Consider the following 115,343-nt stretch of genomic DNA (forward strand, 5'->3'; position numbering starts at 1 on the left):
CTTTTTTGCAAGCGACAGCCAAAGGGTTTCCCTTTCGGGATTATGAATCCAGATTTTTGTGGAATCCTTTGTTGTGTGACCAATGAAAGGTCCTAAAAAAGAATGATTTGACATTTTACTGCCTCCTTGTTTTCTCATCTGTTAGTTCCTATTCATTTGAAAATTTTCTCAACTTCCCTGTCCGTTTTCTTTGCTTCGTATTGTTCAATCTTTCTGTCAAGCACTTATGTCAAGTCAGGTTTTCCCCTCAAGTAATTTTTTGACAAAAGATTCTCTGAAGTCCTTACTGTTCAAAATCTTTCCCAACTCAAAACAGAACAGACTTGTGGGATAGAAAAAGACGGTTCCATTTTTATAGGGTTTGACGCCAAATCTACTTTTTGTCAGGCATGCCAACTTTCCGTCATTTTCAATATTGTGTTTTTTTGCAAAATCAAGAAGTCCTTTAATTTCTGACAAATCGTCATAAGGTTTGTCCGACCATTTGATTTCAATAGCGGCTTCAGCTTTTGTTCCGGATTCATCCATCATTATCAAGTCCACCTCTCCGGACTTCCAACGCGCATAGTAAGGGGCTTCCGCTCCTCTTATCAGGTGAAACAGATGGCTGAATACCGCAGTTTCCACGAGTCTGCCCAAAACCGCATTGTTTTTGCTGCCGTCCGTCAACCCGAAAAGCGCCGCATACATTGAAGGGTTTGTAAGGTAAATCTTGAAAGTGTGATCTCTTTTGAACTTTTTGATGTTTTTGTCCACCCTGCGGACGCGCCTTATCAGGAAGGCGGCTTCAAGATATTCCAAATATCTCGATATTGTGGCTTTAGCCACATTTGCACCTTGTGAGAGGTCGCGCAGATTGATTTCCTTTCCCGTATTGTGGGCGATGGTCACAAAGAGTCGATTGAGCTCAGGAATGTCACTTATGCCGTAAAGACTTGGTAAGTCTCTTAACAGAACCTTTTCTATTACGTCGCTTTTGATGAAACGAGCGAGGTCTTTTTTTACCTCTTCTGAGAAAACGGCTTCAGGATAGCCGCCGAAATTGAGGTAGTCGACAAAATGCTCATTGATTTTATCGATGTTTTGCATTGCTTTGCCGGCATTAACAAACAGCCCGGCATCTTGCTCAAACAGTTTTTCTTCTTCGCCCGAAAACTTCATATATTCATGGAACGTCAAAGGAGGAAGAATGAAGTCCGTGAACCTTCCGGCTCCGGATTCAGTGCTTTTCAATTTTAATGCAGCAGCCGCAGAACCGGTTGCGACAAAGCGATGTTGCGGGTATGAGTCCACAAGAGATTTTAGATGAATCTCCCACTCTTTGAGGTATTGGATTTCATCAAAGAAAACATAAACGGTTTCACCTTGCGGAATTTTGTTGAGTTCAAGAAAAGCAACGAGGATTTTTTCAAGTGGCATTCCTGCATACAGAGGGTTGTCCAGAGGGGTATAGAGTATGTTTTTTGGATTGATTTCTTCTTTTATCAATCCGGCGATTGCTTGATACGCCATAACAGTTTTGCCAACCCTGCGGGGTCCCATAAGAACAACGGCGCGGTTAACCTCGGTTTTGCGTATCAGTTCGTAGAATAGAGCAAAGTAGACACGCTTAGTGAATTCTTTCCATCTTACATCGTTCGGATCTTGCCACCACGGATTGTCTGTCACCAGACGCTGATTTTTCTCTTCCGTTGAAACTTCCAGCATTGCCCTCACAATACACCAAACTCTCAAAAAGTCAAATAAGAACAATAAATTAGTCTTATTTGTTATTTCGCTAATTTCTCTAATAAAATCAATGTGTTACAAATACCAAATAGTATAAAAACCACTAAGAACAGTGAATTGGTCTTAATGGACATTAATGTAATAAAGTCAGTTATAACAATGAGTTAGATGATGCAAATAGTAGAAGGCGGTTTTAGAGGGGATTTGATAATCTGATACGGTATCTGTAGCCAATCCTCACGGTTTTGTATGGTTCTGCATTCTTCCCTTTTGACCTTTTCCCTTGTTTTCTTTACACTTTCCGCCGTTTCCGGGACGGATTTATGAGCGGAGAAAAACCCCATAATGTTATTGTCATAGGCGGCGGGCATGCCGGTTGCGAAGCCGCGCTCGCGGCGGCGCGCATGGGGCGCAAGACTCTTCTGCTTACAGCCAATATTGACACAATCGGTGTTATGTCGTGCAACCCTTCCATTGGCGGGGTGGGCAAAGGTCATATCGTCAGGGAAATAGACGCGCTTGGCGGAGAAATGGCAAAAGCCGCCGATGTGAGCGCGATTCAATACAGAACGCTAAATACCCGCAAGGGCGCAGCGGTGCGCGCAACGCGTTCGCAGGCGGACAGGCAGGTTTACAGGTCTTACATGCGCCAAACGCTTGAAGGGTGCGAAAATCTTGACATAAAACAGAGGATGATTGACGGCTTTCTTGTGTCGTCCGGCTCGGTGCGCGGCGTGAAAACAAGCCTCGGCGAAAGTTTTTTCGCGGATTCTGTGGTGGTAACCCCAGGGACTTTTCCCAATGGACTAATACACGTTGGAGATGAGAGTTTTTCCTCAGGGCGCGCCGGAGAGGGCGCGGCGATGACGATTTCAAAATCATTCAGGGATTTGGGGATTGAAGTGGGAAGGCTCAAAACCGGCACTCCTCCACGCTTTGACGGGAGAACAATCCGCTGGGACGCGCTTCAGGAGCAAAAAGGGGACGAAAAACCCCGCGCGTTTTCTTTCTCAAATGAGCGCGTGAACTTGAACCAGATGTCGTGCTTTATTACTCACACCAACGAGAAAACGCACGAAGTGATAAGAAAAAACCTTTCGCGCTCGCCACTTTATTCAGGCGTCATAAAAGGTGTGGGACCGCGCTACTGTCCGTCCGTTGAAGACAAAATCGTGAAGTTTCCCGACAAAACACGGCATCAGATTTTCCTTGAGCCGGAAGGGCGGAACACCTATGAGATTTATCCAAATGGTATATCAACCAGTTTGCCGCTTGATGTTCAGGTAGAGATGGTGAGAACGGTTGAAGGGCTTGAAAATGTGGAGATAATGCGTCCGGGATACGCGGTTGAATACGATTTTATCAACCCGACTCAGTTGAATTCGTCGCTTGAGTGTAAATACGCGAGCGGACTGTTCTTCGCAGGGCAGGTGAATGGGACAACGGGTTATGAGGAAGCCGCCGGGCAGGGGATTGTCGCCGGAATAAACGCCGCGCTTTACTCACGCGGAGACAACACATTTGTTCTTGACCGCTCGGACGCCTACATAGGAATCATGATAGATGATCTTGTTACGAAAGGGGTTGATGAGCCGTACAGGATGTTCACTTCGCGCGCGGAATACCGTTTGGTCTTGCGCGAAGACAACGCGGACTTGCGCCTTATGGAAAAAGGGCGCGCGGTGCGGCTTATAAGCGATGAGCGTTACGAGAAACTTATTATGAAAAAAAAGGCGCTTGACAGTGAGTTTGAGCGACTTGAAGCGACAAAAGAGGTTCCCGGCGGTCGCGCGGACGCCGTACTCAAAAGTTTGAATTCACCCGCGCTTAAAAAACCTCACTCACTTGCCGAGATTCTCAGAAGACCCGGAATCACATACTCCGAACTTGCTCTTTTTGACCCCCGGTGCGCCGAGATTGCAGGTTCGGACATAGCCGCGCAGGCGGAGATGAGCGTGAAATATGCCGGTTATGTAAAAATGCAGACCGAACAGTTGAAGCGGTTCAAGCGGTTTGAGAGCATGTCAATTCCCGCCGCTTTTGACTACTCAAAAGTTTCCGGTCTTTCCAGAGAGATTGTCCAAAAACTGTCAAGTGCCAAACCCGGTTCTCTCGGTCAGGCGGGAAGAGTTTCAGGCGTGACGCCCGCCGCCGTTTCAGTTCTTATGTTGTACTTGAGAAAAGGAATGAGCCGGGAAAGTCAGGAAATTTCCGCGCCGTCTTCTTCCTCGTAGAGTTCCTCTTCCGGCTCGCCGAGCTCCATGTCGTAGAGTTCCATTTCGTCAAGTTCATCGTTTCCCGCCAAAGATTGCTCTTCGGGGTCCTCAATCAAACTGACGAGGTCCTTTATTCTTTCATCTTTTGAAAAAGCCACCTGAATTTCCTCCCCCATTAATCGGGTAACCAACCCATTTTGACCCCATAATGATTGCGGTCAAAGTAAAAATCAACCTTTTTTTTCGGTTTTTATGTGCTTGCCAATAAATTCAGACGCTTCAACCGGTAGCCCGCAAGCGCCATTTTCGCACACATATACCGCCGCCGTTCCGTTCACGGGTTTGCAGTTCACGGCAAATGGCGCGATTTTGTCAATCTCTGTGTCGTCCGTTTTTTTGAGCACGGCAGTTCTGTTTGGGTCGTAGATTGTCTCAATATTTCCGGCAACCGTTTTTATCTCGTCTTCATCGTCGCACGCGATAACAATCTCGGTTGCCGCGCCCGCTTCAAATTCCATCGCGCAGAGTAGCATCGTGTGGGAAGACGGAATTTTTTCAATCGAAAGTGAGAGCGAGCGAATGGTTTCAAAAGCTGTTTGCGCAAACTCTGGATTGCCCGTAATTCGGGAAATTTTTACAAGATTCATCGCCGCGACCGAATTTCCGCACGGAACCGCGCCGTCATGAAATTCTTTTTTTCTGACAATCAACTCTTCGGAGTCTTCGGGAGTGAAGAAGAAACCGCCCTTTTGCGGGTCTGAAAACAGCGTCATCATTTTTTCATTCAGCGTGAGGGCGGTTTTGAGCCGTCCTGTTTCAAACTCCGCTTCATACAACTCCAAAAGCCCCCATACCGTGAACGCGTAGTCATCCAGATTGGCGCGTATTGCCGCCTCTCCGTCTCTGAATCTGTGAACAAACCCGTCCGCTCCAAGCATTTTGTTTTCAATGAAGTCCGCGGCTTTGCGGGCGGCCGCCGTGTATCGCGGTTCTGAGAATACTCGTCCCGCTTTGGCAAAAGCGGCTATCATCAATCCGTTCCAGTCAGTGAGGATTTTGTCGTCCTTGTGCGGGCGCGGGCGTTTTTCCCTTTCCGTGAAAAGTTTTTTTCGTGCCGATTCCAGAGATTGCGCCGCCTGTTCCACGGACATTTCGAACTGCGCCGCGAGTTCGGAAACCTCACGCGTTAAGTGAGCAATGTTTGTGCCGGGCATTGTTCCGGAAGCCTCGTCGGTAAAGTTGCCGCCGTCCTTAATGTTCAAGGTTTCCGAGGCAAAAACAGCGTGTTCTCCGGCAATCTTTTTGAATTCCTCATATTCCCACAAATAGAACTTCCCCTCTTCTCCTTCGCTGTCTGCGTCTTCTGCGCAGAAAAACGCCCCGTCGGGAGAGGTCATATCACGCATTACGTATTCGAGGATTTTTTTCGCGCCGTCCGCGTAAACGCTATTTTTTGTGGCGAGCGCGAGTTCGGTCAGCGCGAAGGACACAAGCGCCTGGTCGTAAAGCATCTTTTCAAAATGCGGAACGAGCCACCGGCGGTCAGTTGAATAGCGGTGAATTCCGAAGCCGATGTGGTCGTTTATTCCGCCTTTAAGCATTGCCGTGAGAGTTTTTTCCGCCATTTCAAGCGCTTTTCTCTCTCCGGTTCGTTTCCAATACCGTATGAGAAAAATCAGGTTGTGAGGCGAGGGGAATTTGGGAGCGTCTCCAAAGCCGCCAAAATCGGGGTCGAAATTCGCGGCAAGCTGGGCGAAGCCGTTTTTCAGCATTTCTTCCGCGTTCATTTCCCCTTTCGACTGTATCAGGGTTTGCGCATCTTTAATTGCGCGCGATATTTCGGCGGCTGATTTCTCAATTTCTTCGCGTCTGGAGCGCCACACTTCATTTATTCGCGGTATGAGTTCAATCATTCCCGCCCGCCCGTATTTGTTGTTTTTCGGAATGTATGTCGCGGCGAAAAACGGCTTCTTTTCAGGCGTCATCACAACGTTGAGGGGCCATCCGCAATTGCCCTGTGAAATCATCTGGCACACACTCATAAGCACGCCGTCTATGTCCGGTCTTTCCTCGCGATCAACCTTGATTGACACGAAAGATTCATTCATCTGCGCCGCGACTTCGGTGTCTTCAAAAGACTCTTTTTCCATCACATGGCACCAATGGCAGGTTGAGTACCCGACCGATACAAGAACCGGCTTGTCTTCCCGCGCCGCTTTTTCAAACGCCTCGTCGCACCATGGATACCAGTCCACCGGATTACCCGCGTGCTGAAGAAGATAGGGGCTTTTTTCTTTTGAGAGTTTGTTCATGAGTTTTTTGAGTTCGTACTTATGGTAACATTAAACCGTTTTTTGAGATATGAGCGCCGAATCCGGAAAAGTTTACCGTAAGGCGGGCGTGGTTGTCCGCCGGAGTGGAGAGGATGGTGAGGATGAAATTCTTCTCGTGAGCGCGCGCAGGCATGCGGGCTCATGGGTTTTTCCGGCGGGAACGGTTGAAGATGGGGAAATTCCCGAACAAACCGCCGTGCGCGAGTGCGCGGAGGAAAGCGGATATGTCGTTAAAATCGGAGATGAAATCGGCACGGTTACGGTTTCCGAAGGTGAATGGACAAAGAATTTCACCTTTTTCTCCGGAACCGTTACGGCGGAAACGGAAAGCAAGGAACAGGACAGGCAGGTCAAATGGATTGGCGTTTCCGACCTTGAAAGCGAGATTGTCGCAGTGTTTGCGCCCATCGCCCGGAATGTAAAGCGGTAATGTTTCGCTTTAATGGCGGCTCTCTGTTAGAATTCGTTCCAAAGTCTCCAAACAGGTATGGAAAATTACTCTAAAAACCTTGAAAACCTTGCCAGCAGGTACAGAAGCCTGCGAATTACGGACAAAGAACCCGTTGATTTCGTGATCAACAATCTTCCGGCGTCCGGAGTTATTCAAGCCACCGATACCGGGTGCGGAGCCGGACGATACGCGAAACTTTTTCTTGAGGCATTAGGGGAAAGAGTTTTTCTCAACTGCTTTGACACAAACGAATATATGCTTGATCAGCTCAAGACCTATCTCACGGAAGGGGGCTTTTCAAACTTTTCCGCAAAACTCGCGGACGCGAGGGATGTTCCTCTTGAACAATCCTCTGTTGATGCGGTTTTCTGCTTCAACTCAATTCATCACATAGGAATTGTCGGGTTTCTGCAAGAGGTTTCAAGAATTCTCAAAACCGGCGGGCGGGTTTTCATCTACACAAGATCAAGAGTCCAGAACGACCGTACTGTCTGGGGGCTGCATTTTCCGCTTTTCCGGCGCAAGGAGTCTCGTCTTTATGAACCGGACGAGTTTGAGTTCAAGGTGGAAAAGTTTCCCGAGTTTGAGATTGAACTGACAAAAACCTTCACTTACGACCGCGTGAATTCGCCCGAAGATCTTGCCGAAAAAGCGTCCGAGAAGGCGTATTCCGCTTTTCTTTTCTATGAACCTGAAGAGTTTGTCAGGGCGTTTGAAAGATTTCGCGCAAACCTAAAACAGAGTTTTGACGGCGATATTGAATGGGAGGACGGAAAAATAATGTATGTCCTCACAAAAACCTCTTAATTGCTCAGGCAGTTCTTCAGAGAGCGCGCGAGGTTTTCCATCATTTCAAAATAAAGATTCGGGCCGGGTTCAATGCCCACGCCCAGAGGGTCAAGAAACGCGGTTCTCGCTCCGCTTCCCTCGGCCGCCGCCCGCATCCGTTTCTCACTGTATTGCGGTTCGCTGAAAACGCACACTGCCCCGCTTTCGCGGATTTTGGCGCGGATATGTTTCAACCCTGCGGCTGATTGAGGAATTTCTGGATTTTCCGTTATTGAGCCTATCCCGTTCATGCTGTATTCGCTCTCAAAATAACGGTAGGCATCATGAAAGACGGCGTATGGGATGTCGCTGACGCCAGCAACTTCTTTCCGTATTGTTGCGTCCAGTTTTTTGAGTTTTTTAATGGTTTCCCGAGCGTTTTTTTTGTAAACATTTCTTTGGCGCGGATTGATTCTTGCCATCCATTTTGCCGCCGTTCTTACAATTTTTTCCGCATTTTTCGGAGACAGCCACACGTGCGGGTCGTTTTGTCCGGTGCTGTTTTTCAGGAGCGTGATGCCGGAAATTTCCGCGACCTCCGCCTTTGCAACTCCGGCAGGAAGCGAACGCAAAGGGTTGTGAAGAAAGGTCTCAAGCCCTTTGCTTACAAAAAAAACCGCTTTTGCCTCCGTGATTTTTTTCATCTGAGAGGGTTTCATACTAAACTCGTGGGGCGACTCGCCCGCAGGAACAATAAGAACCGTTTCGTTCACGCCGTGCGTAACCCCCGATACAAGCGAATGGAGCGGGGCAATGCTTGCCGCAACCTGCAAACGCTCATTTGAGAGTGAGTTCGCCGCGGGCGCGAGAACGAGAAAAATCATGGTGAAAACCGCCGATATTTTCAAAAAAAGCCGCATAATGTTCTCCTTGACAAAAGAATGTTACATTATAACATTACTTTTGTTGAGCGCAAACTGAATGAAGAACGGATGCAAAAATCATGACCGTTGTGTCGGAGAAATAACAACCTACGCCGAGCGCGTGTGTTCGGAGCGCGGGGTTGCGCTTACGCCTTTGAGGAAGCGCGTTCTGCGGATAGTTTCGCGCAGTCACCGACCCGTGAAGGCTTATAAGGTGCTTTCCGAACTTTCACGCTCCGCGAAGCCGCCCACCGTTTACCGCACCCTTGATTTCCTGATTGAAAACGGTCTCGTTCACAAACTGTCAAGCATGTCTTCTTACTGCGCGTGTTTTCATCCCTCAAGCGGTCATTCCGAGTGCTTCTTTCTCATCTGCTCGGACTGCGGCGAGTCAAGGGAATTTTGCGGCTCCGCGCTTTCAAAAGCCGTTGACTCCGCGGTCACCCGCGAGGGTTTCAGCAAGGTGGAGACTGTTCTGGAAGTGCGGGGAACCTGTCTTGAGTGCGGGAGAAGAAAAAATTGAGCGAAGTTTTTATGGAATCGCACGAAGTTTCGTTTTCAAGGGACGGAAATCTGATTCTTCAAGATGTTTCGCTTGAAATTGCCAAAGGTGATTTTGTGTCTGTTGTCGGTCCCAACGGAGCGGGGAAAACCACTTTGATTAAGGTTCTCACGGGCGTTCTGTCTCCGGATTCGGGTGTGTGCGAGCGCGACCCCGGAGTCAAAATCGGCTATATGCCGCAGAGAATTGAGAGGATGGACTACATTCCCATTTCGGCGGGGCGGTTCATCGGGCTCGGCGGAGCGGCGCGCCCGGAACTTGAAGAAGCGTGCCGCCGCGCGGGAGTTTCGGGAATTCTGGACAGCGAAATGAGCGCGCTGTCGGGCGGCGAGATTCAGCGTGTTCTGCTTGCCCGCGCACTTGCGGCGGGTCCGCATCTTCTTGTGCTTGACGAGCCCGCGCAAAATCTTGACGTTTCGGGGCAACTGGAGTTTTACAAACTCATTGAAGCGATTCACCGCGAGCACGGCGTGGCGGTTTTAATGGTGTCGCATGATCTCCATATGGTTATGGCTTCAACAAAAAAGGTGGTCTGTCTTTACGGGCATGTGTGTTGCGCGGGCGAGCCGAAAGAGATTGCCAGAGACCCCGAATTTATTTCAATGTTCGGCGAGGACATGGTGCGTCTTATGTCCGTTTATTCCCACGCGCATGAGCATACTCATGGGCATCGCATGAAAGGGGGCGCGGAGTGACGGAACCATTTATCATTCGCGCCGCGCTTGCGGGAATCGGGGTTGCTCTTGCCGCTGGCATACTCGGCTGTTTTGTCGTTTGGAGAAGAATGGCTTACTTTGGCGACTCTCTTTCTCATTCGGCGCTTGCGGGAATTCCACTCGGACTGCTTGCGGGAATGAATCCGGACTACGGGATTTTTGCGGTTGTTATTGTTTTCTCTTTTCTGCTTGCCGTTGTTTTCCGGGGCGGGGCTATCGCTCCCGACACCGTTCTCGGCATCATCGCCCACGGCTCTCTCGCGGTTGGAATAGTGGCGATTTCTCTGTCCGGAGTTCCGGTTTTCCACCTTCATTCAACTCTCTTCGGCGATATTCTGACCGTGGGCGCGCGCGACATCGTGTGGATATACGTCTGTGCCGCCGTGGTCATTGCCGCGCTCGCGCTCAACTGGGACTCGCTTGTGCTTATGACAATCAGCGACGATTTGGCGAAAGCCGAAGGCGTCAACACATTCCGGCTCGGGTTTCTTCTGATGTTTCTGATGGCGGTTGTGGTGGCGGTGTCTTTGCGCGCCGTGGGTGTTTTGCTGGTTACTTCAATGCTGATTATTCCCGCCGCCGCCGGGCGGATGTTCGCGCGGTCGCCCGAAATGATGGCGGTTTTATCATGCGCGGTTGGAGTCGCGTCCGTTCTGGCGGGAATCTACGGCTCTTTGCTTTACGACACGCCTTCGGGTCCGTCGATCGTTACGGCGGCCGCAGTGTTTTTTGTCATTTTATTTGCCGGCTCAATCATGTTTGAGCGGGTGTTCAAAAAAAGGAGAATTTAAGATAATTACCATATTCAAACCGGTTTTTGCGGGTTTTGTCCTGCTGTGCGTTTTTACTCTTACCGCTTTCGGGGCGGTTCATGTTGACGGGCATTTTGATGTGAGAATTCATATGGACAGGGTTGTGGAGTCAAACGAGACGAAGGTTTACGAAGCGTATTCCGATTCCCACTTTACCGCCGAACTGTTTTTAGGCAAAGGGTTTTCCATTTCGGCGGAACTGCTTGTTGAAGGAGAACCCGCCGGGCATCAGCACGAGCATGGAGATGACCAGGTTGATCCGCCGCCCGCAAGCGGGCTTTTTTTCACGGACCACACGGTTTCTCTGGACGGGTTTGCGCTGAATTTTGCGCGCGGCTTCGGAAACAAAAACGCCGCTTTTTACGGCGGCAAGTTCACGCCGGTTGTCGGTTTGGACGTGCATGATTTCCCCGGAGTGTACTCATACCGGGCGATTCACGAATATGAAATAGAGTCGCGCATCGGACTTGGCGGGCTGTTGGGTTTTGACGGCGGCGGACTGGGCAGGCACGGCATTGATTTTTCAGCCTTTGCCGAGGACACAACAATTTTCAGCAATGGGGAACAGCGTCTGCGCAAGAGAGACGGAGGGGTTTCCAATACGGGAGACCTGTCATCTTTCGCGTTTTCACTCGGAGGCGGGGATTTCTTTCCTCTAAAAGAAGGCTTTTTTGCCGACTGGCTTTCGGGTTTTTCCTACCGTTTGGGCTACGCACGGCAGGCACAAGGGGTGGGCAACGAAACGGACGAGGGCAGATTTTCTTTTTCAGCGCAGGGTATTTACCAACTCACCGAAAACCTCTCCGTACGTTCCGTAAACGAATATGTCCGCATCAAAAATCTTGAGGGGCATTCCGGGCATGACCGCTCTCATTACACTTCCGCGGTCGGTTTTGACTGGAAATTGTGGACGTTCGCGTGTAGCGCGTCTTTAACCGGAAACAAGGGAGCGTCCGAACCCGATGAAAATCTTGACGGCTCGGCTTTCAGCTTTTCCCTGTCTCGCAAAATAGGAAACGCGAAAATCGGAGCCGGTTACCGGAGGGTAAAAGAGGAAGGGGAACACACGGGCAGGATAGGTGTTCTTTTGAGTTTTGACGGCGGCTTTTCGTCACTTGCCCCCGGCGCGTCGCACGACGGACATGTTCATTAATTCCTTATACGATTAAGAACGCGAAAAAGAACCCGACCGCGTAAACCGCGACTGAAAACAGCACAATCACAAGGCTCAAACGTCTGAGGCGCATACACATTTGCGCCGCCCGCGGCTCAATCGGGCACGGGGCGTTTCTCTGCGCGTAGCGCGCCGCCGCCGCGATTGCGAGCAAAAGCCCGGCGACCGTGAAAACCAGAGTCTTGTGCTCCGAAAGCCACACAAGTTCCGGAAACGCGCTCACAAGCCCTGCTGTTACGGCGCCAAGCCCAACGCTTACAAAAAGCGCGGGCAGTGCGCAGCACACAAGCGTTCCCGTGGATGTCAGCAGGGAGAAAAACGGCAGAACCGCATCTTTCCAGCCAATCTGTTTCACCGTTTGCCTCCTTTCTTATAGCGCGAGATTTTAGCGCTCGCGTAGCCTGAATCTTCCAGAAATTTTCTTACCTGCTTATCGGAAAGGTTTTTTCCTTTTTTTACATAAAGGGTAACGGACTTGTGTTTCAGGTTGACATACGCTTCCTCAATCGCGCCGGTTTTGAGAAAAACCTTTTGTATGGACCGTGCGCAGAAATCACACACAAGCCCGGTTACCTTAATGTGAATTATTTCTTCCGAAGAAATCGGGCTGTCCGGTTCTTCAATCCGCGCTTCTTCCGAATGTTTGTGCGAGTGGTCTTCGTCATGCCCGGCGTTTGCCTGACCAAAGGCGACAGTCGTGATGACCACTGCCGTTAAAATTGTTTTTTTCAGTTTCATTTTTCTTTCTCCTTTTTGTTTAAAATCGCCTTATGAAATTCAGCGTCAATTTTCCGTTAAAACTCCAGCCGATCTCAAAAAGCGAATCTCCTTTGAAAAAACGCGCGAGTGGCGTTATTTCAGTCTTATCTTCATAGTCCGTAGACGGATAGTGCGAAACTTCAAGCATCAACCATGTGTGAAGAGAGCCAAAATCGGCGACATAAGGCGCCAGTCCGGCCCTCGCGGACTGCCGGAAAGAGTTTTCCCGCCCGCCGATTGTGCCAACCCGGTTTTCGTAGCGGATAAACAGCCTTCTGGTTTCCCAGTCCGCAGCCAATCCCGAAAAACCCGTAAAGGAAATGTCATCATTATCCCACGCGGCCCCCCCCCCCCCTTTGAAGTAGAGATTTGCCTGCGATTCCCGATTGTTAACCCGTTTCAGCAGAACATTGACCTGCAACGCGCCGGCGAAAGCGTTTTTATCACGAATGTGAAACCCCCTGACCCCGACCGAATGTCGCGCGGACGGCGAATAATGCAGATGAACTGAGGTGTTTGCTCTGTTGTGCATCTGCATAACCGTCCATCCTCCCGGATATGACACGGGTCTTGCCAGCGTTGCGGGCGACTGCATTAACGCAATTACGATAATTGCTATATTTCTCTTTCTCATAAAATCTCTGCTTGAAAAATTTCGCAAGCCGAATTTCACGGCCCAAAAACGGCGGAGATATCAGACGAGTATGTGTTTTGTGAGCAGAAAAATCGGTCGGTGCCGGTTTTGAGTGACGGCGCGCGGCGCTGTTTTTATTTCCGTGTCTGTTAATTTGTAGAAAACAAAACGCGGAGTGTTCTCCAAAAGATGTTTTGTTTTTCCTGATTGCTTGTTTTCGACTGACGACTGCTGTGTGTTAAGACAGTCTGCAAAGGACACGTGTCCGCAGTCCTGACGAGAATTATGACCCGGGCAGTCTGCGGCGCTGGAATGTCCCGTGTGCTCCGCCCCGCCCGACATCGGGCACGGCATTGCGCTTGAACCCGCAAGGGAGCCCGCGAAAACAAAAGCGAAAACCAAAACCGCCACACGCAACATTACAATAAAACTTTAAGGGTTTATGAGTTTTTATCAATGGATGTTGTTTGTGTTTTTCTGCGCATAGCGTGTGACCGCCGCGATTGTGAGCATAAAACCCGCGACCGCGAAAACCCGAACAAATTCGGGAAACGCTGCGGAAAGATGGAGCGCCCGAGAGGATTTGAACCTCTGACCCTTGGCTCCGGAGGCCAATGCTCTATCCGGACTGAGCTACGGGCGCTTTTTCAAGTTTTCTTCAACTCCGCCATAACCGTCTTCATATCTTCCCACATGGGGCGCTTGAACCCCGGGTTTCTGAGAAGCGCGGCGGGGTGATAGGTTACCATAAGTTTTGTTTTGCCGTATCTGTGAAACACTCCGCGCAGTGAACCGAGAGACGGACTTCCCTGAAGTTTTAAAACCGCCTTTGCCGCCACAAGACCGAGACAAACTATCACGCGAGGCGAAACGCAACTTATCTGTTTCATTAAAAACGGCTCGCAACTCGCGACTTCGTCCGTTTCGGGATTGCGGTTTTCAGGCGGACGGCATTTGACCACATTGCAGATATAGACCTCTTCGCGCTTCATTCCCATCGCTTCTATAACCTTGTTCAGCAGTTTTCCCGCACGCCCCACAAAGGGTCTGCCCTGTTCATCTTCATCTTTTCCCGGTCCTTCGCCCACAAAAACCACCTTTGCTTTCGGGTTTCCTTCACCAAAGACAATGGTTTTTCTTCCCGCGTGGAGTTTGCACCTTTCGCACTCTCCCATTTCCGTCCTGATTTCTTCAAGACTGTTCGCGCCGCCGTTTTCAAACAAATTTCCTTCAAAAGGGATGGAAATGACCGGTGTTTTTTTGTTTGTTTTGGAAGGTCCCGGCGCGGGTTCGCGCTCAGGCGGAGCATCTTTCCGCTCCGTGCGGATTTTCCCGTTTCCCATGCGCCCCTGAAACTCAAGATAGCCTTTCAGGTCTGTCATCAGCTTTTTTGTTTCTCCGTTTTCCGTCATGAACTGATTTGAAAGCCAATACCCGTTAATCTACAATACACACTTTTACGGGCGGCGATGAAGTTTTCCGCCGCGAATGTCCCGATGGAAAAAACCTACAACCCCTCAGCAGTTGAAAGAAAATGGCGCGAAATATGGGAGCAAAGCGGCTCTCACACGGCTGCCGGGGATTCCGGAAAGCCGAAATACTACGTGCTTGAGATGTTTCCGTATCCGTCCGGGCGCATACACATGGGGCATGTGCGCAACTACACAATAGGAGACGTCATCGCGCGTTACAAGCGCGCCCGCGGCTTTGATGTTCTTCATCCCATTGGCTGGGACGCTTTCGGACTTCCCGCGGAAAACGCCGCGATTCGTAATGCCGTAAACCCCGCCGAGTGGACAAAAACAAACATTGACCAAATGCGCGTCCAACTCCGGAGGCTCGGATTTTCCTACGACTGGTCGCGCGAGATTGCGACCTGCGACCCCTCATACTACAGGTGGGAGCAGTGGCTTTTTACAAAAATGCTTGAAAAGGGTCTCGCGTATCGCAAAAAAACCTTCGTAAACTGGGACCCCGAAGATAAAACCGTGCTTGCCAACGAGCAGGTTATTGACGGAAAGGGGTGGCGCTCCGGCGCCGTTGTTGAGCGCAGAGAGGTGGAACAGTGGTTTTTCCGCATAAGCGACTATTCCGATGAACTGCTGGAAGGTCTCGGCAATCTCGCCGACTGGCCTGATTCGGTCAAAACCATGCAGGCAAACTGGATAGGGCGCTCCGAAGGGGTTGAGATGGAGTTTTATTCGGAGAAACTCGGCTATGCAATTGAGGTTTTTACCACAAGGCCCGACACCGTTATGGGTGCCACGTATCTTACGGTCGCGCCGGAGCATCCGGCGGCTCTCAAGGCGGCGGAGGGCGACGCGAAAATCGCAGATTTTATAGAAAAGGCAAAAAACCTGCCCGTTTCCGAAGCAAAAATGGAGATGGTTGAGAAAGAAGGTCTGCCGCTCGGATTTTCCGCCATTAATCCGGTTTCGGGAGAAGAAATTCCTGTCTGGACGGCGAATTTTGTTCTTATGAGTTACGGAACCGGAGCGGTAATGTCCGTTCCCGCTCATGACAGGCGTGATTTTGATTTTGCCAAAAAATACAATCTCCCCGTAAAACAAGTTGTTTTTCCGAAAGATGGGGATTTTGATATTCCAGAAGGCGTGTTCACCGAAAAGGGCGTTCTTCAAAATTCCGGCGATTTTAACGGTCTTGATTTTGATGAGGTGTCCCGCGCAATTGTGGATTTTCTTCAAAAACAGAAAAAAGGCGGGAAGGTTGTCCAATACCGACTCAGAGACTGGGGCATTTCCCGCCAGCGTTACTGGGGAGCGCCGGTTCCTGTTATTCACTGCGAAAAATGCGGTGCAGTTCCCGTTCCCGAAAAGGATTTGCCCGTGAATTTGCCCGAAGATGTGGATTTTTCAAAAGGAGATATACCCTCGCTCGCGAATTCAGAGTCGTTTATTTCAGCCTCATGCCCCGCCTGCGGCGCGGACGCGAAACGGGACACGGACACAATGGACACTTTTGTGGAGTCTTCGTGGTATTTCCTGCGCTATGCGTCTCCGGATTTTGAGAAGGGAATGTTTGACAAAAAAGCGGTGAAAAAATGGCTTCCCGTTGATCAATACATCGGCGGTGTGGAACACGCGATATTGCATCTGCTTTATTCAAGATTTTTTATCCGCGTTCTCAGAGATTTGAATTTGTGCGATTTTGACGAACCCTTCGGCGCGTTACTTACACAGGGAATGGTTATCAAGGACGGCGCGAAAATGTCAAAATCCACCGGTAACACGGTTGACCCCGATGAAATGATAGAGAAATACGGCGCGGACGCGGTTCGGCTTTTTATTCTTTTCGCCGCGCCCGCGGAAAAATCTCTGGACTGGAATGAAAAGGGTATTGAGGGGATGAGCCGGTTTTTGAGGAGGTTATGGAATCTTACGGTTTCCGCTTCGGAACAGCCGGACCCCGCGAGCGAAAAATTTTTGAATCAAACTCATAAAACAGTCAAAAAAGTGACTGAAGATATTGAGCGTTTCCATTTCAACACCGCGATTGCCGCGCTTATGGAATTGTTGAACTCAATTGAAAAATCACCCTCGCCCGAAACAGTCGGGACAATAGCGAAACTTCTTTCGCCGATAGCTCCGCATTTTTCCGAAGAAGTCTGGGAAATTCTCGGTAATAAAAAATCGGTTTTTCTTGAAGATTGGCCCGGGTGGGAAGAATCTCTAATTAAATCCGACACGGTTGAGGTTGTTTTTCAGGTTAACGGGAAATTGCGTTCTCAAATGCAGATGCCTTCGGATGCGGCAACGGATGAAATGGAATCCGCCGCTCTTGCCGATGAAAGAATTAAAAAATTAACCGAAGGCAAAAAAATCAAAAAAATAATCGTTGTGCCGGGAAAACTTGTGAATATTGTGGTTTGAAAAAGGAGATTTACGAAATTGACTAAAAAACTTCCGAGCGAAAAAGTAAAAGCGATTGAAGTGAAAAAGGGCAGAAGCGTTTCAGACTTGATTTCCGCTATGTCAAAAACCGGTTTTCAGGGCGGAAGTCTTTCCCGCGCGGTTGAGGTTTTTCAAAAAATAGTTGCCGACCCCGAAGTTACGATTTTTCTGGGTTACGCAGGTTCCCTTTCCACAACGGGGCAGTGGAGAATAATAAATTGGCTGATTGAAAACCGTTTTATTGACGTGCTTGTTCCCACGGGCGCGAACATATCCGAAGACATAATAGATGCGATGGGTTATGACTATTTTCAGGGTTCGCACAGAGCCGATGACGAAAAACTGTTTTCCGAAGGAATAAACCGCTATTACGATGTTTACGGGAAAGAAACCGACTATCTTGAAATGACGGAAATGATAGCGGATTTCATTCTGACTCTGGATAAAAAACAAAACTATTCATCGCGCGAATTTTTGGAACTGTTCGGGCGGCATCTGGGTAAAAAGGAAATAAATTCCATTGTCGCGACTGCGGCAAGGTTCGGAGTTCCGGTTTTCTGCCCCGCGATTGCGGACAGTCCATACGGGGACGCGGCTCTTATAGCCGAAAGCAAAGGTTTTCATCTTACAATAGACGCGATGAAAGACTATGTGGAATTTATGAAGATGGGCGAAAAAGTTAAGCAGACCGCCGTGATTTACATTGGTGGCGGGGTTCCGAAGGATTTTATTCAGTTGTTTGCCGTAACGGGCGATTTGCTTTACGAAGACCGTTCTATTCCCGGAAGAAAGGACGGAATGAACAGAAAAGGGACGGGACCCGAAGAAACTTATTATCCGCATAAATACGCGATTCAGATTACTACAGATTCTCCTCAGTGGGGCGGGCTCAGCGGGTGCACTTTTGAAGAGGCGGTTTCGTGGGGCAAGGAAGACCCCGAAGGCGGTCTTGTGCAGTGTTATTGCGATGCGACAATTGCGCTGCCGATAATTTCTCAGGCTCTTGCCGAGAGGGTTGAAAAACCGCGAAAGGGCAAACGGTTTTTTGATTGAAAGCTGAGACGCAAGTGAATATATTCATTTGCGGCGACCTGAAATCAGACCGAGCAGGTTGAAGAGGGTGGAAAACTGTCCGGGGATAAATTTAATTTTTAATTAGAGGATTAAATAAAAACGAGAGAAATCAAAATGAGACTAAAGGGAAAAACCGCTTTAATTACCGGAGGAAGCGAGGGGATAGGAAGGGCGACCGCGTTGCTTTTTCATAAGGAAGGCGCGAAAGTAGGGATTATGTCCAGAACTGCGAAAAATCTGCGCAATGTTGTTTCCGAAGCGAAAGGCCGCCGGAAAATCAAAGCGTGGAAGGGTGATGTTTCAAATGAAAAAGATGTAAAAAGAATTGCGAACGCATTTTACAGAGAGTTTGGCAAAATTGACATTCTTTTCAACAATGCGGGAATTTTTGAAGGCGGAACGGTTGTTACAACCACAAACTCGGTCTGGAATAGAACTATGGATATAAATGTGAAAGGGGTTTTTCTGATGAGCAAATACGTTGTTCCGCTGATGGCAAAACACGGCGGCGGCTCAATAATAAATAATTCAAGCGTTCTCGGAATTGTCGGAATGGAGGACTGCATGGCGTATAACGCCTCAAAGGGTGCGGTCAGACAAATTACGCGCAGCATGGCGCTTGACCACGCGAAGCAGAACATAAGGGTTAATTCCGTCTGCCCGGGCTACATAAAAACAAAAATGGATGTTGAATTTATGGGCAATCCGCCCGATGCCGAAGAACAACTTGACGAAATAGCGGCGGGAATGATTCCGATGGTCAGAAGAGCCGAAGCGGATGAGGTTGCACAGTCGGTTTTGTTTCTCGCGAGCGAAGAATCAAGCTATATGACAGGGTCAGATCTTGTAATTGATGGCGGCTGGACGGTTTTGTAGGCACGTAATGTTTGTTGCCAGCAACGGCGGGAGTAAAACCTCATTTGAAATTCGGGTCAGTATAATTTCCATGTTGTATAGTAAGACCGAGTTCCGAAGCAAGTATTCTGAGTCCTAATTTTTATTTTGTTAAAGTCAGCCGCCGCGCTGCTTTTTCAGTGTCTTCCTCTCCAAAAATCGCCGTAATTACGGCAATGCCGTCAACGCCGGTTTTTAGAACATCAGCAACATTTTCGGGCGTAATTCCACCGATGGCGAATACGGGTATTTTCAGTTTCGCTTTTGCCTCTTTCAAAACCTCAAACGGTGTGGGAACTCTGTCCGGTTTTGTGGGTGTAAAATAAGGAGTTCCGAAAGCAACATAATTCGCGCCCGCTTTTTCGGAGGCAATTCCCCTTTCAATCTCTCCGTAGCATGAAACGCCGATAATCGCGTTTTCACCGAGCAGTTTTCTTGCGTTTTTTACATTCCCGTCCTCTCCGCCGAGGTGAACGCCGTCCGCGCCTGTTTTTTTCGTTATTTCAGGACTGTCGTTAATTATGAGCGGGATTTTATATTTTTGCGTAATTTCCGCGAGCATTTTTCCTTTTCGGATAATTTCCGCTTTTTCTGAGTTTTTTTCGCGCAGTTGAATAATTGTCGCGCCGCCTTTTATTGCGGCTTCAACAGTTTCGGCGAAACCGTTTTCCGCAATCAGTTTTGAGTCTGTTATGGCGTAAAGTCCGCGCAATTTAAATGCGGGCATCAGGATTCAACCCGGCTGAATATGGCATCCCGCACGGCGTTGTAGTTATTTGGCAATTCTATGGGGTTGTTACGGAGTTTTTTGCCCACTCCCGCGATTTTGCCCTCATGGTATCCGGTTTTAAATTCAACAAATTTAAGTCCGTGAGCGGTTGAAATAATTACCACTTTGTCTTTCTTTTTGAAGGTTTTTTTCGCTTGAAGTTTCAGAAAAACCGCAAGCGCCACGCCCGTGTGCGGGCAACTGAAAATTCCGGTTCTGTCCGCCATCGCGGCGGCGACGGAAAGTTCTTTTTCAGATGCCTGTTCAACAATTCCGTTAAATTCTTTAAGGGTTTTTATCGCCTTGTTCACGCTTACCGGATTTCCGATCTGAATCGCGTTGGCGAGAGTTGTTTTCGCTTTTACCGGCTTGAATTCCTTAAATCCTTTTTTGTAACTCAGGTAAAGCGGGTTGGCGTTTTTTGATTGCGCGCAAACAATTCGCGGCAGTTTTTTTATTAATCCCAGATCGCGCATTAAAAGAAAACCCTTGCCGAGAGCGGACACGTTGCCCAGATTGCCGCCCGGAATTATTATCCAGTCCGGCACGCTCCATTTGAATTGCTGGCACAGTTCAATGCTTATGGTTTTCTGCCCTTCAATGCGGAGCGAATTTATGGAGTTTGCCAGATAGATGTTGTTTTCTTCCGTCATTTTCTGAACCATTTTCATGCAGCCGTCAAAATCGGTGTCAAGCGAAAGAACAATCGCCCCGTTTGCAATTGGCTGAACGAGTTGAGCAAGGGAAACTTTTCCTTTCGGCAGAAAAACAATCGCCGGAATATCCGCCGCCGCGCAGTAGGCGGCAAGCGCCGCCGAGGTGTCTCCGGTGGAGGCGCAGGCAACCGCCGGAATATCGCGTTTTTTTCTGCGCATATGCTGCACCACCGAAACAAGAACCGTCATTCCGAGGTCTTTGAAAGAGCCCGTGTGGCTGTTTCCGCACATCTTTATCCAGATGTCATTCATTCCGACCTGTTTACCTAAACGCTCCGCCCAGAAAAGGTTTGTTGAGCCCTCATACATTGAAACAATGTCATCATCCTTCACAACGGGACAAACCCATTCCTTTTTGCCCCAAACCGAACTGCCGTGGGGCCATGACTGGTTTTTGTAGCGTTCATCAAACAGTTTTTTCCACTGTTGAGACGATTTTTTGGCAAGCAGTTTGCGGTCGTGCGTAACTTCAAGCAGTTCGTTGCACTCTCCGCAACGGTAAATCACTTCGTCAATTTTGTAGGTTTTACCGCATTCGGGGTTGATGCAACTGAGCCACGCACGGTATTCGGTTATGTTTTTGCCGCCGCGCGCGGATTTTGAAGCGGTTTTGGGCATAGCGAAAAATACCGCACTGCAAGGGCGGGTGTCAATGTTTGCGGCTTGACACAAAAACGCTTTTGAAAGACAATACAGCCTCTTTGAGAGACCCGAGCGCGTAGCTCAGCGGGAGAGCGCTTGCCCGACACGCAAGAGGTCGCTGGTTCAATCCCAGCCGCGCTCACGGATTACTTTGACTTTTAGCCCAAATTCAAAACAATATACGCGTTTCAGGCCCCGTAGCTCAGGGGGAGAGCGTTCGCCTCACACGCGAAAGGTCGTTGGTTCAATTCCAACCGGGGCCAAGTGAATAAAATTGGAAACTTCAACTGCTCCTTTAGTTTTCTCTCTGGTTGCTATCACATGTTCTTTAGCAACTCTTTACTTTCAGTTTTTTTATAAACCTCGCCGCATTAGAGTTGTAAGTCTGGGGGTAGAACGTGTAGGACCGGAAAATCGTATGTCCCATAGATATGCGGTTTGTAATGATGGCAAAGAAGCTATTTACTTGTCGGGTGTGTCATTTCATTATTCTTATGCTTTCTTGCCTGATTCATATCCTGGAGCAAAATATCCTGGAGTAAGTATGTCTAGCGAAATTCAAATTGAAGGCTTTATATTTCCACAGAATAGAACAGTTCTACCTCATGGTATTGCTGAGGTTGGATATGTGGAAGACGAAGCCGTCCGTAAAAAAATTTGGGAGAACTTTCTGGAGGGTGTCAGAGACGGCAGAATATCATCGCAAGATAAGATAGCCATTATGGCTACTGTGCATATCGCTTTTCCGGATGGTTCTATTTTTTACAATAAGTTTAAATTTGCTGAAATGAGATTTCCTGAAGACAAGTCCGCTAATATAACTTTCTTTCTTGTGAATTTTGATTTCTTGAAATCTGCTGAAAAACTAGGTTCTCAAGATGTAGAACAGAAACCAATGTAGCCAGACCAAATTTGTCCAATGCCTCAAATAACAATCACACACAAAGATAAATCCGCCGAAATTGAATCCGGCGCGACTGTTGCCGAAGTGCTTGCCGCCGTTGGCGCGGATAAAGGCGCAATCGGGGCGACCGCGGACGGCGCACTTATGGATTTGACGCAAAATATCAGCGCGGACACAAAACTTGAGCCCGTAAAGCAAAATTCCGCCGAAGGTCTGGCGCTCATCCGCCACACCGCCGCTCATGTTATGGCTGAAGCGGTTCAGGGGCTTTTTCAGAATGTGAAGGTTACAATCGGTCCCGTGATTGAGGACGGGTTTTACTACGATTTTGACACGCCCGAGCCGTTCACGCCCGAAGATCTTGAAAAGATTGAAAAGCGCATGGAGGAGATTGTTTCCGAAGACCGCCCGCTTGAGCGCAAAACCGTTTCGCGCTCGCAAGCCGTTAAAACTTTCTCGGATATGGGCGAGACATACAAAGTGGAAATAATCAACGATTTGCCCGAAGATTCTGAAATAACAATTTATGACCAGGGCAAATGGTTTGACCTGTGCAGAGGTCCCCACGCGCCTTCAACCGGTGCGGTTAAAGCGTTCAAACTCACATCTTCGGGCGGCGCATATTGGCGCGGCGTTGAAACCAACCCAATGTTACAGCGCATATACGGTACGGCGTTTGCGGACAGAAAAGATTTGAAAAAGCATCTTGCGATGCTTGAAGAGGCGAAAAAACGCGACCACAGAAAACTCGGCAAAGAACTGGGGCTTTTCACGCTCACCGATGAAGTGGGACCGGGGCTTGTCCTGTGGCACCCGAAAGGCGCGCGGGTGCGTGGAATTATTGAGGATTTCTGGCGCACGGAACACAGAAAGGCCGGCTATGACATTCTCTACACTCCGCATCTGGCGCGGCTTGACCTCTGGAAAACAAGCGGACACACCGATTTTTACACCGAAAGCATGTTCGCGCCCTCGCAGATTGATAACTCTGATTATCAAATCAAGCCGATGAACTGTCCGTTTCATATTCTGATTTACAAATCCGATGTCAGAAGCTACCGCGAACTGCCTTTGCGGTGGGCGGAGATAGGCACGGTTTACAGATATGAGCGTAGCGGCGTGCTTCACGGGCTTCTCAGAGTGAGGGGTTTTTCTCAGGATGACGCTCATATATTCTGCCGTCCCGACCAGATAGGAGATGAAGTGGGCGGCGTTTTGGATTTGACGCTTTTATTCTTGAAAAAATTCGGGTTTGACAATTTTGAAGTTTTCCTCTCAACCCGCCCGGACAAGTTTGTCGGAAGCGAAGAAGATTGGGAAACCGCAACCGAAGCGATGAAGTCCGCTCTTGCCGCGAAAGGGTTTGAATACTCCATAGATGAAAAAGGCGGGGCTTTTTACGGGCCCAAGATAGACCTCAAAATCAAGGACGTTCTCGGAAGGTCTTGGCAGTGTTCCACGGTTCAGTTAGACTTCAACCTCCCGAAAAGGTTTGACATGGCCTTTGTGGGCGAGGATAATTCCCGCCACGTTCCGATAATGATTCATCGAGCGATATTCGGTTCGCTTGAGAGGTTTTTCGGGATTTTAGTAGAGCATTACGGCGGAGCGTTTCCTCTGTGGATGAGTCCGACACAGGTAAGAGTTGCCACGGTGACGGATAAGCAGATTGATTACGCGAAATCAGTTGCCGATGCTCTAAAGGAGAAAGGGATAAGGGTTGAAGAGGATTTTAGAAACGAAAAACTTGGTTACAAGGTCAGAGAAGCTCAGGTTATGAAAATACCGTATCTGCTTGTAATCGGAGAAAAGGAAGCCGCTAGCGCGGTTGTGGCGCCGAGAAAATATGGAAGTGAAAATTTGAACCCGATGGGGATTGGTGAGTTTATTGAGATGTTAGACGCCGAAAGCGGCGGGGAGACGTCGTTATAAGGGGTCCCAGAAGAAAACCCGAAAGACGCGCTCCTGCGACTCGCGTAAACCGTAGGATACGAGCTCCTAAGGTGAGAATGATTGACGATGAGGGAAATCAGCTCGGTGTTATGACTATAGAGGACGCTCTTGCCAAAGCCGGGGAGAAAGACCTTGATTTGGTTGAGATTTCTCCGGATTCAAATCCTCCTGTTTGCAGGCTTGTTGATTATGGAAAATACAAATACTTGCAGAAAAAGAACACGCGCAAGCAGAAGCCCAGCCCGATTAAGGAGATTAAATTGAGGCCGCACATAGGACAGCACGATTTGGCGGTGAAAATGGGGCGGCTTAAAGGATTTCTTCAGGACGGTTGCAAAGCGAAACTCAGGGTTATGTTCAGGGGAAGGGAGTTTGTGCATCAGGGCAACGGATTTGAACTTATTTCCTCAATAGTTGAGGAGGTTGCGGATTTGGGTAAAATTGATTCTCCCGCGAAGCTTGAAGGCAGAAACATTGTGGCGGTTTTGTCGCCCGTGAAATCTCCGTCTTCGGGCGGACGTCCGGAGGGCCGCGAGGGTAACAATGAAGACCGTGGTGGCAAGAAGCCGGAGGAAAACGTCAGAGAGGGTGGTGCGCAGTTGTGAAAAACAAGATGAAAACAAACAGAAGCGCGGCGAAGCGGTTTTCCTACACCGGAAGCGGAAAGGTGAGGATGTCAAGAGGGGGCAAGTCCCATCTCAATGTCAAAAAGAACGCCAAGAGAATGAGGCGTTTGGGTTCAGACCTGCATTTTGAGGGAGCGGCGGCGAAAAGAATCGCTACGTATGTTCCGAATAAATAATTTCGGGAGTTTGAAAAGATGAGAGTAACACCTTCAGTAGCGTCCAGAAATAGACGCAAAAAGATTATTAAACAGGCCAAAGGGTACTGGGGACGCAGGAAAAACAACCTCAGAAAAGCCAAAGAAACCCTTTTGCGCGCCATGGCGTATTCATACCGCGACAGGCGGAACAGAAAGAGGGATTTTAGAGCGCTTTGGATAACAAGGATTAATGCGGCGGTCAGGCCCTACGGTTTTTCATACAGCCGTTTCATTGCGGAACTAAAAAAATCCGGCATTGAGCTTGACAGAAAATCCCTTTCCGAACTTGCCATCAGAGACCCGCAGGCTTTTGAACAGGTTGTAAAAACCGCGAGAGACGAACAGGTCTCCGCAAACTGAAACCCCTTCCACCAAAACATCTATGGATGTGTTGCGCCTGAATGCGTGAGGTCGTTCTTGAGTGGACAGTTTTCACAGTCAGGCTCTTTTTTATGACAAAACTGCTTCGCGGTTCGCACAATCAGGGCGTGATATTCGTTAAACAACTCCGTTTCGCGCGGCAGGTTTACGGCAAACAATTCCTGCGCTTCGCCGTATGAGGCGCTTTGCGGCGCGAAGCCGTGCCTTGAAGCGATTCTTTTCGTATAAGCGTCTATGACAAAAACGGGTTTTTCCGCGGCGTAGAGAATTATGCTATCCGTCGTTTCGGGACCGATTCCTTCAAGAGCCAGAAGGATTTTTCTGAGTTTGCCCGTTTCTTCGGTGAGTAGCGCGCCGATGTTTCCGCCGTAGTCGCGCGCAACAAAGCGGGCGAAGATCTTCAGCCTCCTTGCCTTCTGATTGAAGTAGCCGGACGGTTTTATAAGACGCGCCAGTTTTGCCGCAGGCATTTTGTCAATTTTTCCGGGAGTAATTTCCGTTTCGCTTTTTAGTTGCGCGATGGCTTTTTCAACATTCGTCCACGCCGTGTTCTGGGTCAGAATGGCTCCGACCACGCACTCAAAAGCGGTTTGCGCGGGCCACCAGTTCTGCGCGCCATAACGCTCAAACATCGCGCCGTATATGTTCAGAAGTCTCCGCCGGATTTTGCTCACGGCGGCAATAATACACTGAAAGCAAACCGTTTTATTGACAACTTCACTCTGTAATGTTTAATGATATGCTTTCCGATGAACCGCACAGCCCTTCATAAGAACCACACCGAAAGCGGCGCTAAAATGGTTGAATTTGCGGGTTGGCAGATGCCGCTTTTTTATTCCTCCATAATTGACGAACACCGTGCCGTGCGCTCCGGATGCGGCATTTTTGACGCAAGCCACATGGGAGAGATAGAGATAACCGGACCGGACGCGCAAGCCCTTTGCCAGCGGCTTGTTACAAATAACATAGAGCAAATGGGAGAACTGAGCGCTCAATACAACCTGCTTTGCAACGAGGATGGCGGAATTCTTGACGACCTGATGGTTTACCGGTTTTCGCCCGAAAGGTTTGTTCTTTGCGTCAACGCTTCCAACACGCAAAGCGATTTTGAGTGGATAGCCGCGCAAACAAGCGGATTTTCCGCCGAAGTGAACAACATAAGCGCGCGGGTTGCGCTTGTGTCCGTTCAGGGACCGAAATCCGCCGAAATTGTAAGCCGTGTTCTGGGCTCCGAAGTTGAGATGCCCGCAAGGTTTTCTTTCACGGTTTTCGGACCGACGGACTCTTTTGTTTCACGAACCGGCTATACCGGCGAGGACGGTTTTGAGATTTTTCTTCCTCCGCAAGACGCGCCGGAACTCTGGAGCCACATCATTTCAGACGGCGGCGCGGCAATGTGCGGTCTCGGGTGCAGGGACACTCTGCGCCTTGAGATGGGGTATTCTCTTTACGGGAACGAAATCTCGCAAAGCGTAACCCCGTTTGAAGCCAATCTTGGAAGATATGTAAAAATGGACAAGGGAGATTTCTGTGGCAGGGAGTCGCTTGAAAAAGCGCTTGCCGACGGCGCGCGCTACGCCCTGTGCGGTATTGAAATGGTTGAGCCGGGAATCCCGCGCCACTCATACAAGGTGTTTTGCGAAGATACGGAGGCTGGAGAGGTAACGAGCGGAACGATGTCTCCGAGTCTGGAAAAACCAATCGGGCTCGCGCTGATTGACTGTTCCGCGCTTCAGACTGCCCGGCGCAGCGGCGTTGAAATCCAGATTAGAAACGCCCGCAAAAAAGCCGTTCTTACGGACCCGCCGTTTTACAGAAAGAACACAAAGGAGGAGCAGCAATGAGCATTCCGGATAATTTGAGATACACAAAAGAGCACGAATGGGCTTTGCTTGAAAGGGACATTGTAACGGTTGGTCTGACGGACTACGCGCAGCAGTCTCTGGGTGAAATAGTTTTTGTGGAAGCCCCTTCCGAGGGCGCCGGTTTCAGTAAAGGCGATGTGCTGGGAGCCGTTGAGTCCACAAAGGCGGTGTCGGATATTTTTAGCCCCGTTACGGGCAAGGTGGTCGAGGTGAACGAAGCCCTTCTTGACTCTCCCAACACAATCAACAACTCTCCCTACGGAGACGGCTGGCTGGTTAAGATCGCCCCTGACGGCTCTTCTTTGCTTGAAGATTTGATGGATTCCGAAGCGTATAAAAAATTTCTGGAGACCGCCACATAACCCCTCCCTCAAAGGTTTTTTGATGAGTAAAACTCACCATTCAGACGGTTTTGAGTTTAGGCATATCGGGTCTGTCGGCGCGGACTCGGAACAGATGCTTGCCGCTATCGGTGTCAAATCGCTTGATGAACTCATTGAGCAGGCGGTTCCCCGCGACATTCTTAATGACAACCACCTTTCCCTGACGCCCGCTGAGGATGAGCACTCTTTCGCCGTGCGCATGAGGAAAGCTGCTTCGCTCAACAAGCAGTTCAAATCTTTCATCGGGCTTGGCTATTACGGTTGTAAAACGCCGGAGGTGATTAAAAGAAACATTCTGGAAAACCCCGGCTGGTATACGCAATACACTCCCTATCAAGCGGAAATCGCGCAAGGGCGGCTGGAAGCGCTTCTCAATTTTCAAACCGTTGTGTGCGATTTGACCGCTATGGATATTGCCAACGCTTCTCTGCTTGACGAATCAACGGCGGTGTGTGAGGCGATGGCGATGTTTCACAGAATCGCTTCCGGAAAATCGCGCTCCGGAGCGCCGAACAGATTTTTTGTTGATTCCGGCTCCTTTCCGCAGACGATTGAAGTTTTGAAGTCGCGAACCGAGCCGCTCGGAATAGAAATGGTTGTTGGTGATTTTGAGGATTTTGACCCCGCGGGCGGTTTTTTCGGCGCGTTGCTTCAGTTTCCGGACCGCTACGGGCGTGCGCGCGATTACTCCGATTTTATTGAGAGAGCCCACAAAGAGGGAGTTTTAGTGGGGGTCGCGGCGGATATTTTGTCTCTTGCGATTTTGACTCCTCCCGGAGAGATTGGAGCGGACGCCGTTGTGGGCTCAACCCAGCGGTTCGGCGTTCCTATGGGTTGCGGGGGACCCCACGCGGCATATTTCGCAACCCGAAGCGAGTTTCAGCGTCAGGTTCCGGGCAGGATTATCGGTGTTTCGGTTGACCGCGACGGCGCGCGCGCTTACAGAATGTCGCTTCAGACGCGTGAACAGCACATAAGAAGGGAAAAGGCGACTTCCAATATCTGCACCGCGCAATCCCTACCCGCGATTATGGCGGCGATGTATTGCGTGTATCACGGCGCCGGGGGCATTGAGAAAACGGCGCGGAAAATTCATTCCTCCGCAGTTGTTCTTTCAAGCGAACTTGAGAAAATCGGATTTTCGTGCGACGGCGGGTGTTTTTTTGACACACTCTCGTTTGATATTTCGCGAATGCCGGGAGGAACCGCGGAGAGGATCAGGGAAATTTCGCTCAAAAACGGCGCAAACTTTCTTCACGACCGCGGCAGGGTTGGCATTTCGCTTGACGAGACGACCGGAACGACGGAGTTGAACCTGATTTTACGGATTTTCTCAGAAGCGGTTTCAGCCGCCGCGCCCGAAATACAGCAGGGTGCGGTTTCGGAAGAAAAAGACATGCGCGGCAACCTCGCGAGAAAAACCGGTTTTTTGTCCCATTCGGTTTTTAACGCACACCGCTCGGAAACCGAGATGGTCAGATACATTAAACGGCTCGAAAACAAAGATCTTTCGCTTGCCCATTCCATGATACCTCTGGGTTCATGCACGATGAAACTCAACTCCGCTTCGGAACTTGCTCCCGTAAGTTTGAGCGGTTTTGCGAACATCCACCCGTTTGCCCCGCGCGACCAACTGAAGGGTTATGAGAGTCTCATAACCGAACTCGGCGCGAGTCTTTGTGAAATAACAGGGTTTTCCGCCGCGTCCCTGCAGCCGAACTCCGGCGCTCAGGGAGAGTTCGCAGGGCTTATGGTCATCAGGGCTTACCACGGGAGCAACGGCGATGAGGGCAGGAACGTGGTTCTTGTGCCGTCTTCGGCTCACGGAACAAATCCCGCGAGCGCGGCCGCCGCAGGAATGAAGGTTGTTATTGTAGGCTGCACGCAGGGCGGCTCAATAGACATCAAAGACCTTGAGAAAAAATGCTCCGAGCACTCCGCCTCTCTTGCCGCGATAATGATTACCTATCCATCCACGCACGGGGTTTTTGAGAGGGATATAAAACGGGTCTGCTCAGTTGTTCACGAACACGGCGGGCAGGTTTATATGGACGGTGCAAACCTCAACGCGCAGGTCGGAATCACAAACCCCGCGTTCATAGGGGCGGATTTGTGCCATGTTAATCTGCACAAGACTTTCAGCATACCGCACGGCGGCGGCGGTCCCGGAATGGGCCCCATCTGTGTTGCGGAGCATCTGGCTCCGTTTTTGCCGGGGCACCCGTTTGAGGAGTCCGGAGCAGGCGGAACCGCTCCGGTCGCTTCGGCTCCGTGGGGAAGCGCGAGCATAGCGATAGTTTCCTACGCATATATCAACTTGCTCGGCTCGCAAGGCGCGCGACGCGCCACCACGCACGCCATTCTCAACGCCAACTATATGAAACAGCGGCTCGCACGAACTTACAAGGTTCTGTACGAGGGCGACATGCAGAGAGTTGCTCACGAGTTCATTCTGGATTTGAGAGAGTTCAAGAAGACCGCTGATATTGAAGTTGAGGATTTTGCCAAAAGGCTTATGGACTACGGGTTTCACGCGCCGACCGTTTCATGGCCTGTTGCGGGCACGATAATGATAGAGCCGACTGAGAGTGAATCAAAAGCCGAGATTGACCGTTTCTGCGAGGCGCTTGAAAAAATCCGCGCTGAAATAGCCGAGATAGAGGATGGCTCGGAGGATAGGGCTGACAATGTGCTGAAAAACAGCCCGCACACGGCGAAAAGTGTTACATCCGAGAAGTGGAACTTGCCTTATTCACGGCAGAAAGCGTGTTTTCCGGCTGATTTTGTCGCTGAAAACAAGTTCTGGCCCGCGGTTTCGCGCATAGACAACGCCTACGGAGACAGAAACCTGTTCTGCACCTGTCCGCCGCCGGATGCGTATGAAGAGGATTAGTTTGCCTTTGCGATTCTTATGTCTATATGGGAATTTTCAATTCCCTCTTCTATGAGGGAGGCGATTATGCGTTCGGATTCAATCATGGCAATTTCATCTATCAGAGCGTTTTTCAGTTCAGGCGGAACAAAAGTCCCGCCTTTCTTGACGGCTATCACTTTGACTATATGAAATCCGGCTTTTGACTCAACGGGTCCATTGATGTCGCCCGCCTGCGCTCCGTCCACGGCTTCGCGCAAGGGTTTAATCAGTTCATCGTAGGTGAAATATCCGAGGTCTCCGCCCTTGTCCGCGGTTCGGATATCCGTTGAGTGCCGGGAGGCGAGGGCGGCAAAATCCGCGCCTTTGGCTTTTGCCTTGTCCGCTATTGAGAGCGCTTTTTCAATTGAGCCGGAATCCTTCTTGGACAAAAGAATGTGCGCTATTCTCACCTGAGATTTTTTGCTTGCGTCCGGATTGCGGCGCAGGTAGAACTCTTCAACTTTTTTCTCGTCCACCGAAAAACCCAGGCGTTCCACCTCATGCCGGACGAGTTTTGAGGTCAAAAGTTGAATCTTTATCTCGTTGAAAAACTCATTCAGTGTGGTTTGTTTTTCCGCAAGAAACTTGACGAGCCCCTCGTCGTTGAATTTCTGTGACTCTTTGAAGATTTCCACCGCGCTGGCGAGTTCGGTTTTTGAGACACTCAAGTTTTTTCTCTCCGCCGTCTGTAAGAGAATCATTTCCTGCACAACGGCATTTACTATGTCTTTGCGGTTTGCTTGAGGAAACCGGCTTTTTATCTCTTTCTCTTTTTTCCCGTATTCGGAAAGAGTGATAACGGAATCGTTGACGATAATCGCTATGCCGTCAACGGGTTCGGCGGTTGACAGCCCCGGCAGAGCGAACACAACCGCAAGCGCGAATGTTAAGATGATTTTAGAGCGTTTCACAATCGTTATTATACCTCTAAACCTGTTTGATAGAAGACAGGAGCCGCGCCGCACTTTTGGCGGCCGGTTCGGGCAACCCTCCGAGAGAGCGTATTTTCCAGCCGTTCCGGGTTTTGGAAAAGAGCGCTTTCGTGTCCGTGCCGTCTTTTGTCGCGTAAGCGCCCGCGTTTTCAGCGTCTATTTTCATAAAGCCGACCGAGTGTTTTTTAAGCACTGTTTTAAGCTCTGTAAGCGCGAGCAAGTTGGCGAGGCGGCATGGAACGGGACCGAAGCGGTCCGTGAGTTCATCTTTAATCTTTTTGACCTCACTCATTGTGGCCGCCGATGAAATTCTTTTGTAAAACACAAGTCTCTCACCGCTGTTTTTCACATAGTCTTCGGGAATGCGCGCTTCAATTTTTGTTTTGATTTCCGGCTCAACCTTGCGGTGCGACTTGCCGGTTTTCAGTTTCTCCACCGCCTCGCGCAACATATCAAGATAGAACTCAACCCCGACAGCGGCGACATGCCCGGACTGCTCTACACCGAACAGGTTTCCCACTCCTCTCATTCGCATGTCAGAGAAAGCGAGTTCATATCCGGAGCCGAAATCCCACAGTTCGGCAAACCTTTCAAGTCGTTTCCACGCGGTTTCGGTGAGCAAGTGTTTGTCGCGCACCAGCAGGCAGGCGTATGCCTGTTCTCTACCTCTGCCCACGCGCCCCTTGAGTTGGTAAAGGTCCGCGATGCCGAAGGTGTGCGCGTCATTTATGATTATTGTGTTGGCTCTTGTGATGTCCAGTCCGGACTCCACTATGGAGGTTGTTATCAACATGTCCACGTCTCCGCGCGCGAACTTTTCAATCTTCGTTTCAAGGTCTTTTTTGCCCATTCTTCCGTGAGTAACCTCGGTTGAAACATGCGGAACTATCTCTTTGAGGCCCTTTGCCACCGTGGCGATGGTTTCAATCCTGTTATGAATAAAAAACACGCCGCCGCCGCGCTCAATTTCCCACTCAACAAGGTCGCGTATGAGGGGAGCGTCCCATTTCTGAATCTGTATTTTCACGGGGAGCCTCCCGTGCGGAGGGGAATGAATTGTGCTTATGTCCCTTATTCCCGTGAGAGACAGTTGGAGCGTTCGCGGAATTGGAGTCGCTGACAGCGAAAGCACATCAAGGTTCGCTTTCAGCGTTTTGAGTTTTTCCTTGTGCCTGACACCGAATTTATGCTCTTCGTCTATTATTAGAAGACCGAGATTTTTGAATTTAATTTTGTTGCCGAGAAGTTTGTGTGTTCCAATTACGATGTCCGCAGTTCCGCGCTCCATGCCTTCAAGAACAGCTTTTCCCTCACTCGGAGAGTTGAATCTTGAAAGTGCGGCTGCGTTCACGGGAAACTTTTCAAGACGGCTCCGCGCGGTTTTAAGATGTTGCGCCACAAGCAGCGTGGTGGGTGCTATGAAGGCGACCTGAAAGCCGTCCATAACGGCTTTTACGGCCGCCCTTAAAGCCACTTCGGTTTTGCCGAAACCGGTGTCGCCGCAAATCAGCCGATCCATCGGGCGCGGCGATTCCATATCTTCCATAACGTCTTCAATGGCTTTTTTCTGGTCGGGCGTTTCTTCAAACATAAAACCCATTTCAAACTCGCGAAACTCCGAGTCCGGCTTGGAAAAACCGTGTCCGTCATCGGACTTTCTGCTTGCGTAAAGTTCAAGCAACTCTCTGGCTACCGTTTCAGTCGCCTGTTTTGCGCCTCGCACGGTTTTTACCCAGACGGCGGAGCCCAGTTTGTCAATTTTGGGCGTTCCGTCTTCGTTCCCGACATATCTGTGCAGAAGTTTGAACTTTGACACGGGCACGTAAACGCTGTCGCCACCGTGATATTCGCACTCTATAAAATCGGCTTTTACTCCTCTTATGGTCAGATTTTTCAGACCCCGGAATATCCCGATACCAAATTCGCGGTGGACTATGAGGTCGCCATCTTTTATATCTCCGAAATCCGCTTCAAACACGGACATCGGGGATTTCACCTTCGCGCCGTGGGGTTTTACGGCGGGGATTTTTTCAGCAAAATCGTGCTCGTCTATAAAAGCCGTTCCGATGTCGGGGAAAACAAACCCTCCGCCCGATGTTCCTTCAAGAAACTCCGCGGCATCCACGCCCTGTTCGGCGAATATCTCTCTCATTTTTTCAATTTCGCTTTCGCTCTCAAGAAAAAGTTTCAGTTTATAGACGCTTTCGCGCAGGCGTTTTGCCGCGCCGAGCATTTTGCCCGAAGTGGTTCTTTCTGTGTCCGCGAGCGCGGTTTTTGAGGTTTGAAAATCAATTTCGCCCGCGCCGAACGCCGGAATTTCCACAGTTTTGCGTTGTTCTATCTCCTCTGTGATTTCACGGACGCTCAAAGTGTTTCCCCCGTTTTCAGGAGCGAAGTCTTTGAGAGTCCGCTCAATGCCGCCCTGCGAAGTTTCAATAAAAACGACCGTATTTTTTCCACAGCAGTCAAAAATTGATGACAAATCCGCGCCGCCGTCCGCGCTGTCGGCGGGCAGAATCCGCTCTTTTTCGGTTCGCGCTTCGGATATTTGCGTTTGCGGGTCAAAAGTCCTCATTGACCTTATTTTGTCGCCCTCGAACTCAACGCGCAGAGGAGGCTGTTTTCCCGCGCGTGCTATGTCAACAATCGCTCCTCTGACGCTCATCTCACCTTCAAGGCGCGCGAACTCCTTTTTTTCATAGCCGGCTTCGGAAACCAGCCGTGTGAAACTGTCGCGCTCAATTTCATCTCCGGTTTTTACAGAAATTAACGCCGATTGCAGAAAAGACGGCGAGACGATTTTTTCAAAGATTGTTTCAATATCCGCGCACACAATCGAGGCCTCCTGCGCCCGCGCCGCGAAAGAGGTTTTGCTTGGGTTCGCGACCGGAGGTTCTTCGCCCGTGAAGATTTCCACAGTTTTGCTCGCACGGCGGAGATTTTCCTTTGAGCCGGCAATATAGAGAACACGGGTTTTCAGGTGTTTTTGTGTGAGAACGGCGGTAAGAAATGCCGCGCCTCCGGCGAGTCCGGAAACCGGTATCTTTGCGCGGTCAAGCCGCAAAAGGGCGATGAGTTTTCCTATTCTGTTTCCGGTGTCGTACGCAAAGTGGCTGAATTCATCCGCGATGGTCTTGGCGGATGTTTGCGCTACGTGTTGCGCAGTTTGTCCGCTGTGATTTCTCCCATTTTGCGGCATCCGATTTTCTCTTTCCCTTTTTCGTAAATGTCAGGCGTTCTGAAACCTTCATCAAGCGTGCTTTCCACCGCGCGGTCTATTTGTCCGGCGATTTCGTCCATCTCAAAAGAGTATTTGAGCATCATCGCGACTGAAAGTATGGCGGCCGTGGGGTTGGCGATATCTTTGCCCGCGATGTCCGGCGCACTTCCGTGAACCGGTTCGTATATCGCCCCGCCATCTCCTATGCTCGCCGAAGGAAGCATTCCCAGCGAACCGGTCAATTGCGCGGCCTCATCGCTTATTATGTCCCCGAACAGATTGCCCGCGAGAATCACATCAAAACTCCCGGGCCTTCTTATGAGCTGCATTGCCGCGTTGTCCACATACAGGTGGTCAAGTTTCACATCGGGAAATTCGTCGCGCCCGATTTTTGAAACCGTTTCGCGCCACAAAACCATTGACTCAAGAACATTGGATTTATCAACGGAGGTCAAAATGCTTTTTCTCGCCCGCGCCGCCGAAAAAGCGCGTCGCGCCACCCGCTCTATTTCATCCGTCGAATAGCGCAGGGTGTTTATTCCCTCAAGTCCGCCGCCGGGCTTGTCATTAATTCCCCTTGGCTCGCCGAAATAGATGCCTCCCGTGAGTTCGCGCACGACGAGAATGTCCGTCCCGGTAACAACATCTTTTTTGAGCGTTGAGGCGTCCGTGAGCGCCGGATAAACCTTCGCGGGACGCAGATTGGCGTAAGTTTCAAGCTGTTTTCTGAGCGTTAAAAGCCCGGTTTCCGGCTTGATTGAGTGTTCAACATTTTCCCACTTTTCCCCTCCGACCGCTCCAAGAAGCACTGCGTGCGCCGCTTGCGCTTTGGCAAGGACCTCATCGGTTACGGGAACGCCGTTTTTGTCTATTGAGCAGCCGCCGAACAGTTCTATTTCTTTTTCAAACGAAACGCCGGATATTTTTTCGGCTTCGGCGAGAACACCGAGAGCCGCATCAATTACTTCGGGACCGATTCCGTCTCCGGGAATTACAAGAATTTTGGGCATAAGTTTACTCTTCGGAAAAGCGTGAATATAACACTTTTCCCGCCGTCCGTCCAAAGCGGAGGACGGTTAATATTCAACATTTTCAAGAAACAAACCCTGCGGCGGCGCGGCGACAACATCGCGGGTTTTTTCACCGCTTTTCAGGATTTTTTCAAAACCTCTGACGGTCAATGTTTTCCTGCCCACGCGCACAAGCGTTCCGACAATAAGCCTCACCATGCGTTTGAGAAATCCATCCGAGGAAACCGTAAAAATTATAAAGTCTCCATCCCGTTTTATATTCGCGGAAAAAATCGTTCTCACGGTTGTTTTAACACTCGCGTCCGCATTCGCGAACACGGCAAAATCATGTTTTCCCGTAAGGCAGGCGCACGCCGCGTTCATTAAATCCACATCCAGCTGTTGCGGTATATACCAGCATGTTTTTCTGTCCAGAGCGGGCGGCGCGGCACGGTTGAGTATTTTGTAAAAATATGTTTTTTTCTTTGAGCAGACGCGCGGATGAAAACCTGCGGAGACTTCCTCAAGAGATTTTACCGTTATGTCGCGCGGCAAAACCGAATTGAGCGCCTTGCAGAGTTTTTCCTCGCTCATTGTTGACGAAGTGAGAAAATTTGCGACCTGACCGATCGCGTGAACGCCCGCATCCGTTCTGCCCGAGCCCGCAACCGATGTTTTTTCATTCGTGATTTTCAGCAGGGCGTTTTCTATTTTTTCCTGAATTGTTTCGTAGGAGTTTTTCTGTCTTTGCCAGCCGCTGTAATTAGTGCCTTCGTATTCAACTATTATTTTTATATTTTTCAACTCTTTTTTCTTATGTAGAAGGTGCGGACGCTTTTGAGATTGCCGGAGTCTTTCGCGGTTATTTTCAGTTCATTCACACCGTCTTCAAGGGGAAGTTTGAATTTAAAATTCTGATTTTTCCCCTCCAAATTTATGATGTGTATTTTGTCGCCATTGTTGAAAAAAGAGATGTTGACCACGGGTTCGGAGTCGCTCACCGAACCGCTTATTTCTATCTCTTTTTTGTCCGTCAACAACACTTGCGAACCGAGCCGTATTGCCGGGGGACTTTCAAGTACGTAAGTGAAATCGGGTTGCGCATTGCCTTTTGAGGGGGAAGTTACGCCGGTTTTTATCCAACCGCTTCTTTTTTCGTCAAGCCGCACCTTTGACCACTCGCCGACCCGACCCTCGGATTTGTAGGAAGACCCCTCCGCGGCAACCGAAATTTCCTGCGCGTCTTCAAAACTGCCGCCCAGAATAACGGTGTCTCCGGTTGTCCGGACAGTTTCCCTCATGGGGGAAAAATGCGCCGGTTCGTGCGCCGGAATGGTTATTTCGTATTTTGAGAAAAATCCGATTTGAAAGTCGTTGGCGATAAGATCAAATTCCGCCATGTCGGGGTGTTGCTCTTCTCTCCATTCATTTTTAACGCTGAATTTCATCGCCACATCCTTTGATTCGCCGGGTTTTATTTCTCCCATTTGCTCTATGGCTTTTTCAAGAAAAAGTTTTTTGCCCGACCGGTTTTTCAAATAAATTCCCAGTTCTCTGGCTTCGCTTTTGCCGGTGTTTTTTATTCTGAAAAGCAGGGCAATTGTTTCTTTTTTATCTATTCTTCCGTCACCGTTGCCTTTTGAGCCGAACCTTCCATCATCAACTATTTCGTAGTTGTAACTGATGGAGGGGCCGTCTTTTCCCTCAACCGCAACGGTAAAGGTTTGAGAAAATACCTCTTTTTTGGATGAGTCAAAAAATCTGATAACGCATTCATCATTGCGTGTTGAAGCGTTGTCGGGAATTTTTAATTCGGTTTTCCATGATGATTTTTTGCCGGGCCCGACTTTTCCGAAAATAAACTCTTTATTGTCAAAAAGAGGATTTTCCGAATCCGTAACGGCTGTGAGTCTGTAAATCGGTTTGCTTCCGAGATTTGTAACTTCAAGATTTATTTCGGATTTTTCTCCGGCTTTGAATATTCCGTTGACCGGAGTGATTGTTGAGCGGATTCGCGGGTTTTGTTCGATTGTTTTCCCGTTAAACGACCAGTCCACTTTGAATTCCGCGAGTTTTTCCCTTATGCGATCATCTTCTTCTTCGCTTATTCCTTCAAGAACCGTTCCGGCCGTTTTGAGCATATCGCTTCTGTAAACCCCATCAGCCGTTTTTATTATCCGGCGCGCCGCCGTAATTAGCGGATCTTTTTCCTTTTCTCTCATTTTCTCCTTTCTGGACATCTCCTTGCGTTCATTTTCATCTTCGTCATCGGAAAGGAGCGATTCGTTGAGAATTTTGAACGCATAGGAAGGCGGGTTGGGCTCATGCCAGTCTTTTTCGTCCTTGTTTTCCTCTCTGTATTTTTCAAGAAGGAAAGTGAATTCGGGAGTTTTGTAAATTGTTTTTTTCTCTGAAAAATCAACCTGTTCAATAAATATGTCGGGTGTTATGCCGACCTTGTGAATGGAGATATTTCCGGGGATAAGGTAGCCGCCTATCGTGAGTTTCAGCGCCGAGCCGTCTTCAAGTTCAAAAATGTCCTGAATTGAGCCTTTGCCGAAACTTTTTGTTCCCATCGTGAGAGCCCTGTCGTTCTCTTTCAGGGCTCCGGTTACAATTTCAGACGCGCTTGCCGTGCCGGAATTAATTAAAACAACTGTTTTTTCCCGCAGTTCCAAAGCGTCTCTCGGGTTGGCGGGACGCTCTCTGATGTCGTTGCCGGTTTTGACGCTGAAGACGGTGCCGTATTTGAGAAAAAGGTCGGAAATAAGTCCCGCCTGAGATAAAAGTCCGCCGGGATTGTCTCTTAAATCAAGAATTATTCCCGTGATGCCGTGTTCTCTTCTTCTCTTTTTCAGGGCTTCAATCGCGCTTTCGGTCGTGTTTCTCTGAAAATTTTTGATTTTCATGTAGAGAATTCCGTCCGAAAAAACGTAATCCTCAACGCTTTCTATTTTTATTATGTCTCTCACAATGGTGAGAGGTTCGGCCTTTTCCATTGAGTCTCTGAGTATTCTTATGTTGACGGGCTCACCCTTCGGCCCCCTGAGCCTGTGCACGGCCTCAACCAGAGACATATTCACGGTTGACTCATTTTCTATTTGGACGATTTTATCGCCGGCTTTAATTCCCGCCCTGTAAGCGGGAGTGTCTTCAATCGGGGAAATAACGGTTATCCACCCCTTGCGCGTGCTGATGACAATACCGAGCCCTGAAAAACTGCCTTCGGTCTCAATTATGAAATCTTTATAGTCTCTCGGGGGAATAATGCGCGAATGACGGTCCACGGTTGAGAGCATTCCGTTGACCATCGTGTACTCTATTTCTGCGTCTTTTTTCCCCCATTCATGCGCGTCTGAACTCACAAAAGAAAAAGCTTCGCTTGATATTTCTTCAAGATCGCTCCATGAGCGCGGTTTCGCGTTGCGGAAACTTTCCCTCTTTTCCCCCGCCACAAGTTCAAACGATTTTCCGTCTTTACTCCAATTAACAAGAACTTCGTCTATGCTGGTTTCAAGGTTGTTAAGCCCCTCTTTAAGCATTTCCTCAAAATCAATCTCGGATTTGCTCACAAACCTCTCGCTTACAATATCACAAACCTCGCCGATAATTTGAGGTGACCGTTCCTCCTGCGAGACGGCGGGTATGGAGAGGGTTAAAACGGCACAAGCACACAGGGCGCAAACGCCCGCCAAGATTTGTTTTTTCAATTTTCCCAAGGTCGGTATCCCGCGCTCAGATAAGGTTGTGTATACTACACAATCCGGATGGAAGTTCTTGTTCACTACGGGGATTTGACGCTCAAGGGGAAGAACCGGAGCGATTTTACCGCCGCTCTTGTGCGTAACGCTGAAGCCATAGCCGGCGGGCGGTTTGAGACACACAGAGAGAGCATTGTCATGCGTGACGGCAATCCCGACAATCTCGGAAAAGTTTTCGGAATTTCATGGTACGCGCGTTGCCACACATGCCCTAAAAATCTTGATGAAATTGTGAAACTCGCCCTGCGGCGCGTGAGGGAATCTCTTTCCTTATGCGGCGGGGAGAAAAAAACCTTTGCCGTTTTCGTAAAACGCTCTGACAAACGGTTTCCGATGAAATCGTCCGAAATAGCGTCCAAAGTCGGCGAGGAAATCCGCCTGCGCTTCGGGCTCAAAGTCAACATCTCCGCGCCCGACCTGCCGGTCTACATACGTATTGATTCTGACACCGCGCGCCTGCATTTTGAAAAAAAGCCCGGTCTCGGCGGGCTTCCGGTCGGCACTTCAGCCCCTCTTTTGTGCCTTCTTTCGGGCGGAATAGACTCTCCGGTCGCCGCTCTTTGCGCGATGAAGCGCGGTTGTGATGTTGATTTTCTCCATTTCCATGTTTTCCCCGATTCCTCCGGCGTGATTGACACCAAAATAACGGATATTTTCTCCGTTCTGCGCCGCTACTCTCCCGCTTCCGGACTGTTTTTTGCGCCTTACAAATTTTTTCAGAGCCGCGCGCTCACTGATTTCCCGGACACGGGCTCATTCAGGGGATACGAACTTGTTCTTTTCAGAAGATTTATGCTCAAAGTCGCGAGTGCGTTTGCCGCCGAGCACGGTTACGGGGGCATCATTACCGGGGATTGCATAGGGCAGGTCGCTTCTCAAACCATTGAAAACATGGGTGGCGCCTACATAGGGCTTGACCATCTTGTGCTGAGTCCGCTTCTCGGCTGGGATAAAAACGAGATAGTTGAAAAAGCCCGTCGCGCCGGAACCTACGAACACAGCATCAAGCCGTATAACGAATGTTGCTCGCTTGTTTCGCCGTCTCCGAGAACTAAGTGCCGGATTTCTGTTCTCAGGCGTCTTGAAGAAAAAGTTTCAATGGACGAAATGGTCTCTTCCACGCTCGGTAGCGTTGAGAGTTACAGTCCCGCCGGAGGGAATGGATGAGCATTGCGCGCGTGGCTCTGTGCCAGATGAACTGCCGGGTGGGCGATATCAGCGGCAACGTTTCAAAGGTTAAACGCCAAACTGAAAAAGCGCTTGCCGCCGGCGCCGATGTCATTTGCTTTCCCGAACTCACCGTTTGCGGATATCCGCCCGAAGACCTGCTTCTCAAACCCGGATTTACGGACAAAAATCTCAAAGGGCTTGAGCAAATCGTGAAGAGCGCCTATCCGCTCACAATTGTCGCGGGTTTTGTGGAGAGGCGCGGAACAAAAAAATCACCCGTTCTTTACAACTCCGCGGCGGTAATATCGGGCGGAAAAATCGCCGGAATTCACAGAAAAAACCTGCTCCCGAACTACGGTGTTTTTGATGAAAACCGCTATTTCGCACCCGGAGACAAAGCGCCGCTTTTTCAGAGCGGAGGGTTCGCGATGGGTGTGAGCATCTGCGAAGACATCTGGTTTGAAGGCGGACCCGTGCTTGAGCAGGCGCGGGGCGGCGCGGATTTGATAATCAACATATCAGCTTCGCCGTATTCAATCGGCAAACCCGCCGCGAGGGAGAAGATGCTTCGCGCGCGGGCGAAAAAAGCCGGCACGGCGCTCGCTTTCTGCAACATGACGGGCGGACAGGACGAACTTGTTTTTGACGGACACAGCGCTTTTTTTGATAAAAAAGGAGCCGTAACAGTGAGGGGGGCGGGTTTTCGTGAAGATATGATTTTTGCCGATTTTGAAGTTCCCGTGCGCGGGAGAAAACGCCGCGCCGGATACAAAATCAAATCTCCCGTTGTGAAAAAAGTGGCCGCCGTGCTTCCGCAAATAACGCCTTTTGCCGCTCAAAACGATGAGATTTTTTCCGCCCTTGTTCTCGGCACGCGCGACTATGTTGAAAAAAACGGCTTTGAGACTGTTGTAATAGGTCTTTCGGGAGGTATTGACTCCGCCCTTGTCGCCGCGGTTGCGGTTGAGGCTTTGGGTCCTGAAAGGGTGGTCGCGGTGAATATGCCGTCCATTTTCAGTTCAAAATCCGGCATAAAAGACTCTCAAACCCTCGCCGCGAATCTGGGAGTTGGGTTTCGCTCCGTTCCAATTGACGGAATCGTTTCCTCCTACGAAAAACACGCGCCGGAGCCGTTCAAACTCCGCGTGGGCGAAAAGTCAAGCACAGCGCTTGAAAACATACAGGCGCGCGCGCGCGGCAACATTCTCATGGCATTTTCAAACCGTTTCGGCTGGCTTGTTCTCACAACCGGAAACAAAAGCGAGGTAAGCGTCGGGTATTCCACTCTATATGGCGACACTGCGGGCGGCTTTGCCGTCATAAAGGATGTGAAGAAAACCCTTGTTTACGAACTGTCGCGCCACTACAACAAAAAGCGCGGTTTTGACGCGGTTCCGAAGACGGTTATTGAAAAACCCCCGTCCGCCGAACTCAAACCGAACCAGCTTGATTCGGACAGTCTGCCGCCGTATGACGTTCTGGACGAGATTTTGAAACACTATGTTGAGAATGATAAAAGCGTTGCCGAAGTGATTTCCCTTTCCGGCGCGTCCGCGCGCGCAGTGCGCAAGATAGTTGACCTTGTTGACCGCAACGAATACAAAAGGCGGCAGACCCCTCCGGGCGTCAAACTGACCGACAAAGCGTTCGGCAAAGACCGGCGTATGCCCATCACGAACTTTTACCGAAACTAATTTGTCCGCGCTCCGCGCCTTTGAAAAGGGCGTTTTTTCTGTTACCCTTCAGGTCGGGGTTACCGTCGCGGCCTTTATCCGGTTAGTGGCGGAGCCGCGTTGGGTTTCCCCTCAAAAAAAGGGTGTCTGATGGGTTTTTCTCTTGAAAAACAAGGTCTTTATGACCCCACTCTTGAGCACGACGCTTGCGGAGTGGGATTTGTTGTAAACATAAAAGGCGCAAAGTCGCATTCAATAGTGGCGGACGCGCTCACGGTTTTGCGCAATCTTGAACATCGGGGAGCGTGCGGATGCGAGCCCGAAACGGGAGACGGCGCGGGAATTCTGTTTCAGATTCCGCACGCGTTTTTCAGCGGGGTGTGCGCTGAGCAGGGCATTGAACTTCCGGCTCCGGGCGATTACGGAATCTGCATGATGTTTGCGCCCAAAGATGAAAAACAGCGCACGAAGGTTCTCAAAAAGTTTGAAAAAATTGTCAAAGACCGTGGGCGGAAGTTTCTCTGTTCGCGCGCCGTGCCGACGGACAACTCTTCGCTCGGCAATACTTCACGGGGTTGTGAGCCGTTTGTGTGTCAGGTGTTCATAGGGCGCGGCTCCGCGGAAAAGGGCGCGGATTTTGAAAGAGAGCTTTTTATCATAAGAAAAAAGGCGGAAAACCTTATTTCCGCGGACGGGTTTTACATCTCAAGCATTTCGTCAAAAACCATTGTTTACAAGGGAATGCTGACCACCGGGCAGATATCCTCATACTATCCGGACCTGAATGATGAGCGGGTTGAAAGCGCCATCGCGCTTGTTCATTCGCGTTTCAGCACAAACACAACGCCAAGTTGGGACAGGGCGCACCCGTATAGATACGTAATCCACAACGGCGAGATTAACACTCTGCGCGGAAACACCAACTGGATGCTCTCCCGCCAGCCCATGCTCGGCGGTTCGGGCGGCGCTTTCAGCGAACAGCCCGACGAGATTTTTCCTTTCATTGAGGCCGACCAGAGCGACAGCGCAGCTTTTGACAACTGCCTTGAACTTCTTGTGCTTTCGGGGTTCCCGATAGAGCGCGCCGTTATGATGATGGTGCCCGAGCCGTGGCTCAAACACAAAGACATGGATGTGGCGAAAAAGGCGTTTTACCGCTATCACGGCTGTCTGATGGAGCCGTGGGATGGTCCCGCGTCCATCTGTTTCACCGATGGTGAAAAGGTTGGCGCGGTGCTGGACAGAAACGGCTTGCGCCCCAGCAGATACTACGTTACAAGCGATGACACGGTTGTTCTTTCGTCCGAGGTTGGAGTTCTGCCGGTTGCGCCTGAAAAGGTTGTTTACAAAGGGCGTCTTGAACCCGGAAGGATGCTGCTTGTGGACACACGGCAGGCCGGAATTGTTGGCGATGAGGAGATTAAGTCCGCCCTCTCAAACGCCGCCCCGTATCCGGACTGGACTGAGAAACACATGAAGAACCTGTCCGACTTCAAAGATGTTCCCCCGCACGGCGGTTTTTCCGGCGAGGAAATTACGGTTCAGCAGAAGATGTTCGGATACACGTTTGAGGAGATACGGATTTTACTTGAGCCGATGGCGGTAAGCGGCGTTGAAACGGTCGGCGCGATGGGGCGCGACGTTCCGCTTGCGGTTCTTTCGCGCAAGCCCAAACTTCTCTACAACTACTTCAATCAGATGTTCGCGCAGGTAACCAACCCGCCAATAGATTCAATCAGAGAGGAGATAGTAACCGCCTCAAACATCAACCTCGGCGCGATGGGAAACATATTTTCTCCCGCGCCGGACAGCTGCAAAGTGATCCAGCTTGACACTCCCGTTATTTCAAACGGCGACATGGCGAAGATTAAAAAGATTAAAACCGGAGGGTTCAAGTCGGTCGTTCTTGAAAGTCTTTTTGACCCCGCAAGCGGCGGCAAAGGGCTTGAATCCGCGCTTGAAAAAATGTTTGCGAAAGCTGATGAAGCCATAAAGAAAGGCGCGAACATACTCGTTATTTCAGACCGCGGCGCGGGCGCGGGCAAGTGCCCCATACCGGCGCTTCTCGCGGTTGGAGGGCTTCATCACCATCTCATACGCAACGGCAACCGGATGAAGGCGAGCATCACGCTTGAATCGGGCGAGCCGCGCGAGATTCACCATTTTGCGCTTCTCATCGGCTACGGCGCGAGCGCGGTAAATCCGTATCTGGCTTTTGAGACCATAGAGACGATCATACGCGAGGGCAGGATTGAAACCGATGCCGAAACCGCGTTCGCGAACTACATCACCGGGCTCACAAAGGGCGTTATCAAAATCATGTCCAAGATGGGCATATCCACTATTCAGAGCTATCACGGCGCGCAGATATTTGAAGCGCTGGGGCTTTCCGGGCCGTTTGTGGAAAAGTATTTCACGCGCACGCAGTCGCGCATTGGCGGAATAGGCATTGACGTTGTCGCCGAAGAGGCGGTGCGGCGTTACCGGGACGCGTTTCCTCAAAGAAGCGAACGAGACGCGCCTCTTGACGAGGGCGGCGTTTATCAGTGGCGTAGTGACGGCGAGGCGCACATGTATTCCCCGCAGACCGTTCACGCGCTCCAGAGCGCTTGCCGCACGGGCAGTTTTGAGCGTTTTGAGCGTTTTTCAGAAATGATCGCGGAGGAAGAGCGCAGTATGTTCACGCTCAGGGGAATGATTGACTTCAAATTCGCGAAAAAACCCGTTCCGCTTGACGAGGTTGAACCGGAGGAGGAAATTCTCAAAAGGTTCAAAACGGGCGCGATGTCATACGGCTCAATAAGTGCTGAAGCGCACGAAAGCCTCGCCGTGGCGATGAACAGAATAGGCGGAAAAAGCAACACGGGCGAAGGCGGCGAGGACAAGCGCAGATGGATTCCCGATAAAAACGGCGATTTAAGAAGAAGCGCGATTAAGCAGGTTGCATCCGGCAGGTTCGGGGTAACGGGGGAGTATCTTGCCAACTCCGATGAGATTCAAATAAAAATGGCGCAGGGAGCGAAACCCGGAGAGGGCGGACAGCTTCCGGGCAAAAAAGTTTATCCTTGGATAGCGAAAGTGCGCCTTTCCACCCCCGGAGTGGGGCTTATCTCGCCGCCGCCGCACCATGACATCTATTCAATTGAGGATCTTGCCGAATTGATATACGACCTCAAAAACTCAAATCCCGCCGCACGTATCAACGTCAAACTGGTTTCCGAAGCCGGGGTTGGCACAATCGCTGCGGGCGTGGCGAAAGGGCACGCGGACGTAATTCTCATAAGCGGAAACGACGGCGGAACCGGCGCGTCTCCGCAGAACAGCATTCAGTACGCCGGTTTGCCGTGGGAACTCGGCATAAGTGAAACCCACCAGACTCTTCTGCTGAACAATCTCAGAAGCAGGGTCGTTCTTGAAACGGACGGGCAGATGAAAACCGGCAGAGACATTGTCATAGCCGCGCTTTTGGGCGCTGAGGAATACGGATTTTCAACCGCGCCGCTAATCGCGCTCGGCTGTGTGATGATGAGAGTCTGCCATCTGGACACTTGTCCGGTCGGCGTGGCGACTCAAAACCCGGCCTTGCGCGAAAAGTTCACCGGCGACCCCGCACACGCGGTCAATTTTATGCGTTTTGTCGCGCGGCAGGCGCGGGAGATTATGGCGAAACTCGGTTTCCGCACCGTCAATGAAATGATAGGCAGAACGGACAAACTCCGGAGCGTCAAACTAAAAGGCCACTGGAAGGCGGGCGGCGTGAATCTTGACGCCGTTCTGTATTCGCCCGATGTTCCCGACCACTACGGAACCTATCGCAGCATTGAGCAGGACCACGGCATAGCGGACTCTCTGGACATGACAAAACTGCTCTCCATTTGCTCTCCGGCAATAGAAAACCGCGAAAAAGTTGAAGCGGACCTTGAAATCAAAAACACAGACCGCACGGTCGGCACGATTGTCGGCAACAAAATTTCCGCCGCCTACGGTTCCATGACGCTTGAAGACGACACCGTTACTTTGCGTTTTCGCGGCTCGGCTGGGCAGAGTTTCGCGGCTTTTGTTCCGCGCGGAATGACGATGCTGCTTGAAGGCGATTCAAACGACTACATAGGCAAAGGGCTTTCAGGCGGAAAAATCGCGGTGTTTCCGCCGGGGGAATCACCCTTTGTCGCCGAAGACAACATTATAGTCGGCAATGTCGCCTTCTATGGCGCGACCGCGGGCGAGGCTTATATTCGCGGAATTGCCGGAGAGAGGTTCTGCGTTAGAAACAGCGGCGTGAATGCGGTTGTTGAGGGCGTGGGAGACCACGGTTGCGAATACATGACCGGAGGGCGCGTGGTGGTTCTGGGGCGCACGGGAAGAAACTTTGCGGCGGGCATGTCGGGCGGGGTTGCCTATGTGTTTGATGAACGGGGCGACTTTGAAAAGAAAAACTGCAACACTCAGGCGGTCAGCGTTGAGGGGCTTGATTCCGATGACGAGCGGGAGCTCAAAACAATGATTATGCGCCATTTTCAATACACTTCCAGTGCGGTCGCGGAAAGGATTTTGAACGACTGGGAGAGCGGACGCGCGAAATTCGTCAAGGTTATGCCCAATGATTACAAGCGTATGCTTGAGTCCATAAGCAGGATTGAGGAGCGCGGGCTCAGCGGAGACGAGGCGCTCATGATGGCGTTTGAGGAAAACATTAAAGACTCTGCACGCGTGGGCGGTAATTAGGGAGATTATATGGGCAACCCGACCGGATTTATGCGCTACGACAGGCGGCTCGGCAAAGACCGCGACCCGTCAAAAAGAATTGCGGACTGGGGAGAGTTCCACGGGCATCTCTCCGAAAAAGATCTCGGCGTTCAGGGCTCAAGATGCATGGACTGCGGAGTTCCGTTCTGCCAAACGGGCGACATGCTTGCCGGAATGGCAACCGGATGTCCGATTCACAACCTTATTCCCGAATGGAACGACCTGATTTACAGAGGGCGCTGGCGCGAAGCGCTTGACCGTCTGCACAAAACCAACAACTTTCCCGAATTCACCGGAAGGGTTTGCCCCGCGCCGTGCGAGGGCTCATGCGTTCTGGGCATAAACGAGCCGCCCGTAACGATAAAATCCATAGAGTGCGCCATTGTGGACAGGGGGTTTGAAGAGGGCTGGATAGTTCCCGTTCCTCCCGCTTCCAGAACCGGCAAAAAAGTCGCCGTTGTGGGTTCGGGTCCCGCGGGGCTCGCGTGCGCGGCGCAACTGAACAAAGCCGGTCACACGGTTGTCGTCTATGAGAGGGACGACCGGGTTGGCGGACTTTTGATGTATGGCATTCCTAATCCGCATCTTGACAAAGCGGTTGTTGAGAGAAGGGTTGAGATTTTGAGACGCGAGGGCGTTGAGTTTCTCGTTAACACCGAGATTGGAAAGGACATCGCTCCCGATAAACTTTTGAAATCAAATGACGCGGTTGTTCTGTGTTGCGGAGCGACCCGCGCGCGAGACCTTGAAGTTCCCGGCAGGGATTCCGAAGGGGTTTATTTCGCGATGGAATACTTGCGGGAGAATACGAAAAAACTGCTTGATTCAAACTTCAAAAAAACGGGCGCGATATCGGCGAAAAATGCCGATGTAATTGTTCTCGGCGGCGGAGACACGGGAACGGACTGCGTGGCGACCGCAATGAGGCACGGATGCAAAAGTCTTTTACAGTTTGAAATTCTTCCCCGTCCGCCCGAAGGCAGAGAGGCGGGCAATCCGTGGCCCCAGTGGCCCCGCGTTTACAACATTGACTACGGTCAGGAGGAGGCGATGGCGGTTTTCGGGGACGACCCGCGCAAATATCAGGTTCTTACAAAAAGCATTGAGACTGACGATAACGGAAAAGTTAAGGGGCTAAGCACCGTGCGGATTGAGTGGAAAAACAAAGACGGGCGGATGTCCATTGAGGAACAGCCTGGCACGGAGCAGTTCTGGCCCGCGCAGATTGTTCTGCTGGCTCTGGGATTTCTGGGTCCCGAACAGGGAATTATTGATAAGATGGGTCTTGCCGGCGATGAGCGTTCAAACATAAAAGCCGAATACGGCGATTACCGCACAAATGTTGAAAAGGTTTTTGCCGCCGGAGACGCGAGAAGGGGGCAGAGTCTTGTGGTTTGGGCGATAAACGAAGGGCGCGAAGCCGCCAGAGAGTGTGACCGTTTTCTTATGGGTGAAACGGAACTTCCCTGATGAAAGACCCGAAACAGCAACTGGAGATTATCAAAAAGGGGGCGGACGGGCTTGTTTCGGATTCGGAACTTCTTGAAAAACTGAAGAAGGGAAAACCGCTTCGCGTTAAAGCCGGTTTTGACCCGACCGCGCCCGACCTGCATCTGGGGCACTGCGTTCTTTTGCGCAAACTGCGCGATTTTCAGGATTTGGGGCACACGGTTGTTTTTCTCATCGGCGATTTTACGGCGCAAATAGGCGATCCCAGCGGCAGAACCGATGAGCGTCCTCTGCTGTCGCCCGCGGATATAAAGAAAAACGCGAAAACATACGAAGGACAGGTTTTTCCAATTCTGGATAAAAAGCGCACCGAAGTGCGTTTTAATTCCCAATGGCACGCAAAAATGAACTCTGCGGAACTTTTGCGCCTCGCGGGTATGGCAAATGTCGCCAATCTGCTTGAAAGGGACGATTTTAAAACCCGTTACAAGAGCGGCGCGCCGATTTCAGTGAAAGAGTTTCTCTATCCGCTTATTCAGGCATACGATTCGGTCGCCTTGAAAGCCGATGTGGAGATAGGCGGAACCGACCAGACTTTCAACCTTCTGCTCGGCAGAGAGGTTCAGAAACGTTCGGGACAGCCCCAACAGGCGACTTTGTTTCTTCCAATTCTTGAAGGGCTTGACGGCGTGAACAAAATGTCAAAATCGCTCGGCAACTACATAGCCGTAAAAGACACGCCCGAAGATGTTTTTGCCAAGGTTATGTCGGTTTCCGATAAATTGATGTGGAGATATTACGAACTTTTGAGTGCGAAAACCCCGGCGGAGATTAAAAAACTCAAAAAATCTCATCCGATGGACGCGAAAAGGGCGCTCGCGTTTGAAATAACTGCGTGGCTGAACAATGAGAAAAAAGCGGAAAAAGCGCAAAATGCGTTTTCCGGAAAGTTTTCAAAAAGGGAATTCCCCTCTGATGCGAAGAAAAAAACCGTCCAAAAGGCGAAAGTAAAAACCGTTCTTAATTTTGTGTCCGAGGTTTCCACATCGCTTAAAAGCAGAGCGGAAGCGAAACGGCTTATTGCACAGGGCGGACTTACAATAAACGGCGAGAAATACACGGACATTGCCGCAAAACTGCCGAAAGGCAACGATTTTGAAGTGAAGATAGGGAAGAAGGAGTTTGTGAGGGTTAGGGTGGGGTGAAGACATTAAATCACAATTTGCATCAAGCCAAAAGGAATAAAAAAGATGAGTTTTATACCCAGATTGAGGATATTGAAAGAGAGCTGAAACATTATAAGAAGCACTTGAAGGGCAAGGTGGTTTATTGCAATTGCGATGACCCAAGAGTGAGCAATTTTTTTCATTATTTTTCTTACAACTTTGAAAAATTAGGGTTGAAAAAACTGATAGCAACCTGCTACAAAAATCAGGATATGGATTTGTTTAGCCGTCATGACTCTGACCGAGCGATTTATTTGGAGTATGAAGGGGATAAGAACAACAACAAAATCCCCGATACTGAAGAAATTGAAGTTAAGCACCTAAAGGGTGATGGGGATTTTCGCAGTGAAGAGTGTATTGACCTCCTAAAGCAAGCCGATATTGTCGTTACTAATCCGCCCTTTTCTCTCTTTAGGAAATACATTGCCCAATTGATTGAATACGACAAGAAATTTTTGATTGTCGGTGACCAAAACGCTATCACTTACAAGGAAATTTTCCCACTTATCAACCAAAATAAATTGTGGTTAGGGTGTGATAATGGGGGTACAAAATGGTTTCAAGTACCTGATGATTACGATATTAAAACGGAGTCACGCAAAAAAATAGAGAATGGCATTAAGTATTTTAGCAAAGGGAGCATAAATTGGTTTACCAATTTCGACCATGAAAAACGTCACGAAGAGTTAATCCTTTACAAAACTTATAACCCCGAAGAGTATCCACACTACGACAACTATGACGCTATCAATGTGGATAAAGTCCAAGAGATTCCGAAAGATTATGACGGAGCAATGGGGGTACCCATCACATTTTTGGATAAACACAACCCCAACCAGTTTGAAATATTGGGAATTGATAGAGTTCTGGTGAAAGAAAGAACAGGAAGAGTCAGCCGTTTTATGATTGGAAACAAAGAGATTTATGCTCGTATTGTTATCAAAAACAAAAAACCAAAGGCTTAATTATGGATATAGAACTCAAAGAAATAACAGTCCGCGATTTGGTGGCAGGCTACGAAGACGATGGAGAAGGCGGTGTTCGTGGTTATGGTGGCAAGTTAGATATCCGTCCCCCTTATCAAAGGGAATTTGTTTATAAGGATGAACAAAGAGAGGCGGTGATTGATACACTGACTCAAGGTTTTCCGCTCAATGTAATGTATTGGTCGGTCAGAGATAATGACAATTTTGAGATTATTGACGGACAACAACGCACAATTTCAATTTGTCAGTATGTTGAGGGTGATTTTTCTTATAAGGGAAGATTCTTCCATAATCTACAAGATGACGAAAAAGAAAAAATCTTAGATTATGAACTGATGGTTTATCAGTGTACTGGCACGGATAGTGAAAGGCTTGCGTGGTTCAAAACCATCAATATCGCCGGTATAAAACTGACGGATCAAGAACTCAGAAATGCGGTTTATGCTGGCTCTTGGGTTTCTGATGCCAAACGCTATTTTAGCAAGGTGAGTGGTCCCGCCCATGGCAAAGGCAGTAAGTATTTAAGTGGCGAAGCAAATCGGCAAGAGTATTTAGAAACTGTCATCAAATGGATGAAAGATGAAGAATCCATAGAAGAATATATGGCGAAATGCCAACACAATGAAAGTGCCGAACCACTATGGGAATATTTTGAACAGGTCATTGATTGGACGGAAGGTACATTCACGAAATACCGCAGGGAAATGAAAGGGCTAGGGTGGGGATTGCTCTATAATGAGCATAAAGACAAAAAACTCAATTCCGAAGAACTAGAAAAAGAAATTGCCAACCTCATGGAAGACGAAGAGATACAGAGAAAGAAAGGCATTTATGAGTATTTGCTAACAGGAAAAGAAAAACACCTTAATCTGCGTAGCTTTGACGATAAGCAAAAACGCATCGCTTACGAAAGGCAAAAGGGCAAATGCGGAGAATGCGGAGAGGCGTTTGATATCAGCAATATGCACGCCGACCATATCGACCCTTGGAGCAAAGGGGGCAAGACGGAACAAAAAAATTGCCAGATGCTTTGTCGTGATTGTAATTTGGCAAAGTCCGACAAGTAGGGGCTAGACTTTAATCTCTTTGGTTTTGAGGGCAGTTTCTAGTTTTTCAACATGATACCTCTTAACGCAATCGGTTTGCTTTTAGATATTTTTGGAGTGTTCTTTATTGGTTGGTCTTTCTTTTATGAGTTTGATTGGAAAACCCTAACGAGAAAGAGGCGTAAAACACAATCGACGGGATCTACTGCGAGCATTTCTCAATATGAAAACATTCCCTCATACCTTGATGGAATTCTTGGCACAGTCATTTTGTTATTGGGTCTTATAATTCAGATTGTCGGAGTTTGGAATAACAAGGAAGTTTCGTTGCTTTGGTTACTATCTTTCCTTCCGCTTATCGTTTTCTCGGTTTTCTACTTCTACACATTAAGGAGAGAATTTGCGGATAGGTGGATTAAAAGGACTCTGCGCAAGAATCAAGAAGCAATGGCAGAGTATTGTAAAAAAGAGCAAGAACGAAACAGTAAGAAGTAATGGGTTGCACAGATACTTGAGAGAGCAGTCTTATTTTTGAGGTCTATTTTTAATCGCATCAATTAAATCTCCTAAACAAAAACCCAAAAGTTGATTGTACAGTACCCTCTTCCAATTTTTACGAAACCAAACTTGAATTTCCATCCAAATCATTTGACTTGTTGACACACCTTTCATGTCATATTCAAATTCAAAAGAATCCTCGTCATCTCCCCTTTGTTTATCTTTTATTCTTATAGGTTTTACAAATAAGAATTCGCCTTTTGTATTTTGAAATACAGCAACATCTTTTAGGCCTAAAGTCCTAGATCCGGATGAATAATTTAACTCTGCCAAATTCAACTTGGAAACATTTTGTTTGAAATCGCCATCATTAAGATTTTCTGCTAATGCAATACCTTTTATATCTCCCGGGTGATCATAAAAATGTATTGATTTGTTAGATGCTCTGCTCCACTCTGTTGTAAATTTGTAATCGCCGTTACCGACAATCACCTTTCCATTATTATCTGAATAATTAAATTTCTTTTTCATAATCTTATTTTTATCCATTCCTCTAATTCTAAATCAAAACCTCCGCTTTGTTTGCTTTCACAATCTCCAAATACGGGTTTTCCGTTTCTCCGCAATCAATAAAGATTAAATCCGCCGAGCAGTCCCTCAACCTTTTTTGGTAGTTTATATCTCTCATCATTCATGAAAACACACCTTTAATAATTCTGTTCATTATTGTTCCTCCCCAATTTTCCAAACCCCCTTTTCGCGGAAAGCCGGAATAGTCTGTCTGCGGGCGGCGTTTGTGAATGAGGACGCAGAAAGTTTATGCGCTTTTATGTAGTCCGACAGGCGGATGATTTTTTCACCTCTCAGGTAGGTTGTTCTTTTATGCAGGGATTCAAGCAGGGCAAGCGACATAACTTTCTCCATGCCTTTTGTTTTTTCTTTTTCCCTGTATTCGTCAAACGCCCGGTAATAAATCTGTTTTTCATTATTGCGTATTATTACGCGCGGAAAACCCAGAGCCAGCAGTTGGAAGTTTATAATAACCCGCCCGATACGTCCGTTGCCGTCGCAAAATGGATGAATGGTTTCAAAATCCAAATGGAATTTTGCTATTTTGTCCAGAAAATAACCTTCCATATCGTTTGAGTGGAAAATCAGGATTTCATTTATCATTTGCTCAACGTGCTCCGGTCCCGGCGCTATGTGAAATCCGACTTTTACAAATTCGCCTTTTTGCCGGAACCGCCCCGCTATGGAGTCGTCAATTCCGCTCATGAGCATATTATGGAGAAAAAGAATCAATTCCCCGGTCAGCGGAGTGGTTGCCGCTTTTTCGCGTTTGTATGCAATTACCCGTGCCAGATTTTTTGCCTCAAATATTTCCCGTACGGACACATTGCGGGAAATTTCCATTTTCAGCAGAATTTTCTCCGTTTCTTTGAGCGTCAGAGTGGAATTTTCTATCGCGTTTGAGTTGTAGATGTTCTCCGGAGTTTCCGCATCGTCAATCAGGGTTAAAAGTGATTCCTTGCCGGCTTTCAGAAAGGCGTATTCTTCACGTAAAGACTGAATTCTTTTTCTGACAGATTGAGAAACTGGCATCCGTTACAAGTATACAAATTCACGCCAAAATGTCAAAAAAGCGTGAATAGAGGGTGGAAAACAGGGTTCGTTCACGCTAAAACAGCAAAAAGGCGTGAATAGAAAACCGCATTAAACCCGGTTTCCCGTCCACATTCCTGCAAAACACGCAATCAGGCAGAGGGAAACGGACAAAACAATGTTTAGCCCCGCTTTGGTTAAATTGCCGTTTTGTATGAGGTTCAGAGTTTCAAGCGAAAACGCGGAAAAGGTTGTAAATCCGCCGAGTAGTCCCGTCATTAAGAGCAAACGCATGGATTCGTCCGCGATGCGGTTTTGAAAATGGATATACGCAAGCCCTATGAGAAACGAGCCGATTATGTTCACTCCGAGAGTTCCGACCGGAAAACTCGCGGACGGAACGGCGCGGAAAAATATGTAGCGCAGTCCCGACCCCGCCGCGCCGCCCGCCATCACGCATATTAAATTCCATACCATTACAAAACCTCCGCTTTGTTTGCTTTCACAATCTCCAAATACGGATTTTCCGTTTCTCCGCACTCAATAAAGATTAAATCTGAGTCTTTTCCGGTTTCAATGCTTCCGATTTTGTCTTCCATGAAAAGCGCTTCGGCTCCGCCGAGCGTGGCAATGCGGACGGCTTTTTCAGCCGCCGTGTTTTCTCCGAGCGGGAGCAGGAGTTTATAAAGTGCTTTTATTTCGTCAAAAAAATTGAGCGTTGTATTGCTTGAAAGCCCGTCCGTGCCGAGGCCGATTCTTTCCATTTCCGCATACTCCGGAACCGGAGCCGTTCCCGTGCCGAGAAACTCGTTGCTCCTCGGACACAGAACAACGCCCATGCCCGTTTTTTGTATCTGTTTTATTTCGCTTTTTTTAATGTGCGCCATGTGCACCCCCGTAATCTTCGCGCCGCCGCTTTCAATTGCACGCAGGTATTGAAAAGGCGTCTCCGCTTTGTGCCGCTTCATCGGCGGTTTTCCGATAAGGGGATATATTGTTTCCTCAAACCCGTTTTTTTCGCCTTTTACAAAAGCGGTTTCTTCGGGGCTTTCCGCGAGATGAATTCCGGTCGGAATGTTGCCGCGCGCCGAAATTTTGAAAACTTTTTCAATAAGTTCGGGACCGCACGAATACGGCGCGTGGGCAAAAAGCCGCTCCTCAAATCTCTCTGAGGGTTCGGTCTGCGTATCCGTGTCCGGTCTGTTGTCCATTATTTCACGAAAAAGAACCGTCCTCAGCGGGCTGTTTTTTAATATGTCTGCGTCATTTCCGTAGGATGATATTTCACCGACCGTTGTTACGCCGCTTTGAATCAGGGATTTAATGCCGTCAGTTACGGAACGCTCTATTTTTCCGGTGTTCGCCCCGGACGATTTTCCGTCAATTATGTGTTTAAGCCACGAGGTGAAACTTTTGAATTTTTTTTCGGGCTTGAGCCAGCCCAGTTCAAGATGCGTGTGGCAGTTTATAAATCCGGGGGCGACAACGCCGCGCCCGAGATCGCGGACTGTGAAATCCGGAAAACTTTTTTTTATTTCCTCCGCGCCGCCCACCGCGGTTATTTTCCCGCCGCTTGCCGCGACCGCGCCGTTTTTTACCGGCTCGCACGAAACGGGAACAATATCTGAGCAGACGAAAATTGTGCCGTTCATTCTGTCTGTTGCGCGGAGAGTTTGCGCAAAATGCCGGCGCTTAAACTGCCGGACGCCACCTCTTCGGCGGGTCCGGTCATCCGTATTTCAAAATCCGTCCCGACCTCAATATCAAGCGTTCCGCCGGGCATTGAAACCGTGAGACGGTTTTCGCACAGACCGTTTTTTACCGCCGCCGCCGCCGCGGCGCATGAACTTGAGCCGGACGCGAGCGTGTATCCCGCTCCGCGCTCCCAGATAAAAATCTCCAGCAGGTTTTCCGCCGCCGCACGCGCGAACTGCACGTTTGTTCTGTTCGGAAAAAATTCGTGGTTCTCAAGCGCGGGACCGAACTGTCTGGTTTGTGTTTCCGAGGGTTTTTCAGTGAAAATAACGCAGTGCGGATTTCCGATTGACACGGCGGTAAATTCAAACCGTTTTCCGTCCGCTTCTATTTTTTCACCGACAACATCTCCCGAAAAACCACCCGACACGGGAATTTCTGCGGCGTCAAAAACGGCTTTTCCCATCTCCACCTTGATAAATGAAACAGGGCCGTTTTCCGATTGAATTTCCGCCCTGACAATTCCGCCCGGGGTTTCCACGGAAAAACTGTCCGAATTTGTGTGTTTGTAATCGCGGAGGAATTTGGCGAATATGCGCAAACCGTTTCCGCTTTTTTCGGCTTCGCTGCCGTCCGGGTTGAAAATTTTTAATCCGAAATCGGATTTTCCGGATTCAACAAGAAGCAGAATTCCGTCCGAGCCGATTCCGAGATTCCGGTCGCATAAAAGCCGCGCGGCTTCGGGCGTGAGTTTGAAGGAAAGGGATTTTTCCTCAAGAACTATGTAGTCGTTTCCGAGGCCGTGAGATTTTACAAAAAAATCCATTTGCCGATTTCAATCGGCGCCGGAGCCGGAGAAACAGTTTGTTTCCGCGGCTTGAGGCGTCAGCCTTCAAGAATGAAGGTTATTTTTACATGCGCTCTGTATTCGGCAATTTTGCCATTTTTTATATGAGCGTTCATTTTTGTAACTTCAATACCCGTGAGTCCTCTCAAGGTTTTATTCGCCCTTTTAAGAGCTTCCTTGACGGCGTCGTCCCACGATTTTGTTGAAGAACCTATAACCTCTGTTACGCGTGCTACAGCCATGATAATCGCCTCCCTGAACTTAAAGTTTGAAAAATATAGTAATCAATGAAAATCTTTTTTCAATTGTCCGCCATTTGACAAAACCGTATCCGTAAATAAATTATTGTCTTCGCCAACTAAAAAGGTGAGGAGGGTTAAAAAATATGCTTGAAAAAATGCACGACCTTAAAGGTCAGGTTGCCGTTGTTACGGGCGGCTCAAGAGGAATAGGAAAAGCGATATCGCTTGCTCTTGCCGAAGCCGGAGCGGACATACTGCTTAACTACGCAAGAAACGACAAAGCTGCGGACGCGGTTAAAAAAGAAATTGAATCGCTCGGAAGAAAATGCGTAACCGTGCGCGCCGACGTGGGCAATTACGATCAGGCTCAGATGGTCGGAAAGGCGGCCGTCAACCATTTCGGCAAGGTTAACATTCTGATTAACAACGCCGGAGTGAACAGAGACAGAATGCTCAAAAGAATGACGGTTGAGCAGTGGAACGAGGTTATTCAGACAAACCTGTCAAGTGTTTTCAACTGCACAAAAGCCGTGCTTGACCCGCTTTCCGCGAATGAGGACGGCGGCTCAATAGTTTCCATCTCTTCAATAATCGGGGAAATGGGAAATATCGGGCAGGCAAACTACGCTTCAACAAAAGCCGGAATAACCGGTTTTACAAAAAGCATGGCGCGCGAACTTTCCAGAAGCAAAATCAGAGTGAACGCCGTGGCTCCCGGTTTTATTGAAACCGACATGCTCATGAGCGTTCCCGAAGACATAAGAAAGACAATTCTCAAAGACATACCGCTTGGCAGATTCGGTTCCGCCGAGGAAGTGGCTCTTTCGGTTGTCTATCTGTGTGCGGAATCCGGAAGTTGGATTACGGGAACCACCCTGCGTCTCAACGGCGGACACTACATATAGAGGGAATTTTCCCGAAAAAACTAAAAAGGCGCGGATATTTTCCCGCGCCTTTTTTTTTGAGCCGTTTGTTTTTTCTGTTTTTCAGCCGAAGGTATGCCAGCCGGGGATAATGTAATAACTCGCGAAAAACACCGCGATGACCGCGATAAATCCCGCTATCGCGCCGAAAGACGATTTTCTTCCCTTCCATCCGTAGGCGAATCTTCCGTTTATAAGAAAGGCGTATATGAGCCATGTTACGACCGAAAGAGTTTCTTTTTTGCTCCATGACCAGTCCGCATTCATCTGACTTGCCGAGAAAAACCCCATTGCGAGACCGAGTGTCGCGAGCGGAAAGCCGTAAATCAGACTTATGTGCTGAACCCTGTCCAGCCCCGTTATGGGCAGAAATGAGCCGTTGCTATTCGTGGAGAGGGTGCCTTTTTTTATGCGTCTTTCCCTGAACAGATACAGAACCGCCGCGACAAACGCGACAAAGAAAAACGCCTGTCCGAGAAAAATAAGCGCGATGTGGGTTTGAATAACCGGCTGAGTAACAAGCGGGCTCGGCGCGTCCAGTCCGGCGGGCGGAAGAACCGATGGGGCGGTTGTTATGAAAGCGAGCGTGAAAACAAACGCTCCGAGCGCCGAAGCGCGTATTTTGGACTCAAATGACAGGAACAAAAATGCCATCACCGCGAACCATGAAAACAGAAACAGGGATTTTCCAAGTCCTCCCGCGAGCGGCGAGCCCGAAAAAAACAGGTGGACGACCAGAGCGGTTTGCGCGGCAAAGCCCGCGATTCCCGCGACGAAACCCGCTTTGCGTGTCCGCACGCCCGCGATAAACGCGATAAGAAGCGCGGACGAGACGAGATAAAGCGCGGTGATTATAATTCTGAGAGCGGCGTCTTCCATTTTCAGTGTCCGATTTTTCCCGCCGCGGCATCGCTGTTTTTCAACATGGAAATAATTTTTTCAATGCCTCCGTTCATAACCGTGTCTATGTTTGAAAGCGTGAAGCCAATTCTGTGGTCGGTTACCCTTGACTGCGGAAAGTTGTAGGTTCTGATTTTTTCGCTTCTTTCACCGCCGCCGACCTGTTTCTTTCTTTCGCCCGCTCTCTTGATTTCCTGTTTTTCCGTTTCCAGTTCATACAGTTTCGCCCTCATCATCCTCATGGTTTGCGCGCGGTTTTTGTGTTGAGATCTTTCGCTCTGGCACTGAACCACTATGCCGCTCGGCGTGTGAGTTATGCGCACCGCGGAATCAGTTTTGTTCACGTGCTGCCCTCCGGGACCGGACGCTTTGTAGGTGTCAATTTTGAGATCCTTTTCATCAATTTCCACGTCCACGTCTTCCGGCTCGGCGAGAACCGCGACAGTCGCCGTTGAGGTGTGAATTCTCCCGCCCGTTTCGGTGGTTGGCACGCGCTGAACCCTGTGAACACCGCTCTCGTGTTTTAGATTTTCAAAAACATTTTTCCCTTCAACGGTTGCGACGACTTCCCTTATTCCCCCTCTTTCCATTTCGTTTAACGATATTAAGGTGAGAGTCCAGCCGTTTTTTTCGCAGAATTTTGAATACATTCCCAGCAGGTCGGACGCGAAAAGCGCCGCTTCCTCCCCGCCGGTTCCCGGTCGGATTTCAAGAATGATGTTTTTTTCGTCATTGGGGTCTTTAGGGGTGAGCAACTCCATTATCCTGCCTTCGCACTTGCCGCTTTCGCGTTCAAGTTGTTCTATTTCCGTCTGCGCGAGTTCGGCGAGTTCGGTGTTTTCAAGCAGCGGCGTGTTTTCCTCAATCTGTGTTCGGATGTCCTTGTATCTCCTGTAAAGTTCCACCGTTTCCGAAATTTCCGATATCTCTTTTGAGAGTTTTACAATGTCTTCGGACGTTATTTCGGGCTCGGAAAGCCGTTTTTCGTTCCGTTCGTGCCTCTTTTCCGTTTCATCAAGTGTTTCAAGGGCTTCCGGGCTGAGCATTGCACAGTTAGGTTCCCATTAACTTGAACAAATTTCAAGAAAACATTACAATAGCCGTGTTGGCTTATGATTTCAGACCTTGAAAAGAAAATTCAGAAGTGTGTGAATCTTGCTGATGAGTTTTTGGATGACTACGAGAGTCTTATTTTCAGGGTCAGGGAATTGGAAAATACGGTGGAGAGGCTTGAAAAAGAAAGACGGGAATTACGACGCAGGGTAGAAGGCGTTGTTGAGCGCGTTGAAGCGCATATGAGTGTCAGGAGTTAGTTGTTGGACGGTTCGAGCAAGCAGATTGAGGTTAAAATCACGGCTTTTGGCACGGTATATGTTGTCCAAACCGCTCCCGAAAATGAGGAGCGGATTAAAAGAGCCGCAATTCTTCTGGAAAGCAAATCGGAAGAGTTCTCAGATATTCTGAAGAAAAAATCCGCAACCACTGTGCCGCCCCCGCAGTTTTTTTACGCAGCTCTCCACATAGCCGACGAAATGCTTATGTTGAGGGAAAACAGTGAACAGAAACTTGCCGGTATTGAGAAAGTTGTGGACGACTCTCTTATCGCCAAATTCATTAAGCTCAAAATGGCTTATGGAGCCGAGAGACGATGAGATATTTGAAAAGTTTAGCGACACGCGACTTTCAAAGACTGAAATAAGAGAACGCTTTGAGCGTTTGAGAGTGGCAAGGTCCGCTTCGGAACTTGCCGGACTCAGTTCCGCCATATCTTCGGAGATTGTCAATAGCGACATTTTCCGGTCCGCGCAAACGGTCGCGCTTTACAGCGCGGTACGTGGTGAAGTGGATGTTTCCCCCGTTCTGCCGGTTCTGCGTGAGAGCGGGAAGAAGGTGTTTTTCCCCAGAGTTTGCGGACGGGATTTGCGGTTTTTTGAAGTGTCGGACGCGGGCGAACTGTCCGCCGGCAGTTTTTCAATTCCCGAACCCCCAGAAGACCCCGCGCGCGAAGCCGCGCCGTCCGATATTGACCTTATCGTGGTTCCGGGTCTGTGTTTTGACCGTTCCGGTTCAAGGATTGGATACGGCAAGGGTTTTTACGATCGCACCACGCGCGGTTTGAATACCGAAAAGGTTTGCGCGGCGGCGTATTCCTTTCAGTTTGTTGATTTTGAAATACCGTCCGAGCCGCATGACGCGCGGGTCGGATTTGTAATAACCGAGCGCGGCGTGTTCCGCGCCCGGAAGGAAGGTTTGAAAAATGTTTGATTCTATTTATATCACGGTTCTTATGAGCGGAGTTGTTTTCTTCGTTGCGGGGTTTGCCATACACCATTTGATTATCTCCGCGAAGGAAAAAAACAATCTTTCAAAAAAGTCGTCTCTCGCCAAACAGATTGTTGACAGGGCGAAAAGGGACGCGGACAAGATTATTGAAAGCGCCAAGTCAAGGTCTTCCGAAGTAACGCGCAAGAACAAGCACAGTTTTGAGAAGATGGAAAAAGACAAACGCAGGGAGTTTTCGTCTCTTGAACAGGATGTTCGCAAAAAAAGCGAGTCCGTCAACAAAAAACTGCAGGAAGTCGCCGACAGGGAAACCGAAATGGGACGCCGGCAACAGAGTCTGAACTCCCTTGAGCAGTCGCTCAAAGAAAGGCACTCGGAGATTGACCAAATTAAGTCGGACATGACGAAACGCCTTGAAGAGATTTCAGGCTTGTCAGCCGAGGAGATAAAGCGCGAGATGCTTGAGACACTTGAGGCCGAGGCGAAAAAGGAGGCTTCCTTGAGGGTTAGAGAAATTCAGGAGGACGCCGAGCAGGGAGCAAAAGAGGCCGCCACGAAGGCAATCGCGCTTGCGGTTCACAGGTATGCCGGCAAATACACGGCTGAGAACACGTCCTCAACCGTTACCCTTCCCGACCCGAACATAAAGGGGAAAATCATCGGGCGCGAAGGCAGAAACATCAGGGCTCTGGAAGTGCGCACGGGGGTTGATTTTGTCATAGACGACTCACCCGACACGGTTGTTCTCACGAGCCTGAACTCTTTGAGGCGTGAGATTGCCGTGGTGTCGCTCAAACGGCTTATTGATGACGGCAGGGTGCATCCGGGGAGAATAGAAGAGGTTGTTTCCGACGTTGAGCAGGAGATAAACGAGGAGATTAAAAAAGCCGGCGAGGGCGCGGTTTTAGACCTTGGAATTCACGACATGGACCCCGAACTTGTGCGCCATGTGGGAATGCTGAAATACAGAAGAAGCTACGCGCAGAATATGCTTAACCACTCAATAGAGGTGGCTTTCATCTGCGGCATGCTCGCCGCCGAAATCGGCTACGACCAGAACCGCGCCAAGCGCGCCGCGCTTCTTCACGATGTCGGAAAGGCGGTTGACCATGAGGTTGAGGGCTCGCATGTGGAGATAGGGGCGGAACTTGCGCGTAAATACAAGGAAGCCCCGGAAGTGGTAAAAGCCGTTGAGCAAAGTCACGATTCGCGGGTTACCGATGTTCTTTCAATTCTTGTTCAGGCGGCGGACACAATTTCCGCTTCACGCCCCGGAGCGAGAAAGGAGAGTTTCGAGAAATACATCAAGCGCGTTGAGGAGATTGAGGAAATCGGCAATTCGTTCACGGGCGTGAGCAAATGTTTCGCGATACAGGCGGGCAGGGAACTGCGCGTTATTGTTGAGAACAGCGCTCTGGGTGAGGATGAGAGCGAATCGCTTTCAAGGGACATTGCCAAGAAGATACAGGACGAAGTTACCTATCCCGGAAAAATCAAAGTAACGGTGATAAGGGAAACCCGCGCGGTCGCGTTTGCGTCTTAGGATCAGGGGGGCGCGGTCAGTCTTTTGACGAGTCCAGTTTTGACAAGTCGCCGACTTTGAAAAACAGGTCTTTTATGTGTCCGAGCAGGGCGATGCGGTTTTTCCGTATGCGTTTGTTGGAGTGCATTACCATCACGCCTTCAAAGAACGCATCAACGGGTTTGCTCAAAGACCCTATCAGTTTCAGGTGTGCTTCGTAACCGCTCTTGACGGGGGTTTTTTCAATCTTTTCAACCGCTTTCCAGAGCGTTTTTTCCTCGTCATTTTCAAACAGTTTCGGATTGACTTTCCCGTCCGTGCCATCTTTGAGAATGTTCACGACCCTTTTGAAAGACGCCACGAGTGTCATAAATGATTTTGACTTTCTTGCGCCTTCAAGCGCGGCAAGCCGCCGCCCGCAGTCCGTTACGCCGTCAAAGCCCGCGGAGATAACCGCTTCAAGGGAGTCCGCTTTCGCTTCATGTGCCATAACGCTTCTGAACCTTTCGGCGATAAAATCCCGCGCTTCGGCGCCAACCTGTTTTATGTCCGTTACGGGAGCGGCTGAATAGGACGCTTTTTTCAACAAATTGAGCGTGAAGTCAATGAGTCCGGCGAGGCTGAAATCAAGATTCTTATCAAGCGCCGTCCGTATAAGCCCGATTGCCTGCCTTCTGAGCGCGAGCGGGTCGGACGAACCGCTCGGTTTCATTCCCAGATAGAAACAGCCGCAGATATTGTCAATTTTGTCCGCTATTGCCAGCAGCGCGCCCGCGTCCGTTGCGGGAATCTCCGAGTCCCTTGCGGTCGGCATATAGTGTTCCTCAATCGCGGCGACAACGTCTTTGTCTTCGCCCTGTTTTGAGGCATAGTGTCCGCCCATAACGCCTTGCAGTTCGGGGATTTCAAAAACCATCTGTGTTGCGAGATCGGCTTTTGAAAGGCGTGCGGATTTTTTCAGTTTGTTCACAAGCGTCTTTTTACCGGTCTTGAGCGCGAGTTCGGCGGCGATTTTTTCAAGTCTGGCGGTTTTGTCGCCGTAGGTTCCAAGCCCTGAGAGAAAAATCATTGATTCAAGTTCGCCGGTTCTGTCCCGGAGAGGTTTCTTTAAATCTTCTGTGTGGAAAAACTCCGCGTCCACGAACCGCGCGCGCAACACCCTTTCGTTTCCCTTGATTACCGCGCTTGCGTCTTTGACGGGAGTTCCGCACACAAACACAAAATGCGGCATGAGTCCGCCCGATGTTGAAAATACGGGGAAGTATTTCTGGTGGTTTTTCATCACGCTTGTAAGAACCTCTTGCGGCAGTTCAAGAAACTTTTTCTCAAAATTTCCAGAGAGAACAAGCGGGTGTTCCACAAGTCCGCAGACGGTATCAAGCAATTCGTCGTCCCGTCTGAAAACGCCGCCGAGTTTTTTACATTCGCGCGCGACCTCTTTTTCAATCAGCGTGCGCCGCTCTTCGGGGTCGGCGATGACAAAGTTTTTTCTCAAAAATTGAAGATACGGCTTCCAGCCGGCGGGTTTGAAGGGTTTGCCTCCCGCGAATCTGTGCCCTGAAACAGTGTTTGAAAAGGGTATTCCGGGCGCTTCAATTTTGAGCGGTTTGCCGCCGTAAAAGCACGATATTTTCCTTATGGGCCTTGCAAATACCGCGCTTTGCCCGTTCCATCTCATTGATTTTGCGCAGCGAACCGCCGCTATAATCGCGGGCGTTTCCCGTGCGATTATACGCCCCGAATCTTCGCCCTTTGTTTTCCGCCGGAACACAAGAAACCTGCCGCGCTCGCGCTGGGCTGTTTCAAGGTCTTCCACTTTCACGCCCTTGCTTCGGGCAAATCCAATCGCGGCTTTGGTGGGCGAGCCGTCCGGATTGAAAGCCGCGGCTTCCGCAGGTCCAAAACTCTCAACCAGCGTGTCTTTTCCGCGCGGCTCCAGTCCCTCTATCATCAGCGAGAAGCGTCGGGGCGTGTGAAGGCATACGGTTTTTTTTAAACCCACGTTCAACTCCCGCAGGCGGTTTTCAAAACCTTCCGACAGACCGCGTGCGATTTCCGGCGCCATCGCGGACGGAATTTCCTCCACCGCGAGTTCAATGAAAAGATCTTTCTTCATCGTTTCGTTTTTCCGGCGGCGAGCAGGGGAAATCCCAACTCTTCGCGTTTTCTGAGCCACGCCTGAGAGCAAGCCGCCGCCAGAGTGCGCACCTTCGCGATGTAGTTCTCCCGCTCGGCAATTCCCACCGCGCCGCGCGCGTCAAGCAGATTAAAAACATGCGAACACTTCATGCAGTATTCATAGGCGGGAAGAGGCAGACCGGCGTTCGCGAGTTTTTCGCATTCTCCTCCGAACTGCTTGAATAAATCCGTTAGCATTTTGCGGTCTGACATCTCAAAGTTATAGGTTGAAAACTCAAACTCGCTTTCCTTGTGTATTTCACCGTAGGAAATTCCGCCGTCCCATTCCAGATCAAAAACGTTGTCAACTTCCTGCAAATACATCGCGATTCTTTCCGTTCCGTAAGTTATTTCAGCCGATACCGGGTCAAGGTCAACGCCGCCCGCCTGCTGAAAATAGGTGAACTGTGTAATTTCCATTCCGTCCAGCCAGACTTCCCAGCCCAGCCCCCACGCGCCAAGTGTCGGTGATTCCCAGTCGTCTTCAACAAACCGTATGTCGTGCTTCATCGGGTCTATGCCGAATGATTTAAGCGATTTGAGATACATCTCCAGAATGTTTTCGGGAGACGGCTTTATCAGCACTTGAAACTGGTAGTAGTGCTGAAGCCGGTTGGGGTTGTCGCCGTATCTGCCGTCCGTAGGCCTTCTGCACGGCTCCACATAAGCCGCTTTCCACGGCTCGGGCCCGAGGCAGCGCAGAAAAGTGTGCGGGTTAAAGGTTCCCGCGCCTTTTTCCGTGTCGCCCGGCTGCACAATCATACAACCCTGTTTTGCCCAGAAATCTTGAAGTGAAAGTATGAGTTTTTGAAAGGTCATTTTCGAGCCGGAAGCGGAAAATCAATTCTAACACTAACACTAAACGGGCGGAATTGAAAAGCGATATTGATTTCCCGCCGCCGCTTGGAGTTTTTTGGTATATTGTTCCCTCAAACCAACTTTTTCAGACGACCGGATGATGAGTAAACAGTTTTCCGCAGGCGGTTTCCGCGGGGCAGAAAATAGCCCGGTGAGAATGGACACGAGGATAGATTCTGATTTACTTGCGGCGTTTCCGGAGAACTTTGTCCGTGAGCACGGAGCGATTCCCGTTTACAGAAAAAACGGCAAAGTGATTGTGGCGGTCGCGCCCGGCGCGGCTCCCGAAGTGCTGGACTATGTAAAGTTCCGCTACGGAAGCAGTGCGGATTTTGTGCCCGTTTCTTCCGACACCGTTCAAAACCTCATAGAAAAAAACTACGGAGCCGGGGACGAGTCGGGTGTTTTTAGCAAAGATTCCATACGCGGTGTGATTGAGGAAGTGGCGCGCGTTTCGAGTGGCGCATATGCGCTTCGCGCGGACGCCGATTTTTCAATCTCCTCCCCGGTTGTCCGGCTTGCCGGTTCCATTATTGAGGAGGCGTTTTCCAAAAGAGCAAGTGATGTGCATCTTGAGCCGTATGAAGAGGGACTCAGGGTCAGATACAGAATTGACGGCGTGCTCTACGTTTTTCACCGTCTTCCCATTGAAATCGCCCCAATTCTAACCTCCAGAATCAAGGTTATGTGCGAACTGGATATCGCTGAGAAAAGGCGCGCTCAGCAGGGACAGATGAATTTCCGGACTTCGCGCGGAGACGATTTTGAATGCAGGGTTTCGGTTGTGCCCGTAACTTTTGGCGAGAAAATAGCCATACGTATTCTTGACAAAGGCCCTCTCAATTTCAGTCTCAAACAGCTGGGATTTGAAGATTCGCAACTCGCCGATTTTGAAAAAGCTGTCAGAGCCGAAAACGGAATGGTGCTTATTGCGGGTCCCACGGGGAGTGGAAAAACCACGACCCTTTACTCCGTTCTTGAGGAGATAAAAAGCGAGCAGATTAACATCGTTACCGCAGAGGACCCGATTGAATACAACTTGAGTGGAATAAATCAGGTGCAGATACGCGAGAACATCGGGCTTACTTTCTCCGAATGCCTGCGGAATTTTCTGCGGCAGGATCCCGATGTGATTCTGGTTGGCGAAATCAGGGATTCCAAAACCGCCGACATCGCCGTCAAAGCGTCTCTCACGGGGCATCTGATGTTTTCCACAATCCACACCTCGGACGCGCTTTCGTCTGTCGTCCGCCTGCTTGACATGGGCATTGAGCCGTTTCTTGTCGCGTCTTCTCTTCACGCCGTTGTCGCGCAACGGCTTGTGCGGGTCATTTGCCCCTCCTGCAAAAAGCCCGCCGCCGTAAACTCCGCCGCCCTTAAGTCTGCCGGCATATCCGAAAAGCAATGTCCCGCAGACGCGGTGTATGAGAGCGCGGGTTGCGACAACTGCTCCTCAACCGGATACAGGGGGAGGGAGGCGGTTTATGAAGTCGCCGTTGTTGATTCAGAACTCAAAGAGATGATAGCCCGCCGGGCGTCTCTGAGCGAGATGCGGCGGTGGGCGGCGGACAAGGGGATAAACACGATGAGGCGGAACGCGATTCGCAAACTCGCGCTCGGAATAACAACACTTGAAGAGGTGGTGAAGAACACTCCGCCCGATTCAAACAAGGAGGCATAGGGCGTGGCCGGTTTTATGAGAAATCACGCAACCGTTGCGGGTTTTTTGAAGCGCGCGGTGAAACTTCTCAAAATGGAAATCCACACAGGTGCGGTTTCGCGTTCCGCGGTTTACGCATTTACGAGAAAGTTTTCCGTTATGACGGGCGCGGGAATTGACATATCGTACGCGCTTGATGTTCTCGCGACTCAGGAGACGGACGCGCGGTTTAAGAAAATCATCGAGAAGGTTGCTCTTTCAGTGCGGCGCGGAGAAAGTTTTTCCTCCGCTCTTGAGAAGTGTCCCGAAGCGTTTTCGCCTCTTTACACGGGGCTTGTGCGCGCAGCGGAAAGCGGCGGTGATATGGGCGAAATTATGGCGGATTTTGCCGACAGTCTTCAGAAATCGGAAGTGTTTATAAAAAAGATGAAGGCGGCGATGGTTTATCCCCTAACGATTGTGGTTACCTCCGTGATTGTTCTTTTTCTCGCAATGTCGTTTCTTGTGCCCGTGTTCGCGCAAGTGTTCAGCGATATGCAGGCGCCTCTTCCCGCCTTAACCCGCGCGGTTGTGGGCTCGGCGGTTTTTTTGAAATCAAACCTCGCGTATATCGCCGTTTTCACCGCGCTTTCGGTAATTGTTCCAATCGCGCTTTACCGGCGCGGCGGACACGCGGCGATGTTTTTTGACCGCATGCTTTTCTTCATGCCGGTTTTTGGCGCGATGGTGCACAGGTCAATTCTGGCGCGGTTCTGCCGGACGCTTGCGTCCCTCTTGCGGGGAGGAGTTCCGCTTGTCTCCGCTCTTGAAGTTGTTTCTTCCTCGTCTAACAACCGCTTTTTCTCAAGCGCGGTGATTGCCGCGGCGCGCAAGATGGTCAGGGGAGGGGGAGTGGCGGAATCGTTCGGCTCAGAGCGGCTGTTTCCCGCCGTGTTTGTTTCAATGGTTGATGCGGGAGAGCGTAGCGGGAAACTTCCGCGCGTGCTTGAAGGGCTCGCTGACAATTATCAGCAGGAGGCGGACCTGCTGTCTTTGTCGGTTCAGTCCTCGGTTGAAAGTGCGGCAACCCTTATTGTCGGCGTTGCGGTCTCGGTTATAGTGATTTCCATGTATCTGCCAATATTCAGCCTTGTGTCGCTTTTTTCGGGTTAGCACCGGAGCCGGGAATTCAATGTCTGAAGATTCAAAAAAACTGAAAAAAGAACTTGGCGTGAAAGACATTTTCGCTCTCGCGGCGGGCACGAGTTTGAGCGCGGGATTCTTCCTTCTCCCCGGATTTGCGGCGAGTGAATACGGGCTTGGTTCATCGGTTGTTATTGCGTATCTGGTTGCGGTTTTTGCGCTCATTCCGGTCGTTTTCAGCATAGCCGAACTCTCAACCGCCATGCCCAGGGCGGGCGGCGCCTATTACTTTATTGACCGCTCTCTGGGTCCTCTTTTCGGCACTGTCGGCGGCATTGGAAGCTGGCTTGCGCTTGTTCTTAAATCCGGTTTTGCGCTCATAGGAATGGGCTTTTATATTGCGCTCTTTTTCCCCCAATACAGTGAACACATTGTGCCTATTTCAATTTTGGCGTCAATCGCTCTGGGCTTGATTAACTGGATCAGCGCGAAGTCAAGCGGCGAGTTTCAAAAATGGCTTGTCGGTGTGCTTGTTCTAATTCTCGCGGTCTTCGTTTCGGGCGGCGTTACAAAGATTGAGCCTTCAAATCTTTCAACATTTTTTGATTTTCCCGCGCAGGCGCTTTTGTCCACCTCGGCAATGGTTTACATCAGTTACGCGGGGATAACGAAGGTTACAAGTCTGTCCGAAGAGGTGAAAGATCCCGAAAGAACAATTCCGCTCGGAATGTTCTACGCGCTTGGCGTTTCGGTTCTCGTTTACGGACTTGGAACTCTGGTGATGGTCGGTGTAATTCCGCTCGGAGGGCTTCTTGGAAACCCGACTCTTGCCGCCGATGCCGCGCAGGCGATTTTTGGCGAAACGGGTCTCTACCTGATTTCGCTCGCGGCAATTGCGGCGTTTATTTCAGTCGCCAACGCGGGAATTCTCACCGCGTCACGCTATCCCCTCGCAATGAGTCGCGATGACATTATACCGCGCGTTTTCGCGAAAATTTCGCACAACGGCACTCCCATTTACAGCCTGATTCTCACGGTCGTGTTCATATCTCTCATTCTCGTGTTTCTTGACCCCGCGAAGATTGTAAAACTCGCCAGCGCGTTCCAGCTTTTTGTTTTCGCCATTCTGTGTTTTTCGGTCATCGTGATGCGGGAAAGCAGGATTGAGGGTTACGACCCCGGATACAGGTCGCCGTTTTATCCCTGGATGCAAATTGCGGGGGTTGTGTCATCGCTATGGCTGTTTTCAAGCGTGGGAATTTCCTCAAAACTGTTCACTGCCGTGGTCGTGGTCGTGTGCATGCTGTGGTACCGGCTTTACATTCGCAAAAAACTCAAAAGGGACGGCGCGATATTCCATATGTTTGAGAATCTGGGACGCTCAAGATACGGGGGGCTGGACACCGAACTCAGGGGAATACTCAAAGAGAAGGGGTTGAGAAAAGACGACCCGTTTGACCGCCTTATGGCCGGAAGCGCGGTGATTGATTTGGAGAATAAGGACGGAGTTGATTTTGAGACGGTCGTGAACATGGCGTCCGAGGAATTCGGAAGGCGAATAAAGAGGTTCGGTTCGCGCGAACTTGAGCGGCGTTTTATACATGGCGCCGGTGTCGGCATAACGCCCGTTACCGAAGAAGGAGTCGCGCTTCCGCATTTACGGCTTGACGGGATTGACAAAATGGAAATTGTGATGGTCCGTTCGTGCGCCGGAGTTCAAATGCCTCCCGACCCGGAGTCGCCCGGCCTGCAAGTGCCGAAAGCCAGAGCGCTGTTTTTCCTCATCAGTCCGTCCGATGACACGAATCTGCACTTAAGAATACTCGCGAGAATGGCCAGTATTGTTGAAGCGCAGGGCTTTTTTACTGACTGGCTGTCCGCCGCCGGAGAGGATGACCTGCGGGCGATATTCACTCGCAGCGAGCAGATAATCACCGTTAATATCGGAAAGTGGGACAGCGCGGCGCATTCGCTCACGGGTAAGCCGCTTAAAGATTCGCGGCTTCCGCAAGGATGTCTGGTCGCCCTTGTGAGGCGCGGCGGACAGACCGTTGTTCCGGGTCCGCTCACAATTCTTGAAGAAGGCGATTCGGTAACTTTTGTCGGCGAGCCCGAAGCGATTGAAGAGTTGAAAACAAAATACTTGAGAGGGGCGGACTGAAAAAGCGTTTTGAGATACGAAGTCGTAATTTTTGACCTTGACGGAACGCTTATAGATTCCGTTGCCGACATTGCGCACGCCGCCAACATGTCTTTAAGCGCGAACGGGTTTGCCGAACGCGGGCTTGACGAATACAGGTTTTTTATCGGCGAAGGCGCGGCGGCGATGATGAAAAAAGCGCTTCCTGACGGCGCGTCCGCGGAGCAGGTGAACAAGTGCGTTGAGAGTTTTATGATTTTTTACCGGCGCGCTTTTGACATCCACACGAAACTTTATGACGGAATTGCCGAGGCGCTTTCCGTCCTTTGCTCAAAAAGTGTGAAGGTTGCCGTTCTTTCCAACAAACCGCAGGAAATGACTTCAAAAATCGCGCAGACACTTCTTTCGCGGTGGGAATTTTCCGAAGTCGTCGGGCACGGAGAGGGCACTCCCAGAAAGCCCGACCCCGCAGGCGCGCTGGGCGTTTGCGGACGCATAGGGGTTGAGGTGGAAAAAGCCGCACTTGTTGGAGATTCCGCGATAGACATGGAAACGGCGGTGTCTGCGGGGATGCTTCCGGTGGGTGTGCTGTGGGGATTCAGAGGCAGGGATGAACTTGAATCCGCGGGCGCGCGGCATCTCATTGAAAGCCCCGCCGAACTTGAAGCCATATTAGGATAGAATTTAACAATGAACCGAACCGGCACAGGCGGCATAAAAACACGGCTCGGAATTCTCGGCGGCGGACAGCTTGGCAAGATGCTGTGCCTCGCGGCGGGCAGATGGAATCTGCCGACTCTTGTTCTTGACCCTTCCCCCGACTGTCCGGCGGCGGGCGTGTGTTCGGAGTTTATTCAAGGGGATTTCAGAAATTCTGAAGACGTTCTGCGCTTCGGGCGCTCCGCAGACGCGCTCACCATAGAAATAGAACATGTGAACACGGAAGCGTTGAAGCAACTCGCGGCGGAGGGAGTGCAGACAAATCCTTCGCCGGAAATTATCTCTCTCATACAGGACAAAGGGATTCAGAAACAGTTTTACCGGAAAAATGGAATCGCTTCGCCGGAATTTGCGCTTTTTGACTCCGCACGCGAAATAAGGGAAGCCGTCTCCGGTGGCGGGGCTGAAATCCCGTTTGTGCAGAAACTCCGCACAAGTGGTTATGACGGGCGCGGCATATTTATCGTGCGCTCCGAATCAGACCTTGAGAACCTGCTTGACGGACCTTCGGTTGTTGAGGAATTGATTGACGTGGAAAAGGAGCTGTCCGTTATTGTGGCGCGGAGCGCAAGCGGCGAAACGGTCTGTTTCCCGCCCGTTGAGATGATGTTCAATTCCGAGGCGAATCTTGTGGAATTTCTCGCGTGTCCGGTTTCAGATGTTGACCCCGGGGCACTCAACAAAGCGGAAAAAGTCGCGGTTGAAATCGCGCAAGCGCTTGATTTACGAGGAATAATTGCGGTTGAGATTTTTCTTTCGTCCGGCGGCGAAATTCTGGTGAATGAGTCCGCGCCGCGCCCGCACAACAGCGGTCATCACACAATAGAGTCGTGCGTCACTTCACAATATGAGCAGTGCCTGCGGGCGGTTCTTGGGCTTCCGCTTGGAGACACAAACCTCAAAAACCCATCCGTTATGGTGAACCTTCTCGGAGAGCCGGGGCATGAGGGAGATGCGGTTTACGAGGGGTTGGAGGAATGTATGAAAGTGAACGGGGCGAATTTTCACATCTACGGCAAAAAGCACACAAAGCCGTTCAGGAAGATGGGGCACGTTACGGTTGTTGACAAAAATCTTGAGAGCGCCTTTGAAAAAGCGCGTTTTATTAAACAAAATCTACGTGTGGTGTCATGAGTAAACCGGTTGCAAGCATTGTTATGGGGTCGGATTCCGACCTTGAAGTTATGAAAGAGGCGGCGGCGTTTCTGGAAGAGACGGGCGTTGCGACCGAAGTTACAATCGTGAGCGCCCACAGGACTCCCGAACGGCTTTTTGATTTCGCGAAAAAAGCGCATGAGCGCGGAATTGAGGTCATAATCGCCGGAGCGGGCGGCGCGGCGCATCTGCCGGGAATGATAGCGTCCATTTCGCCGCTTCCGGTAATCGGTGTGCCGATTAACTCGTCAAACTCAATTGACGGCGTGGATTCGGTTTTGTCCATTCTTCAAATGCCTTCGGGCGTGCCGGTTGCCACAGTTGCGGTTGACGGCGGAAAAAACGCCGGAATTCTCGCGGCGGAAATTCTCGCGGTCAAAGACGGCAAACTCAGAAAAAAACTGATTGAGTTCAAAAAATCCCTCGCGGACGGAGTTAAAAAGAAGTTTGAGAAGTTGGAAAAAGAGGGCTATGTGGAGTATTTGAAGGGGAAATGATTAGAGGAATATCCTTGTTTTTTTCTCTACTGTTTTTCCGGCAATCCCAACCACGCTAACGGCAACTCGTTAAATTTATAATGGCAGTTAACGCTGTTTATGTAGTCTAAAACATCTTTATACTCCGGTTTTCTGAACCAATCGTTAAGCACATACACATATTCGACTTTTAATCCTATTGGGTTAACCAGTTTTAGATATTGTTTGCGTTTGAAGTCACAAGTTTGCAGTTTTTCGTCAACTGAACCGGCAACCTGTTGATACTTTACTTCTATAATAAACAAGGTCTCTCGGACAATCACAAGCAAAGCGTTATCCGGTAATAAGCGTTTGGAAATCAGTTTTGTCCAATCAATCTTGTGTTCATTTAAGAATTTATAGAAATCGTGTTTTTTGAAGCATCTGGCGACAAGTTCACCTGAATAGCGAACTTCATGCCCCGCATTTTTTGAGGATTTGACAACTTTATAGTTTGGAATCTTTTCAAGAAGATTTAGGAAATCAACTTTTTTTTCAAAGTTTAATCCTGTAATTGTATTTCCTCCATATTTCCCTCCGGTTTTCATTCAATAGTCCTTAAAAATTCAGTTTTTCGTTGTTTTCTTTTATTGCATTTTTCAGGCGTTTTGTCGATGTTTTTATGTAGTTTGTTTCCAGTTCGCAACCGACAAATTTTCTTTTGTTAGTAACGGCGGCTACTCCGGTTGTTGAACTTCCGGCAAAAGGGTCAAAGATTAAATCATTCGGGTTTGTGCTTGCCAGAATAATTCGTTCGAGCAATGAAGATGGTTTCTGGGTTGGGTGTTTTCCAAACTTTTTTTCTTCCTTGCCAGGCGCTTTCATGTTCCATACGGTTTTCATTTGCTTTCCGCAGTTTTCCTGACGCATTTCTTTATAATGAAAATTATGCTTGGATTTTTCATTTTTTGCCGCCCAGATCACGGTTTCTGTTGAGTGAGTGAAATATCTGCAAGACAGATTAGGAGGAGGGTTCGGTTTTTCCCACGTAATATCATTTAATACCTTCATTCGTAACTGTTGCATTGCGTAACCAATGGAATGGATAACATGGTGTGTTCCCGACACCCAGATTGTGCCGTTTGGGTTAAGAAGTTTCTGACATCTTGATAACCACGCCAGATTGAACTCGTGATTCAATTTCGCTCCTTTAGATTTATCCCAACTTCCCTTGTCCACTTTAACCATTTTCCCAGCGTGACAACTTATACCTCCATTGGATAAAAAGTATGGGGGATCGGCAAAAACCATATCAAATTTGCCCGTTGGGTATTGTTCAATCAATTTGTCCATGAATTCCAGGCAGTTTGTTTGGTAGAGCCACACACCGGCATCATCATTACGGAAAACACATTTGTTGGTGGCATATTGAGACTTTTCCATCAGTACCAGAGGCACTGATTTCTTTTCTTCAGCGGTTTTGTATTTCAGACTTTTTTTCTTTTTAAGTAACGGTTTTCTGGCGATTGGTATGTTTTTATAAGGACCATCAGATTTTTTACTGGAAACAATTACGCCGAGAGTTCTGTCAATTTTTATGTAGTGTCCGCTTCTTGGATTTTTCACCTGAACAATATCATTTTTTCTTTTTTCTACCCGGACTTTCTTTTCCTTTGCCATAATCACATTTTACCTGTCACATTCTCAATCCCAAAAACCCCCTCACACAAACTCCATCAACCTATCAATCTCTCTTTGTCTCATTGCGATATCCACAATAAGCGCGGTCATTATCAGCAACATATAGACGATTGACGCGCCGAACGCGCCTTCGTATCCCTTGTTTGCTATCGCGCATTTTACGACCGTTATGTTGAAATAAACGCCCAGCGCGAGCGCGACTGCGGCGAAGTAGCCCGAAGTTATGCCCATGAGTGACATAATCAGAGTCAGCGGAATGAGGGAGATTGAATAAAGGATAATCAAAATGTTTGTGTATTTTTCGCCGAACGCGACCGGCAGAACGGCGATGCCCGCTTTTTCATATTCACCGCTGTATTTCTGCGCGAGCGCCCAGAAGTGGGGCGGCTGCCAGAGCATCATAAAAGTGAAAAGAATAATTGCCTCGGTTTCTATCACGGGGCGTATTGCCGTGTATCCGATTAAAACCGGCAACGCTCCCGGAATTCCGCCCAGAACTGTGCCGAACGGCGAATTGCGCTTCAAAAACATTGTGTATAAAACCGTGTAACTCACCGCGGCAAGCACGATAAGAAAAGCGTTGAGGGCGTTTATCCAAATTGCGGAAGCAACTGTCGCGCCCGCTATCATAGTCCACGAAACAATGACGGAGTTTTCCTCTCCGAGCCGTTCAAGCGCGCTTACTCTCGCGCTCAGCCGATTCATCAGTTTGTCGGATTTTCTGTCAAGAAAGTTGTTGAAAATCGCCGCGCCCGCCGCGCTTGCCATGAGGGTCAAACAGCCCAGCAGTGCGATACCCGGCGCCGGAATGCCTTTTTGAGACAAAACCATTCCGGCAAATCCCGTGAACACCACGCTCAGGATAATTCCCGGTTTTGAGAGGATTACCGTTGAAACAACTATTTCGCGGATGGGATTTTTCATTGCCTTTTAAGTGGAGGTTTCACTGTCAAACCATCTCGTAAGCCCGTATGAAAGAATATGCAAGCCGACAAGAAGATGAAGGGCTGTGCCGACAAACTGCAATCCGGAATGAATCATTCCGACCCCGATGATAATTTGAATAAAAACCGAACCGAGAATTACATAGGCGGCTTTTCTTGATTTTCCGTCACCGAAAACCGCTATTCCAATCGCGAACAGAGTTATCAAATACGCAAGAATTCTATGCGAAAAATGATACAGAACCGTGCCCGAAAGTTCGGGTGGAAACCACGCGCCGAGGCATTTCGGAAAATCAAGCCCGCAAGCGAGACCGGCGTGCGAATGGCGCACAAGCGCCCCAAGAACCGCTTGAATGAAAACAATCGCGGCGAAAACAAACCATACTCCTCCGATTCCCGAAAGCGCGAGCCCGCCGCGCGAGTCGTTTTCAAACCGGCTCATGTAAAGCACGAGACAGAATATCAACACGCCGTTTGCGAAATGAAGCGTGGTTAAATCGGTCGGGATTTTGAGCAGAACAACAAGCCCGCCGAGAACAATCTGAAAAAGCAGCAGAACAACCGCGCCCGCCGGAATCGCTTTTTTCGCTCCCTCGTAGGATTTGAAGCGGCGAGCCGAAAGCCAGATTATCAAAACCGCCGTGAACGCTCCGATGACGCGGTGCAGAAACTCCGCGTATATGTCCCAATGCAGGGGCGGAATGACTTTGCCGTGACAAAGCGGCCAGTCAGGGCACGCGAGCCCGACCTTCAAGCCCGCGACAACGTTTCCCCAGACCAGAAGAACAACAAGCGAAATGATCGAAAGACGTGCGAGCATTTAATCCACCGCGGGAATGCGCGTAAAGGTTTCAAACATTGTGAATCCTATGAGGAGGAAAAGCAGAAAAAGCGGATAGATGGCGTAAACCCAGGTGAGTTTGTCCTCAAATTTCAAATGCATAAAATAGAGTGCGACTATGCCCGCTTTGACCGAAGCGATTACCATCGCGACTGTTATGTTCAGGTAGCCGCCCAGATCTTTGCCCGCGCTCCAGACCGTTAGCACGGTTAGCGCCATAAGCGTAATCCACACAACCACATACTGCCGTATTCCGTGCGAGTGGTCGTCGTGTTGTGTGTTTTCTTGCGTTGACATTTTTTCCTCCGGTCAGCCAATGAGATAGAGCAACGGAAAAAGGTATATCCAAATCAGGTCCACAAGGTGCCAGTAAAGCCCCACAAGCTCAACCGGCGTGTTGTATTTCGCGCTAAAAACTCTCCTGCGCGCGAGAACAAAAATCCCGACCAGTAGAACAATTCCCACAAAAACGTGAATCATATGCAACCCGGTCATCATGAAGTAAAGGGCGAAAAATATGTTCGTGTCCGGGTAGATGTGGTGGTCGAACTTCGCGCCGTATTCAAAGTATTTGTTTACTCCGAACGCCAGAGCGCACACTATCGTTATTGCGATGTAGATGAGGACTTTGCGCGTGTCTCCGGCTTTTGAAGCCACAACCGCGAGAGCCATCGTCAAACTGCTGAAAATAAGAATAATCGTGTTCGTTGCGCCGAGCGTTACGTTAAGTTCCAGACTGCTTTCATGAAAAAGTTCGGGAAACTTTGCTCTGAAAAGCACGTAGGCGGCAAAGAGCCCGCCGAAAAGCAGAATCTCGGTTCCGAGAAAAAGCCACATTCCAAGTTTGGAAGACTGGTATTCGGTTACCGGGTCAAGGTCGTGGCTTTCGTGTGTCGCGTCAGACATGTTTATTTTTCACCGTACCCGTAAGTCCAGTCCGTAAAGGTCGGGATTTTTTCAAAGTTTTCGTGAGGCGGCGGCGATTTGGTCTGCCATTCGGGAGAAACTGAATCGTAAGGGTTGTCTCCCGCTTTTTCGCCCTTGAACACTCCGTGCAACAGATTCGCGAACATCAGGATTATTCCAAGCCCCAGAATCCACGAGCCGTAGGTTGAAATCAGGTGGCTTGTGGTGAACTCATCGGGATAACTCGCATATCTGCGCGGCATTCCCTGAGTGCCCATTGTGTGCTGAATGAAAAAGGTCAGGTTGAAACCGATAAAGACCAGAAACCACGCCAGTTTCGCAACCCGCTCATTGAAGTTTCTGCCGAACATTTTCGGAAACCAGTAGTGCAATGCGCCGAAGAACGCCATAACGGTTCCGCCGAACATAACGTAGTGCATATGCCCCACAACGAAGTATGTGTCATGCAGGTGGACATCCGCGGCGAGCGCGCCGAGGAAAACGCCCGTCAGTCCGCCGACCGTAAACAGAAAAATAAACGACAGCGCGTAAAGCATCGGTGAGGCGAGCAATATGGAGCCTTTGTAAAGCGTGGCGATCCAGTTGAACACTTTCACGGCTGTCGGTATGGCGACAAGCATTGTTATGAATGAAAACACCTGCGCCGCGAGCACCGAAATTCCGCTCACAAACATGTGGTGCATCCACACAAGGAAACTGATTATCGCTATTCCGAAACTGGAAAACGCGATGGCTTTATAGCCGAAAATGGGCTTTCTTGAAAACACCGGAATAATCTCCGATATGACGCCCATCCCCGGAATGATCATTATGTAAACGGCGGGGTGGGAGTAAAACCAGAAGAAGTTTTGCAGCAAAATCGGGTCGCCGCCCTTGGCGGGGTCAAAGAAACCGATGTCGAGAGTTCTCTCCGCGATTAGCAAAAGTAACGTGATTCCCACAACGGGAGTTGCGAGCAACTGCAGAATGGAGGTCGCGTATGACGCCCATATAAACAGCGGCAACCGTCCCCAGTTCATTCCGGGCGCGCGGAGTTTGTGTATCGTAACTATGAAATTCATCCCCGTCAGAATTGACGAAAATCCCAGAACAAAAATCCCGAAAGTTATCAAAATGACGTTCGTTCCGCTCTTTACACTGTATGGCGCGTAGAATGTCCAGCCGGTGTCAACGGTGTCGCCGAGAAGGGCGTAGAGGAGAATCGCGGCTCCGGCAAGGTATATCCAGTAGCTTGCTATGTTCAACTTCGGAAACGCCACATCTCTCGCGCCTATCATAAGAGGTATGAGGAAGTTGCCGAAAGACGCCGCGAGCCCCGGAACAATGAAGAAAAACACCATTATTGAGCCGTGGAGGGTGAACAGAACGTTGTATGTGTGAGGCGAAAAAACATCGGCTTCGGGCGTGGCGAGTTCATAGCGCATAAGAAGCGCGGTTACTCCCGCAAGCGCGAAGAAAAAAAGCAGACTTCCAAGATACATCAGCCCGATGCGTTTATGATCGGTGGATGTCAACCATGTCCACAGCCCTGTTCCGCCGTGAGCGAAATAAGGAGTGTGAGCGGCTTGTGTGTTGTTTTCCGGCATTGTATTCTCCTCTCTACTTCAATGTTTTCACATACTCTATGATATCCGAAACATCACTTTCGGAGAGTATTCCCTTGAATGACGGCATCACCGGCTCGTAGCCGGCGACCATCTTTGCCTGCGGTTCGTAAATGGACTCTATAAGGTAATTCTCATCGGCGCGCACACTGCTTCCGTCTTTAAGTTCCTCAATTCTGCCAAACACACCTTTGAAAGTAGGCGCGATTCCGGGGCTTCCGTCTATGCTGTGGCAGGCGTTGCAACCCCTGTTTTTGTAGAGTTTTTCGCCCCTTTGGTGCGCCGGAAGAGATGAAAAACTTCCGGTTGAAGCCGTGTCCGTGCCACCTTTACCCTCCCAGCGGGCGAACGCTTCCGGGCTCATGACGTTCACACGCGCAAGCATCTGCGAATGCCCCGTCCCGCAGTATTCAGCGCAGAAGATGATGAATGAGCCCACCTTGGTCGGGGTGAACCAGAGCTGTGTGAACCTTCCGGGCAGGATGTCCTGTTTGACCCTGAAAGCCGGAATGAAAAGACTGTGCAGAACGTCATCAGACCTCATTATCATTTTTACGGGCAGGTTCTGCTGAACATTGAGTTCGTTTATGGTTTTTTTGCCGTTGGGGTATTCAAACTGCCAAAGCCACTGCTTGCTGACTACCGTAACTTCAACCGCTTCGTTCGGAGGAGTTCTAAGTTCATTGAACACAACAAGGCCGTGTATAAAAATAGCCACAAGAATTATGGACGGCACAACCGTCCATGCTATTTCAAGCGGCTCATTTCCCGTGATGCTCGGCGTTCTGTCGTTTGCCGTTTTCCTTCTGTATTTCACCGCGAAGACGACAAGAACCACCGAAATGATTATGAAAAATATGAATGAAATAACGGTTACGGCAATCAGAACATTGTCAACTCTGGGCGCAATTTCCGATGCTGCTTCCGGCAACCAACTGTTCATTTAAGGACTAACAACCTCCGACCTTTTATGCTTTGCGTCTCCACATTCTGTAAAGGAAAACCGTGAGAACCAAGAGTGTAACTACTCCGGAGAGTTTTACTATATTTATTGCTCGAAGCGCGTATTTTTTGCCAACGGGGTCAAATTTATAACAGAAAAGAAGCACTTTGTTAATTATGCCGCCTCCGCCGATTTTCCCGTCTGACGCTTCAATCAATGCGAGTTTGACGTCTGAGGGGGAATGCTGAATGCCGTAAAGATAGCGGGCGATTTTGCCTTCCGGAGTCAAAACAATTAGCGCGGACTGATGGTCAAACATCTCTCCCTCTTTTCTGAATTCGAATCCCGCGGTTTCGGTAATCCGTTTGATTTCACTGCGTCCGGCGGTGAAGAAAAGCAAATTTTCCCTGCCTTCTTTGTAAGTGAGAATGGTGCGGTTTTCCTCCGCCTTGCGCGCCGCGATTTCGCTTGTGTCCGTCTCATCAAAACTTACGGTCAGAACTCTGTAATCATCGCCGATTTTCAGGGAGTCAACCCTGTCCGCGAGCGCGTTCGCGGTTTCCGTGAGAAACTGCATCGCGAAACGGCAGTTATGAGGGCAAGTGTAAAACACAAGGTTCAAAAGAACGGGTCTTTGCCCGTCAAAGAACTGTCCGATATTCCGTTTTTCTCCAAGATGATTCACAAGGGATATGTCGCCGGGGATTTGCTCTCCGAGTTTTTCCGTTATCCCCACCTGTTTGAGTTGCGCGGTGTCCGTTATGGAAAAAGCCGCCGCGCAGTGTAGCAAAACAACAAAAAATACAACTGTCTTTTTTAGCGGCATATTCTGTTTCAATATCCTGTTCGGCTTATGGCGTTTCGGCATACGGGAGGAACCCCGACGCGCGAACGCGCAAGATTCTATACACGGCGGGGGATGTGTCAAGAACTACTGAACGGAGGTTTTACAGATGCGGGTCTTCGAACACGGGACCCTCGGGTCTGCCGCGCAAAAGATGCTCCGCGCTTGCAAATTCAGCGCCAAAATTCCCTTTCTCAATCAGGCGCGCGCTTCCGCCACGCCGTAAACATCAACACTCAGTCCACACTCGCGGTAGAGCGGAAGTTTTTCCCGCAGTTTCCGGTCGGTTTTTTCACCGTGAAGCCGGTAATGGCGGGACTGTTTATGAGACGGTATCGGCTATCGGCTCGTAAAACCGTATTGAGCGCGCGCAAGCCGAGCGCATAATGCCCGCGCCGATTATCAGGAAATCGCAATGTTTTTCCATTGCGTCTTAAATTGTAACGGAATCCGCAAGCGCGAACCGCGTCAGCGATTTTTTCCAAAACTCGGTTTTTCGCTTTTTTGTGACACCCGCATTTGCGGGGCTTGTTGACGGCAGTGTTTCAAAGTGAAGGCGGCCGCTCACGCGTCCGTCCATTTGCGACGCGATACGGGATTTGAAAACCTGTTCGGGTTTGCGTCCGTTGAAAAACACCGCCCGCACGGACGGGTTTTGCTCCAACAAGGCGGCTACATCGTTGACTTTTTCGCTCGCGGGGTTGATGTTTGAGTCCAAACTTCCACGCCTTTCGCAGAATTTGAGTGTGTCCCAAAGCGCGACCGAGTTTTTTTCAAGCGCGGCGACGCGCTTGCCGTATGGGTCTGACGGCGGAAACGACAGAATCTCGCCCATTATGTTCCAGAACAGATTTTGAGGGTGCGCGTAATATTCGCCCGCCTGAAGTGAGCGGGTGCCGGGCATTGAGCCGAGTATGAGAATTCGCGGATTTTCAGGCAGAACGGGCGGGAAACTTCTCGCGGCAACGGTCAATTCTTATCCGCCGCGCTTTCCTTTAAGCCGCAACGCATTGAGGGTTATAAACCCGCCTGCGTCCGCCTGATTATAGATGTCATCTTTTTCAAAAGTGGCGAGCGCGGGGCTGTAAAGAGACTTCGGCGACTTCCTTCCCACAACCGAAACCGCGCCTTTGAACAGTTTTACGCGCGCCGTGCCGGTTACGTTTTTCTGCGATTGCTCAACCGTTTTCATGAGCGCTTCCATTTCCGGCGAATACCAGAACCCGTAGTAAATAATTTCTGCGATTTTCAGCGCAAGAGAGTCCTTAACCCTCATTACCTCGCGGTCAACGGTGATAGACTCAACACTCCTGTGAGCGGCGTGGAGAACGGTTCCCGCGGGCGTTTCGTAAACTCCGCGCGATTTCATCCCGACAAAGCGGTTTTCAACAATGTCCGTGCGTCCGATTCCGTGCCTGCCCGCGATTTTATTCAGGCGCATAATCAGGTTCGCCGGCGAAAGTTTTTTGCCGTTCAAGCGCGTGGGCGCGCCCTTTACGAAATCTATTTCGACATATTCGGGTTTGCCGGGGGCTTTTTGCGCGGACGCGGTCATTTCAAACATCGCCTCGTCCGGCTCAACCCACGGGTCTTCCAAAATGCCGCCTTCATAACTTGTGTGAAACAGATTTCTGTCGCAACTGTATGGCTTGCTTTTTGTTAATGGGATTTTGATTCCATGCTTTTTTGCAAAACCGAGCAGGTCCGCGCGCGATGAAAAATCCCACTCGCGCCAAGGCGCAATGATGCGCATATTAGGCGCGAAAGCGTGATAAACAAGTTCAAAACGCACCTGATCGTTTCCCTTTCCGGTTGCTCCGTGGGAAACGGCGAACGCTTTTTCTTTGAGCGCGACCTCTATCTGCCTGCGCGCGATAAGAGGGCGGGCGAGCGAGGTTCCAAGCAGATAAGAGTCTTCATAAACCGCCCCCGCTTTGAGCGCGGGGAAAACGAAATCCCGCGCAAACTCCTCTTTGAGGTTTGCAACAATTACCTTGCTCGCGCCTGTGGCAAGAGCTTTTTCGCGCGCGGCTTTTATGTTTTCGTTTTGCCCGACATCGGCAATAAATGCGATTACATCGGCGTTATATTCGGCGATAAGCCACTTGACGATGATTGAAGTGTCAAGCCCGCCGGAGTAGGCAAGCACGATCTTTTTTCGTGATTGTTTCATTGTCTCTCCGCGAAATGACGCGCTTATCCCCTCAAATCAAGAAGATAGAATTTCGCGCCCCTGTTTTCGTAAAATTTTTCAAGGGAAAGCCCAACATACTCAATTCTCTGTAACTCGTTGCCCTCATACTGAACCTTTTTGACCTCGTCCGAGATTGTCGTTTTGATGGGAATCTGCTTGTCGGGAGCCTGCTGGCAGATGTAGCCGAGAATCAGTTCCTTTTCAGTGAAATCGTCTTTGACTATGAACCCGACCGAGAAAGTCGCGTTGGCGAGCTCAATCACCACTATGGTAACGGGCGGCGCGGAGCCTGAAGGGTCTCCGGCTACAAACCTGTATCCGTAGGAATCAACTTCCTTGCCCGAACTCACTATTGAATTAAGGTTCCAATAGTCTTCGTTTTCAATCATACAAACAACTTGCATACGAACCTCGCTAAAACAATTACATTAACACAAAAGCCGCTTTCCCGCTAAAAACCTCAGAGCCTGAGCACATTAAAGTTTTTCCGGAATGTGGATTTCCGTTTCTCACTTTCTCTCTTCCGCCTTCAAAAACTCCACCGCGGCAGCCATGTCTTCGGGAAGCGGGACGGAAAAACTCACTTCTTCGCCCGATGCCGGATGAACAAAGGATATGCTCGCCGCGTGCAACGCCTGCCTGCGCAAAACCTTTGACAGCCCGGACGCACCCGGAGATTTTTTTCCGCCGTAAAGCGGGTCGCACGCGACCGGATGCCCCGCTTCGGCAAAGTGAACTCTTATCTGATGAGTTCTGCCGGTTTTCGGTTTAATTTTCATAAAAGTCCATCCGTGCAATCTTTCAACCGTCTTCCATTCCGTAACTGAATCGCGCGCTTTTACGGGATTTTTGCCCGACATTTTTTTTCTGTTGGACGGGCTTCTTCCTATCTTTGAGGAGAAAACGCCGGAGTTTTCTTTTATCTCTCCGAGCACAATCGCCAAGTATTCCTTGCGCACCGAGCGACCGGCAAACTGAGCCGCAATAGCGGCATGGCACACGTCATTTTTGGCGACCACAATCACGCCCGAAGTGTCTTTGTCCAGACGGTGGACTATGCCGGGTCTTTGCGCGCCGCCGATTTTTGAGAGGTTTGAGTATCTGTGAGCGAGAGCATTCGCGATTGTGGCGCTTTTGCGTCCCGCTCCGGGATGAATCGCCATGCCCGCCGGTTTGTTTATAACGGCAATGTCATTGTCCTCAAAGATGACATCAAGCGGAATGTTCTCCGGCAGCGCAATATCCGGCTCGGGCGGGGCGGGGCGGAACTCCACTTTTTCTCCGCCCTCAAATATCATCGAAGGTTTGAACTTCACGCCGTTCAGAAGGATTTCGCCCAATTTGATAAGGGCCGCGATGCGTGAGCGGCTCTGCGGCAAAATGAGCGCGAGCGCGGAATCCGCTCTTTTTCCGGCAAATTCAGGCGGCACGGTTACGGTTGTTGCTTCAATTTTCATTTTTCAAGTTCTCTTTCTTACGATGATTTTTGTTCCCTCGCCTCCGAAACGCTCAAGCGCGCTTCCCCGGTTGACCGCGATTTCCAAAAAGCCCGAACTTCCCCTGACTGCCACCGCCGCCCCTCGCGCGCGACTTGAATAAGAGTCCGAAACGCCGTCTATGAACGCGCCCGCGATTTCAATTTTAACCGGATTTTCAATGCCGTCCGCCGCGATGTTTGATATGAGATTTCCAAACGCGTCCGCGTAAACGGCAACTCCTTCAGCAGTTTCCGCACTCAGGATGACCGTTTCTGAGACTTCAAGCATGACGGGTTTTTCAACCGCACGTCCGAGTTCCGCAGGTTTTACGCCCAAAGACAAATGCGCTGCGGCGGGAGCAAAAATATCCCTGCCGTGAAATGTGGAACCGGTCGCTTTGAGCGTGTATGCGGGGTTTTCTATTTCATAAGCGGAAAATGAGGGAAAATCCTTGAAAACATAAGTGAATATTCCGTTGTCCGGACCGACAAAAAGATTTTCGCCCGCCTGAACGGCGATGGGTCTTCTGCCGCTTCCAACTCCGGGGTCAACAACGGCGAGGTGAACGGTTTGAGGCGGGAAAAACAGGTATGAGTTTTTTATCACAAACGCGGCGCGCCGGACATCAAAACTGTCCAACTCACGGGCTGAATCCACAAGGTGCGCATCGGGATTTGTTGAGAGGATAACCCCTTTCATAACGCCCGCGAAATAGTCCCGTGAACCGAAATCCGAATATATTGCTATCAACCCTGACATTTTCTACGGGCAGGGTTCTGAATCCCTGTTCGCCGTGAAAGACCCCGCCGCGCCCCTGTCGCTTTCATAGTTAATGATTTCACACCTGATTACCCCGTCTTCGTAAATGGCGAAGTCTTTTTTACCCGTAACCCCGATGCTTATGGGAGACGCCTGCCACCCGAAGCCCGCGACATAAAGCCCGTCCGCCGAGCCGCTACCGCTTTGAGAGTCAAAATCTGTTTTTATGCAGTATCCGGATTTGGCTTTTTCGCACACCGCCGAAGACCCCGAGCCCGAATCCGCGCCTTCAAAGGATTCATCAACGAGGGCGTCAAAAGAGCCGCAACTCCGTCCCGAACTTTTGGGGCAACGCAGTGAAGGCGCCTGCGTCAGGTCGCCGATTTTGTCAACATAGTTTTGAATGCCGTCTCCGTCCGAATCCTGAATGGCGAATTGCAGTTCCGCCGAGCCGAGCACTTGAAGCATTTTTTTCGCGCTCAACTCATTCGCCGCGCTTTTTGTGCCGATGAAGTTTGGAATTGCGAGCGCCGCAAGAACGCCGATGATTATGAGAACTATTAGAAGCTCAACAAGCGTGAACGCGGCACGACCGTTTCTTTCGCTATGGTTTTTCACGCACCGAATACTACAACACAATAAAATAGGCGACAATATTTTTCACTCAGCATCTCCCGACACGATTTTTACAAGGTTTCCGTCTTGCGTTTCAAGATGAAGAAAGCCGTGAGCGTCAACCTTTCTCGCCACCCCTTCAATCTCCGTGCCGTCATCGTTTATTTTCACGGTTTCGTTTAGTTTCCCCCATCGTGCCGCCCACCGCGCGACCGTCCAGTTGTGTCCTTTTGATACGAGATCGGTGTTTTGCACGAAAAGGTTTTTGATAAGCGCCGATGTAAATTCGCCTCTGTCAACATCGTGTCCGAGGATTTCCGACATTGAAGTCGCGCGGTCTGAAAAATCTTTCATAAGGTTGTCAATGTTCTCGCGCGAGAGATTGATGTTGACACCGATGCCGATGACTATGAAGTCGCACAAGTCTCCTGCGGGCTCAACTTCCGACAGGACGCCCGCGATTTTTCCGCCGTCTGCGAGTATGTCGTTGGGCCACTTGATTTCAGACTTCATTCCGAAGCCGTCAAAAGTATCTGACAGCGCGAGAGACGCCATAAATGTTGTCGCGGGGCACACTGCGAGGCTCAAATCCGGGCGGAAAAGCATTGACATAAAAAGGTTGCCGCCCGTGGGTGAAACCCAACGTCTTTCCTTGCGTCCGCGTCCGCCCGTCTGGGTGTCTGCGATAACGGTTGTGCCATCACGCACGCCGTTCCGCCCCATTTCACGTAAGACCGAATTTGTGGAAACGGTCCGGTCAAAAAAGTGCGCTTCCCCGCCGCAGGATGTGACAGCTGAGGTTATTTTCAATTTTTCGCTTTCGGAAAATCCCATCTTTCAACGCCTTGGGAGGCCCACCGGAATTATGATGTGAAAATCGCGGAAAACACAAGGGAAAAGCCACCGCTCCCGTTTTGTTGACAAACACAAACCCTTTTTCTATAATACAAAGTTTACGGCTGGAGGCTCATCGCCAGGGCCCATAGCTCAGTTGGTCAGAGCAGCGGACTCATAATCCGTTGGTCCCAGGTTCGAGTCCTGGTGGGCCCACAACCGGTGGAAAAACAACCCAATGAGGGAAACACAAGGTTCAACAAATAACGGTATCAAAGAGCAGATAGGCTCGCTTAAAAAACTCCAATCCGTTGATATTGAGCTTCGGGAAATAGAAAAAGACCTGCAACAATACCCCAAAGAGGTCTCGGTTTTTCAAGACGAACTCCAGTCCATCAGCGAATCTCTGGTTGAAAAGAAACTCCAGATAGAGGAGTCGGACAAGTCAAAATTGCTTTTGGAAAAGCAGTTGTCCGACAGAAAAAACTACATTGACGAAACCGAAGGGCGCCTGCTCAAAATTAAAACCCACAGAGAGTACGAGGCTCTTCAGAAGGAACTTACAGACGCGAAAAGGGAGTGCCTTGAGATTGAGAGCAACATTCTGGAACTGATGGAAAAAGCCGAAAGTTTCAGTTCCGAAACCGAGAATCTGGACAAGTCGCTCAAAGAGAAAAAAGAGGAATACCAGCCCAAAATCGACGAGTTTGAGAAAATCATTAAGGAACTTGAGAGCAAACACATGCCGCGCCGTGAAGAGAAAGAGCAAATCACGAGCCATCTCAGCCCCGAAGTGCTCCCCGTGTATACCAAGGTTTCGCAGAAAAATCCGAATTTTCTTGCGGTCGCGCGCAACGAGATGTGCACAAACTGCAACATGAACATTCCGCCGCAGATGTTCAATGAGGTTCTGACGCAAGTCAAAATAGTTCAGTGTCCGAACTGCAACAGAATCCTTTACTGTGAAGACTGAACGCGCAGATGACTTCGCCGTTGCCAACATAGACGGCGCTTCAAAAGGCAATCCGGGCAAGTCTGCGATAGGGGTCGTAATCACCGGCGCGGACGGAAAAGTAATTTCAAGAATCAAAAAATTTATCGGCACAAAGACCAACAATCAGGCGGAATACACAGCGCTTATAACCGCTTTGCGCGCCGCCGCCAATTTGGGAAAAACGCGCCTGAGCGTTAAAACCGATTCCCTTCTGCTCGCGAATCAGATGAACGGGCTGTGGAAGGTCAAACATCCGGACATCGCCGTGCTTTTCAAAGAGGCAAAAGAGGCGGAAAAACTTCTCAAAGAGGTTTCCATTTCCCATGTCCGCAGGGAGAAAAATACAATCGCGGACGGTCTTGCCAATGAGGCAATCATAAAATATTCTTGGTGAGCGAGTCGGCTGGGCAGCCGCCCGTGCGGTTTTCCGTTCGGGAGGAAAGTCCGGGCTTCGCAGGACGAAGCGCCGGCTAACAGCCGGGCGCCGTGAGGCGACGGAAAGTGCCGCAGAAAACAGACCGCCCGCTCATGAGCGGGTAAGGGTGAAAAGGTGGCGTAAGAGACCACCGCGGGAAACGGTAACGATTCCCGGCATGGTAAACCCCGCTTGAAGCAAGACAAATATGGAAACGCCGCGTTATTCGCGGGGAGGTGGTCCGCCTCATAGTTTCCGGGTTGTTGCTACAGACGTTCCGGCAACGGACGCCGCAGATGAATGGTTGCCCTTGACAGAACCCGGCTTACAGGCTGACTCGCTGAACCGTTTGATTTTTTTTGGTTTGCGGAGCCCGCAGCTTCCCCGCTGACTTACTGAACCAGAGAGAACAGTTTTAGTGCTTAACAAAACGTCTAATCAAGTACGCAGGAATTCCCATTGTTTCCTGTAAGTGACAGATGGCGTCTTTTTTCACTTGGGTTCCTAACCCTTTTTCTTGAACTTATTTTCATCCGCTTCATGGCGGGTAACATCTGGAATCTGGGCTTTTTCCCCAACCTTGTTTTGATATCGGTTTTCATCGGGCTTGGCGCGGGGTTTATTTCCCATTCACTTTTCAGTAAAAAAACAAGCGATGTTCTTTTTGATCTCACCGCTCCCGCGGTCTGCCTGTTTGTTTTTCTTATTTATATTGTAAGCCCCGGGGTTCCGGGATTCGGCCAGGAAGCCGCATCTTTCGGGGGAGTTGGGCATGAAGAGGTTTTCTTCTCGGCGGGTATAGGAAAGGAATCGGTCAGAGAGAGCATTTTTCTTTTCCCGTTCTGGTTTCTTTTCCCTGCGGCTGTTTTCTTTTTAATTGCCCAGAGGACGGCGAAGGTTTTTATGAAAATGAAACCTCTTGCGGCCTACTCTTTTGACATTCTCGGCTCATGTTTCGGAATCGCGGCGTTTATTTGCATAAGTTTTTTTGAAATCAACGCGGGCGTCTGGTTTTTAATATGTATTCCGATTTTCCTTATGGCAAAATCGCCTGATTCGTCCGCAAGAAAAACGGCAACCGCGATTATAGCGGTCTCTATGTTAGTCGCTTCTTTTCAGGTTTTTTACGAAGACAGACAATACGATGACAAGGTAATGGCTTCGGTATGGTCTCCGTATCAGAAGGTTGATATGGATGTAAACCTGAAAGTTTATGTCAACAAGATTGATCATCAGGAAATTCGGGACAATGCGCCGGATATTTCCCTTTACGGGCTTGTTCACGTTGTCCGCAGGGAAAAGTCTCTGCCGCATTATAAAAGAGTTTTAGTCATAGGGGCGGGAACCGGAAATGATGTCTCATCCGCGTTGTATTTTGGAGCGGAGGAAGTAACGGCGGTTGAGATAGACCCCGTAATAGCACGGCTCGTAAAGCACCACCCTACGGTTCCCTATTATCCCTATTCTTCGCAGAAAGTTGACCTTGTTATTGACGATGGCAGGCACTTTATGACTGCGACTGATAAAAAATATGACCTTATAGTCTTCGCGCTGACCGATTCGCTGGTAAAACAGAGTTCACTGTCTCAAATTCGTTTGGAAAGTTACCTTTTCACACAGCAGTCTTTCAGTCATGCGTGGTCTCTTTTAGAGGAAGGCGGAACTCTCATGGCGGTCAACTTTTACAGAGAGCCGTGGATTCCGTGGAAAATAGGCGAGATGATGAAAAAGGTGTCCGGCACGGTTCCGGTTTTGCACTTTCCCATCAGGTCGGTGAAACACCATGACCTTGTCACTGAAACGATTGTTCTTGCGGGGAAAACCTCCGAAGGTACTTCGTGTATTGAAATTAGCTCGAAAATGACGTGCCTTGATTTGGTTTCGTTTGAGAAGTTTCTCGGCAAGTCGAAGGATCTTCCGCTACCGAGTGATGATTGGCCGTTTCTTTACATTGCGGAAAAGCATCTGCCGTCTATCTACATATACGCTATGCTGTTCATACTCGCGTTTGTCGGTTTACTGCTCGGTCTGCTCAGAGCGGTTCAGGCATGGGCGCCTCGTGCGCAAGGTATGAGTTTGCCGATGCCGCGCGCTTCTGTCTGTGTGGCGTTTCTTTTGATGGGAGCCGCGTTTCTGCTTCTTGAAACAAAGAGCATCATTCAGTTCAGTCTGCTTTTCGGAAACACATGGCTGAATAGTTCCCTTGTGTTTCTCGCCGTGCTTGTTCTTGTTCTGGCGGCAAACTGGGTGGCGGCAATCATCAAATCCGACAAACTTGTTCCGGCGGCGTTCTTTCTGTTGCTTTTATCATGTCTGCCCGCCCTTGTTATACCAACTGACACACTTCTTGCGGTGGACAATGTCCCAATGAGATTTGTGTTTGCCTCCATTGTGACATTTCTTCCAATCTTTTTCGCCAATATGGTTTTCAGTTCAATATTCCGCAAACAAAAATTTCATGAAATCTATTTCGGATGGAATCTTGTGGGCGCGGTTGGCGGCGGCATGCTTGAATACACAAGCATTCTTGTCGGCTACCAGTTTCTCGCGCTGATAGTTCTTTCCATTTATGCCGTAGTGTTCGCGCTTTACTATCTGAGAATCGCTCCGGGTTTTGCTTCCGAAACGCCTACTCCCGAAGCGGGTCAATAACGATTTTTTCTTCCGCAAGTTCTTTCTCAAACGCCTTTTCATAAAGCAGTTCAATCGCCGCGAGCCCCTCATTGCCCATGTCAACCGTGTATTTGTTGACATACATAAGCACAAATTTTTCAGCAAAGGCGCGGTCTATTCCGCGCGAGAATTTCATTGCGTAATCAAGCGCCTCATCTTTGTTTGAAAGGGCAAATTCTATACTTTCGCGGTGAAGCCGCAGGGCTTCCATGGCGATGTCGGGCGGAACATCTCTGCGTATAACATTCAAGCCCAGAGGAAGTGGAAGGGAAGTCTCTTTCTTCCACAAAACACCTATGTCAAAAACAAGGCTCAAGCCCTCGTCCGCATATGTAATCTGTCCTTCGTGTATGAGAAGCGCGCAGTCGGTTTCGCCGGATTTAACCGCGTTTGTAACGGCGTCAAACGGCATTTCAACCGGTGTGAATCCATCCGCGTAGAGGCGCAACAGAAGGTACGCGGTTGTCAGTTTCCCTGGCACCGCCACCGTTTTGCCCTCCACCGAATCCATGGGCTCGCGCGAAACAACAACGGGCCCGAAGCCCATTCCCATGCTTGCTCCGCACGACATCACGCGGTAGCGGTCTTTGACGTTCAGGTAGTTACGCGCCGAGATAGCCGTCAGTTCAAGTTCACTGTTGAGAGCCCTGTTGTTGAGCGATTGTATGTCTTCAATCACATGCTCAAATTCGGCGATTTCCGACCGCGCGATTCCGGCCGACATTGCGTAAAACATAAACGCGTCATCGGCATCGGGGCTGTGCCCCAGTTTCATTATCCGTTTTTTCATTCCGTTCGCGTCCTTTCGTAAAAATTGATACTCACCTCGGCGGGGCTTTGTTTCAGCCGTGCCGCGAGTTCGCCGAATTTGAGCATTCCTTCAATCTCGGCGCCGCCCAAATCGTATTTTATCTTGTTGGTTATGTAGTCAAGGCATATGTCCGCCCCGATGTTCAGTTCCCCGGCTCCCCTGCGCGCGATTTCGTTCGCCATTTCAAGCCCGCGTTTTTTCGCGGCAATTAGCGCTTCGGGCGCGTCAAACGGGTCAAATCCACTGCGTGCGGCGAAAACCGCATAAACAAACGGCAGACCGGTTTTTTTCGTCCATACCTCTCCCAAATCAAAAACAAAAGGGAAACCTTCGGGCGGGGCGCTTGAGAGCGTGAGCCCCGTGTTTCCTATTACCAGACCGGCGTCAACGCCTGAAAAGAAATCTTTTCCGTATTCGCGTTTTTTATACTCCGGAGACGTGCCATGGAAAATTTCAAGCGCGATTCTCAGCATCATCGCCGAACTGCTTGAACCTGAATCCACCGCGACCGTTTGTATTTCCGCGATTGGTTTTTTTGAAAACACAGCCACACTTCCGACCTTGCCGAATGACGATATGCACACGCCTTTGAGAATCCGCAACCCCGGACGTTCAAAGATGTCCGCGGCGGGCAGAAGAGAAATGTCAATATCTCCGCTTTCCATAAGCGGGCAAAGGGCGGACGGAGGGCTTTGCAGAATCTCAAAGACACTCAAATCCGTTTCGTACTCAAGCGCGGTGATGAGCGGCAGAGTGTTCAAAAAAGGCGGAACGCCCAGTCTGATGACGGTTTTCGGCAAGGGGTCTCCTCCGTGTCGCGTGGCGAACTGTTAAGCGTCTCTCCCGTCCCGCCATTTTGAGGGGACGAAAATCTCTCTGAAAATTTGCACGGCGTAGGAGTCTGTCATGCTGGCAACAAAATCGCACACGGCTCTTTCGTGCGAGTCTTCGGGGCTGTGCGGACACACTCCGCGCTTTTCCGCCTCGCTTTTGTTATCGCAGAAATACCTGTAAAGCAACTTCACCATTTTAACGGCTCTTTCCGCTTCAAAATTGACCGCACCCGCAAGATAAACATGGTTGAACAGGTATTCCCTTATTCCCGCTATTGCCTCTTCAATCTCCGGGCTGATTGAGATTTTTTCGTAGTTTTTGAGGGTTGTCTGTGAAACTATGTCGCGCACCATTCTGTCCAGCCGTTCAGAGCAGTTTTTGCCGATAATCTTGATGTGTTTGTGCGGCAAATCTTTTTCCTTAATAATCTCGGACCGTAAGGCGTCATCTATGTCGTGGTTGGCGTAGGCAATTAAATCGGAAATCCGCACCACCTGCCCCTCAAGCGTTTCGGGAGCATTTCCCCCTCCATCTATGGGACCGCGGCCTTTTGAGTGTTTTGTTATTCCGTCAATAACCTCGTATGTCAAATTGAGTCCCTTGCCGTTGTTTTCAAGACACTCAACGACCCGAACACTCTGCTTCACATGGAAAAAGCCGTCCGGAACAACCTCATTCAGAGCCCTCTCTCCCGCATGCCCGAAAGGGGTGTGCCCGAGGTCGTGCCCGAGCGCGATGGCTTCGGTCAGGTCTTCATTGAGAAAGAGCGCCCGCGCTATCGTGCGTGCTATCTGCGAAACCTCTATGACGTGGGTCAGCCGTGTTCTGTAATGGTCGTTTGTCGGCGAAAGAAACACCTGTGTTTTATGTTTCATTCTGCGGAATGATTTTGAATGAACAATGCGGTCTCTGTCGCGCTGGAAAGGGTTTCTGATTGAGCATTCGTCTTCGGGCCGGGCTCTGCCTTTTGATTCCGAACTCAAAGTCGCGTGAGGTGAAAGAACAAGTTTTTCCGTTTTCTGAAACTGCTCCCTGATTGTTTTGTTTTTTGTCATGTTCTTACCTCCACCCCTTTTAAAGCGAGATGGCGTTTTGTTTCCATTATGCCCAAATCCCCGTAATGGAAAACCGAAGCGGCGAGAAGCGCGTCCGCGCCGCCGTCCCGCGCGCCCTCAACAAAATGTTCAAGCGTTCCCACTCCGCCCGAAGCAATAACGGGAATTGAAACGGTTTCGCAAACGGCTTTTGTGAGCGCGATGTCGTAGCCCTCGCGCGTGCCGTCTCTGTCCATGCTGGTGAGCAAAATCTCTCCCGCGCCCGTTTTTTCCATTTCCCGCGCCCATTTTACGGCGTCTTTTCCGGTCGCTTTTCTTCCTCCGTGCGTAAAAACCTCCCACGAATCCCCATCGCCGTGCCGCGCGTCAATGGCGACCACAACGCACTGACTTCCGAATTTTCCCGCGGCGTCTTCAACGATTTCCGGGTTCTCAACCGCGGCGGTGTTGATGACGACCTTGTCCGCTCCGGCGAGAAGCAGAGCGCGGACATCTTGCGATGTTGAAATTCCGCCTCCCACCGAAAGCGGAACAAAAATATTCGCGGCGGTTTTTTCAACAATTTCAATAATGGTTTTTCTGCGCTCGTGTGAGGCGGTTATGTCAAGGAAAGCTATTTCGTCCGCCCCTTCCTCTGAATACCGCACCGCGCACTCGGCGGGGTCTCCGGCGTCTTTCAACTCCACAAACTGAACACCTTTCACAACCCTGCCGTCTTTGACGTCAAGACACGGAATTATGCGTTTGGCGACCAATCAGGAAAACCTCCGTATCGCACTTTTAATGTCAACTCCGCCCGAATAAGCCGCTCTGCCGACAATGACGCCGCGCAATCCTGATTTCTGAAAAGGCAACAGTTTTTCTATGTCTTCGGGGCGCGACACTCCGCCCGAAGCCACAACCGGAATGTTGCACGCCGTGAGAAAACTCTCCAGCCGTCCGAGGTCAAGTCCGCTCAGCGTGCCGTCCCGGTCAATATCGGTTTTAATCACCATACTAACGCCCGAATCCTTGAGCGCCGCCGCCGCGCTCGCGGCTGTCATTCCCGAATCTTCAGTCCATCCTTTTACCGCGACCATCTCTCCGCGCGTGTCCAGAGCGACTGCGATTTGCCTCGGAAATTCCGAGCACGCGCTTTTGAGAAAATCGGTTTTTTCAAGTGCGGCGGTGCCAAGTATGACCGTTTGTATGCCGCACGAAAGATACATTCTTACCGTCTCAAGCGTGCGTATCCCGCCTCCCGCCTGAACCCCGCACGATACGGCTCCGGTGATTTCCTCTATCAGTTTGTGATTTACCGGGGCTCCGGTAAACGCGCCGTCCAAGTCCACAACATGTATGACCTCCGCGCCGCAATCCTCCCAGCGCCGGGCAACTGAAACGGGGTCGTCCGAGAAAACCGTTTCGGAATCCGCTTCTCCCTTCACAAGGCGAACACACTTACCTTCTTTGATGTCTATGGCGGGAATTACAACCATCTTAAACGGCTAATATACACTCAAACGGCTCGGCAGTCCCAACATTGTGCGCGCAGTTTAATGTTTTCAACCGCTCATTCAAGCGGATATATTTCGGCGGATGAATTATTGGCTCGTCAAGTCCGAACCTTTCAAATATTCATGGGAAGATTTTGTGAGGGACGGGCGCACGTATTGGGACGGGGTGCGCAACTATCAGGCACGCAACAACCTTGCGGCGATGAAGGCGGGAGACCTCGCGCTTTTTTATCACAGCAACAAGGGGCTTGAAATTGTCGGGGTCGCGAAGGTGGTCAAAGAGAGTTGTCAGGACCCCACAACCGATGATGAAAGATGGGTTGTGGTTGACATGGAGCCGGACTCCGTTCTTGAACATCCGGTCGGGCTCAAGGATATTAAGACAGACCCCGCGCTCAAAGAGATGCATATTGTAAAACAGAGCAGGCTTTCGGTAACGCCGGTTTTGAAAAAGCATTTTGATATACTGATAAAAAAGGGGAAGAACAGACCTTTGTAATGGCCCTTTCAACAAATCCCGAAGAACTTGTAAAAGAGATGCTTGGCGGCGGCAGAGGCGCTCTCGCCCGCCTGATAAGCCTTGCCGAAGGCGGCAGAATAAACACGATTGAACTTCTCTCGGGAAGCAAAGCCCTGAAAGCCACCCCGTCGGTTATTGGAATAACGGGCCCCCCCGGAGCGGGGAAAAGCACGTTAGCGGACAAACTTGTGGAAAAATTCCGCGCGCGTGGAACAAAGGTCGGCGTTATCGCGATAGATCCCTCCAGCCCGTTCACGGGCGGCGCGCTTCTTGGAGACAGGGTGCGCATGGGCAGCCATTCCAATGACGAAGGGGTTTTTATCAGAAGCCTCGGTTCGCGCGGCTCTCTGGGCGGGCTTTCGCGCGCTACCGGAGACATCATACGGCTTATGAGCGCTTTCGGTGCGGGATGCGTGCTGGTTGAAACCGTTGGTGTGGGGCAGAGTGAGCTTGACATTGCGGGCGTAGCGGACACTGTGGTTGTAGTTCTGGTTCCGGAATCAGGCGACTCAATACAGACTATGAAAGCCGGAATAATGGAGATTGGCGATGTGTTTGTGGTTAACAAATCCGACAGAAAAAACGCCGAATCCCTCGCGGCGGAGATTAGCGGAACTCTCTCCATAAGGGCATCAAGGGGCGACTGGAGCATTCCGGTGCTTTTGACGAAAGCCACTTCGGGCAAAGGCGTGAGCGAACTCGCTTTGCAGATTGAAAAACACGGCGATTTCCTTAGAAAAAGCGGGTTTCTGGAAGAAAAACGGTTCGTGCGAACCAGAAAAGATCTTATGGATGAAGTTAAGGGCATTCTCGGCTCGCTTGCCGAAGACACCTTGAAAGACGGCGCGAGCGGAGCCGGCATTGTTTCCGCCGTTCTGGAGGGCGGGGTCACGATACCGGACGGGGCTACAAAAATAGCCGCTCTTATCACAAAGGCGGGAAAATGAAAAAACAGATATTAATCAGTCGCACTTTTGGAGAGATTCGCATAGCGGTGATTGAAAACGGCGTGCTCGCCGAACTTCAGGTGGAGCGCGATTCCAGTTCGCGCATTTCAGGCAACATATACAAGGCGAAGGTTTTGAATGTAATTTCCGGAATCAAGGCGTCTTTTGTTGACATAGGAATGGAAAAAGCCGGCATTGTTTCGTGGAAGGACATGCGTTCCGAAGACGGAACTTTTAACCGAAGAGAGCAGACAAGTCCCGTTTCCGAAGGGCAGGACATCATTGTGCAGGCGGTCAAAGAGCCGGTGTCGGGCAAGGGACCGAGAATGAAGGCGCGCGTTACGCTTGTGGGCAAGTATGTGATTCTTTCAACCGATTCGGACAAAACCGCCGTGTCAAAGAAAATTGGTCACGGAGTTGAAAGGCGTGATGTCGGTAAAACACTTGAGAAACTCCGCCCGCAAAACATGGGGCTGATTGCCCGCACCGCATCTATTGACAAAGACGCCTCCCTGATTGAGGCGGAGGTGAAATCTCTGCAGAGTCAGTGGGAGAACATTGTTCAGACATCGCACATAAAACCGTCTCCGTCTCTTCTTTACGAAGAGCCGCCCACTTTCTTGAGCGCGGTAAGGGATTTTGCGTCTCCAAACGATGAGATAATCGCGGACGATTGGGACATTCTGCTTGAAATCAACCGCTATATTGACGAAAACTTTCCGGGTGAACCGGTGTCAATTGGATACCATTCTTCGGACTCCCCGCTGTTCAGAGATTTTGGAATTGAGCAGGAGATTGAAAACCTCTACAAGCGGAAAATTCAACTCCGTTCCGGAGGAGACATGATTATTGAGGAAGCCGAGGGCCTCACCGTGATTGATGTGAACACGGGCGCGGGAACCAGCAGGGGCGGGGGAACGTTGCTACGGACAAATCTTGAAGCGGCAGCCGAAGCGGCGCGCCAGATACGGCTGCGCAATCTGGTCGGAATTATAGTCATAGACTTTATAGATATGGGATTTTCTGATATGAAAAAGGTGTGTAAGACCTTTGAAGACGAGATGAGAAAAGACAGAACAAGCCACACGATTTCAGAGATTTCAGAGTTCTGCGTTCTGCACCTCACACGCAAACGGTCGCGCGAAAGTGTGGCAAAAACACTTTCCGACCAGTGCGAAATTTGCGACGGGACGGGGCTTGTGAAGTCAAAAGAAACGGTTTGCTACGAAATCATCAGGGAGATAGAACAGCACAATCTTCTTGCGCGCGGCGGCGAGATACGGGTGCGCGCTCACAAAGACATCATCCATACAATAAAGTGTGTTGAAAGTGAACTGTTTGAACGGTTTGAGCGCAAGGGCGTGAGCATTTTGTGTGAAGAAATCGATGAAAGTATTGACAATTTTACCGTGAAGGGGGAATGGAAGGTTTGACTGTTGCAAGACTTGAAGGGGGGATGTTCGTTAAGAAAGAGGTTGAGACTGATTCCTCAATGGCGGCGGACAGGTTTCATGAAAAAGCGCCGAGGGTTTTGTCCACGGCGTCTCTGATAGGGATTATGCAGAGCGCGTGCGCGGATGTTATGGCGCCGTTTCTCGGCTCAAATGAAATGGTTGTGAGCATCAAGGTTGAGATGAGCCACTTCGGCGCGGTTCCCGTGGGCACACGCGTGAAACTCACAACGCGCATTGTTGAGGTTAAAGACCGTCAGGTGATTTTCAGCGTTGAAGCGTCCGACCGCGGGCAGACAATTGCGTCCGGCAGAAATCACATGTTCATAATTGACAAAGACAGGTTTGAGAAAGGCATTGAGCGATACAATGACGGGGGAAGCAATAAATGAAATCTAATGAAAACGGCAGTCTTTACCACATAGCGATTGCCGTGAAGAATCTTAAAGAGTCCGAAAAACTTTATGAAATGGTTATGGGGCTTAAAATAACCCACAGGGAGGAGGTCGCCGAGCAGGGCGTCAGGGCGTCAATGCTTCAGCCGCAAAGCGGAGAAGGCACGGCGATTGAACTGCTGGAACCCACCGGAGAGGATTCTCCGATACATAAGTTTCTTGAAACAAAAGGTGAGGGAATTCATCACATCTGCTTTTTTGTGGATGACATTGAAAAATCGCTTGCGGAATTGAAAAATCAGGGCGTCCGCCTCATAGACGAAACCCCGCGCGTGGGCGCTTACAACTCAAAAGTGGCTTTTGTTCATCCCAAGGCGATGAACGGTGTTCTTGTGGAACTTGCGGAAATGGCGGAATAGCCGTTCGCGCTATTTCAGTTTTTGGGAGCGCGGAATTCCGTGCCGCCCGAACCCTTATTTTCGTCGTTGTCGTCTGAGGAATCGTCTCCTTCAAGCGAACTGCGGAAATTCCTGATTCCCTTTCCAAGCGCGGAACCGATTGAACCGAGCCGCCCCGGACCGAAAACCAGAAGAACGATTACAAGAACTATTACAAGTTCGGTTATGCCTATTGAGCCCATGGGGTTTTATGTTACTGAAAGGGTGGGGTTTTTGCAATTAAGAAAGAGAGAATTGAATCGGTTTTCAGCTTTTGCCCGGTTGTAAAAGTCTATTTCCCCAGCTCTTCCAAAAACCTCTCGGCGTCAAGCGCGGCGGCGCAGCCGGAACCCGCGGCGGTGATTGCCTGTTTATAACGTTTGTCCTGCACGTCTCCCGCGGCGAAAATACCCGGGATGTTCATCTCCGTTGTACCGGGTTTTGTTATCAGATAGCCGTCCCCGTCCATGTCAAGCGCGCCGTTGAAAATTCCGGTGTTGGGGTTGTGCCCGATTGCGACAAACATTCCCTCGCACGGTTTTTCCGATGTATCGCCGGTTTTGAGGTTTTTCAAAACAACGCCCGTAACCCCCGCTTCTTCGGAACCCCTGACCTCTTCAACCTCCGAGTCCCAAATAAAATCAATCTTCGGATTATCAAGCGCGCGCTTCTGCATTATTTTTGACGCGCGCAGTGTGTCGCGCCTGTGAATAACGGTAACTTTTGAAGCGAACTTTGTAAGGAAATTCGCTTCCTCCATTGCGCTGTCGCCGCCGCCTACTACAACAATTTCCTTGTCTTTGAAAAAGAAGCCGTCACAAGTGGCGCAGGTGGAAACGCCGCGTCCGAGAAGTTTTTTCTCCGATTCCAGCCCCAGCATTCTCGCGCTCGCGCCCGAACAGACTATAAGAGTGTCCGCCGTTATGTCTTTGCCGGAAGAGGTTGTTATTTTGAAGGGGTGGGACGAAAGGTCGGCGCTTGAAATTTCCTCGTTCACGCACTCGGCGCCGAAACGTTGCGCCTGTTTTCTCATTGAGTCCATAAGTTCCGGACCCATCACGCCTTGCGGAAAGCCCGGAAAGTTTTCAACATCGGTTGTGAGCGTCAGTTGTCCGCCCGCTTCAAATCCTTCAAAAACAAGCGGCGAAAGGTTCGCGCGTGCCGTGTAAAGCGCCGCCGTGAGACCTGCGGGGCCGGAGCCCATTATCACTACTTTTTTGTGCTTTTCCATTGAACAGTCCGTGCGGAAAACTCGTGTATTATATTTTCATCTGCGGAAATAACAAAAAACTCAATGAAGAGTACCGCCGCGCGCGCAACGGTTGCGTGATGTTCAACCTTTCCGGCGCGGGCAAACTTGTTATCAAAGGCAAAGACCATCTCAAATTTCTTCAGGGCGTTCTCACAAATGATGTTTTGAAGCCAGTCGCCGGGCAGGGCGTTTACTCTCTGATGTTGAACCGCAAGGGCAGGGTTCTGTGCGATATGAATCTTTTTATGGCGGACGGCGTAACGCTGATTGACATAGCCGACCCTGCCGTTGCCGCGCGGATGCAAACCCTTATGGACGAACTGAAACTGTCATACAGGGTTGAGATTGAGAGGAAAACACGCAATCTCGTTCACATCGCGGGACTGTCCGCGGACGATGCGGCGCCTGTGGTTTTGGGGCGGGAAGTAAAAACGATGAAGCCGTTTGACCATTTTGAGACGGATGAAGCGGTTTGGGCGGCGCGATGCGACAGAACGGGACTTAAAGGTTTTGACATTGAGTCGGACAACCCCGGAGTTATAGCGGAAATTGAAAAACAGTTCGCATCCGGCGGCGTCTTGCCGGCAAGCGCGCAAACGTTAGACATTCTCAGAATTGAGGCGGGAGTTCCCGAATACGGAAAAGATATGGACGAATCCGTAATCGCGCCTGAAACAGGGCTTGAAAACGCCATATCTTTTGACAAGGGGTGCTATGTGGGGCAGGAAATTGTGGCAAGAGCGCACTGGAGAGGCAGGATAAACCGGCGTTTTTCGGGATTTCTGTTTGACGGGCAGCCCCCCGAACCCGGAGAGATTTTTTCTCACGAAGGTGCGCCGGTCGGGCGAATAACGTCATCGGGATTTTCGCCGGATTTCGGTGCGGTCGCGCTGGGATATATAAGGCGCGAACACGGCGAGTCCGGAGCGGCGGTAAAGACCGGAAACGGATGCGAGGGAAAGGTTGCTGAATTGCCGCTTGCGGGAGCGGATTCGGCGGCTTCCTGAAACCTGTTTACGATTAGTATTTACAGTATTGAAAGCCATTTTTCTCCTGTGGACAGGACAGGTGGTTTTTGGTATAGTTTGAAAGGTTTTAAATCCTGTTTTTATCAACTGACAAACATACCTTCGGAGGTTTAAATTGAGCGCAGATTCCGCACTAAAAAATGACGGTTACACATCGGAACAGATTAAGGTTCTTCCGGGGCTTGAAGCGGTTCGCAAGCGTCCCGATATGTATATCGGAGACACGAGCACGAGAGGTTTTCACCATCTTGTTTTTGAGGTTGTTGACAACAGCGTTGATGAGGCGCTCGCGGGTTTTTGCACGGAGGTAAAAACCGTTATTCATTCTGACGGTTCAATAACGATTTCAGACAACGGCAGGGGAATTCCCGTTGATAAGCACGAAAAGACCGGCAAATCGGGCGTTGAAGTGGTTATGACGATGTTGCACGCCGGAGGGAAGTTTGACGGCAAGGTTTACAAGGTTTCCGGCGGGCTTCACGGGGTTGGCGTTACTGTTGTGAACGCGCTTTCGGAGTTTCTTGAACTTGAGATACAGCGGGACGGCAAGATTTGGAAGCAGAGATACGAAAAAGGCAAAGCCGTAACGGAACTTGAAAGCGACGGAACCACAAAATTAAACGGCACTTCCATTACCTTCAAGCCGGACTCCACGATTTTTGAGATAAGCGATTTTTCCTACGACACAGTCGCGCACAGAATCAGGGAGCTGGCTTTTCTCAACAGCGGACTCCGCATGCATCTTTCCGATGAGAGAACGTCCAAGAATCAGGAGTTTGTTTACGAAGGCGGAATAAGCGCGTTTGTCGCCGAGATGAATGAGCGTGTCCGCCCGCTTCACCCCGAAGTGATTCACGTTGACGGCGAAAAGTCCGACACTATGGTGGAGATAGCGTTTCAGTATAACGACACTTACAGGGAAAACGTTCTGTGCTACGCGAACAACATCAACAACATTGAAGGCGGCACCCACCTTGCCGGATTCAGAGGCGCGCTGACCCGCACAATCAACAAATACGCCGAAGACAAGGGTTTGCTCAAAAACATCAAAGTTCAACTGACCGGTGATGACGTGCGCGAAGGGCTGACCGCGGTTGTAAGCGTGAAACTGCCCGACCCCAAATTTGAAGGGCAGACGAAAACAAAACTCGGCAATACCTCCGTGAAGGGAATAGTGGAAACGCTTCTCAATGAAAAGTTGAGCGCTTTTTTTGAGCAGAACCCGCAGATAGCAAAACGCGTGGTTGGCAAAGCGGTTGACGCAGCGCGCGCCAGAGACGCGGCGCGCAAAGCAAGGGAACTTACACGGCGCAAAAGCGCACTGGAATCCGGCTCGCTTCCGGGCAAACTTGCCGACTGTCAGGAAAAAGATCCGTCTCGTTGCGAGCTTTTCATAGTTGAGGGAGAGTCTGCCGGCGGCTCGGCAAAACAGGCGCGCTCCCGGCTTGACCAAGCCGTTCTTCCGCTCAAGGGGAAAATCCTGAATGTTGAAAAGGCGCGTCTGGACAAGATGCTCGGAAACGAGGAAATCCGCACAATCATAAGCGTTCTCGGCACGGGTGTGGGCGAAGAGGATTTTGATGTTTCAAAAATCCGCTACCACAAAGTCATTCTCATGACGGACGCAGATGTTGACGGCTCGCACATAAGGACGCTTCTGCTCACGCTTTTCTACCGCGAGTTCAGAGAGGTTATAGACAGAGGGTATCTCTACATTGCGCAGCCGCCGCTTTACCGGGTGCGCAAGGGAAAAACCGACCGTTATTTGAAAGATGACGCCGAATACGAAACGCACATGCTCGGACTCGGCATTGAGGGTTGTTCGCTCAAAACCGGCGGCAACGGCACTGCAAAAACCTTGAAGTCCGCGAAGTTGGAGGATTTCATCAGAAACACAATCCGCTACGGCAGATGCCTTGAAGCAATTTCCACCAAAGGCGCTCATCCAAAGATTGTTGAAGCGTTCGCGTCTCTTCCCGATTTCAAAAGAGAAGATTTGATGCCGGGCAATGAGAAACGGCTGGATAAAAGTCTTGAAGCCGTGAAGAAGCAAATCTCCGCAAAGTGTTCCGAAATAGAGGAACTTGACTGGATGATAGAAGAGGGCGAAAGCGATGAGGCGGGCAACGCCGCGCCGCTGAAAATTTCCTATAACTTCAAGGAAAGCGGCGCGGTCGCGCGCACGGAAATTGACCACGCGCTTGTTTCTTCTCCTGAATTTTCAGACCTTGCCAAACTTTCCGATTTGGTCAAATCGGTCGGGCAAAGTCCCTACACGGTGGAAAACCCCGAAGGCGAGCGGTTGTTTGAAAACTTCTCCGAAGTGTCTGATTTCATTCTGGAGCGCGGTAAAAAGGGGCTGTTCATTCAGAGATACAAAGGTCTTGGTGAGATGAACCCCGAGCAGTTGTGGGAGACCACAATGAACCCTGAAACCTACACGCTCAGAAAGGTTACGCTTGAAGACGCCGAAGGAGCGGAGTTGATGTTCCAGACCCTTATGGGTGATGAGGTTGAACCGCGCCGTGAATTCATTGAGCAGAACGCGCTCAAAGTTGTTAATCTGGATGTTTAAGTGCCTGAATGCTTCACCGCTCATTCCTGAGTAAATGTTCAAGTTGGCGGGAGTTTGTTTCGTATGCGGACAAACTGAAAACCACGAAAGAAAAAGGTGACCTTTTTGAAGAACTTGTCCGGTTGTATCTGACCGTTTGCCCCGAATACCAAACAAAACTTTCGGATGTCTGGCGTCTTGCCGATATTCCGCCCGAAGTTGCCGGAAAACTTAATCTTCCCTCAACCGATGAAGGAATAGACCTGATTGCCAAAACCCGCAACGGAGAGTTCTGGGCCATACAGGCGAAATACAGGTCTGACACGGAAACCGCCCTGACCAGAAAAGATTTATCAACATTTTCCCAGCTGTCTTTTTCATACTGCAAAAACATAACGCTCGGTGTTGTTGCGCACACAACGCAGAAACCCGTAAAGAAAAAGGAACTGCTCGGCAATGTTGTGGAGATAGGACTTTCCAGATGGCTTGAATTGACGCCTGATGAGTGGGCCGCAATCCGCGCTCAAAGTGCGAACAAAACACACAAACCCTCCAAACGCGAGCCGAGACCTCACCAGAAAACCGCCTTGGACAAAATCCGCAAACACTACCTGAAAGGGCAAAACCCGCGCGGAAGAATGATTATGCCCTGCGCTTCCGGCAAAAGTCTTACGGCTTTCTGGGCGGCTCAATCCCTCAAAGCACAGACAACGGTTTTAGCCGTGCCGAGTCTTATGTTGATAAAACAGAGCGTTGGAGACTGGACGCGCGAATATCTTGCGCACGGGAAAATGCCGGATTGGCTTTGCGTTTGCAGTGATGAAACTGTTGGGAAAAGCACGGACAGTTTTGTGTCCAGCACATACGAAATGGGCATTCCCACCACAACGGACGCGGGCGAGATAGCGGCTTTTCTGAAAAAACGCTCATCTGAGCCGAAGGTGATTTTTACAACCTATCAAAGCAGTCCGCGTCTTGCGAAAGCGGCGCGGGAAAGCGGGTGCGTGATTGATCTTTGCATTCTGGACGAAGCGCACAAAACAGTCGGGGAAAAGAGTTCCGCTTTTGCCACCCTGCCGGACGACCGGAAAATTAAGGTCAAAAACCGTCTTTTTATGACCGCAACGGAGAGGGTTCTTCACGGAAAAAACGATGAAGTTCTGTCAATGGATGATGAAAAGATTTACGGCTCGTGCTTTTATCAACTCACTTTCAAAGAAGCCATTGATGACGGCATTATTTGCGACTACGAAATTCTCACGATTTTTGTTACGGACGCGGAAGTCCGCGAAATTATCAAAAACAACAAACTTGTAAAAGACGAAAATGTCTTGCGACAGCGTAAAACCCGTGAGTCCGCTTCTCTTGCGGCGGGAGTTGCCCTTGGAAAAGTTTTCAGTGAACACAAAATCAAGCACGCGGTTTCTTTTCACAAAAGCATTGCGGCGGCGAAAGATTTTGAATCCCAGCAGAACGAACTTTCAAAGTTGAGCGTTATACGAACCGGAATTGAAAATTTTCATATTTCAAGCGCGCTTTCCACGGGCGAGAGAACGAAAGTTATGCGGGATTTTGAAAAATCCACACGGTCTCTCATAACAAATGCGAGATGTTTAACCGAAGGGGTTGATATTCCCGCGATTGACTGCGTTTTGTTTGCCGACCCGAAACAGAGCGTTGTGGATATTGTTCAAGCGGCGGGCAGGGCGATGCGTCCGGCGGAGGGAAAAAAGAAGGGATACATACTTCTGCCGATTGTTGTGCCGGACGGAATGGATTTTGAAGAGTTTGCGGAAAGCACGCCTTTTAAGAAAATCGCCGCCCAGATTACCGCAATGTCAACGCAGGACGAAAGGATAAAAGACTATTTCAGGGCGGTTACCGAAGGCAGAAAAAACAGGGGCGGAAAAATTGTTTCCATAAACGGCGATGTTCCAGTTGGAATTAATATCAATTTTAATGAGTTTTCAAAAGCCGTTGAGACCAGAATTTGGCATAAGGTTGCAAAAGTAAACTGGAGAGGTTTTGAAGAAGCACGGAAATATGCGCGGTCTTTGGGTTTGAAAGGTGAATCGGAATGGCGAGCTCATACAAAGACACCTGATTTTCCGAAGGACATTCCTGTTAATCCCTCCCAAAAATACAGGGGCAAAGGTTGGATTGGTGTGGGTGATTGGCTTGGGACTGGAACAGTTGCTACTTACTTAAGAGAATATCGTTCTTTTGAAGATGCGCGTAAGTATGCGCGGAGTTTGGATCTCAAAGGTCAAAAGCAATGGTTTGCACATACAAAGACAAAAGATTTTCCAAATGACATTCCTGTTCTTCCCTACAAAAAATACAAGGGCAAAGGTTGGATTAGTTGGGGTGATTGGCTTGGGACTGGAACAGTTGCTTCTTACTTAAGAGAATATCGTTCTTTTGAAGATACACGTGAATATGCGCGGAGTTTGAATCTCAAAAGTAGTACGCAATGGTTTGCACATACAAAGACAAAAGATTTTCCAAATGACATTCCTGTTCTTCCCTACAAAAAATACAAGGGCAAAGGTTGGATTAGTTGGGGTGATTGGCTTGGGACGGGCAACATCGCTAATTATTTAAAGGAATATCGTTCTTTTGAGGAAGCGCGTAAGCATGCGCAGAGTTTGAATCTCAAAAATGCGAATCAATGGTTTGCAAATACAAAGACAAAAGATTTTCCAAAGGACATTCCTGTTGCTCCCAACCAAATCTACAAGGGCAAAGGTTGGATTAGTTGGGGTGATTGGCTTGGGACCGAGAATGTTCACAAAAAAGAAGTTCGCTCCTTTGAGAAAGCACGGGATTATGCGCGGAGTTTGAATCTCAAAAATGCGAATCAATGGCGAGCGCATACAAAGACAAAAGGTTTTCCAAAAGATATTCCTGCAAACCCCGACCAAAAATACAAGGGCAAAGGTTGGGTTAGTTGGGGTGATTGGCTTGGGACTGGAACGGTTGCTCCTCGCCTAAGAGAATATCGTTCTTTTGAAGATGCACGTGAATATGCGCGGAGTTTGAATCTCAAAAGTAGTACGCAATGGCGAGCGCATACAAAGACAAAAAGTTTTCCAAAAGATATTCCTGCAAACCCCGACCGAAAATACAAGGGCAAAGGTTGGGTTAGTATGGGTGATTGGCTTGGGACTGGAGCAGTTGCTACTCACTTAAGAGAATATTGTTCTTTTGAGGAAGCGCGTAAATATGCGCGGTCTTTAAATCTCAAAAATGTGAATCAATGGGTAGCACATACAAAGACAAAAGATTTTCCAAGGGATGACATTCCTGTTCTTCCCTACAAAACATACAAGGGCAAAGGTTGGATTAGTTGGGGTGATTGGCTTGGGACCGAGAATGTTCACAAAAAAGAAGTTCGCTCCTTTGAGAAAGCACGTGAATATGCGCGGAGTTTGAATCTCAAAAGTCAAAATCAATGGTTTGCACATACAAAGACAAAAGATTTTCCAAAGGACATCCCTGTTGTTCCCAGCCAAAAATACAAGGACAAAGGTTGGATTAGTTGGGGTGATTGGCTTGGGACTGGGAATGTTCACAAAAAAGAAGTTCGCTCCTTTGAGAAAGCACGGGATTATGCGCGGAGTTTGAATCTCAAAAGTAGTACGCAATGGGTAGCGCATACAAAGACAAAAGATTTTCCAAAAGATATGCCTACAAAACCCGACCGAAAATACAAGGGCAAAGGTTGGGTTGATTGGTACGACTGGCTTGGGAATAAACGACCTAAACGTTCTTAGAAAGCGAATTCAATCTATCATGCGATATCAAAACGGTCAGCATTCATAACCTTGACCCAAGCATTAATGAAATCTGTGACAAATTTGTCCTGATTATCATTTTGCGCGTATAACTCAGCCAATGCGCGTAGCTGAGAGTTTGAGCCAAACACCAAATCAACACGGCTGGCGGTGCGTACCGCCTCGCCTGATGTTCTGTCTGAACCTTGATAGCTGTTTGAGCCCGTAGGTTGCCACTCAACACTCATATCAAGCAATGTTGAGAACCAGCCATTATCCAGAGATGTGCCGCCTGTCCATGCGCCGCGTTCATCCGTGGTGATGCCAAGGGCGCGCAAACCACCGACAAGCACTGTCATTTCAGGCGCTGTCAGTCCCATTAACTGTGCCTTATCAAGCAGCATCTCTTCCGGTGATACGCTGAAGTTTTTTTGCAGGTAGTTTCTGAAGCCGTCAGCCGGAGGCTCAAGCACGGCAAATGACTCAATATCTGTCTGCTCCGGGCTGGCATCGCCGCGCCCCGCCGTGAACGGCACCTCTTTTCCTGATGCCATTTCAATGGCTGTTGAGCCCGCAAGCACAATCACATCGGCAACCGAAGCGCCATGTTCCCGCGCAATCGGCTCAAGAACTCCCAATACCTTAGCCAGCTGTGCGGGCTTGTTTGCCTCCCAGTCTTTTTGCGGCGCAAGGCGTATGCGCGCGCCATTGGCGCCACCGCGCATATCAGAGCCACGATAGGTTGATGCGGAAGCCCACGCAGTTTCAACCATTTCAGGGATGTTCAAACCGCCGGCTTTGATAGCGTCTTTTACAGACGCAACATCATAATCTGATGCGCCCGCCGGGACAGGATCCTGCCAGATAAATTCCTCCGCAGGCACTTCGGGACCGAGATAACGTACCTTTGGCCCCATATCACGATGCAACAATTTGAACCATGCACGGGCAAAAGCATCGGCAAGCTGATCAGGATTTTTGTGGAATCGCTCTGAGATTTCGCGATAGGCGGGATCCTTGATCATAGCCATATCCGCTGTTGTCATCATCGGAGTTACGGTATTTGCCGAACCGTCAACCTGAGGCGCTTTATCCGCGTCATCAATATCAACCGGCTGCCACATGTGCGCGCCGGCGGGGCTTTTCGTCAGTTGCCATTCATATTTGAACAGAATGTCAAAATAGCCGTTATCCCACTGTGTCGGGTTGGATGTCCACGGGCCTTCAATACCGGAGGTGGTTGTATCCACACCTGTGCCTGTGCCATGGTCGTTTTTCCATCCAAATCCCGTTTGCTCAATCGGCGCGCCCTCAGGTTCCGCGCCGACCAGTTCAGGGTCGCCTGCGCCATGCGCCTTGCCAAAAGTATGACCGCCCGCGACCAGCGCCACAGTTTCTTCATCATTCATCGCCATAAGCCCAAACGTCTCACGCACGTCTTGCGCGCTCAACAACGGGTCCGGGTTTGCGTTTGGACCTTCCGGGTTCACATAGATAAGACCCATCTGAACAGCCGCCAGCGGGTTGGCGAGTGACTGACGTGTGTCTCCATAACGCCGGTCACCAAGCCATTCTGTTTCCACGCCCCAATGGATATCTTCTTCCGGATGCCAGATATCAGGCCGGCCACCACCAAAGCCGAACGTCTTTCCGCCCATTGATTCAATCGCGACATTACCCGCCAGTATTAACAAGTCAGCCCATGAAATTTTGTTGCCGTATTTCTGTTTAACGGGCCAGAGCAGGCGACGAGCCTTATCCAGATTGCCATTGTCAGGCCATGAGTTAAGAGGCGCGAAACGCTGGGCTCCGGTACCGCCGCCACCACGGCCGTCACCTGTTCTGTAGGTGCCCGCCGCGTGCCATGTCATACGGATGAAGAAAGGGCCGTAATGGCCGTAATCAGCCGGCCACCAGTCTTGAGAATCTGTCATCAGATTGTGCAAATCCTGTTTCAGCGCCTGATAGTCAATCGTCTTGAATGTTTCTCTGTAATCAAATTGCTCAGCATAAGGATTAGATTTTTTGTCATGCTGGTGCAGAATTGACAGGTTCAGCTGGTTTGGCCACCAGTCCTTATTTGAAGTGCCTGTTGTTTTATTGCCTGTAAGGCCGCCGTGCATCACAGGGCATTTGACGTCATCCATGAATTTGTCTCCATCTTATTGCGTTATTTGAACATTGCTCATTCGTTGCAGAAAGATTGCGACAGGGGGGCTAAAAGTCAAGCAGGTTGATTTGCCATAGGCGACAGGTTGCGGCAGAAGTCAACCGCTTTTGAGGTTTCAATGTTTTCAGTTTTATCCGTGAGGCGGTTTTTGATTTCAACCGTTCCGTCTTTGAGCCCTTTTGGTCCCACAACAACATGAAACGGCGCGCCCGTTAATTCGCAGTCTTTGAATTTCACGCCCGCGCTTTCGTCCCTGTCATCAATCAGGGCGTCCGCGCCGGACTTAACAAGCCCGTTGTAAATCTTTTCCGCCACCGAAACGGTCTGCTCGTCTCCCATGCTTGTCGGAATGACGGCGATTTCAAAAGGCGCGATTGCGGGCGGAAACACCATTGATTTTCCGTCGTTGTTCTGCTCTATCGCGGCGGCAACGGTTCTGCCTATGCCAATTCCGTAGCACCCCATCACAAACGGTTTTTCCTTTCCGTCTTTGTCGGTGAATGTCGCCTCCATCGCCTCGCTGTATTTTGTTCCGAGCAGAAACACATGCCCGACCTCTATGCCCCGTATTGACGAAAGCGCCCCGCTGCATTCCGTGCAACCGTCTCCGTTTTTGGCAACATGTATGTCGGCAAACGAGTCGGGCTCAAAGTCCCGTCCCTCGGCGACGTTTATCAGGTGAAAGTCTTTTTTGTTCGCGCCCACGACCGCGCCGCTCATGCCTTTGATTGAAAAGTCCGCGACCGTGTTAATTTTTTCCTTCATTTCCACGGGTCCCGAAAATCCGACCGCGCCTCCCGACACGCGCAGAATTTCTTCCTTGTTCGCGAGTTCCGCGGTTTGCGCGCCGAGAAACTTTTTGAGTTTTGTCAGGCTGAGTTCCCTGTCGCCGCCAACAAGGGCGGAAACGGTTCCGGCGTCAGTTTTCACAATCAGGGTTTTTATCAGATTTGACGGCTTGGTTTTGAGCAGCTTCGCCACGTCCTCAACGGTTTTCATTCCGGGCGTTTCCACTTCTTTGATTTGTTCGGGACTGTTTTTTGTTTGCGCGCTTTTGGTTTTGGCAATGCCCGCGAGTTCAAGGTTTGCGGCGTAACCGCACTTTTCGCAAGACATCACAACGTCCTCGCCGCTTTGCGCGAGCACCATAAACTCATGCGATTCACTGCCTCCGATGCTGCCCGTGTCCGCGATTACGGCGCGAAAATCAAGTCCGCACCGTTCAAAAATTCTGCCGTAGGCTTTATACATTTTCTCGTATGATTTTTTCGCCTCTTCAACCGAGATATCAAAACTGTAAGAGTCCTTCATTATAAATTCCCGCGCGCGCATCACGCCGAAACGCGGGCGGATTTCGTCTCTGAACTTTGTCTGAATCTGGTAGAGGTTTTTGGGCAGGTCTTTGTATGAGCGCAGAGTCGCCGCGGCGATTTCAGTTATGACTTCCTCGTGTGTGGGTCCGATGCAGAAATCACGCTCGGCTCTGTCTTTGAAGCGCAGAAGCTCTTTTCCGTAGTAGTCCCACCTGCCGCTTTTTTTCCATAATTCCGCGGGCGCGACTGCGGGAAGGAGCAACTCAACCGCTCCCGAAGAGTTCATTTCGTCCCGCACAATCTCCTCGATTTTTCTGATGGAACGCAAGCCGAGCGGCAGATAGTCGTATATTCCCGCCGCGACTTTTCTTATCATTCCCGCCCTCGTCATAAGTTTGTGACTCGCGACTTCGGCGTCCGAAGGGTCGTTCTTGAGGGTCGGTATGAAGTAGGAGGAAAATCTCAAAGTTCTGTGTCCCGCCGCGCCGGTTTCATACGGCGTAGGTCTCAATCTCTTTGATGAGTTCGTCAACAATTTGAGACTCTTTGAAAGAGCGGATGAGTTTGCCGTTTTTGTAAAGCATTCCTTTGCCGCGCCCACCGGCGATGCCGATGTCCGCGTCGCTTGCCTCGCCGGGTCCGTTCACGACGCAACCGAGAATGGCAATCTTGACGGGTCTGGGCAATGAAAGCGCGCCCGTGCGCTTTTCAACATCGCTAACGAGTTTCATCAAATCTATTTCAAGCCGTCCGCAGCCGGGGCACGATATGATTTCAACTCCGCTTTTTCTCATACCTATTGATTTGAGGATGTTTATGCCAACCGTTACTTCATCAACGGGGTCTCCCGTGAGCGAAACGCGGATGGTGTCCCCGATTCCCTTTGCCAGCAGCGCGCCGATGCCGACCGAGGATTTTATTGTTCCCATATTCGGGGTTCCCGCTTCGGTAACGCCGAGGTGAAGCGCGTATTCGGTCTGTTCCGCTATGATTTCATACGCCTCTATCATGCGTATTACATCGGTGGATTTCACCGAGATTTTTATGTCGTGAAAGTTGAGATTTTCAAGAATTTCAACGTGCCTCATTGCGCTTTCGGCAAGCGCGGGAGCCGTGGGAGAGCCATGTTTTTTCAATATATCTTTTTCAAGAGAGCCCGAATTCACGCCTATTCTTATGGGAATGTTCCGGTCTTTACACGCGCTCACGACTTCTTTGATTTTTTGTTCCGAACCGATGTTTCCGGGGTTGATTCTCATCGCGTCAACGCCTTGCGCAATTGAGGTCAGCGCGAGTTTGTGGTCAAAATGGATGTCGGAAACAAGCGGTATTTTTGTTTGTTCTTTTATTTTTCCAAGCGCGTTTGCAGCGTCCATATCGGGAACGGCGAGGCGCACAATGTCGCATCCGGCTTCTTCAAGACGCCGGATTTCAGCAACAGTCGCCGCAACATCGCGCGTGTCGGTTTTCGTCATTGACTGAACCGAAACAGACGCGCCGCCGCCCACTTCAATATTGCCGATTTGAATTTTTCGGGAAATCCTGCGCAAGACGCGGAAAAAAGTAGTTTATGAGCGCGGTAGTGTCAAGAATACAAGTTTTCCCTTACGTAGTTCGGGGAGAACGAAAAAGCCGTTTCGGTTTTCCCCTCCTCCATCAGACGTAAGCCCAAAGAGGCGCACACGGACGCTTTTGAGGAGACTATTGTGAAGTCCGCGATTTCATCCGCGCCGCCCGAACCGTCTTCCTGCAAAACGCCCTGAACCGAACCCGCGTCCATTTCCGCGAGATGTTTTCTCATCTCGTCCGGTGTTGTTACGCTGTCGGGGCAAAGCCGCGTGAACCCTCCGTTTTCTTCTCTGAAAACCGCCCAGAAAAACAGCCCGCTTCTCGCGTTTATCGCCGCGCACACGGTTGTGCCGGGCTCAAACTTCGCGCTTGCCGCGAGTATATCAAGCGATGGAACGGGAGCGATGGGGATTTTCAGAGCGTAGGCGAAAGATTTTGCCGCCGCCGCGCCAACCTTCAGCGAGGTGAAAAAACCCGGTCCGGAGGAGACCGCAACACCGCGGATTTCATTTTTTGAAGTCGCGGTTTTTTTCAGGATTTCTTCAAATGACGGGACGAGTTCCTCGGCGTTTTTTGTAACCGGACGCTCCGCGAGTGTTTTTTCGCCGTCCGTGATAGCGATACTTCCCAGATGCGTGGAAGACTCAATCGCGAGGATTTTCATTTTCAGGAATCTTTGACTCCCGCTTTTTCCAGAATTTTCTTCCGGATTTCGCGGGCTACCGGAAGGTTTTCCGCCAGAAACTCAAATGATTTTTGGCGACCCTGTCCGAGTTTTTTTCCGTCGTAGGAGTAATGTGCGCCTTTCTGTTCAACGATGCCGTATTGCGCTCCAATGTCCAGAAGTTCTCCGAATTTGGAAATGCCTTTGCCGTAAACTATCTCCACCTCAGCCGCTCTGAACGGCGGGGCGACTTTGTTTTTCACAACGCGCACGCGCGCTTTAATTCCCGTAATGTTCTCGTTTTTGTCTTTGACAGACGCGACTCTTCTAATGTCCATTCTTACGGATGAATAGAAGCGCAGAGCCATTCCTCCGGTTGTGGTTTCGGGATTCATATATGCGGGAACGCCGATTTTCTGTCTTGTTTGATTGATGAAAAGAACGGTCGTGCCCGATTTGTTGACGTTGCCCGTAAGTTTTCTCAACGCCTGCGACATCAGACGCGCCTGAAGTCCCACGTGAGAGTCTCCCATTTCGCCGTCTATCTCCGCTTTTGGCACAAGCGCGGCAACCGAGTCAATCACTATCAAATCAACCGCGCCGCTTTTTACAAGAGTGTCAACGATTTCAAGCGCCTGCTCGCCGCTGTCAGGCTGTGAAACAAGAAGATCTTTCAGTTTGACCCCCAAAGCCGCCGCGTAGCGCGGGTCAAGCGCGTGTTCGGCGTCCACAAAAGCCGCCGTGCCACCGCTTTTTTGACATTCTGCGACCGCGCCTATGGCAATGGTTGTTTTTCCCGATGATTCCGCGCCGTATATCTCAACAACTCTTCCCCTTGGAAGCCCGCCGATTCCAAGCGCAATGTTAATTCCGATTGATCCGGTTGAAATCACTTGTATATCAGGCACTTTGCCGCCCGCACCGAGCGTCATTATCGCGCCTTCGCCGAACTGTTTTTCAATCAGCGAAATCGCCTTTTCAACCGAATCGGAACGTTTTGAAGATTCAACTTTTTCTTTTGCCATTTTTTACTCCATTTTTTGGTTGAGCCGCTTCCATTATCATGTAAAGCGCGCGCGCCACCGAGTGCCGTCTCACGCGGTCTCGGCTTCCCGTGAATTGAAACTTTCCGCAAACAGCGTCCGCAACAGATTTACCCGCGATTGTGGCAATGTAAACAGTTCCCACCGGCTTTTCAAACGAGCCTCCTCCGGGTCCCGCGATTCCTGTTATTCCGACTCCGATGTCCGAGTCGAAACGCTTTTGAGTCCCCGCCGCCATAGCGCGGGCGACCTCGGCGCTGACCGCGCCTTTTTTCTCAATCACATCTTGGGCGACCCCGAGCAGGTCGCTTTTTGAGCGGTTTGAATAGGGGATAACTCCGCCGGTGAAATATTTTGAACTTCCGGCGGTTTGCGTCAGATTGGACGCGAGGATGCCCGCCGTGCAGGATTCCGCCACGGAGACCGTGAGGTTTTTCTCAAGAAGGATTTGCGCGACCGTTTCGGCAAGAGTCGCGCCTGAAACTGAAAAGACGTTTTTCCCCAGTCGCTTTTTTATTTTTTCCGCCGCGTTCCCGACAATTTTGGGATCGCTCGCGTGGGAAATCCGTACTTCAATCTCATAGTCCCTCACAATTCTGTATGAGATGTCCGCGTTTTTTATCTTCATTTTTTCAACCTTACGAGCAAGTTCGGATTCGGGAATGCCGAAAACACCGACGGCTTTGAGCGAGTGCTTCTCCGCGCCGCTTCTTTTTTGTATGTCCGGCACGACAAATCCGGTTGTCATTGCCTGGAATTCGCGGGGAACACCCGGAAGGAAATAAAAAACCGCCCGCTTTGACTCACACATAAACCCTGCGGAAGTGCCTTTGGAATTGGGAATTACGCATGCGCTTTCGGGCATCATCGCCTGTTTTTTGTGAGATGCGAGGACGCGCCGCTTCATTTTTTTGAGCGCGGTTCTGACGTGTTCAAGTGCTTCGGGGTTTGATTTGAGCGGCTCTCCGAAAAAGTCCGCCGCGCACGCCGCCGTTAAATCATCGGGAGTGGGCCCCAGTCCGCCGCACACAATCACAAAGCCGGATTGTTCCGCGCGCCGCAAAGCGTCTTTTATTTCTTTTTTATTGTCTCTTACGGATGTTCTGCGTACCGGAGGAGACAGTCCGGCGGCAACAACCTCTCCGGCCGCGAAAGAAAAGTTGCGGTCTTCGGTTGTTCCCGAAAGAACTTCGTCTCCTATTGAAATGAACTCTATGCCGGGCAAATCACTCTAAACCTCAAAAAAACTCAGTACCCCGACCGCTACCGCGGCGAGCAGTCCCGCGTAAACATCGTCAAGAACTATGCCCCATCCGCCGGGCAACTTCTCAATTCGGCGCGAAGGATATATTTTTACAATGTCGAAAATTCTGAAAAGCGCAAATCCAGCAACGATTTCAACAACCGCGCCCGAAGACACAAGCATTGCGGTAAAAAATCCCGCCGCTTCGTCCATGACGATTTTCTGCGGGTCTTTTTCACCGAAAGCCTCCGCCGCTCTGCCGCACACAAAAACGGACGCAAGCGTAAAAACAGCCCAGAAAAGCGCGAAACTTCCCGTGCTCATATCCGACAGAAAAAGCACGTAAAAAACCGCCGCGCCCGCCGTGCCGAGGGTGCCCGGAGCGAAAGGCGCGTATCCCAGACCGAAAAGCGAAGAAACAATTTTATCGGGCGTTCCGGGGTTCAGTTTGCGTCTCCCGATTCCATCGTAAGAAGGATTTTTTTCATCTTAACTCCCCCGTCTCCGCTGAATCCGCCGAGCCCTTTTTTACCGACAACTCTGTGGCACGGAACCATTATGAGAAAAACATTCGCCGCGACCGCTCCGGCGACCGCCCTGCGGTATTTCTCTCCGCCGAGCGCGGCGGCAATTTCAGAGTAAGTACGTGTCTGACCGGCTGGAATTTTTGATATTTCTCTCCACACCTTGACGCG

Annotated in this window: 106 protein-coding genes, 4 tRNA genes and 1 other RNA gene (2 of these 111 only partly in view); 51 read left to right on the top strand and 60 right to left on the bottom strand. The window is 50.0% G+C overall.

Translation table 11 applies throughout. The features are described from left to right. Together GKS04_01975 and GKS04_01980 are read right to left on the bottom strand one after the other, a co-directional pair. On the bottom strand, positions 1-138 hold the 5' end (the start) of the coding sequence (locus GKS04_01975; GenBank protein QMU55957.1) for a hypothetical protein. The gene continues 1,509 nt to the left of window position 1, outside the view; 138 of the gene's 1,647 nt are visible here — the first part of the coding sequence; it begins with the start codon at positions 136-138; its stop codon lies beyond the left edge, outside the window. Positions 139-234: 96 nt separating this feature from the next. After that, positions 235-1,707 carry an AAA family ATPase gene (locus GKS04_01980; protein QMU55958.1) on the bottom strand — a complete coding sequence of 491 codons (1,473 nt, stop codon included), beginning with the start codon at positions 1,705-1,707 and terminating at the stop codon, positions 235-237. Positions 1,708-2,051: 344 nt separating this feature from the next. On the opposite strand from GKS04_01980, the gene mnmG reads away from it, so the two are divergent. Further along, complete coding sequence (gene mnmG, locus GKS04_01985) at positions 2,052-3,962, top strand: tRNA uridine-5-carboxymethylaminomethyl(34) synthesis enzyme MnmG (GenBank protein QMU55959.1); 1,911 nt, start codon at positions 2,052-2,054, stop codon at positions 3,960-3,962. Here the strand turns inward: mnmG and GKS04_01990 are convergent. Both GKS04_01990 and GKS04_01995 read right to left on the bottom strand, forming a co-directional pair. After that, positions 3,929-4,102, bottom strand: a complete 174-nt coding sequence (locus GKS04_01990) for a hypothetical protein (GenBank protein QMU55960.1) — start codon at positions 4,100-4,102, stop codon at positions 3,929-3,931. The two genes, mnmG and GKS04_01990, sit on opposite strands and share 34 nt — an antisense overlap. Before the next feature lie 72 nt (positions 4,103-4,174). Beyond that, the gene (locus GKS04_01995; protein QMU55961.1) at positions 4,175-6,256 is read right to left on the bottom strand and encodes a DUF255 domain-containing protein; all 2,082 of its coding nucleotides are present in this window, start codon (positions 6,254-6,256) and stop codon (positions 4,175-4,177) included. Between the two features lie 49 nt (positions 6,257-6,305). Here GKS04_01995 and GKS04_02000 point away from each other — a divergent pair, with 49 nt between their 5' ends. Both GKS04_02000 and GKS04_02005 read left to right on the top strand, forming a co-directional pair. Then, the gene (locus GKS04_02000; protein ID QMU55962.1) at positions 6,306-6,707 is read left to right on the top strand and encodes an NUDIX domain-containing protein; all 402 of its coding nucleotides are present in this window, start codon (positions 6,306-6,308) and stop codon (positions 6,705-6,707) included. Positions 6,708-6,764: 57 nt separating this feature from the next. After that, positions 6,765-7,535: a methyltransferase domain-containing protein gene (locus GKS04_02005; GenBank protein QMU55963.1), complete on the top strand. Its 771-nt coding sequence runs from the start codon at positions 6,765-6,767 to the stop codon at positions 7,533-7,535. Here GKS04_02005 and GKS04_02010 read toward each other — a convergent pair. Then, positions 7,532-8,416 (bottom strand): hypothetical protein, encoded by an 885-nt coding sequence (locus GKS04_02010; protein QMU55964.1) that lies wholly within the window; start codon positions 8,414-8,416, stop codon positions 7,532-7,534. The genes GKS04_02005 and GKS04_02010 overlap by 4 nt on opposite strands. Positions 8,417-8,477: 61 nt before the next feature. Here GKS04_02010 and GKS04_02015 point away from each other — a divergent pair, with 61 nt between their 5' ends. The 4 genes from GKS04_02015 to GKS04_02030 are packed head-to-tail and all read left to right on the top strand — an operon-like array spanning position 8,478 to position 11,662. Further along, positions 8,478-8,942, top strand: a complete 465-nt coding sequence (locus GKS04_02015; GenBank protein QMU55965.1) for a transcriptional repressor — start codon at positions 8,478-8,480, stop codon at positions 8,940-8,942. 11 nt (positions 8,943-8,953) lie between these two features. Beyond that, the gene (locus GKS04_02020; protein ID QMU56671.1) at positions 8,954-9,676 is read left to right on the top strand and encodes an ATP-binding cassette domain-containing protein; all 723 of its coding nucleotides are present in this window, start codon (positions 8,954-8,956) and stop codon (positions 9,674-9,676) included. Next, a complete protein-coding gene (locus GKS04_02025) occupies positions 9,673-10,488 on the top strand; it encodes a hypothetical protein (GenBank protein QMU55966.1) in 816 nt (271 codons plus the stop codon). Before GKS04_02020 ends, GKS04_02025 begins: the two co-directional genes overlap by 4 nt. Then, positions 10,457-11,662 (top strand): hypothetical protein, encoded by a 1,206-nt coding sequence (locus GKS04_02030; GenBank protein QMU55967.1) that lies wholly within the window; start codon positions 10,457-10,459, stop codon positions 11,660-11,662. The genes GKS04_02025 and GKS04_02030 overlap by 32 nt, the downstream gene beginning before the upstream one ends. A gap of 4 nt (positions 11,663-11,666) precedes the next feature. Here the strand turns inward: GKS04_02030 and GKS04_02035 are convergent, their stop codons facing one another. From GKS04_02035 to GKS04_02060, 6 genes are all read right to left on the bottom strand, one after another. Beyond that, the gene (locus GKS04_02035) at positions 11,667-12,038 is read right to left on the bottom strand and encodes a hypothetical protein (protein QMU55968.1); all 372 of its coding nucleotides are present in this window, start codon (positions 12,036-12,038) and stop codon (positions 11,667-11,669) included. Further along, entirely contained in the window at positions 12,035-12,421 is a 387-nt protein-coding gene (locus tag GKS04_02040; GenBank protein QMU55969.1) for a hypothetical protein, read from the bottom strand. Before GKS04_02040 ends, GKS04_02035 begins: the two co-directional genes overlap by 4 nt. Before the next feature lie 19 nt (positions 12,422-12,440). After that, positions 12,441-13,076 (bottom strand): hypothetical protein, encoded by a 636-nt coding sequence (locus GKS04_02045; protein QMU55970.1) that lies wholly within the window; start codon positions 13,074-13,076, stop codon positions 12,441-12,443. A gap of 60 nt (positions 13,077-13,136) precedes the next feature. Next, a complete protein-coding gene (locus GKS04_02050) occupies positions 13,137-13,478 on the bottom strand; it encodes a hypothetical protein (GenBank protein ID QMU55971.1) in 342 nt (113 codons plus the stop codon). Positions 13,479-13,641: 163 nt separating this feature from the next. Further along, positions 13,642-13,719 (bottom strand) — tRNA-Arg (locus GKS04_02055). A gap of 4 nt (positions 13,720-13,723) precedes the next feature. Next, positions 13,724-14,488 (bottom strand): uracil-DNA glycosylase, encoded by a 765-nt coding sequence (locus GKS04_02060; GenBank protein ID QMU55972.1) that lies wholly within the window; start codon positions 14,486-14,488, stop codon positions 13,724-13,726. A gap of 84 nt (positions 14,489-14,572) precedes the next feature. Here GKS04_02060 and GKS04_02065 point away from each other — a divergent pair, with 84 nt between their 5' ends. The 3 genes from GKS04_02065 (at position 14,573) to GKS04_02075 (ending at position 18,937) form a co-directional block, all read left to right on the top strand. Then, positions 14,573-16,966, top strand: coding sequence for a leucine--tRNA ligase (locus GKS04_02065; protein ID QMU56672.1), 2,394 nt, complete (start codon positions 14,573-14,575; stop codon positions 16,964-16,966). Between the two features lie 99 nt (positions 16,967-17,065). Beyond that, complete coding sequence (locus tag GKS04_02070; GenBank protein QMU56673.1) at positions 17,066-18,040, top strand: deoxyhypusine synthase; 975 nt, start codon at positions 17,066-17,068, stop codon at positions 18,038-18,040. A 135-nt stretch (positions 18,041-18,175) separates the two neighbouring features. Next, positions 18,176-18,937, top strand: a complete 762-nt coding sequence (locus GKS04_02075) for a glucose 1-dehydrogenase (protein ID QMU55973.1) — start codon at positions 18,176-18,178, stop codon at positions 18,935-18,937. Between the two features lie 121 nt (positions 18,938-19,058). Here the strand turns inward: GKS04_02075 and GKS04_02080 are convergent, their stop codons facing one another. Together GKS04_02080 and thrC are read right to left on the bottom strand one after the other, a co-directional pair. Further along, complete coding sequence (locus GKS04_02080) at positions 19,059-19,682, bottom strand: thiamine phosphate synthase (GenBank protein ID QMU55974.1); 624 nt, start codon at positions 19,680-19,682, stop codon at positions 19,059-19,061. Continuing rightward, the gene (gene thrC / locus GKS04_02085; protein ID QMU55975.1) at positions 19,682-21,058 is read right to left on the bottom strand and encodes a threonine synthase; all 1,377 of its coding nucleotides are present in this window, start codon (positions 21,056-21,058) and stop codon (positions 19,682-19,684) included. The genes GKS04_02080 and thrC overlap by 1 nt, the downstream gene beginning before the upstream one ends. Positions 21,059-21,152: 94 nt before the next feature. Between thrC and GKS04_02090 the strand changes: the two genes are divergently transcribed. The 7 genes from GKS04_02090 to rplT all read left to right on the top strand — a co-directional run bounded on the left by GKS04_02090 (position 21,153) and on the right by rplT (position 25,122). Continuing rightward, a tRNA-Val gene (locus GKS04_02090) sits at positions 21,153-21,224 on the top strand. Positions 21,225-21,273: 49 nt separating this feature from the next. Beyond that, a tRNA-Val gene (locus GKS04_02095) sits at positions 21,274-21,345 on the top strand. Between the two features lie 11 nt (positions 21,346-21,356). Next, on the top strand, positions 21,357-21,983 hold the full coding sequence (locus tag GKS04_02100) for a hypothetical protein (protein QMU55976.1): 627 nt from the start codon (positions 21,357-21,359) through the stop codon (positions 21,981-21,983). An 18-nt stretch (positions 21,984-22,001) separates the two neighbouring features. Then, a complete protein-coding gene (gene thrS, locus GKS04_02105; GenBank protein ID QMU55977.1) occupies positions 22,002-23,918 on the top strand; it encodes a threonine--tRNA ligase in 1,917 nt (638 codons plus the stop codon). A 77-nt stretch (positions 23,919-23,995) separates the two neighbouring features. Then, the gene (locus tag GKS04_02110) at positions 23,996-24,544 is read left to right on the top strand and encodes a translation initiation factor IF-3 (GenBank protein QMU55978.1); all 549 of its coding nucleotides are present in this window, start codon (positions 23,996-23,998) and stop codon (positions 24,542-24,544) included. Positions 24,545-24,552: 8 nt separating this feature from the next. Beyond that, positions 24,553-24,741 (top strand): 50S ribosomal protein L35, encoded by a 189-nt coding sequence (rpmI, locus tag GKS04_02115; protein QMU56674.1) that lies wholly within the window; start codon positions 24,553-24,555, stop codon positions 24,739-24,741. Positions 24,742-24,759: 18 nt separating this feature from the next. After that, positions 24,760-25,122, top strand: a complete 363-nt coding sequence (gene rplT, locus GKS04_02120; GenBank protein ID QMU55979.1) for a 50S ribosomal protein L20 — start codon at positions 24,760-24,762, stop codon at positions 25,120-25,122. 20 nt (positions 25,123-25,142) lie between these two features. Here the strand turns inward: rplT and GKS04_02125 are convergent, their stop codons facing one another. Next, complete coding sequence (locus tag GKS04_02125) at positions 25,143-25,775, bottom strand: endonuclease III domain-containing protein (protein ID QMU56675.1); 633 nt, start codon at positions 25,773-25,775, stop codon at positions 25,143-25,145. Positions 25,776-25,877: 102 nt separating this feature from the next. On the opposite strand from GKS04_02125, the gene gcvT reads away from it, so the two are divergent. Genes gcvT through gcvP form a run of 3 tightly spaced genes read left to right on the top strand, consistent with a single transcriptional unit; the run spans position 25,878 to position 30,284 of the window. After that, positions 25,878-26,987 carry a glycine cleavage system aminomethyltransferase GcvT gene (gene gcvT / locus GKS04_02130; protein ID QMU55980.1) on the top strand — a complete coding sequence of 370 codons (1,110 nt, stop codon included), beginning with the start codon at positions 25,878-25,880 and terminating at the stop codon, positions 26,985-26,987. After that, positions 26,984-27,370 carry a glycine cleavage system protein GcvH gene (gene gcvH / locus GKS04_02135; protein ID QMU55981.1) on the top strand — a complete coding sequence of 129 codons (387 nt, stop codon included), beginning with the start codon at positions 26,984-26,986 and terminating at the stop codon, positions 27,368-27,370. The genes gcvT and gcvH overlap by 4 nt, the downstream gene beginning before the upstream one ends. A 22-nt stretch (positions 27,371-27,392) precedes the next feature. Then, the gene (gcvP, locus tag GKS04_02140) at positions 27,393-30,284 is read left to right on the top strand and encodes an aminomethyl-transferring glycine dehydrogenase (GenBank protein ID QMU55982.1); all 2,892 of its coding nucleotides are present in this window, start codon (positions 27,393-27,395) and stop codon (positions 30,282-30,284) included. Here gcvP and GKS04_02145 read toward each other — a convergent pair. The 5 genes from GKS04_02145 to GKS04_02165 form a co-directional block, all read right to left on the bottom strand. Beyond that, positions 30,281-31,216, bottom strand: coding sequence for a hypothetical protein (locus tag GKS04_02145; protein ID QMU55983.1), 936 nt, complete (start codon positions 31,214-31,216; stop codon positions 30,281-30,283). The two genes, gcvP and GKS04_02145, sit on opposite strands and share 4 nt — an antisense overlap. Before the next feature lie 16 nt (positions 31,217-31,232). Next, entirely contained in the window at positions 31,233-34,436 is a 3,204-nt protein-coding gene (gene mfd, locus GKS04_02150) for a transcription-repair coupling factor (GenBank protein QMU55984.1), read from the bottom strand. Further along, entirely contained in the window at positions 34,388-35,467 is a 1,080-nt protein-coding gene (leuB, locus tag GKS04_02155; GenBank protein QMU55985.1) for a 3-isopropylmalate dehydrogenase, read from the bottom strand. The genes mfd and leuB overlap by 49 nt, the downstream gene beginning before the upstream one ends. A 66-nt stretch (positions 35,468-35,533) precedes the next feature. After that, positions 35,534-36,271: a tRNA pseudouridine(38-40) synthase TruA gene (gene truA / locus GKS04_02160; GenBank protein ID QMU55986.1), complete on the bottom strand. Its 738-nt coding sequence runs from the start codon at positions 36,269-36,271 to the stop codon at positions 35,534-35,536. After that, positions 36,268-39,351, bottom strand: a complete 3,084-nt coding sequence (locus tag GKS04_02165; protein ID QMU55987.1) for a PDZ domain-containing protein — start codon at positions 39,349-39,351, stop codon at positions 36,268-36,270. Before GKS04_02165 ends, truA begins: the two co-directional genes overlap by 4 nt. Between GKS04_02165 and thiI the strand changes: the two genes are divergently transcribed. The 7 genes from thiI (at position 39,235) to GKS04_02200 (ending at position 51,545) form a co-directional block, all read left to right on the top strand. After that, positions 39,235-40,395 (top strand): tRNA 4-thiouridine(8) synthase ThiI, encoded by a 1,161-nt coding sequence (gene thiI / locus GKS04_02170; GenBank protein QMU55988.1) that lies wholly within the window; start codon positions 39,235-39,237, stop codon positions 40,393-40,395. The two genes, GKS04_02165 and thiI, sit on opposite strands and share 117 nt — an antisense overlap. Further along, complete coding sequence (locus GKS04_02175) at positions 40,392-42,092, top strand: NAD+ synthase (GenBank protein ID QMU55989.1); 1,701 nt, start codon at positions 40,392-40,394, stop codon at positions 42,090-42,092. Before thiI ends, GKS04_02175 begins: the two co-directional genes overlap by 4 nt. Positions 42,093-42,221: 129 nt before the next feature. Then, positions 42,222-46,796: a glutamate synthase large subunit gene (gltB, locus tag GKS04_02180; protein QMU55990.1), complete on the top strand. Its 4,575-nt coding sequence runs from the start codon at positions 42,222-42,224 to the stop codon at positions 46,794-46,796. A gap of 9 nt (positions 46,797-46,805) precedes the next feature. After that, entirely contained in the window at positions 46,806-48,287 is a 1,482-nt protein-coding gene (gene gltD, locus GKS04_02185; GenBank protein ID QMU55991.1) for a glutamate synthase small subunit, read from the top strand. After that, positions 48,287-49,471, top strand: coding sequence for a tyrosine--tRNA ligase (locus GKS04_02190; GenBank protein QMU55992.1), 1,185 nt, complete (start codon positions 48,287-48,289; stop codon positions 49,469-49,471). The genes gltD and GKS04_02190 overlap by 1 nt, the downstream gene beginning before the upstream one ends. Further along, positions 49,468-50,457 (top strand): modification methylase, encoded by a 990-nt coding sequence (locus tag GKS04_02195; GenBank protein ID QMU55993.1) that lies wholly within the window; start codon positions 49,468-49,470, stop codon positions 50,455-50,457. Before GKS04_02190 ends, GKS04_02195 begins: the two co-directional genes overlap by 4 nt. A 2-nt stretch (positions 50,458-50,459) precedes the next feature. Continuing rightward, positions 50,460-51,545 (top strand): DUF262 domain-containing protein, encoded by a 1,086-nt coding sequence (locus tag GKS04_02200; GenBank protein QMU55994.1) that lies wholly within the window; start codon positions 50,460-50,462, stop codon positions 51,543-51,545. A 504-nt stretch (positions 51,546-52,049) separates the two neighbouring features. On the opposite strand, the gene GKS04_02205 is transcribed toward GKS04_02200, so the two are convergent. The 6 genes from GKS04_02205 to GKS04_02230 form a co-directional block, all read right to left on the bottom strand. Next, a complete protein-coding gene (locus GKS04_02205; GenBank protein ID QMU55995.1) occupies positions 52,050-52,571 on the bottom strand; it encodes a hypothetical protein in 522 nt (173 codons plus the stop codon). A 174-nt stretch (positions 52,572-52,745) separates the two neighbouring features. Further along, entirely contained in the window at positions 52,746-53,624 is an 879-nt protein-coding gene (locus tag GKS04_02210) for a Fic family protein (protein ID QMU55996.1), read from the bottom strand. A 111-nt stretch (positions 53,625-53,735) separates the two neighbouring features. Continuing rightward, positions 53,736-54,101: a fluoride efflux transporter CrcB gene (gene crcB / locus GKS04_02215; protein QMU55997.1), complete on the bottom strand. Its 366-nt coding sequence runs from the start codon at positions 54,099-54,101 to the stop codon at positions 53,736-53,738. Continuing rightward, positions 54,101-55,276, bottom strand: a complete 1,176-nt coding sequence (locus GKS04_02220; protein QMU55998.1) for an amidohydrolase family protein — start codon at positions 55,274-55,276, stop codon at positions 54,101-54,103. The genes crcB and GKS04_02220 overlap by 1 nt, the downstream gene beginning before the upstream one ends. Further along, positions 55,273-56,145, bottom strand: a complete 873-nt coding sequence (locus GKS04_02225; GenBank protein ID QMU55999.1) for a diaminopimelate epimerase — start codon at positions 56,143-56,145, stop codon at positions 55,273-55,275. Before GKS04_02225 ends, GKS04_02220 begins: the two co-directional genes overlap by 4 nt. 59 nt (positions 56,146-56,204) lie before the next feature. Continuing rightward, a complete protein-coding gene (locus GKS04_02230; GenBank protein QMU56000.1) occupies positions 56,205-56,408 on the bottom strand; it encodes a dodecin domain-containing protein in 204 nt (67 codons plus the stop codon). Between the two features lie 155 nt (positions 56,409-56,563). Between GKS04_02230 and GKS04_02235 the strand changes: the two genes are divergently transcribed. Beyond that, entirely contained in the window at positions 56,564-57,313 is a 750-nt protein-coding gene (locus GKS04_02235) for a glucose 1-dehydrogenase (protein ID QMU56676.1), read from the top strand. Positions 57,314-57,394: 81 nt separating this feature from the next. Here the strand turns inward: GKS04_02235 and GKS04_02240 are convergent, their stop codons facing one another. Both GKS04_02240 and prfA read right to left on the bottom strand, forming a co-directional pair. Next, positions 57,395-58,210: a hypothetical protein gene (locus GKS04_02240; GenBank protein ID QMU56001.1), complete on the bottom strand. Its 816-nt coding sequence runs from the start codon at positions 58,208-58,210 to the stop codon at positions 57,395-57,397. Positions 58,211-58,212: 2 nt separating this feature from the next. Beyond that, on the bottom strand, positions 58,213-59,277 hold the full coding sequence (gene prfA / locus GKS04_02245; GenBank protein QMU56002.1) for a peptide chain release factor 1: 1,065 nt from the start codon (positions 59,275-59,277) through the stop codon (positions 58,213-58,215). A 66-nt stretch (positions 59,278-59,343) separates the two neighbouring features. Between prfA and GKS04_02250 the strand changes: the two genes are divergently transcribed. The 4 genes from GKS04_02250 to rny are packed head-to-tail and all read left to right on the top strand — an operon-like array spanning position 59,344 to position 62,057. Then, positions 59,344-59,544: a hypothetical protein gene (locus GKS04_02250; GenBank protein ID QMU56003.1), complete on the top strand. Its 201-nt coding sequence runs from the start codon at positions 59,344-59,346 to the stop codon at positions 59,542-59,544. Continuing rightward, the gene (zapA, locus tag GKS04_02255) at positions 59,545-59,883 is read left to right on the top strand and encodes a cell division protein ZapA (protein QMU56004.1); all 339 of its coding nucleotides are present in this window, start codon (positions 59,545-59,547) and stop codon (positions 59,881-59,883) included. Beyond that, positions 59,864-60,496 (top strand): 5-formyltetrahydrofolate cyclo-ligase, encoded by a 633-nt coding sequence (locus tag GKS04_02260; GenBank protein ID QMU56005.1) that lies wholly within the window; start codon positions 59,864-59,866, stop codon positions 60,494-60,496. The genes zapA and GKS04_02260 overlap by 20 nt, the downstream gene beginning before the upstream one ends. After that, positions 60,489-62,057, top strand: a complete 1,569-nt coding sequence (gene rny, locus GKS04_02265) for a ribonuclease Y (protein QMU56006.1) — start codon at positions 60,489-60,491, stop codon at positions 62,055-62,057. The genes GKS04_02260 and rny overlap by 8 nt, the downstream gene beginning before the upstream one ends. A 16-nt stretch (positions 62,058-62,073) precedes the next feature. Here rny and GKS04_02270 read toward each other — a convergent pair whose 3' ends face one another. Both GKS04_02270 and glyQ read right to left on the bottom strand, forming a co-directional pair. Then, a complete protein-coding gene (locus GKS04_02270; protein QMU56007.1) occupies positions 62,074-64,152 on the bottom strand; it encodes a glycine--tRNA ligase subunit beta in 2,079 nt (692 codons plus the stop codon). Beyond that, the gene (gene glyQ, locus GKS04_02275; GenBank protein QMU56008.1) at positions 64,149-65,033 is read right to left on the bottom strand and encodes a glycine--tRNA ligase subunit alpha; all 885 of its coding nucleotides are present in this window, start codon (positions 65,031-65,033) and stop codon (positions 64,149-64,151) included. Before glyQ ends, GKS04_02270 begins: the two co-directional genes overlap by 4 nt. A 136-nt stretch (positions 65,034-65,169) precedes the next feature. Here glyQ and GKS04_02280 point away from each other — a divergent pair, with 136 nt between their 5' ends. Genes GKS04_02280 through purE form a run of 6 tightly spaced genes read left to right on the top strand, consistent with a single transcriptional unit; the run spans position 65,170 to position 72,366 of the window. Further along, entirely contained in the window at positions 65,170-66,753 is a 1,584-nt protein-coding gene (locus GKS04_02280; protein QMU56009.1) for a type II secretion system protein GspE, read from the top strand. 15 nt (positions 66,754-66,768) lie between these two features. Then, entirely contained in the window at positions 66,769-67,884 is a 1,116-nt protein-coding gene (locus tag GKS04_02285) for a hypothetical protein (protein ID QMU56010.1), read from the top strand. A gap of 19 nt (positions 67,885-67,903) precedes the next feature. Continuing rightward, entirely contained in the window at positions 67,904-70,015 is a 2,112-nt protein-coding gene (locus GKS04_02290; protein QMU56011.1) for an amino acid permease, read from the top strand. Positions 70,016-70,024: 9 nt separating this feature from the next. Then, positions 70,025-70,675, top strand: a complete 651-nt coding sequence (locus tag GKS04_02295) for an HAD-IA family hydrolase (protein ID QMU56012.1) — start codon at positions 70,025-70,027, stop codon at positions 70,673-70,675. A 9-nt stretch (positions 70,676-70,684) separates the two neighbouring features. Beyond that, positions 70,685-71,848 carry a 5-(carboxyamino)imidazole ribonucleotide synthase gene (locus GKS04_02300; protein QMU56013.1) on the top strand — a complete coding sequence of 388 codons (1,164 nt, stop codon included), beginning with the start codon at positions 70,685-70,687 and terminating at the stop codon, positions 71,846-71,848. Next, the gene (gene purE / locus GKS04_02305) at positions 71,845-72,366 is read left to right on the top strand and encodes a 5-(carboxyamino)imidazole ribonucleotide mutase (GenBank protein ID QMU56014.1); all 522 of its coding nucleotides are present in this window, start codon (positions 71,845-71,847) and stop codon (positions 72,364-72,366) included. The genes GKS04_02300 and purE overlap by 4 nt, the downstream gene beginning before the upstream one ends. Before the next feature lie 26 nt (positions 72,367-72,392). Here the strand turns inward: purE and GKS04_02310 are convergent, their stop codons facing one another. From GKS04_02310 to GKS04_02385, 16 genes are all read right to left on the bottom strand, one after another. After that, positions 72,393-72,932: a hypothetical protein gene (locus GKS04_02310; GenBank protein ID QMU56015.1), complete on the bottom strand. Its 540-nt coding sequence runs from the start codon at positions 72,930-72,932 to the stop codon at positions 72,393-72,395. A 10-nt stretch (positions 72,933-72,942) separates the two neighbouring features. Continuing rightward, positions 72,943-73,677, bottom strand: a complete 735-nt coding sequence (locus tag GKS04_02315; protein QMU56677.1) for a site-specific DNA-methyltransferase — start codon at positions 73,675-73,677, stop codon at positions 72,943-72,945. Positions 73,678-74,046: 369 nt separating this feature from the next. Then, positions 74,047-74,949, bottom strand: a complete 903-nt coding sequence (gene cyoE / locus GKS04_02320) for a protoheme IX farnesyltransferase (protein ID QMU56016.1) — start codon at positions 74,947-74,949, stop codon at positions 74,047-74,049. A gap of 6 nt (positions 74,950-74,955) precedes the next feature. Beyond that, positions 74,956-75,789: a hypothetical protein gene (locus GKS04_02325; GenBank protein QMU56017.1), complete on the bottom strand. Its 834-nt coding sequence runs from the start codon at positions 75,787-75,789 to the stop codon at positions 74,956-74,958. Next, positions 75,790-76,107, bottom strand: coding sequence for a cytochrome-c oxidase (locus GKS04_02330; protein ID QMU56018.1), 318 nt, complete (start codon positions 76,105-76,107; stop codon positions 75,790-75,792). Between the two features lie 12 nt (positions 76,108-76,119). Further along, positions 76,120-76,716, bottom strand: coding sequence for a cytochrome c oxidase subunit 3 family protein (locus GKS04_02335; protein QMU56019.1), 597 nt, complete (start codon positions 76,714-76,716; stop codon positions 76,120-76,122). A gap of 2 nt (positions 76,717-76,718) precedes the next feature. Next, on the bottom strand, positions 76,719-78,323 hold the full coding sequence (gene ctaD / locus GKS04_02340) for a cytochrome c oxidase subunit I (protein QMU56020.1): 1,605 nt from the start codon (positions 78,321-78,323) through the stop codon (positions 76,719-76,721). 13 nt (positions 78,324-78,336) lie between these two features. Then, the gene (coxB, locus tag GKS04_02345) at positions 78,337-79,284 is read right to left on the bottom strand and encodes a cytochrome c oxidase subunit II (GenBank protein ID QMU56021.1); all 948 of its coding nucleotides are present in this window, start codon (positions 79,282-79,284) and stop codon (positions 78,337-78,339) included. Between the two features lie 25 nt (positions 79,285-79,309). Beyond that, entirely contained in the window at positions 79,310-80,110 is an 801-nt protein-coding gene (locus GKS04_02350) for a hypothetical protein (GenBank protein ID QMU56022.1), read from the bottom strand. Between the two features lie 451 nt (positions 80,111-80,561). Beyond that, positions 80,562-81,101, bottom strand: a complete 540-nt coding sequence (locus GKS04_02355) for a DNA-deoxyinosine glycosylase (GenBank protein ID QMU56023.1) — start codon at positions 81,099-81,101, stop codon at positions 80,562-80,564. A 3-nt stretch (positions 81,102-81,104) separates the two neighbouring features. After that, positions 81,105-82,301: an argininosuccinate synthase gene (locus GKS04_02360; protein QMU56024.1), complete on the bottom strand. Its 1,197-nt coding sequence runs from the start codon at positions 82,299-82,301 to the stop codon at positions 81,105-81,107. A gap of 23 nt (positions 82,302-82,324) precedes the next feature. Continuing rightward, positions 82,325-82,711 (bottom strand): hypothetical protein, encoded by a 387-nt coding sequence (locus tag GKS04_02365; protein QMU56025.1) that lies wholly within the window; start codon positions 82,709-82,711, stop codon positions 82,325-82,327. Between the two features lie 120 nt (positions 82,712-82,831). Then, complete coding sequence (locus GKS04_02370) at positions 82,832-83,779, bottom strand: RluA family pseudouridine synthase (protein ID QMU56026.1); 948 nt, start codon at positions 83,777-83,779, stop codon at positions 82,832-82,834. Positions 83,780-83,782: 3 nt separating this feature from the next. Next, positions 83,783-84,559 (bottom strand): hypothetical protein, encoded by a 777-nt coding sequence (locus tag GKS04_02375; protein ID QMU56027.1) that lies wholly within the window; start codon positions 84,557-84,559, stop codon positions 83,783-83,785. A gap of 3 nt (positions 84,560-84,562) precedes the next feature. Continuing rightward, on the bottom strand, positions 84,563-85,216 hold the full coding sequence (locus GKS04_02380) for a prepilin-type N-terminal cleavage/methylation domain-containing protein (GenBank protein ID QMU56028.1): 654 nt from the start codon (positions 85,214-85,216) through the stop codon (positions 84,563-84,565). 3 nt (positions 85,217-85,219) lie between these two features. Continuing rightward, positions 85,220-86,008, bottom strand: coding sequence for a biotin--[acetyl-CoA-carboxylase] ligase (locus GKS04_02385; GenBank protein ID QMU56029.1), 789 nt, complete (start codon positions 86,006-86,008; stop codon positions 85,220-85,222). 142 nt (positions 86,009-86,150) lie between these two features. Here GKS04_02385 and GKS04_02390 point away from each other — a divergent pair. The 5 genes from GKS04_02390 (at position 86,151) to GKS04_02410 (ending at position 90,069) form a co-directional block, all read left to right on the top strand. Further along, positions 86,151-86,224 (top strand) — tRNA-Ile (locus GKS04_02390). A gap of 22 nt (positions 86,225-86,246) precedes the next feature. Beyond that, a complete protein-coding gene (locus GKS04_02395) occupies positions 86,247-86,981 on the top strand; it encodes a hypothetical protein (protein ID QMU56030.1) in 735 nt (244 codons plus the stop codon). Beyond that, positions 86,971-87,396: a reverse transcriptase-like protein gene (locus GKS04_02400; GenBank protein QMU56031.1), complete on the top strand. Its 426-nt coding sequence runs from the start codon at positions 86,971-86,973 to the stop codon at positions 87,394-87,396. Before GKS04_02395 ends, GKS04_02400 begins: the two co-directional genes overlap by 11 nt. Position 87,397: 1 nt before the next feature. Beyond that, positions 87,398-87,761: RNase P RNA component class A (gene rnpB / locus GKS04_02405), an RNA gene on the top strand. Between the two features lie 196 nt (positions 87,762-87,957). Continuing rightward, positions 87,958-90,069 carry a hypothetical protein gene (locus tag GKS04_02410; GenBank protein QMU56032.1) on the top strand — a complete coding sequence of 704 codons (2,112 nt, stop codon included), beginning with the start codon at positions 87,958-87,960 and terminating at the stop codon, positions 90,067-90,069. Here GKS04_02410 and GKS04_02415 read toward each other — a convergent pair. Genes GKS04_02415 through hisA form a run of 5 tightly spaced genes read right to left on the bottom strand, consistent with a single transcriptional unit; the run spans position 90,047 to position 94,268 of the window. Further along, entirely contained in the window at positions 90,047-90,880 is an 834-nt protein-coding gene (locus GKS04_02415) for an ABC transporter substrate-binding protein (GenBank protein ID QMU56033.1), read from the bottom strand. The genes GKS04_02410 and GKS04_02415 overlap by 23 nt on opposite strands. Beyond that, positions 90,877-91,701 (bottom strand): hypothetical protein, encoded by an 825-nt coding sequence (locus GKS04_02420; protein QMU56034.1) that lies wholly within the window; start codon positions 91,699-91,701, stop codon positions 90,877-90,879. Before GKS04_02420 ends, GKS04_02415 begins: the two co-directional genes overlap by 4 nt. Before the next feature lie 30 nt (positions 91,702-91,731). Then, a complete protein-coding gene (locus tag GKS04_02425; protein ID QMU56035.1) occupies positions 91,732-92,790 on the bottom strand; it encodes a deoxyguanosinetriphosphate triphosphohydrolase in 1,059 nt (352 codons plus the stop codon). Beyond that, the gene (gene hisF, locus GKS04_02430) at positions 92,787-93,545 is read right to left on the bottom strand and encodes an imidazole glycerol phosphate synthase subunit HisF (GenBank protein ID QMU56036.1); all 759 of its coding nucleotides are present in this window, start codon (positions 93,543-93,545) and stop codon (positions 92,787-92,789) included. Before hisF ends, GKS04_02425 begins: the two co-directional genes overlap by 4 nt. Then, entirely contained in the window at positions 93,546-94,268 is a 723-nt protein-coding gene (hisA, locus tag GKS04_02435; protein QMU56037.1) for a 1-(5-phosphoribosyl)-5-[(5-phosphoribosylamino)methylideneamino]imidazole-4-carboxamide isomerase, read from the bottom strand. It lies immediately after the preceding gene. A gap of 100 nt (positions 94,269-94,368) precedes the next feature. Here hisA and GKS04_02440 point away from each other — a divergent pair, with 100 nt between their 5' ends. From GKS04_02440 to mce, 5 genes are read left to right on the top strand one after another with little or no spacing between them, the layout of a single operon-like run. Next, on the top strand, positions 94,369-94,785 hold the full coding sequence (locus tag GKS04_02440; protein QMU56038.1) for an EVE domain-containing protein: 417 nt from the start codon (positions 94,369-94,371) through the stop codon (positions 94,783-94,785). After that, on the top strand, positions 94,785-95,753 hold the full coding sequence (meaB, locus tag GKS04_02445; protein QMU56039.1) for a methylmalonyl Co-A mutase-associated GTPase MeaB: 969 nt from the start codon (positions 94,785-94,787) through the stop codon (positions 95,751-95,753). Before GKS04_02440 ends, meaB begins: the two co-directional genes overlap by 1 nt. Beyond that, entirely contained in the window at positions 95,750-97,186 is a 1,437-nt protein-coding gene (locus GKS04_02450; GenBank protein QMU56040.1) for an Rne/Rng family ribonuclease, read from the top strand. Before meaB ends, GKS04_02450 begins: the two co-directional genes overlap by 4 nt. Continuing rightward, positions 97,174-97,596, top strand: a complete 423-nt coding sequence (locus tag GKS04_02455; protein QMU56041.1) for a hypothetical protein — start codon at positions 97,174-97,176, stop codon at positions 97,594-97,596. The genes GKS04_02450 and GKS04_02455 overlap by 13 nt, the downstream gene beginning before the upstream one ends. Then, positions 97,593-98,018 (top strand): methylmalonyl-CoA epimerase, encoded by a 426-nt coding sequence (gene mce, locus GKS04_02460; protein QMU56042.1) that lies wholly within the window; start codon positions 97,593-97,595, stop codon positions 98,016-98,018. Before GKS04_02455 ends, mce begins: the two co-directional genes overlap by 4 nt. 14 nt (positions 98,019-98,032) lie before the next feature. Here mce and tatA read toward each other — a convergent pair whose 3' ends face one another. Beyond that, positions 98,033-98,239, bottom strand: a complete 207-nt coding sequence (gene tatA / locus GKS04_02465) for a twin-arginine translocase TatA/TatE family subunit (GenBank protein ID QMU56043.1) — start codon at positions 98,237-98,239, stop codon at positions 98,033-98,035. 89 nt (positions 98,240-98,328) lie between these two features. Further along, positions 98,329-99,267: a thioredoxin-disulfide reductase gene (trxB, locus tag GKS04_02470; protein ID QMU56044.1), complete on the bottom strand. Its 939-nt coding sequence runs from the start codon at positions 99,265-99,267 to the stop codon at positions 98,329-98,331. On the opposite strand from trxB, the gene GKS04_02475 reads away from it, so the two are divergent. From GKS04_02475 to GKS04_02485, 3 genes are all read left to right on the top strand, one after another. Beyond that, positions 99,267-100,295 carry a hypothetical protein gene (locus GKS04_02475; protein ID QMU56045.1) on the top strand — a complete coding sequence of 343 codons (1,029 nt, stop codon included), beginning with the start codon at positions 99,267-99,269 and terminating at the stop codon, positions 100,293-100,295. The two genes, trxB and GKS04_02475, sit on opposite strands and share 1 nt — an antisense overlap. A 136-nt stretch (positions 100,296-100,431) precedes the next feature. Continuing rightward, positions 100,432-102,891, top strand: a complete 2,460-nt coding sequence (gyrB, locus tag GKS04_02480; protein ID QMU56046.1) for a DNA topoisomerase (ATP-hydrolyzing) subunit B — start codon at positions 100,432-100,434, stop codon at positions 102,889-102,891. Positions 102,892-102,899: 8 nt separating this feature from the next. Further along, entirely contained in the window at positions 102,900-106,646 is a 3,747-nt protein-coding gene (locus GKS04_02485; protein QMU56047.1) for a hypothetical protein, read from the top strand. 17 nt (positions 106,647-106,663) lie between these two features. Here the strand turns inward: GKS04_02485 and katG are convergent, their stop codons facing one another. From katG to GKS04_02525, 8 genes are all read right to left on the bottom strand, one after another. Next, positions 106,664-108,793 carry a catalase/peroxidase HPI gene (gene katG / locus GKS04_02490; protein ID QMU56048.1) on the bottom strand — a complete coding sequence of 710 codons (2,130 nt, stop codon included), beginning with the start codon at positions 108,791-108,793 and terminating at the stop codon, positions 106,664-106,666. Between the two features lie 77 nt (positions 108,794-108,870). Then, positions 108,871-110,595, bottom strand: coding sequence for a proline--tRNA ligase (locus GKS04_02495; GenBank protein QMU56678.1), 1,725 nt, complete (start codon positions 110,593-110,595; stop codon positions 108,871-108,873). A gap of 25 nt (positions 110,596-110,620) precedes the next feature. Next, positions 110,621-111,679, bottom strand: coding sequence for a flavodoxin-dependent (E)-4-hydroxy-3-methylbut-2-enyl-diphosphate synthase (gene ispG / locus GKS04_02500; GenBank protein QMU56049.1), 1,059 nt, complete (start codon positions 111,677-111,679; stop codon positions 110,621-110,623). A gap of 35 nt (positions 111,680-111,714) precedes the next feature. Next, the gene (gene tsaB / locus GKS04_02505; GenBank protein QMU56050.1) at positions 111,715-112,362 is read right to left on the bottom strand and encodes a tRNA (adenosine(37)-N6)-threonylcarbamoyltransferase complex dimerization subunit type 1 TsaB; all 648 of its coding nucleotides are present in this window, start codon (positions 112,360-112,362) and stop codon (positions 111,715-111,717) included. Between the two features lie 2 nt (positions 112,363-112,364). Further along, complete coding sequence (gene recA, locus GKS04_02510) at positions 112,365-113,387, bottom strand: recombinase RecA (GenBank protein ID QMU56051.1); 1,023 nt, start codon at positions 113,385-113,387, stop codon at positions 112,365-112,367. Next, entirely contained in the window at positions 113,368-114,630 is a 1,263-nt protein-coding gene (locus GKS04_02515; protein QMU56052.1) for a CinA family nicotinamide mononucleotide deamidase-related protein, read from the bottom strand. Before GKS04_02515 ends, recA begins: the two co-directional genes overlap by 20 nt. Positions 114,631-114,636: 6 nt before the next feature. After that, entirely contained in the window at positions 114,637-115,110 is a 474-nt protein-coding gene (locus GKS04_02520; GenBank protein QMU56053.1) for a phosphatidylglycerophosphatase A, read from the bottom strand. After that, positions 115,092-115,343: the 3' portion of a methylated-DNA--[protein]-cysteine S-methyltransferase gene (locus GKS04_02525; GenBank protein ID QMU56679.1), read on the bottom strand. 120 nt of this gene lie beyond the right edge of the window; the window shows 252 of its 372 coding nt (coding positions 121-372); its start codon lies beyond the right edge, outside the window; the stop codon is at positions 115,092-115,094. Before GKS04_02525 ends, GKS04_02520 begins: the two co-directional genes overlap by 19 nt.

It is taken from the genome of Candidatus Mycalebacterium zealandia, from assembly GCA_014075295.1.
Classification (GTDB): Bacteria; Desulfobacterota_D; UBA1144; order Nemesobacterales; family Mycalebacteriaceae; genus Mycalebacterium; species Mycalebacterium zealandia.

Coding starts and splice junctions, on each gene's coding strand:
- GKS04_01980 (QMU55958.1), bottom strand. CDS start 1,707: ATGCTGGAAGTTTCAACGGAAGAGAAAAATCAGCGTCTGGTGACAGAC.
- mnmG (QMU55959.1), top strand. CDS start 2,052: ATGAGCGGAGAAAAACCCCATAATGTTATTGTCATAGGCGGCGGGCAT.
- GKS04_01995 (QMU55961.1), bottom strand. CDS start 6,256: ATGAACAAACTCTCAAAAGAAAAAAGCCCCTATCTTCTTCAGCACGCG.
- GKS04_02000 (QMU55962.1), top strand. CDS start 6,306: ATGAGCGCCGAATCCGGAAAAGTTTACCGTAAGGCGGGCGTGGTTGTC.
- GKS04_02005 (QMU55963.1), top strand. CDS start 6,765: ATGGAAAATTACTCTAAAAACCTTGAAAACCTTGCCAGCAGGTACAGA.
- GKS04_02010 (QMU55964.1), bottom strand. CDS start 8,416: ATGCGGCTTTTTTTGAAAATATCGGCGGTTTTCACCATGATTTTTCTC.
- GKS04_02015 (QMU55965.1), top strand. CDS start 8,478: ATGAAGAACGGATGCAAAAATCATGACCGTTGTGTCGGAGAAATAACA.
- GKS04_02020 (QMU56671.1), top strand. CDS start 8,954: ATGGAATCGCACGAAGTTTCGTTTTCAAGGGACGGAAATCTGATTCTT.
- GKS04_02040 (QMU55969.1), bottom strand. CDS start 12,421: ATGAAACTGAAAAAAACAATTTTAACGGCAGTGGTCATCACGACTGTC.
- GKS04_02045 (QMU55970.1), bottom strand. CDS start 13,076: ATGAGAAAGAGAAATATAGCAATTATCGTAATTGCGTTAATGCAGTCG.
- GKS04_02060 (QMU55972.1), bottom strand. CDS start 14,488: ATGACGGAAAACGGAGAAACAAAAAAGCTGATGACAGACCTGAAAGGC.
- GKS04_02065 (QMU56672.1), top strand. CDS start 14,573: ATGGAAAAAACCTACAACCCCTCAGCAGTTGAAAGAAAATGGCGCGAA.
- GKS04_02070 (QMU56673.1), top strand. CDS start 17,066: ATGTCAAAAACCGGTTTTCAGGGCGGAAGTCTTTCCCGCGCGGTTGAG.
- GKS04_02075 (QMU55973.1), top strand. CDS start 18,176: ATGAGACTAAAGGGAAAAACCGCTTTAATTACCGGAGGAAGCGAGGGG.
- GKS04_02080 (QMU55974.1), bottom strand. CDS start 19,682: ATGCCCGCATTTAAATTGCGCGGACTTTACGCCATAACAGACTCAAAA.
- thrC (QMU55975.1), bottom strand. CDS start 21,058: ATGCCCAAAACCGCTTCAAAATCCGCGCGCGGCGGCAAAAACATAACC.
- thrS (QMU55977.1), top strand. CDS start 22,002: ATGCCTCAAATAACAATCACACACAAAGATAAATCCGCCGAAATTGAA.
- GKS04_02110 (QMU55978.1), top strand. CDS start 23,996: ATGATTGACGATGAGGGAAATCAGCTCGGTGTTATGACTATAGAGGAC.
- rpmI (QMU56674.1), top strand. CDS start 24,553: ATGAAAACAAACAGAAGCGCGGCGAAGCGGTTTTCCTACACCGGAAGC.
- rplT (QMU55979.1), top strand. CDS start 24,760: ATGAGAGTAACACCTTCAGTAGCGTCCAGAAATAGACGCAAAAAGATT.
- GKS04_02125 (QMU56675.1), bottom strand. CDS start 25,775: ATGTTTGAGCGTTATGGCGCGCAGAACTGGTGGCCCGCGCAAACCGCT.
- gcvT (QMU55980.1), top strand. CDS start 25,878: ATGATATGCTTTCCGATGAACCGCACAGCCCTTCATAAGAACCACACC.
- gcvH (QMU55981.1), top strand. CDS start 26,984: ATGAGCATTCCGGATAATTTGAGATACACAAAAGAGCACGAATGGGCT.
- gcvP (QMU55982.1), top strand. CDS start 27,393: ATGAGTAAAACTCACCATTCAGACGGTTTTGAGTTTAGGCATATCGGG.
- mfd (QMU55984.1), bottom strand. CDS start 34,436: ATGCCGCAAAATGGGAGAAATCACAGCGGACAAACTGCGCAACACGTA.
- leuB (QMU55985.1), bottom strand. CDS start 35,467: ATGCCCAAAATTCTTGTAATTCCCGGAGACGGAATCGGTCCCGAAGTA.
- thiI (QMU55988.1), top strand. CDS start 39,235: ATGGAAGTTCTTGTTCACTACGGGGATTTGACGCTCAAGGGGAAGAAC.
- GKS04_02175 (QMU55989.1), top strand. CDS start 40,392: ATGAGCATTGCGCGCGTGGCTCTGTGCCAGATGAACTGCCGGGTGGGC.
- gltB (QMU55990.1), top strand. CDS start 42,222: ATGGGTTTTTCTCTTGAAAAACAAGGTCTTTATGACCCCACTCTTGAG.
- gltD (QMU55991.1), top strand. CDS start 46,806: ATGGGCAACCCGACCGGATTTATGCGCTACGACAGGCGGCTCGGCAAA.
- GKS04_02190 (QMU55992.1), top strand. CDS start 48,287: ATGAAAGACCCGAAACAGCAACTGGAGATTATCAAAAAGGGGGCGGAC.
- GKS04_02200 (QMU55994.1), top strand. CDS start 50,460: ATGGATATAGAACTCAAAGAAATAACAGTCCGCGATTTGGTGGCAGGC.
- GKS04_02205 (QMU55995.1), bottom strand. CDS start 52,571: ATGGATAAAAATAAGATTATGAAAAAGAAATTTAATTATTCAGATAAT.
- GKS04_02210 (QMU55996.1), bottom strand. CDS start 53,624: ATGCCAGTTTCTCAATCTGTCAGAAAAAGAATTCAGTCTTTACGTGAA.
- crcB (QMU55997.1), bottom strand. CDS start 54,101: ATGGTATGGAATTTAATATGCGTGATGGCGGGCGGCGCGGCGGGGTCG.
- GKS04_02220 (QMU55998.1), bottom strand. CDS start 55,276: ATGAACGGCACAATTTTCGTCTGCTCAGATATTGTTCCCGTTTCGTGC.
- GKS04_02225 (QMU55999.1), bottom strand. CDS start 56,145: ATGGATTTTTTTGTAAAATCTCACGGCCTCGGAAACGACTACATAGTT.
- GKS04_02230 (QMU56000.1), bottom strand. CDS start 56,408: ATGGCTGTAGCACGCGTAACAGAGGTTATAGGTTCTTCAACAAAATCG.
- GKS04_02235 (QMU56676.1), top strand. CDS start 56,564: ATGCACGACCTTAAAGGTCAGGTTGCCGTTGTTACGGGCGGCTCAAGA.
- GKS04_02240 (QMU56001.1), bottom strand. CDS start 58,210: ATGGAAGACGCCGCTCTCAGAATTATAATCACCGCGCTTTATCTCGTC.
- prfA (QMU56002.1), bottom strand. CDS start 59,277: ATGCTCAGCCCGGAAGCCCTTGAAACACTTGATGAAACGGAAAAGAGG.
- GKS04_02250 (QMU56003.1), top strand. CDS start 59,344: ATGATTTCAGACCTTGAAAAGAAAATTCAGAAGTGTGTGAATCTTGCT.
- GKS04_02260 (QMU56005.1), top strand. CDS start 59,864: ATGGAGCCGAGAGACGATGAGATATTTGAAAAGTTTAGCGACACGCGA.
- rny (QMU56006.1), top strand. CDS start 60,489: ATGTTTGATTCTATTTATATCACGGTTCTTATGAGCGGAGTTGTTTTC.
- GKS04_02270 (QMU56007.1), bottom strand. CDS start 64,152: ATGAAGAAAGATCTTTTCATTGAACTCGCGGTGGAGGAAATTCCGTCC.
- glyQ (QMU56008.1), bottom strand. CDS start 65,033: ATGACCTTTCAAAAACTCATACTTTCACTTCAAGATTTCTGGGCAAAA.
- GKS04_02280 (QMU56009.1), top strand. CDS start 65,170: ATGATGAGTAAACAGTTTTCCGCAGGCGGTTTCCGCGGGGCAGAAAAT.
- GKS04_02285 (QMU56010.1), top strand. CDS start 66,769: ATGAGAAATCACGCAACCGTTGCGGGTTTTTTGAAGCGCGCGGTGAAA.
- GKS04_02290 (QMU56011.1), top strand. CDS start 67,904: ATGTCTGAAGATTCAAAAAAACTGAAAAAAGAACTTGGCGTGAAAGAC.
- GKS04_02300 (QMU56013.1), top strand. CDS start 70,685: ATGAACCGAACCGGCACAGGCGGCATAAAAACACGGCTCGGAATTCTC.
- purE (QMU56014.1), top strand. CDS start 71,845: ATGAGTAAACCGGTTGCAAGCATTGTTATGGGGTCGGATTCCGACCTT.
- GKS04_02310 (QMU56015.1), bottom strand. CDS start 72,932: ATGAAAACCGGAGGGAAATATGGAGGAAATACAATTACAGGATTAAAC.
- GKS04_02315 (QMU56677.1), bottom strand. CDS start 73,677: ATGGACAAATTGATTGAACAATACCCAACGGGCAAATTTGATATGGTT.
- cyoE (QMU56016.1), bottom strand. CDS start 74,949: ATGAAAAATCCCATCCGCGAAATAGTTGTTTCAACGGTAATCCTCTCA.
- GKS04_02325 (QMU56017.1), bottom strand. CDS start 75,789: ATGCTCGCACGTCTTTCGATCATTTCGCTTGTTGTTCTTCTGGTCTGG.
- GKS04_02330 (QMU56018.1), bottom strand. CDS start 76,107: ATGTCAACGCAAGAAAACACACAACACGACGACCACTCGCACGGAATA.
- GKS04_02335 (QMU56019.1), bottom strand. CDS start 76,716: ATGTCTGACGCGACACACGAAAGCCACGACCTTGACCCGGTAACCGAA.
- ctaD (QMU56020.1), bottom strand. CDS start 78,323: ATGCCGGAAAACAACACACAAGCCGCTCACACTCCTTATTTCGCTCAC.
- coxB (QMU56021.1), bottom strand. CDS start 79,284: ATGAACAGTTGGTTGCCGGAAGCAGCATCGGAAATTGCGCCCAGAGTT.
- GKS04_02350 (QMU56022.1), bottom strand. CDS start 80,110: ATGCCGCTAAAAAAGACAGTTGTATTTTTTGTTGTTTTGCTACACTGC.
- GKS04_02360 (QMU56024.1), bottom strand. CDS start 82,301: ATGAAACAATCACGAAAAAAGATCGTGCTTGCCTACTCCGGCGGGCTT.
- GKS04_02365 (QMU56025.1), bottom strand. CDS start 82,711: ATGATTGAAAACGAAGACTATTGGAACCTTAATTCAATAGTGAGTTCG.
- GKS04_02370 (QMU56026.1), bottom strand. CDS start 83,779: ATGAAAATTGAAGCAACAACCGTAACCGTGCCGCCTGAATTTGCCGGA.
- GKS04_02375 (QMU56027.1), bottom strand. CDS start 84,559: ATGTCAGGGTTGATAGCAATATATTCGGATTTCGGTTCACGGGACTAT.
- GKS04_02385 (QMU56029.1), bottom strand. CDS start 86,008: ATGGGATTTTCCGAAAGCGAAAAATTGAAAATAACCTCAGCTGTCACA.
- GKS04_02395 (QMU56030.1), top strand. CDS start 86,247: ATGAGGGAAACACAAGGTTCAACAAATAACGGTATCAAAGAGCAGATA.
- GKS04_02410 (QMU56032.1), top strand. CDS start 87,958: ATGGCGGGTAACATCTGGAATCTGGGCTTTTTCCCCAACCTTGTTTTG.
- GKS04_02415 (QMU56033.1), bottom strand. CDS start 90,880: ATGAAAAAACGGATAATGAAACTGGGGCACAGCCCCGATGCCGATGAC.
- GKS04_02425 (QMU56035.1), bottom strand. CDS start 92,790: ATGACAAAAAACAAAACAATCAGGGAGCAGTTTCAGAAAACGGAAAAA.
- hisA (QMU56037.1), bottom strand. CDS start 94,268: ATGGTTGTAATTCCCGCCATAGACATCAAAGAAGGTAAGTGTGTTCGC.
- GKS04_02440 (QMU56038.1), top strand. CDS start 94,369: ATGAATTATTGGCTCGTCAAGTCCGAACCTTTCAAATATTCATGGGAA.
- meaB (QMU56039.1), top strand. CDS start 94,785: ATGGCCCTTTCAACAAATCCCGAAGAACTTGTAAAAGAGATGCTTGGC.
- GKS04_02450 (QMU56040.1), top strand. CDS start 95,750: ATGAAAAAACAGATATTAATCAGTCGCACTTTTGGAGAGATTCGCATA.
- GKS04_02455 (QMU56041.1), top strand. CDS start 97,174: ATGGAAGGTTTGACTGTTGCAAGACTTGAAGGGGGGATGTTCGTTAAG.
- mce (QMU56042.1), top strand. CDS start 97,593: ATGAAATCTAATGAAAACGGCAGTCTTTACCACATAGCGATTGCCGTG.
- tatA (QMU56043.1), bottom strand. CDS start 98,239: ATGGGCTCAATAGGCATAACCGAACTTGTAATAGTTCTTGTAATCGTT.
- trxB (QMU56044.1), bottom strand. CDS start 99,267: ATGGAAAAGCACAAAAAAGTAGTGATAATGGGCTCCGGCCCCGCAGGT.
- GKS04_02485 (QMU56047.1), top strand. CDS start 102,900: ATGCTTCACCGCTCATTCCTGAGTAAATGTTCAAGTTGGCGGGAGTTT.
- katG (QMU56048.1), bottom strand. CDS start 108,793: ATGGATGACGTCAAATGCCCTGTGATGCACGGCGGCCTTACAGGCAAT.
- tsaB (QMU56050.1), bottom strand. CDS start 112,362: ATGAAAATCCTCGCGATTGAGTCTTCCACGCATCTGGGAAGTATCGCT.
- recA (QMU56051.1), bottom strand. CDS start 113,387: ATGGCAAAAGAAAAAGTTGAATCTTCAAAACGTTCCGATTCGGTTGAA.